This is a genomic window from Enterobacter cloacae complex sp. BZL2005 (assembly GCF_049238885.1).
GTDB lineage: Bacteria > Pseudomonadota > Gammaproteobacteria > Enterobacterales > Enterobacteriaceae > Enterobacter > Enterobacter roggenkampii.
The window spans coordinates 1-114978 of record NZ_JBMKGI010000013.1 but is presented as its reverse complement, the minus strand read 5'-3'; the positions used below and the strand labels follow the sequence as shown (position 1 = coordinate 114978).

The 114978-nt window shown below is 56.8% G+C and carries 105 protein-coding genes and 1 rRNA gene (1 of these 106 only partly in view); 35 read left to right on the top strand and 71 right to left on the bottom strand.

The annotated features are described in order from the left end of the window. The 5 genes from ACOTXI_RS19135 to lpxO all read left to right on the top strand — a co-directional run. On the top strand, positions 1-213 hold the final stretch of the coding sequence (locus ACOTXI_RS19135; RefSeq protein ID WP_021242935.1) for an ABC transporter substrate-binding protein. 729 nt of this gene lie to the left of the window's left edge; only the last 213 of its 942 coding nucleotides appear in the window; the start codon falls outside the window, past its left edge; it ends in the stop codon at positions 211-213. 49 nt (positions 214-262) lie between these two features. Continuing rightward, complete coding sequence (locus ACOTXI_RS19130; protein WP_058654189.1) at positions 263-949, top strand: D-lyxose/D-mannose family sugar isomerase; 687 nt, start codon at positions 263-265, stop codon at positions 947-949. Between the two features lie 10 nt (positions 950-959). After that, positions 960-1820 carry a ketose 1,6-bisphosphate aldolase gene (locus ACOTXI_RS19125; RefSeq protein ID WP_025912336.1) on the top strand — a complete coding sequence of 287 codons (861 nt, stop codon included), beginning with the start codon at positions 960-962 and terminating at the stop codon, positions 1818-1820. Next, positions 1820-2824 (top strand): carbohydrate kinase family protein, encoded by a 1005-nt coding sequence (locus ACOTXI_RS19120; protein ID WP_032655361.1) that lies wholly within the window; start codon positions 1820-1822, stop codon positions 2822-2824. Before ACOTXI_RS19125 ends, ACOTXI_RS19120 begins: the two co-directional genes overlap by 1 nt. Positions 2825-2967: 143 nt before the next feature. Then, positions 2968-3876, top strand: a complete 909-nt coding sequence (lpxO, locus tag ACOTXI_RS19115) for a lipid A hydroxylase LpxO (RefSeq protein ID WP_058654190.1) — start codon at positions 2968-2970, stop codon at positions 3874-3876. Positions 3877-3879: 3 nt separating this feature from the next. On the opposite strand, the gene ACOTXI_RS19110 is transcribed toward lpxO, so the two are convergent. Continuing rightward, positions 3880-4611 (bottom strand): response regulator, encoded by a 732-nt coding sequence (locus ACOTXI_RS19110; protein ID WP_058654191.1) that lies wholly within the window; start codon positions 4609-4611, stop codon positions 3880-3882. 256 nt (positions 4612-4867) lie between these two features. Between ACOTXI_RS19110 and fdhF the strand changes: the two genes are divergently transcribed. From fdhF to ACOTXI_RS19095, 3 genes are all read left to right on the top strand, one after another. After that, positions 4868-7015 carry a formate dehydrogenase subunit alpha gene (fdhF, locus tag ACOTXI_RS19105; protein ID WP_082087749.1) on the top strand — a complete coding sequence of 716 codons (2148 nt, stop codon included), beginning with the start codon at positions 4868-4870 and terminating at the stop codon, positions 7013-7015. A gap of 321 nt (positions 7016-7336) precedes the next feature. Continuing rightward, positions 7337-7489: a Hok/Gef family protein gene (locus tag ACOTXI_RS19100; protein ID WP_045335172.1), complete on the top strand. Its 153-nt coding sequence runs from the start codon at positions 7337-7339 to the stop codon at positions 7487-7489. A 121-nt stretch (positions 7490-7610) separates the two neighbouring features. Then, positions 7611-8285 (top strand): tetratricopeptide repeat protein, encoded by a 675-nt coding sequence (locus ACOTXI_RS19095; RefSeq protein WP_008500036.1) that lies wholly within the window; start codon positions 7611-7613, stop codon positions 8283-8285. 82 nt (positions 8286-8367) lie between these two features. Here the strand turns inward: ACOTXI_RS19095 and gltP are convergent, their stop codons facing one another. After that, positions 8368-9681 carry a glutamate/aspartate:proton symporter GltP gene (gltP, locus tag ACOTXI_RS19090; protein ID WP_008503398.1) on the bottom strand — a complete coding sequence of 438 codons (1314 nt, stop codon included), beginning with the start codon at positions 9679-9681 and terminating at the stop codon, positions 8368-8370. Positions 9682-10104: 423 nt separating this feature from the next. Here gltP and acs point away from each other — a divergent pair, with 423 nt between their 5' ends. The 3 genes from acs (at position 10105) to actP (ending at position 14106) form a co-directional block, all read left to right on the top strand. After that, entirely contained in the window at positions 10105-12063 is a 1959-nt protein-coding gene (gene acs / locus ACOTXI_RS19085; RefSeq protein WP_008503397.1) for an acetate--CoA ligase, read from the top strand. A gap of 82 nt (positions 12064-12145) precedes the next feature. Next, the gene (locus ACOTXI_RS19080; protein WP_008503396.1) at positions 12146-12460 is read left to right on the top strand and encodes a DUF485 domain-containing protein; all 315 of its coding nucleotides are present in this window, start codon (positions 12146-12148) and stop codon (positions 12458-12460) included. Beyond that, the gene (gene actP, locus ACOTXI_RS19075; protein WP_008503395.1) at positions 12457-14106 is read left to right on the top strand and encodes a cation/acetate symporter ActP; all 1650 of its coding nucleotides are present in this window, start codon (positions 12457-12459) and stop codon (positions 14104-14106) included. The genes ACOTXI_RS19080 and actP overlap by 4 nt, the downstream gene beginning before the upstream one ends. Before the next feature lie 32 nt (positions 14107-14138). Here the strand turns inward: actP and ACOTXI_RS19070 are convergent, their stop codons facing one another. Both ACOTXI_RS19070 and ACOTXI_RS19065 read right to left on the bottom strand, forming a co-directional pair. Continuing rightward, positions 14139-14828: an LrgB family protein gene (locus ACOTXI_RS19070; protein ID WP_008503394.1), complete on the bottom strand. Its 690-nt coding sequence runs from the start codon at positions 14826-14828 to the stop codon at positions 14139-14141. Beyond that, positions 14821-15231 carry a CidA/LrgA family protein gene (locus tag ACOTXI_RS19065; protein ID WP_008503393.1) on the bottom strand — a complete coding sequence of 137 codons (411 nt, stop codon included), beginning with the start codon at positions 15229-15231 and terminating at the stop codon, positions 14821-14823. Before ACOTXI_RS19065 ends, ACOTXI_RS19070 begins: the two co-directional genes overlap by 8 nt. A 102-nt stretch (positions 15232-15333) precedes the next feature. Between ACOTXI_RS19065 and ACOTXI_RS19060 the strand changes: the two genes are divergently transcribed. After that, complete coding sequence (locus ACOTXI_RS19060; protein WP_008503392.1) at positions 15334-16221, top strand: LysR family transcriptional regulator; 888 nt, start codon at positions 15334-15336, stop codon at positions 16219-16221. Positions 16222-16302: 81 nt separating this feature from the next. Here the strand turns inward: ACOTXI_RS19060 and ACOTXI_RS19055 are convergent, their stop codons facing one another. The 4 genes from ACOTXI_RS19055 to soxR form a co-directional block, all read right to left on the bottom strand. Continuing rightward, positions 16303-17949: a Na+/H+ antiporter gene (locus ACOTXI_RS19055; protein WP_008503391.1), complete on the bottom strand. Its 1647-nt coding sequence runs from the start codon at positions 17947-17949 to the stop codon at positions 16303-16305. Positions 17950-18099: 150 nt separating this feature from the next. Then, entirely contained in the window at positions 18100-19449 is a 1350-nt protein-coding gene (gene ghxP / locus ACOTXI_RS19050; RefSeq protein ID WP_008503390.1) for a guanine/hypoxanthine transporter GhxP, read from the bottom strand. Positions 19450-19743: 294 nt separating this feature from the next. Further along, on the bottom strand, positions 19744-20415 hold the full coding sequence (locus ACOTXI_RS19045) for a glutathione S-transferase family protein (protein WP_008503389.1): 672 nt from the start codon (positions 20413-20415) through the stop codon (positions 19744-19746). Between the two features lie 362 nt (positions 20416-20777). Beyond that, positions 20778-21236 carry a redox-sensitive transcriptional activator SoxR gene (soxR, locus tag ACOTXI_RS19040; protein ID WP_008503388.1) on the bottom strand — a complete coding sequence of 153 codons (459 nt, stop codon included), beginning with the start codon at positions 21234-21236 and terminating at the stop codon, positions 20778-20780. Between the two features lie 98 nt (positions 21237-21334). On the opposite strand from soxR, the gene soxS reads away from it, so the two are divergent. Beyond that, complete coding sequence (soxS, locus tag ACOTXI_RS19035) at positions 21335-21661, top strand: superoxide response transcriptional regulator SoxS (RefSeq protein WP_008503387.1); 327 nt, start codon at positions 21335-21337, stop codon at positions 21659-21661. A 6-nt stretch (positions 21662-21667) separates the two neighbouring features. On the opposite strand, the gene ACOTXI_RS19030 is transcribed toward soxS, so the two are convergent. Then, positions 21668-23233, bottom strand: a complete 1566-nt coding sequence (locus tag ACOTXI_RS19030; protein ID WP_023293514.1) for an EAL domain-containing protein — start codon at positions 23231-23233, stop codon at positions 21668-21670. Positions 23234-23868: 635 nt separating this feature from the next. Here ACOTXI_RS19030 and ACOTXI_RS19025 point away from each other — a divergent pair. Next, on the top strand, positions 23869-24150 hold the full coding sequence (locus tag ACOTXI_RS19025) for a YjcB family protein (protein ID WP_008503385.1): 282 nt from the start codon (positions 23869-23871) through the stop codon (positions 24148-24150). Positions 24151-24212: 62 nt separating this feature from the next. Here ACOTXI_RS19025 and ssb1 read toward each other — a convergent pair whose 3' ends face one another. Continuing rightward, positions 24213-24737, bottom strand: a complete 525-nt coding sequence (gene ssb1, locus ACOTXI_RS19020; RefSeq protein ID WP_008503384.1) for a single-stranded DNA-binding protein SSB1 — start codon at positions 24735-24737, stop codon at positions 24213-24215. 251 nt (positions 24738-24988) lie between these two features. Here ssb1 and uvrA point away from each other — a divergent pair, with 251 nt between their 5' ends. Continuing rightward, the gene (uvrA, locus tag ACOTXI_RS19015) at positions 24989-27811 is read left to right on the top strand and encodes an excinuclease ABC subunit UvrA (RefSeq protein WP_008503383.1); all 2823 of its coding nucleotides are present in this window, start codon (positions 24989-24991) and stop codon (positions 27809-27811) included. Between the two features lie 3 nt (positions 27812-27814). Here uvrA and ACOTXI_RS19010 read toward each other — a convergent pair whose 3' ends face one another. The 8 genes from ACOTXI_RS19010 to dnaB all read right to left on the bottom strand — a co-directional run bounded on the left by ACOTXI_RS19010 (position 27815) and on the right by dnaB (position 35038). Next, on the bottom strand, positions 27815-28168 hold the full coding sequence (locus tag ACOTXI_RS19010) for an MmcQ/YjbR family DNA-binding protein (protein ID WP_008503382.1): 354 nt from the start codon (positions 28166-28168) through the stop codon (positions 27815-27817). 2 nt (positions 28169-28170) lie between these two features. Next, the gene (locus ACOTXI_RS19005) at positions 28171-28587 is read right to left on the bottom strand and encodes a secondary thiamine-phosphate synthase enzyme YjbQ (RefSeq protein WP_008503381.1); all 417 of its coding nucleotides are present in this window, start codon (positions 28585-28587) and stop codon (positions 28171-28173) included. Between the two features lie 113 nt (positions 28588-28700). Next, positions 28701-29414 carry an acid phosphatase AphA gene (aphA, locus tag ACOTXI_RS19000; protein ID WP_008503380.1) on the bottom strand — a complete coding sequence of 238 codons (714 nt, stop codon included), beginning with the start codon at positions 29412-29414 and terminating at the stop codon, positions 28701-28703. A gap of 259 nt (positions 29415-29673) precedes the next feature. Next, on the bottom strand, positions 29674-30867 hold the full coding sequence (gene tyrB / locus ACOTXI_RS18995; protein ID WP_008503379.1) for an aromatic amino acid transaminase: 1194 nt from the start codon (positions 30865-30867) through the stop codon (positions 29674-29676). A gap of 75 nt (positions 30868-30942) precedes the next feature. Continuing rightward, positions 30943-31953, bottom strand: a complete 1011-nt coding sequence (locus ACOTXI_RS18990) for an AAA family ATPase (protein WP_008503378.1) — start codon at positions 31951-31953, stop codon at positions 30943-30945. Then, the gene (gene pnuC, locus ACOTXI_RS18985) at positions 31950-32507 is read right to left on the bottom strand and encodes a nicotinamide riboside transporter PnuC (RefSeq protein WP_008503377.1); all 558 of its coding nucleotides are present in this window, start codon (positions 32505-32507) and stop codon (positions 31950-31952) included. Before pnuC ends, ACOTXI_RS18990 begins: the two co-directional genes overlap by 4 nt. Before the next feature lie 22 nt (positions 32508-32529). Further along, entirely contained in the window at positions 32530-33609 is a 1080-nt protein-coding gene (alr, locus tag ACOTXI_RS18980) for an alanine racemase (RefSeq protein ID WP_008503376.1), read from the bottom strand. Between the two features lie 16 nt (positions 33610-33625). Then, positions 33626-35038, bottom strand: a complete 1413-nt coding sequence (gene dnaB / locus ACOTXI_RS18975) for a replicative DNA helicase (RefSeq protein ID WP_008503375.1) — start codon at positions 35036-35038, stop codon at positions 33626-33628. Between the two features lie 60 nt (positions 35039-35098). Here dnaB and ACOTXI_RS18970 point away from each other — a divergent pair, with 60 nt between their 5' ends. After that, positions 35099-36082 (top strand): quinone oxidoreductase, encoded by a 984-nt coding sequence (locus ACOTXI_RS18970; protein ID WP_058653806.1) that lies wholly within the window; start codon positions 35099-35101, stop codon positions 36080-36082. 184 nt (positions 36083-36266) lie between these two features. Here ACOTXI_RS18970 and pspG read toward each other — a convergent pair whose 3' ends face one another. From pspG to ACOTXI_RS18950, 4 genes are all read right to left on the bottom strand, one after another. Beyond that, a complete protein-coding gene (gene pspG, locus ACOTXI_RS18965) occupies positions 36267-36509 on the bottom strand; it encodes an envelope stress response protein PspG (RefSeq protein WP_008503373.1) in 243 nt (80 codons plus the stop codon). 136 nt (positions 36510-36645) lie between these two features. After that, positions 36646-37641, bottom strand: a complete 996-nt coding sequence (dusA, locus tag ACOTXI_RS18960; RefSeq protein ID WP_032623124.1) for a tRNA dihydrouridine(20/20a) synthase DusA — start codon at positions 37639-37641, stop codon at positions 36646-36648. An 82-nt stretch (positions 37642-37723) separates the two neighbouring features. Further along, positions 37724-39034, bottom strand: a complete 1311-nt coding sequence (locus ACOTXI_RS18955) for a conjugal transfer protein TraF (RefSeq protein ID WP_021242754.1) — start codon at positions 39032-39034, stop codon at positions 37724-37726. A 172-nt stretch (positions 39035-39206) separates the two neighbouring features. After that, positions 39207-39695, bottom strand: a complete 489-nt coding sequence (locus ACOTXI_RS18950; protein ID WP_021242753.1) for a cupin domain-containing protein — start codon at positions 39693-39695, stop codon at positions 39207-39209. A gap of 115 nt (positions 39696-39810) precedes the next feature. Between ACOTXI_RS18950 and zur the strand changes: the two genes are divergently transcribed. Beyond that, the gene (gene zur, locus ACOTXI_RS18945; RefSeq protein ID WP_008503369.1) at positions 39811-40323 is read left to right on the top strand and encodes a zinc uptake transcriptional repressor Zur; all 513 of its coding nucleotides are present in this window, start codon (positions 39811-39813) and stop codon (positions 40321-40323) included. A gap of 69 nt (positions 40324-40392) precedes the next feature. Here zur and ACOTXI_RS18940 read toward each other — a convergent pair whose 3' ends face one another. From ACOTXI_RS18940 to ACOTXI_RS18925, 4 genes are all read right to left on the bottom strand, one after another. Continuing rightward, positions 40393-40602, bottom strand: a complete 210-nt coding sequence (locus ACOTXI_RS18940; RefSeq protein ID WP_014830284.1) for a CsbD family protein — start codon at positions 40600-40602, stop codon at positions 40393-40395. Between the two features lie 120 nt (positions 40603-40722). Beyond that, the gene (gene dinF / locus ACOTXI_RS18935; RefSeq protein WP_021242751.1) at positions 40723-42060 is read right to left on the bottom strand and encodes an MATE family efflux transporter DinF; all 1338 of its coding nucleotides are present in this window, start codon (positions 42058-42060) and stop codon (positions 40723-40725) included. A gap of 63 nt (positions 42061-42123) precedes the next feature. Further along, positions 42124-42732, bottom strand: coding sequence for a transcriptional repressor LexA (gene lexA / locus ACOTXI_RS18930; protein ID WP_008503366.1), 609 nt, complete (start codon positions 42730-42732; stop codon positions 42124-42126). Positions 42733-42840: 108 nt separating this feature from the next. After that, positions 42841-43209, bottom strand: a complete 369-nt coding sequence (locus tag ACOTXI_RS18925) for a diacylglycerol kinase (RefSeq protein ID WP_021242750.1) — start codon at positions 43207-43209, stop codon at positions 42841-42843. Positions 43210-43363: 154 nt separating this feature from the next. Between ACOTXI_RS18925 and plsB the strand changes: the two genes are divergently transcribed. Next, positions 43364-45784, top strand: a complete 2421-nt coding sequence (gene plsB, locus ACOTXI_RS18920; RefSeq protein WP_058653805.1) for a glycerol-3-phosphate 1-O-acyltransferase PlsB — start codon at positions 43364-43366, stop codon at positions 45782-45784. Between the two features lie 104 nt (positions 45785-45888). Here the strand turns inward: plsB and gntU are convergent, their stop codons facing one another. The 5 genes from gntU to ACOTXI_RS18895 form a co-directional block, all read right to left on the bottom strand. Then, the gene (gene gntU / locus ACOTXI_RS18915; protein WP_014833577.1) at positions 45889-47229 is read right to left on the bottom strand and encodes a gluconate transporter; all 1341 of its coding nucleotides are present in this window, start codon (positions 47227-47229) and stop codon (positions 45889-45891) included. 3 nt (positions 47230-47232) lie between these two features. After that, positions 47233-47760 (bottom strand): gluconokinase, encoded by a 528-nt coding sequence (gntK, locus tag ACOTXI_RS18910; RefSeq protein WP_008503362.1) that lies wholly within the window; start codon positions 47758-47760, stop codon positions 47233-47235. A 126-nt stretch (positions 47761-47886) separates the two neighbouring features. Beyond that, entirely contained in the window at positions 47887-48882 is a 996-nt protein-coding gene (gntR, locus tag ACOTXI_RS18905) for a gluconate operon transcriptional repressor GntR (RefSeq protein ID WP_058653804.1), read from the bottom strand. A gap of 101 nt (positions 48883-48983) precedes the next feature. Continuing rightward, on the bottom strand, positions 48984-49679 hold the full coding sequence (locus tag ACOTXI_RS18900; protein ID WP_008503360.1) for a pirin family protein: 696 nt from the start codon (positions 49677-49679) through the stop codon (positions 48984-48986). A 123-nt stretch (positions 49680-49802) separates the two neighbouring features. Then, positions 49803-50840 (bottom strand): oxidoreductase, encoded by a 1038-nt coding sequence (locus ACOTXI_RS18895; protein WP_045417735.1) that lies wholly within the window; start codon positions 50838-50840, stop codon positions 49803-49805. 256 nt (positions 50841-51096) lie between these two features. Between ACOTXI_RS18895 and yhhY the strand changes: the two genes are divergently transcribed. Beyond that, positions 51097-51585, top strand: coding sequence for an N-acetyltransferase (gene yhhY, locus ACOTXI_RS18890; protein WP_008503358.1), 489 nt, complete (start codon positions 51097-51099; stop codon positions 51583-51585). Positions 51586-51671: 86 nt separating this feature from the next. On the opposite strand, the gene ggt is transcribed toward yhhY, so the two are convergent. Beyond that, a complete protein-coding gene (ggt, locus tag ACOTXI_RS18885) occupies positions 51672-53417 on the bottom strand; it encodes a gamma-glutamyltransferase (protein ID WP_072205823.1) in 1746 nt (581 codons plus the stop codon). A 123-nt stretch (positions 53418-53540) separates the two neighbouring features. On the opposite strand from ggt, the gene ACOTXI_RS18880 reads away from it, so the two are divergent. Beyond that, positions 53541-53918 carry a DUF2756 family protein gene (locus ACOTXI_RS18880; protein ID WP_021242742.1) on the top strand — a complete coding sequence of 126 codons (378 nt, stop codon included), beginning with the start codon at positions 53541-53543 and terminating at the stop codon, positions 53916-53918. Here the strand turns inward: ACOTXI_RS18880 and ugpQ are convergent. The 10 genes from ugpQ to livK form a co-directional block, all read right to left on the bottom strand. After that, positions 53902-54648 carry a glycerophosphodiester phosphodiesterase gene (gene ugpQ, locus ACOTXI_RS18875; RefSeq protein WP_039266982.1) on the bottom strand — a complete coding sequence of 249 codons (747 nt, stop codon included), beginning with the start codon at positions 54646-54648 and terminating at the stop codon, positions 53902-53904. The two genes, ACOTXI_RS18880 and ugpQ, sit on opposite strands and share 17 nt — an antisense overlap. Next, complete coding sequence (locus tag ACOTXI_RS18870) at positions 54645-55715, bottom strand: sn-glycerol-3-phosphate import ATP-binding protein UgpC (RefSeq protein ID WP_008503354.1); 1071 nt, start codon at positions 55713-55715, stop codon at positions 54645-54647. The genes ugpQ and ACOTXI_RS18870 overlap by 4 nt, the downstream gene beginning before the upstream one ends. A 1-nt stretch (position 55716) precedes the next feature. Further along, on the bottom strand, positions 55717-56562 hold the full coding sequence (gene ugpE / locus ACOTXI_RS18865) for a sn-glycerol-3-phosphate ABC transporter permease UgpE (protein WP_013099125.1): 846 nt from the start codon (positions 56560-56562) through the stop codon (positions 55717-55719). Then, the gene (gene ugpA, locus ACOTXI_RS18860; protein ID WP_008503352.1) at positions 56559-57446 is read right to left on the bottom strand and encodes a sn-glycerol-3-phosphate ABC transporter permease UgpA; all 888 of its coding nucleotides are present in this window, start codon (positions 57444-57446) and stop codon (positions 56559-56561) included. Before ugpA ends, ugpE begins: the two co-directional genes overlap by 4 nt. A 157-nt stretch (positions 57447-57603) precedes the next feature. Beyond that, positions 57604-58920, bottom strand: a complete 1317-nt coding sequence (ugpB, locus tag ACOTXI_RS18855) for a sn-glycerol-3-phosphate ABC transporter substrate-binding protein UgpB (RefSeq protein ID WP_023326491.1) — start codon at positions 58918-58920, stop codon at positions 57604-57606. A 247-nt stretch (positions 58921-59167) separates the two neighbouring features. Further along, positions 59168-59881 (bottom strand): high-affinity branched-chain amino acid ABC transporter ATP-binding protein LivF, encoded by a 714-nt coding sequence (gene livF / locus ACOTXI_RS18850; RefSeq protein ID WP_008500102.1) that lies wholly within the window; start codon positions 59879-59881, stop codon positions 59168-59170. A 1-nt stretch (position 59882) separates the two neighbouring features. Further along, the gene (livG, locus tag ACOTXI_RS18845; RefSeq protein ID WP_008500101.1) at positions 59883-60650 is read right to left on the bottom strand and encodes a high-affinity branched-chain amino acid ABC transporter ATP-binding protein LivG; all 768 of its coding nucleotides are present in this window, start codon (positions 60648-60650) and stop codon (positions 59883-59885) included. Then, positions 60647-61924, bottom strand: a complete 1278-nt coding sequence (gene livM, locus ACOTXI_RS18840) for a branched chain amino acid ABC transporter permease LivM (protein ID WP_008500100.1) — start codon at positions 61922-61924, stop codon at positions 60647-60649. Before livM ends, livG begins: the two co-directional genes overlap by 4 nt. Next, on the bottom strand, positions 61921-62847 hold the full coding sequence (gene livH / locus ACOTXI_RS18835; protein ID WP_008500099.1) for a high-affinity branched-chain amino acid ABC transporter permease LivH: 927 nt from the start codon (positions 62845-62847) through the stop codon (positions 61921-61923). Before livH ends, livM begins: the two co-directional genes overlap by 4 nt. A 46-nt stretch (positions 62848-62893) precedes the next feature. Beyond that, on the bottom strand, positions 62894-64003 hold the full coding sequence (gene livK, locus ACOTXI_RS18830) for a high-affinity branched-chain amino acid ABC transporter substrate-binding protein LivK (protein ID WP_008500098.1): 1110 nt from the start codon (positions 64001-64003) through the stop codon (positions 62894-62896). A 424-nt stretch (positions 64004-64427) separates the two neighbouring features. Between livK and panM the strand changes: the two genes are divergently transcribed. Continuing rightward, positions 64428-64811 carry an aspartate 1-decarboxylase autocleavage activator PanM gene (gene panM / locus ACOTXI_RS18825; RefSeq protein WP_008500097.1) on the top strand — a complete coding sequence of 128 codons (384 nt, stop codon included), beginning with the start codon at positions 64428-64430 and terminating at the stop codon, positions 64809-64811. A gap of 177 nt (positions 64812-64988) precedes the next feature. Here the strand turns inward: panM and livJ are convergent, their stop codons facing one another. The 6 genes from livJ to ftsY all read right to left on the bottom strand — a co-directional run bounded on the left by livJ (position 64989) and on the right by ftsY (position 71974). Beyond that, positions 64989-66089 (bottom strand): branched chain amino acid ABC transporter substrate-binding protein LivJ, encoded by a 1101-nt coding sequence (livJ, locus tag ACOTXI_RS18820; protein ID WP_072205821.1) that lies wholly within the window; start codon positions 66087-66089, stop codon positions 64989-64991. A gap of 197 nt (positions 66090-66286) precedes the next feature. Further along, the gene (locus ACOTXI_RS18815) at positions 66287-67552 is read right to left on the bottom strand and encodes a 4-aminobutyrate--2-oxoglutarate transaminase (RefSeq protein ID WP_008500095.1); all 1266 of its coding nucleotides are present in this window, start codon (positions 67550-67552) and stop codon (positions 66287-66289) included. A 136-nt stretch (positions 67553-67688) separates the two neighbouring features. Then, the gene (gene rpoH / locus ACOTXI_RS18810; protein WP_008500093.1) at positions 67689-68546 is read right to left on the bottom strand and encodes an RNA polymerase sigma factor RpoH; all 858 of its coding nucleotides are present in this window, start codon (positions 68544-68546) and stop codon (positions 67689-67691) included. A gap of 251 nt (positions 68547-68797) precedes the next feature. Further along, entirely contained in the window at positions 68798-69853 is a 1056-nt protein-coding gene (ftsX, locus tag ACOTXI_RS18805) for a permease-like cell division protein FtsX (RefSeq protein ID WP_023326488.1), read from the bottom strand. Continuing rightward, on the bottom strand, positions 69840-70511 hold the full coding sequence (ftsE, locus tag ACOTXI_RS18800; protein ID WP_008500091.1) for a cell division ATP-binding protein FtsE: 672 nt from the start codon (positions 70509-70511) through the stop codon (positions 69840-69842). The genes ftsX and ftsE overlap by 14 nt, the downstream gene beginning before the upstream one ends. A 2-nt stretch (positions 70512-70513) precedes the next feature. Further along, positions 70514-71974 carry a signal recognition particle-docking protein FtsY gene (gene ftsY, locus ACOTXI_RS18795; protein WP_046092572.1) on the bottom strand — a complete coding sequence of 487 codons (1461 nt, stop codon included), beginning with the start codon at positions 71972-71974 and terminating at the stop codon, positions 70514-70516. A gap of 127 nt (positions 71975-72101) precedes the next feature. On the opposite strand from ftsY, the gene rsmD reads away from it, so the two are divergent. Together rsmD and ACOTXI_RS18785 are read left to right on the top strand one after the other, a co-directional pair. Then, on the top strand, positions 72102-72704 hold the full coding sequence (gene rsmD / locus ACOTXI_RS18790; RefSeq protein ID WP_008500089.1) for a 16S rRNA (guanine(966)-N(2))-methyltransferase: 603 nt from the start codon (positions 72102-72104) through the stop codon (positions 72702-72704). Next, entirely contained in the window at positions 72688-72969 is a 282-nt protein-coding gene (locus tag ACOTXI_RS18785) for a DUF1145 family protein (protein WP_008500088.1), read from the top strand. Before rsmD ends, ACOTXI_RS18785 begins: the two co-directional genes overlap by 17 nt. Positions 72970-73051: 82 nt before the next feature. Here ACOTXI_RS18785 and ACOTXI_RS18780 read toward each other — a convergent pair whose 3' ends face one another. Then, positions 73052-73411 carry a DUF2500 domain-containing protein gene (locus ACOTXI_RS18780; RefSeq protein ID WP_008500087.1) on the bottom strand — a complete coding sequence of 120 codons (360 nt, stop codon included), beginning with the start codon at positions 73409-73411 and terminating at the stop codon, positions 73052-73054. Between the two features lie 129 nt (positions 73412-73540). On the opposite strand from ACOTXI_RS18780, the gene ACOTXI_RS18775 reads away from it, so the two are divergent. Continuing rightward, the gene (locus tag ACOTXI_RS18775) at positions 73541-74167 is read left to right on the top strand and encodes a lysoplasmalogenase (RefSeq protein WP_058653800.1); all 627 of its coding nucleotides are present in this window, start codon (positions 73541-73543) and stop codon (positions 74165-74167) included. Positions 74168-74243: 76 nt separating this feature from the next. Next, entirely contained in the window at positions 74244-76415 is a 2172-nt protein-coding gene (gene zntA / locus ACOTXI_RS18770; RefSeq protein WP_058653799.1) for a Zn(II)/Cd(II)/Pb(II) translocating P-type ATPase ZntA, read from the top strand. Between the two features lie 89 nt (positions 76416-76504). Here zntA and ubiA read toward each other — a convergent pair whose 3' ends face one another. The 5 genes from ubiA to malK all read right to left on the bottom strand — a co-directional run bounded on the left by ubiA (position 76505) and on the right by malK (position 81637). After that, positions 76505-77374, bottom strand: coding sequence for a 4-hydroxybenzoate octaprenyltransferase (gene ubiA, locus ACOTXI_RS18765; protein WP_023293539.1), 870 nt, complete (start codon positions 77372-77374; stop codon positions 76505-76507). Positions 77375-77386: 12 nt separating this feature from the next. Beyond that, on the bottom strand, positions 77387-77884 hold the full coding sequence (gene ubiC, locus ACOTXI_RS18760; protein WP_021242729.1) for a chorismate lyase: 498 nt from the start codon (positions 77882-77884) through the stop codon (positions 77387-77389). Between the two features lie 180 nt (positions 77885-78064). After that, positions 78065-79018 carry a maltose operon protein MalM gene (gene malM, locus ACOTXI_RS18755; RefSeq protein WP_008500082.1) on the bottom strand — a complete coding sequence of 318 codons (954 nt, stop codon included), beginning with the start codon at positions 79016-79018 and terminating at the stop codon, positions 78065-78067. Between the two features lie 112 nt (positions 79019-79130). Continuing rightward, the gene (locus ACOTXI_RS18750; protein ID WP_008500081.1) at positions 79131-80456 is read right to left on the bottom strand and encodes a maltoporin; all 1326 of its coding nucleotides are present in this window, start codon (positions 80454-80456) and stop codon (positions 79131-79133) included. Between the two features lie 71 nt (positions 80457-80527). Continuing rightward, positions 80528-81637, bottom strand: coding sequence for a maltose/maltodextrin ABC transporter ATP-binding protein MalK (gene malK / locus ACOTXI_RS18745; RefSeq protein WP_058653798.1), 1110 nt, complete (start codon positions 81635-81637; stop codon positions 80528-80530). Positions 81638-82007: 370 nt separating this feature from the next. On the opposite strand from malK, the gene malE reads away from it, so the two are divergent. The 3 genes from malE to malG all read left to right on the top strand — a co-directional run bounded on the left by malE (position 82008) and on the right by malG (position 85769). Then, positions 82008-83198, top strand: coding sequence for a maltose/maltodextrin ABC transporter substrate-binding protein MalE (malE, locus tag ACOTXI_RS18740; RefSeq protein WP_058653797.1), 1191 nt, complete (start codon positions 82008-82010; stop codon positions 83196-83198). Between the two features lie 121 nt (positions 83199-83319). Then, positions 83320-84864 carry a maltose ABC transporter permease MalF gene (gene malF / locus ACOTXI_RS18735; RefSeq protein ID WP_021242728.1) on the top strand — a complete coding sequence of 515 codons (1545 nt, stop codon included), beginning with the start codon at positions 83320-83322 and terminating at the stop codon, positions 84862-84864. 14 nt (positions 84865-84878) lie between these two features. Next, positions 84879-85769, top strand: coding sequence for a maltose ABC transporter permease MalG (gene malG / locus ACOTXI_RS18730; RefSeq protein WP_008500077.1), 891 nt, complete (start codon positions 84879-84881; stop codon positions 85767-85769). A 97-nt stretch (positions 85770-85866) separates the two neighbouring features. On the opposite strand, the gene psiE is transcribed toward malG, so the two are convergent. The 6 genes from psiE to pgi all read right to left on the bottom strand — a co-directional run bounded on the left by psiE (position 85867) and on the right by pgi (position 92231). Continuing rightward, positions 85867-86277, bottom strand: coding sequence for a phosphate-starvation-inducible protein PsiE (gene psiE / locus ACOTXI_RS18725; RefSeq protein WP_021242727.1), 411 nt, complete (start codon positions 86275-86277; stop codon positions 85867-85869). A 162-nt stretch (positions 86278-86439) separates the two neighbouring features. After that, positions 86440-88536, bottom strand: a complete 2097-nt coding sequence (locus tag ACOTXI_RS18720) for a YjbH domain-containing protein (RefSeq protein WP_008503426.1) — start codon at positions 88534-88536, stop codon at positions 86440-86442. Next, positions 88536-89273 (bottom strand): capsule biosynthesis GfcC D2 domain-containing protein, encoded by a 738-nt coding sequence (locus ACOTXI_RS18715; protein ID WP_072205820.1) that lies wholly within the window; start codon positions 89271-89273, stop codon positions 88536-88538. Before ACOTXI_RS18715 ends, ACOTXI_RS18720 begins: the two co-directional genes overlap by 1 nt. Beyond that, the gene (locus ACOTXI_RS18710; protein ID WP_008503424.1) at positions 89270-89908 is read right to left on the bottom strand and encodes a YjbF family lipoprotein; all 639 of its coding nucleotides are present in this window, start codon (positions 89906-89908) and stop codon (positions 89270-89272) included. The genes ACOTXI_RS18715 and ACOTXI_RS18710 overlap by 4 nt, the downstream gene beginning before the upstream one ends. Before the next feature lie 63 nt (positions 89909-89971). Then, positions 89972-90214 (bottom strand): exopolysaccharide production protein YjbE, encoded by a 243-nt coding sequence (yjbE, locus tag ACOTXI_RS18705; protein ID WP_008503423.1) that lies wholly within the window; start codon positions 90212-90214, stop codon positions 89972-89974. Between the two features lie 367 nt (positions 90215-90581). Beyond that, positions 90582-92231 carry a glucose-6-phosphate isomerase gene (gene pgi / locus ACOTXI_RS18700; RefSeq protein WP_008503422.1) on the bottom strand — a complete coding sequence of 550 codons (1650 nt, stop codon included), beginning with the start codon at positions 92229-92231 and terminating at the stop codon, positions 90582-90584. Between the two features lie 374 nt (positions 92232-92605). Here pgi and lysC point away from each other — a divergent pair, with 374 nt between their 5' ends. Next, on the top strand, positions 92606-93955 hold the full coding sequence (gene lysC, locus ACOTXI_RS18695; RefSeq protein ID WP_008503421.1) for a lysine-sensitive aspartokinase 3: 1350 nt from the start codon (positions 92606-92608) through the stop codon (positions 93953-93955). 41 nt (positions 93956-93996) lie between these two features. Here lysC and ACOTXI_RS18690 read toward each other — a convergent pair whose 3' ends face one another. From ACOTXI_RS18690 to ACOTXI_RS18680, 3 genes are read right to left on the bottom strand one after another with little or no spacing between them, the layout of a single operon-like run. Then, positions 93997-94785 (bottom strand): nucleotidyltransferase domain-containing protein, encoded by a 789-nt coding sequence (locus ACOTXI_RS18690; RefSeq protein ID WP_058653794.1) that lies wholly within the window; start codon positions 94783-94785, stop codon positions 93997-93999. Positions 94786-94789: 4 nt separating this feature from the next. Next, entirely contained in the window at positions 94790-96016 is a 1227-nt protein-coding gene (locus ACOTXI_RS18685) for an RtcB family protein (protein WP_021242724.1), read from the bottom strand. A gap of 4 nt (positions 96017-96020) precedes the next feature. Further along, the gene (locus ACOTXI_RS18680) at positions 96021-97148 is read right to left on the bottom strand and encodes a slipin family protein (RefSeq protein WP_103786828.1); all 1128 of its coding nucleotides are present in this window, start codon (positions 97146-97148) and stop codon (positions 96021-96023) included. 441 nt (positions 97149-97589) lie between these two features. Here ACOTXI_RS18680 and rtcR point away from each other — a divergent pair, with 441 nt between their 5' ends. From rtcR to ACOTXI_RS18665, 3 genes are all read left to right on the top strand, one after another. Next, the gene (rtcR, locus tag ACOTXI_RS18675; RefSeq protein WP_058653793.1) at positions 97590-99164 is read left to right on the top strand and encodes an RNA repair transcriptional activator RtcR; all 1575 of its coding nucleotides are present in this window, start codon (positions 97590-97592) and stop codon (positions 99162-99164) included. Between the two features lie 105 nt (positions 99165-99269). Continuing rightward, the gene (panS, locus tag ACOTXI_RS18670; RefSeq protein WP_023293551.1) at positions 99270-100214 is read left to right on the top strand and encodes a ketopantoate/pantoate/pantothenate transporter PanS; all 945 of its coding nucleotides are present in this window, start codon (positions 99270-99272) and stop codon (positions 100212-100214) included. 50 nt (positions 100215-100264) lie between these two features. Next, on the top strand, positions 100265-100537 hold the full coding sequence (locus ACOTXI_RS18665; protein ID WP_014830263.1) for a DUF3811 domain-containing protein: 273 nt from the start codon (positions 100265-100267) through the stop codon (positions 100535-100537). Here ACOTXI_RS18665 and rluF read toward each other — a convergent pair whose 3' ends face one another. Continuing rightward, positions 100538-101410, bottom strand: coding sequence for a 23S rRNA pseudouridine(2604) synthase RluF (rluF, locus tag ACOTXI_RS18660; RefSeq protein WP_008503414.1), 873 nt, complete (start codon positions 101408-101410; stop codon positions 100538-100540). It abuts the gene before it with no gap. A gap of 197 nt (positions 101411-101607) precedes the next feature. Between rluF and ACOTXI_RS18655 the strand changes: the two genes are divergently transcribed. Both ACOTXI_RS18655 and ACOTXI_RS18650 read left to right on the top strand, forming a co-directional pair. Next, a complete protein-coding gene (locus ACOTXI_RS18655; RefSeq protein ID WP_058653792.1) occupies positions 101608-101910 on the top strand; it encodes a type II toxin-antitoxin system RelE/ParE family toxin in 303 nt (100 codons plus the stop codon). Positions 101911-101916: 6 nt separating this feature from the next. Beyond that, positions 101917-102204 carry an addiction module antidote protein gene (locus ACOTXI_RS18650; protein ID WP_021242718.1) on the top strand — a complete coding sequence of 96 codons (288 nt, stop codon included), beginning with the start codon at positions 101917-101919 and terminating at the stop codon, positions 102202-102204. Here the strand turns inward: ACOTXI_RS18650 and ACOTXI_RS18645 are convergent. Beyond that, positions 102201-103832, bottom strand: coding sequence for a Na/Pi cotransporter family protein (locus ACOTXI_RS18645; protein WP_008503411.1), 1632 nt, complete (start codon positions 103830-103832; stop codon positions 102201-102203). The two genes, ACOTXI_RS18650 and ACOTXI_RS18645, sit on opposite strands and share 4 nt — an antisense overlap. A 217-nt stretch (positions 103833-104049) precedes the next feature. Next, a complete protein-coding gene (metH, locus tag ACOTXI_RS18640) occupies positions 104050-107733 on the bottom strand; it encodes a methionine synthase (RefSeq protein ID WP_058653791.1) in 3684 nt (1227 codons plus the stop codon). Positions 107734-107926: 193 nt separating this feature from the next. On the opposite strand from metH, the gene iclR reads away from it, so the two are divergent. Beyond that, positions 107927-108757: a glyoxylate bypass operon transcriptional repressor IclR gene (gene iclR / locus ACOTXI_RS18635; protein ID WP_023293555.1), complete on the top strand. Its 831-nt coding sequence runs from the start codon at positions 107927-107929 to the stop codon at positions 108755-108757. Positions 108758-108794: 37 nt separating this feature from the next. On the opposite strand, the gene aceK is transcribed toward iclR, so the two are convergent. From aceK to rrf, 5 genes are all read right to left on the bottom strand, one after another. After that, positions 108795-110531 carry a bifunctional isocitrate dehydrogenase kinase/phosphatase gene (gene aceK, locus ACOTXI_RS18630; protein WP_021242715.1) on the bottom strand — a complete coding sequence of 579 codons (1737 nt, stop codon included), beginning with the start codon at positions 110529-110531 and terminating at the stop codon, positions 108795-108797. 51 nt (positions 110532-110582) lie between these two features. Continuing rightward, entirely contained in the window at positions 110583-111887 is a 1305-nt protein-coding gene (gene aceA / locus ACOTXI_RS18625; RefSeq protein ID WP_058653790.1) for an isocitrate lyase, read from the bottom strand. Positions 111888-111918: 31 nt separating this feature from the next. Then, positions 111919-113520 carry a malate synthase A gene (gene aceB / locus ACOTXI_RS18620; protein WP_058653789.1) on the bottom strand — a complete coding sequence of 534 codons (1602 nt, stop codon included), beginning with the start codon at positions 113518-113520 and terminating at the stop codon, positions 111919-111921. A 270-nt stretch (positions 113521-113790) separates the two neighbouring features. Next, positions 113791-114720 (bottom strand): homoserine O-acetyltransferase MetA, encoded by a 930-nt coding sequence (metA, locus tag ACOTXI_RS18615; protein WP_008503405.1) that lies wholly within the window; start codon positions 114718-114720, stop codon positions 113791-113793. Between the two features lie 175 nt (positions 114721-114895). Further along, positions 114896-114978 (bottom strand): 5S ribosomal RNA (gene rrf, locus ACOTXI_RS18610); the annotation flags it as partial.

Genomic DNA, 114978 nt, shown 5'->3' with positions numbered 1-114978 from the left:
GGTTCTCCGGACGGTGAGGAAGCGCTGAAGCGCGAAAACTCCCTGTTTGTGGCGACCCCGGCGCAGGATCCGCAGGTCATGGCGGCAAAAGCGGTGGAGATTGGCTATGACATTCTCCAGGGCAAACCCGCGCCGAAAGCGCCCGTGCTGATCCCGGTGACGATGATCGATAAAAAGAACGTCGGTACCTATAAGGGTTGGACGGTTAAATGATCCTTTTCCCTCTCCCGCAGGGAGAGGGAACTGTTTTCAAGGAGTCCCCATGAAACGCTCCGACATCAATGAAATCCTCGGCCACACGCGGCAGTTTTTCTCCATGCACGACGTTCATCTCCCGCCTTTTGCCAGCTTTGCGCCAACGAAATGGCAGCAGCTTGACCAGGCCGCATGGCAGGAAGTGTTCGACCTCAAGCTCGGCTGGGACGTGACGGCGTTCGGCGGCAACAACTTTGCCGCTGAAGGCCTGACGCTATTCACCCTGCGCAACGGCTCGGCCAACGGCGTGCCTTATGAAAAAAGCTATGCCGAAAAAATCATGCACGTGCGCGACGGCCAGGTGACGCCGATGCATTTTCACTGGCGCAAGCGCGAAGACATCATCAACCGGGGCGGCGGGAATCTGATCATTGAGTTATGGAATGCCGGAGCGCATGAAGAGACGGAAAACACCGACGTGACCGTCACCGTCGACGGCTGCCGCCAGACACACGCCCCCGGCAGCCAGCTGCGCCTCACGCCAGGGGAAAGCATCTGCCTGACGCCCACTCTTTACCACAGTTTCTGGGGCGAACGCGGCTTCGGCGACGTGCTGGTGGGCGAAGTCTCCTCGGTTAATGACGATGAACACGACAACCACTTTTTGCAGCCCGTTGCCCGCTATAACAACATCGAAGAAGACGAACCGGCGCTGCTGGTGCTGTGCAACGAGTACAACCTGTTTCGGATATAAGGGGTGAATGATGCCATTGATTTCTCTTGCCGACGGTCTTGCGCACGCCAGACAACACCGCTATGCGCTGGGCGCGTTTAACGTGCTCGACTCCCACTTCCTGCGCGCGCTATTCGCCGCCGCAAAGCAGGAACGCTCGCCGTTTATCATCAACATCGCGGAAGTGCATTTTAAGTACGTGTCGCTGGATTCCCTTGTCGAAGCGGTGAAGTTCGAGGCCGCTCGCCACGCTATTCCCGTGGTGCTCAACCTCGACCACGGCCTGCATTATGACGCCGTCGTGCGCGCCCTGCGCTTAGGGTTCAGCTCCGTGATGTTCGATGGCTCTACGCTGAGCTATGAGGAAAATGTTCGCCAGACGCGAGAAGTGGTGAAGATGTGCCATGCGGTGGGCGTCTCCGTGGAGGCAGAGCTGGGCGCGGTCGGGGGGGATGAAGGGGGCGCGCTTTACGGACATGCGGATGAAGCCTTCTTCACCGATCCGCAGCTGGCGCGCGAATTTGTTGATTCAACCGGCATCGACGCGCTGGCCGTCGCCATCGGCAACGCACACGGCAAGTATAAAGGCGAGCCGAAGCTCGATTTCCCGCGTCTGGACGCCATTCGTCAGCAGACGGGGCTGCCGCTGGTTTTACACGGCGGCTCCGGGATTAGCGATGCCGACTTCCGCCGCGCCATCGAGCTGGGCATTCATAAAATCAATTTCTATACCGGCATGTCGCAGGCCGCGCTCGCCGCCGTGGAGCAGCGCATGGCGAACCGCCAGCCGCTGTACGACGAGTTTGCCGAACTGCTGCTCGGCATTGAAGAAGCGATTACCGATACGGTCGCCGAACAGATGCGCATCTTCGGCAGCGCGGGGCAGGCATGATGGAACGCAAAGGCATCATCGCCGCAGGCAATATGCTGGTGGACCACGTCCACCAGATCGTGCAGTGGCCGGAGCGCGGCTGGCTGGCGGAAATCACCCATAGCGAACGCTCAACCGGCGGCGCGCCGCTCAACGTCCTGCTGACGCTGGCAAAAATGCACGTTGGCCTGCCGCTGCAGGCGGTGGGGCTGATTGGCGAAGACGGCGACGGGGACTACATTCTGGCGATGCTCGACCAGTACCACGTCAACCGCCAGCGCGTACAGCGCACCACCTTTGCGCCAACCTCCATGTCGCAGGTGATGACCGACCCCAGCGGACAGCGCACCTTTTTCCACTCGCCGGGGGCCAACCGCCTGCTGGATCTTCCTGCTTTCGATCGCTTAGACGGATCGATGAAGATCTTCCATCTCGGCTATCTCCTTCTGCTCGACAGCCTGGATATGCCCGATGACGAGTTCGGCACCCGCAGCGCGCGGCTGCTGGCGCAGATGCGTGACCAGGGGTATGAAACCTCGCTCGATCTGGTTTCCCGCAAGGGCGACCCGCGCTATCAGCCGCTGGTGCTCCCTGCCCTTCGCCATCTCGACTATCTGGTGATTAACGAGCTGGAGGCCGGTGAGTTTAGCGGCCTGACAATGCGTGACGAAAACGACGCCCCGCACATTGCGCATATCGCGGACGCCGCGGCGCAGTTGCTGGCGGCCGGCGTACGCCAGCGGGTGGTGATCCACTGTCCGGAAGGCGCATGGGGAGAAGCTCGCGGTGAAGCGGGTCGCTGGATCCCGTCATGGATGCTGGAGCAGGAAGAGATTATCGGCAGCGTCGGCGCGGGCGATGCCTTTTGCGCGGGCTTTTTATACGGCTGCCATGAATCGCTCCCGCTAACAGAGAGTATTTATCTGGCGCACGCCTGCGCGCGGGCAAGCCTGCTGGCCGCCAATGCGATTGACGGCGCAAAAACGCTGGCCGAGCTGCAGGCGTTTATTCGCGAGAGCATTTAATTTAACAATAATTGCGATTTTTCATTACAGATCTATGAATTTTATATTCCCGAACTACACTCTCTCCATCTGGCATATTCGGCGTGGGCAGCACTCTGTCCGCACGCTTTTCCGAAATGAGATAGAAAGAGGACAAGGGAAAAATGTTCGCAGTCATCATCATCGGTATTTTCATTATCAGCGTTATTTATGCGCATTCCCGCGGCAAAGAAAAACAGACGCTTTCCCGTCAGCTCTTCGACCATTCGACGTTTATGGCGCCCATCAATATGTTTATGACGGCGTTTTCTTCCCTGCCCGCCAGGCAGCCTTTCTTTGAAACAGAGCGCTTCCCGGAATTAAATAAGCTGACGGAAAACTGGCTGGTTATTCGCGAAGAGGCGCTGCGTTTGCAACATCATATTAAGGCAGCGGAAAATAATAACGACGCTGGCTTTAACACCTTTTTTAAACGCGGCTGGAAACGTTTTTATCTGAAGTGGTATGCCGATGCCCATCCCTCCGCGCAGTCTTTATGCCCGGTGACGTCCCGGCTGGTGAGTGAAATCCCTTCGGTGAAGGCGGCCATGTTTGCCGAGCTGCCGGCGGGTGCAAAGCTTGGCAAGCACCGGGATCCGTATGCGGGCTCGGTTCGTTACCATCTGGGCTTATTCACCCCGAATGACGATCGCTGCTTTATTGAAGTCGACGGGCAGCGCCACAGCTGGCGGGATGGTGAAGCCGTTATTTTTGATGAGACCTACGTCCACTGGGCAGAAAATAAATCGGATCAAACGCGCATTATTCTCTTCTGCGATATCGAGCGTCCGATGAAATGGCGCTGGGCGCAGGCGGTTAACCATTGGGTGGGAACCACGCTGATGTCTGCGGCCAGGTCACCGAATGACGAGAATGACAGCACCGGCGGCATTAACCGCATTTTTAAATACGTTCATGCAGGTCGCGAGCGGGGGCAGCGTCTGAAAAAAAGGAACCGTAAGGCCTATTACGCCCTCAAGTATTTGTGCATCATCGCGATTTTTGCCGCCATCATTGTTCCGGCGATAACGTAAGCCTTATGCCGCCTGTTCGGGCCGGCTCACGTCAGTGGCAAACACGTAACCCAACCCGCGGATGGTTTTGATGAGCGCAGGCTGATGCGGGTTAGCCTCTATTTTCCGGCGCAGGCGCATGATCAGCACGTCAATCGTGCGGTCGAACACGTCGGCGCTTTCGCTGTGGGTCAGCTCAAGCAGCCGATCGCGGCTCAGCACCCGGCGGGCATTTTGCGTGAGCGCCAGCAGCAGGCCGTACTCGCCCTGGGTTAAGGGCACGGTATTACGCTGCGGATCAATCAGCTCACAGCGGGTGGTATCAAGCGTCCATCCGTTAAACGCAATGCCCGCGACGGGCGCTGCGGAGGCTTCTGCCGCCAGCGCGCCCGTTCGGCGCAACACCGCTTTCACCCGGGCGACCACCACGCGCGGGTTGAACGGTTTGCCAATATAATCGTCGGCCCCCATCTCCAGCCCCACCACCACGTCTGACTCACTGCCCAGGCCGGTTAACATCACAACCGGTAGCGCCGGACGCTGCTTTTGCAGCTGCAGCAGAACCTGCAGGCCGTTGATATCCGGCAGCATCATATCCAGCAGCACAAGCGCGATATTCGGCTCCTGCTGAACCTGGCGCAGCGCATGCTGGCCGTTATGGCAGAAAAGCACGCTAAAGACGTGCTCGCTCAGCACGTCCTGAAGCAGTTCGCAGACTGCCGTATCGTCATCAACCACCAGAATCGCCGGTTTCATCGTATGCTTCCGTCAGGGGATTATGTTAAGTCTGAACTATTCTGCCGTCGGCTCCAGTCAAAAGGTTTTTTCAGTGACGGAAATTCAACCCATGTCACATCCGCTGCCCTGTCGACACGTCAATTTTGACGATTGACTGCTTTTTGTCAGGGTTTTCACCCCGGATGGGCCGTAAAGTCAGGGGATACCCATACAAAAAACATGGCATAGAAGCTGCATAGTGGGTGCGAACGATTCGATTAACTGGAGCAGACTGATGAAAAAAGTCGTCACGGTTTGCCCTTATTGTGCCTCAGGTTGCAAGATCCACCTGGTGGTCGATAACGGCAAAATCGTCCGGGCGGAGGCCGCGCAGGGGAAAACCAACCAGGGCACGCTGTGCCTGAAAGGGTACTACGGCTGGGATTTTATTAACGATACCCAAATCCTTACCCCGCGCCTGAAAACCCCTATGATCCGCCGCGAGCGCGGCGGCAAGCTGGAAGCCGTCTCCTGGAACGAGGCGCTGGATTATGTCGCCACGCGCCTGAGTGCCATTAAGGCCAAGTATGGCCCGGATGCGATTCAGACCACCGGCTCTTCCCGCGGGACGGGAAATGAAACCAACTATGTGATGCAAAAATTCGCGCGCGCCGTTATTGGTACCAATAACGTCGACTGCTGCGCTCGCGTCTGACACGGCCCATCGGTTGCAGGTCTGCACCAGTCGGTCGGTAACGGCGCAATGAGTAATGCCATCAACGAGATAGATAATACCGATCTCGTCTTCATCTTTGGTTATAACCCGGCGGATTCTCACCCTATCGTCGCGAACCACGTTATTCGCGCTAAACAGAATGGGGCGAAAATCATCGTCTGCGATCCGCGCAAAATTGAAACCGCGCGCATTGCGGATATGCACATTGCATTGAAAAACGGCTCAAACATCGCGCTGTTGAACGCAATGGGGCACGTCATTATTGAGGAGAACCTGTACGACCAGGCGTTTGTCGCGACCCGTACAGAAGGCTTTGAAGAGTATAAGAAAATAGTCGAGGGCTATACGCCTGAATCCGTCGAAGCGATAACCGGCGTCAGCGCGCAGGCGATTCGTCAGGCGGCCAGAATGTATGCCGGGGCAAAAACCGCCGCCATTCTCTGGGGTATGGGCGTGACCCAGTTCTACCAGGGCGTGGAAACCGTGCGCTCGCTCACCAGCCTTGCGATGCTGACCGGTAATCTGGGTAAAGCGCACGTTGGCGTGAACCCGGTGCGTGGTCAGAATAACGTGCAGGGCGCCTGCGATATGGGCGCGCTGCCGGATACTTATCCGGGCTACCAGTACGTGAAGTTCCCGGAAAACCGCGCCAAGTTCGCGAAGGCGTGGGGCGTGGAAAGCCTGCCGGAACATACCGGGTATCGCATCAGCGAGCTGCCGCACCGCGCGGCGCATGGCGAAGTGCGTGCGGCCTATATCATGGGTGAAGATCCGCTTCAGACCGACGCCGAGCTTTCTGCAGTGCGTAAAGGGTTTGAGGATCTGGAACTTGTGATTGTCCAGGATATCTTCATGACCAAAACCGCGGCGGCGGCGGATGTCATTTTACCGTCGACCTCCTGGGGCGAGCATGAAGGCGTCTACACGGCGGCCGACCGCGGATTCCAGCGCTTCTTCAAGGCGGTCGAGCCGAAGTGGGATCTGAAAACGGACTGGCAGATCATCAGTGAAATCGCCACCCGCATGGGCTACCCGATGCACTACAACAACACCCAGGAGATCTGGGATGAGTTGCGCAGCCTGTGTCCGGACTTCTACGGCGCCACCTATGAAAAAATGGGTGAGCTGGGCTACATCCAGTGGCCGTGCCGGGACGAGTCGGAGGCCGATCAGGGGACGTCCTATCTTTTTAAGGAGAAATTCGACACCCCGAACGGGCTGGCGCAGTTCTTCACCTGCGACTGGGTCGCGCCCATTGATAAACTCACCGATGAGTATCCAATGGTGCTCTCCACCGTACGTGAAGTGGGCCACTACTCCTGCCGCTCGATGACCGGAAACTGCGCCGCGCTGGCCGCGCTGGCGGACGAGCCCGGCTACGCGCAGATCAACACCGCCGATGCGGAACGGCTCGGTATTGAGGATGAAGCGCTGGTGTGGGTGAACTCGCGCAAAGGGCGGATCATTACTCGTGCGCAGGTCAGCGATCGTCCAAACAAAGGGGCGGTCTATATGACCTACCAGTGGTGGATTGGTGCCTGCAACGAGCTGGTGACCGAGAACTTAAGCCCGATAACCAAAACGCCGGAATATAAATACTGCGCCGTCAACGTTGAGCCGATTGCGGATCAGCACGCGGCGGAACAGTACGTGATCGACGAATATAACAAGCTGAAAGCCCGACTGCGCGAAAGCGCAATGGGTTGAAGCCGTTAATTCATCGATGAATAAAGGGAGTGAAATATTCACTCCCTTTTTATTTCCGAGTAACCCATCAATAATATCAATTAATATTCTGGAAAACGGCTCGCAGAAATAATGTAATTTTCGCGAAAAAGAATTACATCTTTGCATTTTAATTCAGAGGGATAAGATATTCGGCGGGTGCTTAAGACTTTCTGTCTTGAGCATTGTTGAGGGACAGAAAGTAGAAAGCCCCGGGAAATTTTCATTTACCCGAGGCTACTCCCTCAACTCCAACAAGTTGAGAGTAGCCTCTTATTCTTTTTTTGACAAGGAGTAAAAGGCATGACGCCATTAAAAACTGCGTTAGGCATCGTCGTTATTGTTTGCCTGACGATAGTGATCTTTACCTTTATTACTCGCGGCAGGCTCTGCGAGTTTTCAATAAAGAGTGAGCATCAGGAGGTGGCGGCTAAATTAGCCTGCAACCCAGGCTAACCTCTACGGGCGGAACAACGGTTCCGCCCGGCTTGTAGGATGCTGAGGTCTTAATGCACCCATTTTTTTCTTTTGCGCCCGCGATTATACTGCGCGGCGTGTACCCAGATGATAAGAATCCATGAAAGCCATTTTTCTGTTGTTAGTGTTTTTAACATCCTTCGCCCGCGCCGATGAGATAGGCAGCCAGTATCGGAAACAGGCGGAAGCCGGTGATGCGCGTGCCCAGTATTATCTTGCCGATACGTACTTCAGCTCCGGCGACAGCAAGCAGGCCGCGCTGTGGGCCGAGAAAGCCGCGAAAGGCGGCGATGTCGACGCCATGGGGTTGCTCTCGCAAATCCTCTTTACGCAGGGCGATTACTCACAGGCCAAAGCCCTGGCCCAACAGGCAAACATTGCTGGCAGCAAACGCGGCGCGATCATGCTGGCGCGCATTCTGGTGAATACTCAGGCGGGAAAAACGGACTATCCCCAGGCCATCAGACTGCTGCACACGGCAACCGAAGATATCGACAGCGACTCTGCGGTCGATGCACAGCTGCTGCTGGGGCTGATTTATGCCAACGGCGTCGAGGTAGCGCAGGATGACGTGCAGGCCGCCTCGTGGTTCAAGCGGAGTTCAGCCCTTTCGCGCACCGGCTACGCCGAGTACTGGGCTGGGATGTTGTTCAGGCAGGGTGAGAAAGGCTTTATCACGCCCAATAAACAGAAAGCGCTGTACTGGTTAAACCTGAGCTGTACGGAAGGGTTTGATACGGGGTGCGAAGAGTTTGATGCGTTGAGCGGGGAGTAAACCATTGCCCGGTGGCGCTGCGCTTACCGGGCCTACGGCTTGTGTAGGCCGGGTAAGGCGAAGCCGCCACCCGGCTTTTACATCACTGGTCAGCCGTCTTATCAAAACGACCCAGCACCTCGCGTTCATACGCCAGCGCCTTTTTACGGTCGAATTTGTGTTCCCACTTGGCGATAACCAGCACCGCCAGCGCATTCCCCACCACGTTCAGCGCCGTACGCGCCATGTCGAGGATACGGTCCACACCCGCGATAAAGGCCAGGCCTTCCAGCGGAATGCCTACGCTGCCCAGCGTCGCCAGCAGTACCACGAACGAAACGCCCGGTACGCCTGCGATACCTTTAGACGTCACCATCAGGGTCAGCACCAGGACGATCTCCTGCCACAGCGACAGGTCAATGCCGTACAGCTGGGCAATAAAGATAGCGGCGATACTCTGATACAGCGTGGAACCATCCAGGTTAAAGGAGTAACCCGTCGGCACCACGAAGCTGGTGATCGACGCTGGCGCGCCGTAGGCTTCCATCTTCTCAATAATACGCGGCAGCACGCTCTCAGAGCTTGCCGTGGAGTAGGCCAGAATCAGCTCATCTTTGAGGATACGAATCAGGATCCAGATGCTCAGCCCACACAGACGCGCCACAATTCCCAGCACCACCAGCGCAAAGAACAGGATGGCAAAGTGCACCAGGAGCACCAGCTTCGCCAGCGGCCAGAGGGAGGCAAAACCGAAGTTCGCCACGGTGACGGCGATAAGCGCAAACACCCCTACCGGCGCGTAACGCATCACCATGTGGGTCACTTTAAACATGGTTTCGGAGATCGAGCGGAACACGGTCACCAGCGGTTCGCGGTGCGTCGCGGGCAGTGAAGAGAGCCCCAGACCAAACAGGACCGAGAAGAAGATAATAGGCAGCATCTCGCCCTTCGCCATCGACGCCACGATGTTGGTCGGTACCAGAGAAAGGATCGTGCCCATCAGGCCGTGTGCATGGCTTTGCACGTCAGCGGTCGTACTTTGGTATTTCGAAATATCCACCGTCGCCAGCTGCGACATATCAATCCCGGAACCCGGCTGGAAAACGTTCGCCAGGGTGATGCCGAGAATGATCGCAACCGTAGTGATCACTTCGAAATAGATAATGGTTTTCGCACCAATACGGCCTAACTGCTTCGCATCGCCGACGCCTGCAATACCCACCACCAGCGTCGAGATCACAATCGGTACTACGATCATCTTGATCAGGTGAATAAAGATATCCCCTGCCGGTGAAAGCAGGTTCGCAATCAGCCAGTCGCGGCTGTCGCTGTGATAGTGGAGGTAACTGCCCAGCAGGATGCCCAGCACAAGGGCGATTAAGATCTGCCAGGCCAGGCTGACTTTAACGTTTTTCATAGAAACTGACTTCCTCAATGAAGCGCCTTATTCACTTAAACTGCATGAATATGGGGACATACTGAAAGGGTATGAATTGTGTTGCGTCGATTTATGGGATTTTTTAACGCGGCGTATGAGTATCATTTGCGCGGCCTGTTGCGCAAGCCTTAAAGAACGACGCATTTCACTCGTAAAAGCGTCTGTGACGGGAGTTTCTCCTGATTCTAATAAATAACCTTTTGTTATAAAAAACCTTTTTTAAACATAAATGTGAATAATCGTCAGCATAAATTATTTTCCTTCAAAGTTTCATTCGCTCATTTTTCAACCTGTTCAAACAATGCGTGATCTGTCGCCCAAATAATAAACAAAGCTTGTAAAGTCCCTACTATTAACGTTTTTGCGACATATTATTAACATCTTACAAGGAGAAAAAAAGCCATGAGCCAAATACACAAACATGACATTCCCGCAAACATTGCGGACCGTTGCCTGATCAACCCGGAGCAGTACCACGAGAAATATCAGCAATCTATCACCGCCCCGGACACCTTCTGGGGTGAGCAGGGCCATATCCTTGACTGGATCAAACCTTATCAGAAGGTAAAGAACACCTCCTTTGCGCCCGGTAACGTCTCCATTAAATGGTATGAAGATGGCACGCTGAACCTGGCGGCAAACTGTCTGGACCGTCACCTTGCCGCGCGCGGGAACGAGACGGCGATTATCTGGGAAGGCGATGATGCCTCGCAGAGCAAACACATTACCTATAAAGAACTGCACCGCGACGTGTGCCGCTTTGCCAACGTCCTGCTGGATAAAGGCATTAAAAAAGGCGACGTGGTCGCTATCTATATGCCGATGGTGCCGGAAGCGGCGGTGGCCATGCTGGCCTGTGCGCGTATCGGCGCGATTCATTCCGTTATTTTCGGTGGGTTCTCGCCAGAGGCGGTTGCGGGTCGTATTGTCGATTCAAGCTCAAAACTGGTGATCACCGCCGATGAAGGCGTGCGCGCAGGACGCAGTATCCCCCTGAAAAAAAACGTCGACGAAGCGCTGAAAAACCCGAACGTCAACACGGTCAGCAACGTCATCGTCCTTAAGCGTACCGGCGGCAAAATCGACTGGCACGAGGGGCGCGACCTGTGGTGGAGCGATCTGATTGAAAAGGCGAGCGACCAGCATCAGCCGGAAGAGATGAATGCGGAAGATCCGCTCTTCATTCTTTATACCTCTGGCTCAACCGGCAAACCGAAAGGCGTGCTGCACACCACCGGCGGTTATCTGGTCTACGCGGCCACTACCTTCAAATACGTCTTCGACTACCACCCGGGCGACATCTACTGGTGTACCGCTGACGTGGGCTGGGTCACCGGGCACAGCTACCTGCTGTACGGTCCGCTGGCCTGTGGCGCAACAACGCTGATGTTTGAAGGCGTGCCGAACTGGCCGACCCCGGCGCGCATGTGCCAGGTGGTCGACAAACATCAGGTCAACATTCTCTACACCGCACCAACGGCCATCCGCGCGTTAATGGCGGAAGGCGACAAAGCCATCGAAGGCACCGACCGCTCTTCATTGCGCATCCTCGGTTCCGTGGGTGAGCCAATCAACCCGGAAGCCTGGGAGTGGTACTGGAAGAAAATCGGCAACGAGAAATGCCCGGTCATGGACACCTGGTGGCAGACCGAAACCGGCGGCTTTATGATCACCCCGATGCCGGGCGCCACGCAGCTGAAAGCGGGCTCGGCAACCCGTCCGTTCTTCGGCGTACAGCCTGCGCTGGTGGATAACGAAGGCAACCCGCTGGAAGGGGCCACCGAAGGCAACCTGGTGATCACGGACTCGTGGCCGGGTCAGGCGCGTACCCTGTTCGGCGATCACGATCGCTTCGAGCAGACCTACTTCTCGACCTTTAAAAACATGTACTTCAGCGGTGACGGCGCGCGTCGTGATGAAGACGGTTATTACTGGATCACCGGACGCGTGGACGACGTGCTGAACGTCTCCGGCCACCGTCTGGGCACCGCGGAGATTGAATCGGCGCTGGTGTCGCATCCGAAGATTGCCGAAGCCGCCGTTGTCGGCATTCCGCACAACATCAAGGGCCAGGCAATTTACGCTTACGTCACCCTGAACCACGGGGAAGAGCCGTCGCCAGAGCTCTATGCTGAGGTGCGCAACTGGGTGCGTAAAGAGATTGGCCCGCTGGCAACGCCGGACGTGCTGCACTGGACCGACTCGCTGCCGAAAACCCGCTCCGGCAAAATCATGCGCCGTATCTTGCGCAAAATCGCGGCAGGGGACACCAGCAACCTCGGTGATACCTCAACGCTCGCAGATCCTGGCGTGGTGGAAAAACTGCTCGAAGAGAAGCAGGCCATCGCAATGCCTTCCTAGTGTTTTCTCCCTCTCCCCTCACCCTCTCCCCATAGGGGAGAGGGGATAAAAACAAACCAACCTTACCTTTGGAGACTCTGTGATGAATGACCATATTTGTCAGCAGATAGAGAATAGTGCGCACTACAGGGAGCTCGTCGATAAGCGGCAACGGTTTGCCTTCACCCTTTCCATCATCATGCTGATTATCTATGTCGGCTTTATTCTGCTGATCGCCTTTGCGCCGCACTGGCTGGGCACCCCGCTGCACGAGGGCACCAGCGTGACGCGCGGTATTCCCATTGGCATTGGCGTCATCGTGATTTCATTTGTGCTGACCGGCGTCTACGTCTGGCGCGCGAACGGTGAATTCGATCGCCTTAATAAAGCGGTACTGCAAGAGGTAAAAGCATCATGAAGAGAATTCTGACGGCGCTCGCCGCCACGCTTCCCTTTGCCGCCCACGCGGCAGATGCGATTACCGGCGAGGTACAGCGCCAGCCAACCAACTGGCAGGCGATTGTGATGTTCCTGATTTTCGTGGTGCTGACGCTGTATATCACTTACTGGGCGTCGAAACGCGTGCGCTCCCGTAACGATTACTACACCGCAGGCGGCAACATTACCGGCTTCCAGAACGGGCTGGCGATTGCGGGTGACTTTATGTCCGCCGCCTCGTTCCTCGGGATCTCCGCGCTGGTCTACACCTCCGGCTATGACGGCCTGATTTACTCCCTCGGCTTCCTCGTCGGCTGGCCGATCATTCTGTTCCTGATTGCCGAGCGCCTGCGCAATCTGGGCCGCTACACCTTCGCCGACGTGGCCTCGTATCGCCTGAAGCAGGGACCGATTCGCACCCTCTCCGCCTGCGGTTCGCTGGTGGTGGTGGCGCTGTACCTGATTGCGCAGATGGTGGGCGCGGGTAAACTGATCCAACTGCTGTTCGGCCTGAACTACCACATCGCGGTGGTGCTGGTGGGCGTGCTGATGGTGATGTACGTTCTGTTCGGCGGCATGCTGGCGACGACCTGGGTGCAGATCATCAAAGCCGTGCTGCTGCTGTTCGGCGCCAGCTTTATGGCCTTTATGGTGATGAAGCACGTCGGGTTCAGCTTCAATAACCTGTTCACTGAAGCCATGGCGGTCCACCCGAAAGGGGAAGCCATCATGAGCCCGGGCGGGCTGGTGAAAGACCCGATATCGGCCCTGTCGCTCGGTCTGGGCCTGATGTTTGGTACCGCAGGCTTACCGCATATCCTGATGCGCTTCTTCACCGTGAGCGACGCGCGTGAAGCGCGCAAGAGCGTCTTCTACGCGACCGGCTTCATGGGCTACTTCTATATCCTGACCTTTATCATCGGCTTTGGCGCGATCATGCTGGTAGGGGCGAACCCGGCGTTTAAAGACGCGGCGGGCGCGCTGATTGGCGGCAATAACATGGCGGCGGTGCATCTGGCCGACGCGGTGGGCGGCAACCTGTTCCTCGGCTTTATCTCCGCCGTGGCCTTCGCCACCATTCTTGCGGTGGTTGCGGGTTTAACGCTGGCCGGCGCGTCGGCGGTCTCGCATGACCTCTACGCCAACGTCTTCCGCAAAGGCGCGAGCGAGCGCGATGAGCTGAAGGTCTCCAAAATCACCGTGCTGGTGCTGGGCGTTGTGGCGATCCTGCTGGGCATTCTGTTCGAGAAGCAAAATATCGCCTTTATGGTGGGGCTGGCCTTCTCCATCGCGGCAAGCTGTAACTTCCCGATCATCCTGCTCTCCATGTACTGGTCGAAGCTGACCACCCGTGGCGCGATGATTGGCGGCTGGCTGGGGCTGCTGACGGCGGTGATCCTGATGATTCTGGGCCCAACGATTTGGGTGCAGATCCTCGGTCACGCCAGCGCCATCTTCCCGTATGAATATCCGGCGCTGTTCTCCATTGCCGTGGCGTTTATCGGTATCTGGGTCTTCTCGGCTACCGACAATTCGCCGGAAGGTAACCTGGAGCGCGAGAAATTCCGCGCCCAGTTTATTCGTTCACAAACCGGTCTTGGCGTTGAGCAGGGCCGCGCGCACTAAACCTTTCTCCCCGGCCATTCTGGCCGGGGAGCTTAAAACATCACCCACGCCACCAGCGGCGCAATCAGCACCATTACCACGCCCGACAGCATCATCACCAGGCTCGCGACAACGCCCTCCTGCTGGCCCAGCTCATAGGAGCGTGCCGTGCCCGCGCCGTGCGACGCCGCGCCAAACCCCGCGCCTTTGGCCATCCCTTCCCGAATAGAAAGCCGCAGAAAGAGCATATCGCCCACCGCCATCCCAAAGACGCCCGTCACCACCACAAACAGCGCCACCAGGTCCGGCTGTCCGCCGAGGGGTTTCGCCGCCGCGAGCGCAAACGGCGTGGTCACCGAGCGCACGGCCAGGCTGCGCTGAATTTCATCGGGCAGCGTAAACAGTCTCGCCAGCCAGACGGAGCTACAGACCGCGACCACCGTAGCGGTGATCACGCCTGCGCTGAGCGACATCCAGTGGCGCCTGATAATCGCCAGGTTGTCGTAAACGGGCACGGCAAAGGCGATGGTCGCCGGGCCGAGCAGCCACAGCAGCCAGTGGGATTCACCAATGTAGTTCTGCCAGGAGATATGGCCGAAGACCAGCATCAGCACCAGCAGGATCGGCGTGAAGACCAGCGGCATCAGCGGCAGCGCATGAAACCGGCGATACAGCCGCTTGTTGGCAAAGTAGATCGCCAGCGTCGCGATCAGGCACAAGACGCTGATCTGAAAGTTAGTCATGTTTGTGCCTGCTGATTTCAAAGCGATACACTTTATCCACCACCCAGGCGGTCGCTCCCAGCACCATCAGCGTACTCAGCGCAATCACCGCGAAGATGCGCCAGCCGTCCACCATCAGCAGCTGCGCATAGTTCACCACCGCCACCACGGCAGGCACAAAGAACAGCAGCATCTCCGCCAGCAGCCAGCGCGCCCCGGCGCGCACCCAGTTAAGGGGGATCACGCGACAGAGGATGAGCGTCAACATCAGCAGCATCCCCACCAGGTTGGCAGGCAGCGGCAGGTGGAGCCAGCCGACAAGATATTCGGCGAAAACAAACAGTCCCGCGTAAAGCAGTACCTGAGCCGGGACCTGGAGTCGTTGTACAACGGCAGGCGTAACACGGCTTAACGCCACGGCCATGGGGGTTTTCCTCAAAAATGAGACGAGGCGCCAGTATAGTGAGCGCACGGTATGGACTGAAATGAATTAAAATCATCACAGGTATAGTTTCGAGGAATAATCATGGACATAAGAACGCTGCGCTATTTTGTCGAAGTGGTTCGCCAGCAAAGTTTTACCCGCGCAGCGGAGAAGTTATTTGTTACCCAGCCCACCATCAGCAAGATGCTGAAAAACCTCGAAGATGAACTGAACTGTACCCTGCTGATCCGCGACGGGCGCAAGCTGCTGCTGACCGACACCGGACGCGTGGTGTTCGAACGCGGGCTGGCCATTCTGGCGGAGTTCCGCCAGCTGGAAGCGGAGCTGGACGATATTAATCATCTGACCAAAGGGGTGCTTCGCCTCGGCATTCCACCGATGGTGGGGATGATGATGGCCGGGCCGATCGGCCTGTTTCGCCAGCGCTATCCTGGCGTAGAGCTGAAGATTTCGGAGTTTGGTGGCTTAACCGTCCAGCAGGCCGTCACTAACGGCGAGCTCGACGTGGCCATGACCGCCCTCCCCGTTGAGGAAGAGAGCGGCCTGGCGACGCTTCCGCTTTTTAGCCACCCGCTGTGCGTGCTGGTTCCCCGCTCCGGCGACTGGCTGAAAAGGGACGCGGTGAAGCCTGAGCTGCTCGGCGAACACCCTCTGCTGATCTACAACGAAGACTTCGCTCTTAGCCGCCAGCTAATGACGCTGTTTAACCAACATAACGTCAAGCCGCGCATCGCGGTGCGCAGCGGTCAGTGGGATTTCCTGGCCGCGATGGTGCAGGCGGGCGTGGGGATTGCCATTCTGCCGCAGCCGATTTGCGAGCATCTGGACAAAAACACGCTGCGCTGGATCCCGCTGGAGAGCGATCTGCACTGGCAGTTAGGGATGATCTGGCGTGAAGGGGTCTATTTGTCGCAGAGCGCGCAGGCGTGGCTGCAGTGTTGTGAGGGGTTTTGGGTGCGGTCTGAATAGTGCCGGGTGGCGCTGCGCTTACCGGGCCTACGTTCGAACCGTAGGCCGGGTAAGGCGAAGCCGCCACCCGGCAAAACAGCGCTACTGATTCTCTATCAACAGCGCTTCCAGCAGGTCCAGATCGTGCAGCAGCTTTTGCAGCGTCTCGTTGCTGATCTGGCGCGTGGCGCGCAGGTGATACAGTTCGGCACGCTCTGAGCGCAGCGCGGCCAGACGGAACCGGCGTTCCAGGTTCTCCTCCTGCAGCGAGCTTTCCACATCGTTACGCCCGTCCGCGCGGCGACGCAGGTTACCAATTACGCGGGAACTCACCTCCGTCAGCAGCTGATTGTCGATGTTCTCTTCCGCATCCGCGGCCAGGCGCTCTTCCATTTTCTGGATGGCGACAATCGCCACTTCGGCGGTGGCCGCACGCGCAATACGCTCTTCCTTGTGCTGCTGGGTCGAATCGCCAACATCAATATGCTGGAGCAAAATCGGCAGCATAATCACGCCGACGAACAGGGAGAACAAAATCACCCCCGCCGCCAGGAACACCAGTTCGTAACGCGCCGGGAAGACATCGCCCGTCGGCAGCAGCAGCGGAATGGAGAGCACACCGGCGAGGGTTATCGCCCCGCGTACGCCCGCAAAAGAGGCAATCAGCAGCTCACGCGTTGTCCACGAGCCGAACTCCATCGGTTTTTTCTTCAGGAAGCGGACGCTGAAGTTTTTCATCGTCCACAGCCAGCCGAAACGCACCAGCATCAGCGCCAGGTAGATCAGCACGATGTCGGTAAACAGCATCCAGACCTCAACGTTCGGATCGGCCTCCGCCGCCACCAGCGAGGATTCCATAATGCCCGGCAGCTGCAGGCCCAATAGCAGGAATACCATGCCGTTAAAGACAAACTCCAGCATCGCCCAGGTGCTGTTAGCACGCAGGCGCATCGCCAGCGGCGCGCGGCGCATCACGCCGGAGCGGGTGATGGTCATCCCTGCCGCGACCGCGGCCAGAATGCCCGACACGCCGATATGTTCGGCAATCAGATAAGAGGCGAACGGCAGCAGGAACAGCAGCACGATCTGCGTCGCGGGTTCATCGCCGCCCCAGCGGCTGAGGAAGCGCAATGAGCGGCCGTACAGCCAGCTCACCACGAAGCCCGCGAGAATACCGCCGATGGCTACCTTAAAGAACTCCAGCGTCGCGCCGCCGACGGTAAAGACCATCGTGCCCATCGCAACGGCCACGGCAAACTTCAGGGCAACCAGGCCGGAGGCGTCATTCATCAGCGCCTCACCCTGTAAAATCCCCATGATTTTCTTCGGAATGCGGCCTTCGCCCACAATGCCGGACAGCGCCACGGCATCGGTTGGCGACAGCACGGCGGCCAGCGCAAAGGCAGGAATTAACGGGATACCCGGTACCGTCCAGTAGATCAGGAAACCAATCCCGACGACGGTGACCACCACCAGCGCAAGCGCCAGGCCGAAGATCTCTCGCCCGTGCTCAAGGAACTCGCGCGTGGGCGTTTTCCAGCCATCGGCAAACAGCAGTGGCGGGATGAACAGCACGAGGAACAGTTCGGGGTCAAATTCCACGTGCAGGCCAAACGTTGGCCACGCCAGCAGCGCGCCGATGGCAATTTGCATTAATGGCAGGGGGACCTGAAAGGGCAGTACGCGTGTAACCACCCCGGATAGCGAGACCACAAGGGTCATGATGAGTATTGTGAAGAAGATTTCCATGCGTTCCCTGTTTGCTGTGTTGCTTATGTACTCCGGAAGGCGTCGTGCCTTTTATTCTATCTTCCCCAGAGTAACGCAAAAGGCAACAGGATGAGTCCTGAAAATAAAAACGGGCGGCCTGAGCCACCCGTTTTCGCATCAAAGGACAACTCAGATTGCCCAGCCGCCCGCGTAAAACGCCACCAGCGCAACGGCAATCACAACGGTGCCAACGTTCAGCTTGCGCCATTCACCGGAGACCAGACGACCAATCACCAGCGACGCGAAGCCGATCATAATGCCGGTCACGATGTTACAGGTCAGTACGATGAAGACCGCGGTAATCAGGCCAGACATCGCGTCAACGAAATCCGCAAAGTCGATTTTCGCCACGTTGCTCAGCATCAGCAGGCCAACGTACATCAGCGCTGGCGCGGTCGCGTACGCCGGAACCAGATAGGAGAGCGGGGAGAGGAACAGGATCAGCATGAACAGCACGCCCACGGTGATCGCCGTCAGGCCGGTTTTACCGCCCGCCGCCGTACCCGCTGCGGACTCGATGTACACCGCCGCAGGCGCTGCGCCCACCAGGCCCGAGAAGACGCTGCTCAGGGAGTCCGTAGTCAGCGCTTTGCCGCCGTCAATAATCTGACCGTCTTTATCCAGCAGGTTCGCCTGACCGGCCACCGCACGAATGGTACCGGTCGCGTCAAACACGGCGGTCATCACCAGCGCCAGCACGCTTGGCAGGATCACCGGGTTGAGCGCGCCAACGATATCCAGGCTGCCAATCAGAGAGTTGCCTTTGTCATCGCTCAGCGACGGCATGGCGAAAATGCCGGAGAAGTGGACGTTCGGATCGAAAATCAGGCCCACAATGGACACGCCGATAATGGTCAGCAGAATGCCGCCCGGGACTTTCAGTTTTTCCAGACCGATAATCACCGCCAGGCCGATCAGCGACATGATCACCGGGAAGCTGGCGAAGTGGCCCAGCGCAACCGGCAGGCCGTCGAGCGGGTTCTTGATAACCAGACCGACGCCATTGGCGGCGATCAGCAGCAGGAACAGGCCGATGCCGATGCCGGTACCGTGCGCCACGCCCTGCGGCAGGTTGCGCAAGATCCAGCTACGGATGCCGGTCGCTGAAATAACGGTAAACAGCACACCCATCAGGAACACGGCGCCAAGCGCAACCGGTACGCTGATGTGCTGGCCCAGCACCAGGCTGAACGCGGTAAACGCGGTCAGGGAGATGGCGCAACCAATCGCCAGCGGCAGGTTCGCCCACAGGCCCATCACGATAGAGCCCACGCCGGCCACAAGGCAGGTCGCCACAAAGACAGCCGCTGGCGGGAAGCCCGCTTTGCCCAGCATACCCGGCACAACGATGACGGAATAAACCATCGCCAGAAACGTTGTCAAACCGGCAACGATTTCCTGGCGCACGGTGCTGCCGCGGGCCGAAATTTTAAACATGGCGTCAAGTGAACCGCCAGTACGCGCAGATGGCGTAGACATAGAAAACATCCCCTGAGAGTTTTTTAGGAAGTCCGTAAGCGAGGTGGAGACGCCACTGCCAGCTAAACGTCAAATCCTTGTGTTGCGTTTGCGACGAAAGGGCGTCACATAAAAAGCAAACGTTTAGCTCCGCGCTTACAAACGGGTGGTCAAATTAAGGCAAACGATTATCTAGCCTAATCCCCGCCCTTTTCAACTGAACTTTATCGTTTTTCGCTAAAATTCCCTTATGACGCTGAAGAAATAAACAGAGGATGCGCAAACGTTATCGTCTATGCGCAATTTGTTTACATTTCAATCCTCACCCGGGATGGATAACGGTCCCCCTTGTGCCAGGGTTCGTTGCCAGCCGGGGCTGTTTTCAACTTTCGTTTTCCATGCCTGACTATGCGGCAGGTTGTCGATACCGCCGCGCGCCAGCAGGGCAAAGATCGGGAAGCTCATTTGAATGTCGGCCATGCTGAGCGAATCCCCGGCAAACCAGCTGTTTTTAGCAAGGTGCGACTCAATAAAGCGCGCATGGGTTTCCAGCTGGCGGTTAAGGTACGCTTTCTGCACCCCCTGCCCAAGCGCTTTGCCCAGGGTTCGGATACCAAACGGCACCGGCGGCTTGCCGAGACTGCTGAAGACCAGCTTCATTAGCAGCAGCGGCATCAGCGATCCTTCCGCGTAGTGCAGCCAGAAGCGATACTGCACCTTATGCGCCGGATCTAAAGGCTTAAGCCGCGACTCGGCATCGTATGTTTCCTGCAGATACTCCAGAATGGCGCCAGACTCCGCGAGGATCAGCCCGTTATCTTCGATGACCGGCGATTTGCCCAGCGGATGCACCTTTTTGAGAGCCTCCGGCGCAAGCATGTTCTTTTCGCGCTGATAGTGAACGATCTCATAAGGCAGACCGAGTTCTTCCAGCGCCCAGATCACGCGGTGCGAGCGCGACTGGTTAAGGTGGTGTACCGTGAGCATGGTTTTCTCCTGTTATTCATACTTTTTAACTATAGAAAATCGAACAACACCGCGAAAAAAATTCGGCTAAAAACCGGTCAGCGACGCTGGCGAAAAAACGGGTCTTGCATAGAATTAAAGTGTCAGCACAATCCGGAACCTCCCCAACCAGCTCGACACGAGGGGTGCTGATGTCGGGGGAAACCCTCCCGTGAACCAGCGGGATAGAGAGAAAGACAAAGACCGGGAAAAACTAAAGCGCCCTTCGTGGCGCTTTAGTTCTTTATTATGCGGGGTTTTGCCGGGTGGCGCTTCGCTTACCCGGCCTACGTTCTCGGTGTTGTAGGCCGGGTAAGGCGCAGCCGCCACCCGGCAAACCGATCTCAATCCTCTTCCAGCAACCGCGCTCCCGTCCCCTGTTCGCCCAGTTTGTCGCCGGGGTTACGCAACGGGCAGTCGCTGCGCGACAGGCAGCCGCAGCCGATACAACCATCCAGCTCATCGCGCAGCGCGACCAGCGTATGGATACGCCTGTCCAGCTCTTCTCGCCACTGGGATGAAAGCTCTTTCCACTCTTTCGGGCTCAGCGTATGCCCTTCCGGCAGCACGCCAAATGCCTCGCCAATGGTAGCCAGGGGAATGCCGATTCGTTGCGCAATTTTGATAATCGCCACGTAGCGGAGCACGTCGCGGGTATAGCGACGCTGGTTGCCGCCGTTGCGGATGCTTTTAATTAACCCTTTGCTTTCATAGAAGTGGAGCGCCGACACCGCAACGCCGCTTCGCTTTGCCACTTCGCCGGGGGTTAACAGCGCTTTAATGCGCGGCAATCTCTTTTCCATAAAACCTCTTTACCTCAAGTTAACCTGAGGAATTATACTCCCCCGCAGAGAAAACGACGAATCAACCGAGAAAGTTGTATCTACAGAGGGGCAACCTTATGTCGCATCAGCAGATTATTCAGACGCTTATTGAATGGATTGACGATCATATCGACCAACCGTTGAACATTGATGTGGTCGCGAAAAAGTCGGGCTATTCGAAATGGTATTTACAGAGAATGTTCCGCACGGTCATGCATCAGACGCTGGGTGAGTACATTCGTCAGCGCAGGCTGCTGCTGGCGGCGCAGGCGCTACGCTCAACGCAGCGGCCGATTTTTGATATCGCGATGGATCTTGGCTATGTGTCGCAACAAACCTTTTCCCGCGTGTTTCGCCGCGAGTTTGACCGCACGCCGAGCGACTATCGCCACCAGTTGAATTAATTACTCTCAGTGCAAAGGTTGCTGCTGCCAGGTCATAAATTCCTGGGGCGGCATCGCTTTCGCGAAGTGCCATCCCTGACAAAACTGGACGCCGCGCTTCAACAGCCAGCTCACCTGCTCTGCCGTCTCGACCCCTTCCGCAATGGTTTTCAGCCGCAGGCTTTGCGCCATCTCGATAATATGCTCGGCGATCAGGTGGCTGGTGCTGTTGGTCGTTAAGGTATCGATAAACGATTTATCGATTTTCAGAATATCGACGTTCAGCGAGTAGAGGTTGTGCAGGTTCGAATAGCCGGTACCGAAATCATCGATCGCCACTTCATACCCCGCCTGACGGAAAGCCTGAATCACCGGCGTGGTTTTAGGCACATCGATAAAACCGCGTTCCGTCACTTCAATTTTGATTTGCTGCGCGCGGACGGCGTAGTGGCGAGCCTTCTCAGAAATCATGGCGATCAGCCGCGAGGAGTGGAAATCCGTGGCCGACAGGTTAATCGAAATATAGAGATGCGGATGCTCGGCCAGGAAATGGCCCAAATCGCTGAACACTTCCTCAACGACGTAATCCGTAATCCGCTCGCTCATCCCCTCATTTTCAGCCAGCGGAATAAACTCAGCCGGGCTCATCACCTGACCGTTAAAACCCGGCCAGCGTAACAACGCCTCCGCGCCGACACACCGGTTGTTCTTAATATCAATAATCGGTTGATAGTGCACGCAAAGCTGGCGTTTGTTCAGCGCCCGGTGCAGTAAACGCCCCGGCGAATTAAGCTCACGATGAGTACGGGACCAGACCAGCAAAATAATAATGCTGCAGATCATGCCCAGCGGCAGCGTTAATGTCGCCTGATGATAAAGCGTTTCATAAAAGCGTTTATTCGATGTCGACACGATGGCCGCAATCGGTCTTTTAGGGGATGTGACGATCGTATAAAAGCGGTTATCTTTTTGAAATACCGATTCCTTATCCCGAATCAGCGAATTTAATAACGAAACGTTGGCTTTCTGACTGACGGAAAAGAAAGCATTGGTTACCGTGTCGTAAACCCCCCACGAGAGAGAATGATCCGCGGACATGACTTCGCTGTATGAAAGTGGATTAACGACCACTACATAATTTCCGCGCTGCATATATGTCATTTTATAGCCAGTATAAAATGGGGTGTCGCGATAATAATAGATAGCGACGTCAGGTTTTCGCGTGTAATTAGCGACGGGTATGGCGTAGGGTTGATCCGGTGTAAAAACGGTCGAACAAAGAAAATTCTGACCTTCAGCGTAAATTAAATCGGCAACAAACAGGCGACCACGAACAACGTTCAACATATATTGACGGTGTCCCGGGGTACAGAGCTCGCCCCGATATTTTTCTGCCTCGTCCCGGGCCAGATCAACCTGTTGTATAACCAGCTCAGTTTTGTCTAAAGCCAGTTCAGCAAATGTCCGTAGCTGGGCGCTTGTTTCAGACACGGCTCTTAGCTGGGCAAACCATAGCGCAAGCATCACCGGCAGCATAACTACCATGATGATCCCTACCACCCTGAGCATCTTGCGCCGCGCGCTACGATTCATTTCCCGCCCTATATCCCTGCATGTTGTACGCCTGTAGTAATGAAGGCCGGATGCTGTGTTAAACAGGTGATTACGTTGCATGAATCATGCGAAGTTAGCAACTGACTTTTCGTATTAAATATCTTAAATTTCGTTATGACGATAATATTTTCCCGTAAGTGAAACTGTAAGTATTCGTTCCGTTTCAATTAAGGAAAATAATTATCCAGCCCTCGAAGGCGGAGGGAAGATAACACAACAGACGATCGTTGATTAAGCCAAACTTCTGGCAGCATGAAAAAAGCGCACCTTTATCATGACGTTTTATGCTATTTACTGTGGGGCATTGTGTGCGTTGATTTATAAATAATCAGTCTTCGCCGCACTATTTTATGATTCGACTGAGCCCCTCTTATAAAAACCGAATTTGAGGTATCACCACTAGCCCGATGGACGTTTCCGGCACGCTGGGGGGCGCCTCCTCGCGCGCCGAAGGCAGGGCCAGCCTGCACACACTCTTTACCTGAGGAATAAAAACCGTTTTTTGATCACACAGACACTGGCGAATAAATCAACAAATGTGATATAGTTCACACATATTCTGTAACGAGAAACACCGTTTCATTCAGGTCGTCTGTTTTGTAGAGGATGGGTTTATGGCAACCATTACTACCAGCATGGTTCTCCTGCGCTGGCCTTTGTTGAGTGCGGTACTGATGTTTTTGGCCAGCACGCTGAACATTCAGTTTCGTAAATCTGACTACGCGGGTCTCGCTGTCATCAGCACCCTGTTGGGGCTGGGTGCAGCATGTTGGTTTGCAACGGGGTTGCTTGGCATTACCCTGCTGGATATCGCCGCCGTCTGGGAAAATATCAAAGTGGTGATGGTTGAAGCGATGAGCCACACGCCACCAGACTGGCCAATGGTGATTACCTGATCCCTTTATGGAATAAAAAAACCCAGACGATGTCTGGGTTTTTTGTTTGAAGGACGCACAAATCAGAACGGAATGTCGTCGTCGAAATCCATTGGCGGTTCGTTAGACGGCGCCGGAGCAGACTGCTGCTGCGGACGAGACTGCGCGCCGCCGCTGAACTGGTTGCCGCCCTGTGGCTGCTGAGGCTGCCCCCAACCGCCCTGCTGCTGGCCGCCACCTGCTGGTGCGCCACCGCCCTGACGGCCACCCAGCATCTGCATGGTGCCGCCGACGTTAACCACGACTTCAGTGGTGTACTTCTCAGCACCGGACTGATCGGTCCATTTGCGGGTACGCAGCTGGCCTTCGATATAGACCTGAGAACCTTTACGCAGATACTCACCGGCCACTTCTGCCAGTTTGCCAAACAGCACAACGCGGTGCCATTCGGTCTGCTCTTTCATCTCACCGGTCGCTTTATCACGCCAGGATTCGGAAGTAGCCAGCGTAATGTTGGCAACTGCGCCACCACTCGGCATGTAGCGTACTTCCGGGTCCTGGCCCAGATTACCGACGAGAATCACCTTGTTTACGCCTCTGCTGGCCATGTTCGTGTCTCCTGAATACGTTTCTTAATAGTGTAAACGCGCGAGTGTACCATTTCCACGCTGCATTTTGATAGCTGCGAGATGGATTCCAGAGTTCTCGTGCGAACATAACATTGTTACACAGTCCGTCAGAAAATGCATTCCAATACTGTATATTCAAACAGGTCAAATTGTGTCATAATTAGCCGTTTCTGACAGCCGTTTGTCCTTCAAACAAACCAGGCAATCCGTGTTCCAACCGGGAAAGGTGAATGGATAAGATCGAAGTTCGGGGCGCCCGCACCCACAATCTCAAGAATATCAACCTCATAATCCCTCGCGACAAACTCATTGTCGTGACCGGGCTTTCGGGGTCTGGCAAATCCTCACTGGCTTTCGACACTCTGTATGCCGAAGGACAGCGTCGTTACGTTGAATCGCTCTCGGCGTACGCGCGTCAGTTCCTGTCGCTGATGGAAAAACCGGATGTCGACCACATTGAAGGGTTGTCTCCTGCTATCTCTATCGAGCAGAAGTCCACGTCGCATAACCCGCGCTCCACGGTCGGTACCATTACTGAAATTCATGACTACCTGCGTCTGCTGTATGCCCGCGTGGGTGAGCCGCGCTGCCCGGACCACGACGTCCCGCTGGCGGCACAGACCGTGAGCCAGATGGTGGATAACGTGCTGTCTCAGCCGGAAGGCAAACGCCTGATGCTGCTGGCGCCAATCATTAAAGAGCGTAAGGGCGAACACACCAAAACGCTGGAGAACCTGGCAAGCCAGGGCTATATCCGCGCCCGTATTGACGGCGAGGTGTGTGACCTGTCCGACCCTCCCAAGCTGGAACTGCAGAAGAAGCACACCATCGAGGTGGTGATTGACCGCTTTAAGGTGCGTGACGATCTCGCCACGCGTCTCGCAGAATCGTTTGAAACGGCGCTGGAGCTCTCCGGCGGCACGGCCGTGGTTTCCGACATGGACGACCCGCAGGCGGAAGAGCTGCTCTTCTCCGCCAACTTTGCCTGCCCGATTTGCGGCTACAGCATGCGCGAGCTGGAACCGCGCCTGTTCTCGTTTAACAACCCGGCGGGCGCCTGCCCGACGTGTGACGGTCTGGGCGTCCAGCAGTATTTCGACCCGGACCGCGTGATCCAGAATCCGGAGCTGTCGCTGGCGGGTGGCGCCATTCGCGGCTGGGACAAGCGTAACTTCTATTACTTCCAGATGCTGAAGTCGCTGGCGGAGCACTACAAGTTTGACGTGGAAGCGCCGTGGGCGAGCCTGAGCCCGAACGTACACAAAGTGATCCTGTTCGGTTCTGGCAAAGAGAACATCGAGTTCAAGTATATGAACGATCGCGGCGATACCTCCGTGCGTCGCCACCCGTTCGAAGGGGTGCTGCACAATATGGAGCGCCGCTACAAAGAGACCGAATCCAGCGCGGTGCGCGAGGAGCTGGCGAAGTTCATCAGCAACCGCTCCTGCGCCACCTGCGAGGGCACGCGCCTGCGTCGCGAAGCGCGCCACGTGTTTGTGGAAAATACGGCGCTGCCGACCATCTCAGACATGAGCATCGGCCACGCGATGGACTTCTTCAATAACCTGAAGCTCTCCGGCCAGCGCGCCAAAATTGCCGAAAAAGTCTTGAAAGAGATTGGCGATCGCCTGAAGTTCCTGGTGAACGTCGGACTGAACTACCTGACGCTTTCACGCTCGGCAGAAACGCTCTCCGGCGGTGAAGCCCAGCGTATTCGTCTGGCGAGCCAGATTGGTGCGGGCCTGGTGGGCGTGATGTACGTGCTCGATGAGCCGTCCATCGGCCTGCACCAGCGCGATAACGAACGTCTGCTCGGCACCCTGGTTCACCTGCGTAACCTCGGTAACACGGTGATCGTGGTGGAGCACGACGAAGACGCGATCCGCGCCGCAGACCACGTGATCGACATCGGCCCGGGCGCTGGCGTGCACGGCGGCCAGGTGGTGGCGGAAGGCACGCTGAAGGACATTATGGCGGTGCCCGAGTCGCTGACCGGCCAGTACATGAGCGGCAAGCGCAAGATTGAAGTACCAAAACAGCGCGTGGCGGCGAACCCGGAAAAAGTGCTGAAGCTGACCGGCGCGCGCGGCAACAACCTGAAAGACGTTACCCTGACGCTGCCGGTGGGCCTGTTTACCTGCATTACCGGCGTGTCCGGTTCCGGTAAGTCGACGCTGATCAACGATACGCTGTTCCCGATTGCTCAGACGGCGCTGAACGGCGCGACGCTGGCCGAACCGGCACCGTACCGTGACATCCAGGGGCTGGAGCATTTCGATAAGGTTATCGACATCGACCAGAGCCCGATTGGCCGTACGCCGCGCTCTAACCCGGCAACCTATACCGGTGTTTTCACGCCCGTACGTGAACTTTTTGCCGGTGTGCCGGAAGCGCGTTCACGCGGCTACACGCCGGGACGTTTCAGCTTTAACGTGCGCGGCGGTCGCTGTGAAGCGTGCCAGGGCGACGGCGTGATCAAGGTTGAGATGCACTTCCTGCCGGATATCTACGTGCCGTGCGACCAGTGCAAAGGCAAGCGCTATAACCGCGAAACGCTGGAGATTAAGTACAAGGGCAAGACCATCCACGAAGTGCTGGATATGACCATCGAAGAGGCGCGCGAGTTCTTTGACGCCGTTCCCGCGCTGGCGCGTAAGCTGCAGACGCTGATGGACGTCGGCCTGACCTATATTCGTCTGGGGCAGTCCGCCACAACGCTGTCCGGCGGTGAAGCGCAGCGCGTGAAGCTGGCGCGCGAGCTGTCAAAACGCGGTACCGGCCAGACGCTGTATATCCTGGATGAGCCGACCACCGGTCTGCACTTTGCCGACATCCAGCAGCTGCTGGACGTGCTGCATCAGCTGCGCGATCAGGGCAACACCATCGTGGTCATCGAACATAACCTGGACGTGATTAAAACCGCGGACTGGATTGTCGATCTTGGCCCGGAAGGCGGCAGCGGCGGCGGTGAAATCCTCGTCTCCGGTACGCCAGAGACCGTTGCAGAGTGCGAAGCCTCGCACACCGCGCGCTTCCTTAAACCGTTGCTGTAATTGTCACACGGAGAGTTGCTGTCGGGTCGTTTCCGGCAGCAGCTCAACCGCCTGCTGATAGGACGCGTCCACCAGGTAGTAAATTTGCGAGCCTGGAATCGATCCATCCAGATAGACGGTGCTCCAGTGCGCCTTATTGAGGTGCTGGCTCGGCCTCACGTCATCATGCTGCTGACGCAGTAAATCCGCCAGTTCAGGGCTGGTTTTCAGCGACGCCGCCGGACGGCCCTCCACCTCTTTCACCATCGCAAACAGCACATCCCCCACCTTAACCTGCGTGGCTTTCCAGTCGCTATGGACGCTCTGCTCCGCGCCGGGCTTGCTCATGCAGTACTGAAGTATCTCCGAAATTGTCATCTTTATTCCCCTTGTAGCGTGGCGATAATTTTACGCGAACCACCGTGAATGCGATGCTCTCCCAGCCAGATCCCCTGCCACGTGCCCAACAGCAGCCGTCCGTTGTGGACCGGCAGCATCAGCGATACACCCAGCAGGGAAGATTTGATATGCGAAGGCATATCGTCCGCCCCCTCATAGTCATGCTCGTAGGGCGCGTTGTCCGGGACGCTCTTCAGAAAATGACGCTCCATGTCAGACCGGACGGTGGGATCGCAATTTTCATTCAGCGTGAGAGAGGCTGACGTGTGCTGAAGCAGCAGATGCAGCAAACCCGTTTTGACCCGCGACAGGTCGCGGAGCTGCCCGATGACTTCATCCGTCACCAGGTGAAAACCGCGTGGTTTAGCGCTTAAGGTCAGGGTCTGTTGGTACCACATCTGCTGCTCCGTAATGAAAGATGAATCTTTCTAAGTGTGCAGCAAGAAGGCGAAAGGTAAAACCCGCAGCAGCGAGATTTGATTAAAAAAGAGTCAAACTCGCTGCTAGCGGCTTAATACTCCGAGTTGACGATCACCTCTTCACCAAACTTTCCGGCCATCGGCAGCGGTCGATAGGTCGAGTTAGACGCGCGTAACACCCTGATCCCTCTGGCACCTGCATCCTGCGCGGCGGTAATGTCATTATCCGAATCGCCATAAAACACTTTGATGTTTTTCTTTTCCAGCCACTGGATTTTGGTGTTTTGCCCCTCTTTGTCACCCGCAAAAATGACCGGATTCATATTGGCAACCGGGATCTGGAAATCGTCCTGCAGTGTTCTGGAGACGGTTTCCGTTTTGGTCTGGCTACGGCCGGTAACGAAGTAAATGCTGTCACCGCGCTTAACGTGCATAGCAATAAGCGCCCGGGCGACCTCTTTCGGGATGCTGTACTCGTCCCAGCCGTTATTCATTTTTTCCCAGAACTCCGGATTCTTTAGATACGCTTCGCTGTCCGGTGAATACATTTTTTTGCCGCGCCAGAAGCCAGGGCTTGAGAACAGCACGGTATCGTCAATGTCGAAGCCCACGGCCATTGGCGCGCGTCCCATCAGGCTGTTTTCGATTTGGGCCACGGAGACCCAGTGAATGGGCGCCTGTTCGGCAAGCATGGCGGCGGTGGTGCCGGTGTAAAGCGGCGTCGGTGCCGAGGCACGTGCGACGACGGCGCTATTAAGTGAGAACAATAAGCAGGCGGCGCTGAGCGCCAGTGTGATCTTGCGCATGTTTTCCCCTGAATATTCAGCTTGTTATCGTTTTATTTTGAGTGAATGGTCAAAAAACTATCCGACCTTAACCCCAGCGGGAGGTGAAGGGAAGGAGTTTTTGCTTATGAAGCGGAATAAAAAGAAGACGATCACAAAGTGTGGATGAGTGATGTAGGCCCGGTAAGGCGCAGCCGCCACCGGGCAAGATTTTCTGCGGCCTGATGCCCTCACCCCAGCCCTCTCCCACAGGGAGAGGGAGATAAAAAGTAGTGAGTACTTACATCACAGCTGCAAACGCCTGCGCCACGCGGTGAACGTTGCTGGCATTCAGGCCCGCCACGCACATACGGCCGCTGGCGATCAGGTAGACACCGAACTCTTCGCGCAGGCGATCGACCTGCGCCGCGCTCAGTCCGGTATAGCTGAACATCCCGCGCTGCTTGAGCAGATAATCAAAGTTATGCCCTGGCACAGCCTCTTTCAGGACGTTAACCAGCGCCTGACGCATCGACAGGATGCGCTTACGCATCGCTTCCACTTCGGCAAGCCAGGATGCTTTCAGCGTTTCGTCACCGAGAACCGTCGCCACCACCTGAGCACCAAAGTTTGGCGGGCTGGAGTAGATACGGCGCACCGTCGCTTTCAGCTGGCCCAGCACGCGGCCCGCCGCTTCGGCGTCTTCACACACCACGGACAGGCCACCAACGCGTTCACCGTACAGGGAGAAGATCTTAGAGAAGGAGTTACTCACCAGTACAGGCAGCCCGGCGCTGGCAGCGGCACGGATGGCATAGGCGTCTTCTTCCATACCCGCGCCAAAGCCCTGGTAGGCAATGTCGAGGAACGGGATCAGGTCGCGGGTCTTCAGCACCTCGATCACCGCATCCCACTGGGCATTGGTGAGATCCGCCCCGGTTGGGTTATGGCAGCATGGGTGCAGCAGCACAATACTGCGCGCTGGCAGCGTGTTCAGCTTTTCCAGCAGCGCGTCAACGCGCACGCCGTTCGTTTCGCTGTCGAACCACGGATAGGTCGCCACCTTAAAGCCCGCGCCCTCGAAGATCGCAACGTGGTTTTCCCACGTCGGGTCGCTGACCCACACGCCTGAATCCGGGAAATATTTTTTCAGGAAGTCTGCACCGACTTTCAGCGCACCCGAGCCGCCCAGCGTCTGGATAGTCGCCACGCGTTTTTGCGCGAGCACTGCGTGATCGGCGCCGAACAGCAGCGGTGCAATGGTGTTGCGATAAGCGTTTAGCCCTTCCATCGGCAGATAAAGAGACGCGCCGTGTGGAACCGCGTTCAGACGCGCTTCGGCTTCGGCAACGGCTTTTAATTGAGGAATAATGCCATCCTCGTTGTAATACAGACCGATGCTGAGGTTCACTTTGTCGCTGCGAGGATCTTCTTTGAAACGCTCCATTAAGGAGAGGATAGGGTCGCCGGCATAGGCGTCAACTTTCTGAAACACGCGATGGTTCTCCGGAATTCGATGAGGCAGGGATTTCAACAATAAACCGGAAGCAGATGAAGGTCGAGAGCGATATCAGATCGGTCCCTGGATATATCGGCAAATGTGATCGATTCGCTCAGGCAGTGAGCCCCGCACGCGCAGAAAAGGAATATTTCGTGCCGACAGCTCTGCTTCATACCATACTTGCTGTCGATGGCGAAACGCCTCGCCCTGCCGGGTGCCATCCTGCACAAACGGAAATTCATCTCCGCAAAGTACGACCAGTGCATAGTCTCGTTCAGCTAACTCCTTTAACGCCTGCGGCGCGCTGCCAAACTGATCGAGTGCGTAAAACAGGGTCGTTAAAGGTGAGGTATCACAGACCAGATAAGGCGCCGTGCAGGCTAATGCTTCCCGACGTACTTGCTCGCGGGCAATATGCAGCAAATCCTCCCGATCCAGGATACCGTTCTTCGCTTCCCAGTGTTCACGGCCATACTCTGCAACGTACGGAACGTTTAGCGTCTGCGCCAGAGCCTTTGCTAGCGTGCTTTTGCCCGTCGATTCTCCACCTAATAAGCAGATACGAAAAACAAAGCTGCGGTACACCTCTGGGGACATCATCTTACGATAACGATGAACATCAGAACGGATGAGCGTTCCCGAAGGGGCCTCTGGTCCCCGTTGGCGCTGGAGACGCACGTGCGCAACCGGTCGTCCGAAACGCTGGCTCAGGACAGCGGCAAACCCGTCTCCATAGTCTTCGGCAGTAAATACCGCCTCTGGCTGACAGTGCAAAATGTCCTCACACAGCGTTGCAACATAATGCCGGTGAAGATCGTCATCAGCGTCATTCGGTGGCGGTGGCGCAAGGCCATATGCAGCCAACACATGCGGCGAAAGCACGAGGTGGCGACATTGCGGAAAGCGCGTTGTTAACCAGTTAAGCCGCTTTTCAGGTTCGTAACCGCGTATTTCCGGCGACGAATAGCTGATGATACAGACCGTCTCGCACTGCTCAAGTGCCGTATTGATAAGCGCTTCATGGCCTGCATGTAATGGTGCGAATTTGCCTACCACCAGGCCGTTGGCATACAGCGTCATTGCGCACGGATCTCCTTGCGCCACTGATACAGTCCGTGCCACGCATTAAACCAAAACACCAGATATAAACCGGCGGTCAGATACAGTTCTCTCGTCGCGTACAGCGGTACTGCCAGCGTGTTAACGGCAAGCCAGATGTACCAGTTTTCCAGACGCCGTCCCATCAACATAAACTGAGCAAGAATACTGAATGTCAAAATGATGGAGTCCAGCCAGGGGGCCCATGCGTTGGTATAGAGATGCAATATCCACCCGTACGCCGCTGCTACGCTTACGGCGCAGGCTAAAAGCATAAAAAAATGTCCCGGTCTGGTACGACGGACAGACAAGACCTCTCCATGATTGCCTTTAAGCCAATGCAGCCAGCCGGTTATGCTCGTTATGATGAAAAAGAACTGAAGGGTAACGTCAGCATAAAGCTGCACAGAATAGAAGACCCAGGCATAAAGCCCGCTACCGATGATGCCTATCCACCACGTATGGATATTATTTCTGGCGGCCAGCCAGACTGAGAGAGCATAGGCCAGACACGCAGCGATTTCTGAAAGGGACATTATCCTTCCCTGGAATGAAATGTTAGTCGATGTACTTCATCGCCACCCGAGACGTCAGGCGGGTGATAAGTTCGTAAGCACTCACTTTAGTGATTTCAGCAATACGTTCAACGGGTAAACCTTCCCCCCACATCACCACATCGTCGCCGGGTTTATCCTGCGCTTCTGGCCCCAGATCGACGCAAATCATGTCCATCGCCACGCGGCCAACGATCTTCACCTCGCGACCGTTGACCAGCACCGGCGTACCCGTTGGTGCTGCGCGCGGATAGCCGTCGCCGTAGCCCATCGCCACCACGCCGAGACGCGTGTCGCGCTCGCTGGTCCAGGTGCCACCATAGCCCACCGGTTCACCGGCTTTGTGTTCTCGCACGGCAATCAGAGTAGACACCAGAGACATCACCGGCTGGAAACCCATGTCCGGCCCCCAGGGTTTATTCTCCAGCGGCGACACGCCGTAAAGAATGATGCCCGGTCGCGCCCAGTCGAAATGCGACTGCGGCCACAGCAGAATACCGCCGGATGCGGCGATCGAGCGCATCCCCGGCTTGCCTTCGCAGAAGGTATTAAAGATATCCAGCTGTCGCTCGGTCGCACCGCACTCGGGCTCATCGGCACGGGCGAAGTGGCTGACAATATTCACCGGCTGGCGCACGTTTTTGCACCGGCATAAACGCTGATAAAACGCTTCGGCGCTTTCCGGACGCACGCCCAGACGGTGCATGCCCGTATCAAGCTTCATCCACACGGTCACCGGCTCGCTCAGCTCAGCGGTTTCCAGCGCGGCCAGCTGTTCTTCGTTGTGTACCGCCGTGTGCAGATGCTGATCCGCGATAGTTGGCAGATCGGCGGCTTCGAAAAAGCCTTCGAGGAGCAGAATCGGCTGGGTAATCCCCCCCGCGCGCAGGCGGAGGGCTTCTTCAAGACGGGCGACGCCAAAGGCGTCGGCATCGGGGAGCGTTCGCGCGGTCTCAAGAAGACCGTGTCCGTAAGCGTTCGCTTTCACGACTGCAACGAGCTTGCTGGCGGGTGCCAGTTCACGCAGACGTTGCAGGTTGTGTCGCAGAGCGCGGCGGTTAATGACAACAGTTGCCGCTTGCATTTGAATTCCTTAGAAATTACTCATCATCATATTGAGGACCGGCATAGTTGTCGAAACGCGACCACTGGCCGTTAAAGGTCAGACGCACCGTCCCGATCGGGCCGTTACGTTGTTTACCAATAATAATTTCGGCGATCCCTTTCAGGTCGCTGTTCTCGTGATAAACCTCATCACGGTAGATAAACATGATTAAGTCGGCATCCTGCTCGATGGAGCCGGATTCACGCAGGTCGGAGTTGACCGGGCGCTTGTCGGCACGTTGTTCCAGAGAGCGGTTAAGCTGCGACAGCGCCACCACCGGCACGTGCAGTTCTTTGGCTAACGCCTTGAGCGAGCGGGAAATTTCGGCGATCTCCAGCGTACGGTTGTCGGAGAGCGACGGGACGCGCATCAGCTGAAGGTAGTCGATCATGATAAGGCCGATACCGCCGTGTTCGCGGGCGATACGACGCGCGCGGGAACGGACTTCCGTCGGCGTCAGGCCGGAAGAGTCATCAATATAGATGTTACGTTTTTCCAGCAGAATGCCCATGGTGCCGGAGATGCGCGCCCAGTCCTCATCGTCGAGCTGACCGGTACGGATGCGGGTCTGGTCCACGCGCGACAGCGATGCCAGAGAACGCATCATGATCTGCTCGGAGGGCATCTCAAGGCTGAAAATCAGTACCGGCTTATCCTGCAACATCGCCGCATTTTCGACGAGGTTCATCGCAAATGTCGTTTTACCCATCGACGGACGCGCGGCGACGATAATCAAATCCGACGGCTGCAGACCGGCGGTTTTTTTGTTGAGATCGTCATAACCGGTGTTCACCCCGGTCACACCGTCGTGCGGCTGCTGGAACAGCTGTTCGATACGGGCAACGGTGGCGTCGAGGACGTCGGCGATGTTTTTGGGGCCTTCGTCTTTGTTGGCGCGGCTTTCGGCGATTTTGAAGACGCGGGACTCGGCAAGGTCGAGCAGGTCTTCACTGGTGCGACCCTGCGGATCAAAACCCGCTTCGGCGATCTCATTCGCCACCGAGATCATCTCGCGGACAACGGCGCGTTCACGCACGATGTCAGCATAAGCGCTGATGTTCGCCGCACTTGGCGTGTTTTTTGACAGTTCTGCCAGATAGGCAAACCCGCCAACGCTGTCCAGCTGTCCCTGACGCTCCAGCGACTCCGCGAGCGTGATCAGGTCAATCGGGCTACCCGACTCCTGCAGGCGCGCCATTTCGGTAAAGATATGACGGTGCGGACGGGTGTAGAAATCCTCAGACACCACGCGCTCGGCGACGTCGTCCCAGCGCTCGTTATCCAGCATTAAACCGCCCAACACCGACTGTTCCGCTTCAATCGAGTGCGGCGGGACTTTTAACCCTGCGACCTGGAAATCACGCTCGCGAGGTTCAGTCTGTTTGTTGAAGGGTTTGTTTCCTGCCATAGTGAATGGAGTTACCGAGATAAAGAGTGGGTCGAAAGATTACCACATTCTGGAGGAAGCATGGCAACACGTATTGAATTTCACAAGCATGGTGGCCCTGACGTACTCAACGCGGTGGAGTTCACCCCCACCGCGCCTGGCGAAAACGAAGTGCAGGTTGAAAACAAAGCCATCGGCATAAACTACATCGACACCTATATTCGCGGCGGGCTCTACCCGCCTCCGTCGATGCCGAGCGGACTGGGCACCGAGGCGGCCGGCGTCGTCGTCAAAGTGGGCAGCGCGGTTAAGCATATTAAAGAAGGCGACCGCGTGGTGTACGCGCAATCTCCGCTGGGCGCTTACAGCACCGTCCACAACGTCCCGGCGGATAAAGCCGCCCTGCTGCCCAACGCCATCTCCTTTGAGCAGGCGGCGGCCTCCTTTCTGAAAGGGTTAACCGTTTACTACCTGCTGCGCAAAACCTATGAAATTAAACCCGACGAGCAGTTCCTGTTTCATGCCGCGGCGGGTGGCGTCGGGCTCATCGCCTGTCAGTGGGCAAAAGCGCTGGGCGCAAAACTGATCGGCACCGTGGGCAATGCCCAAAAAGCCCAGCGCGCGCTGCAGGCGGGCGCCTGGCAGGTGATTAACTACCGTGAAGAGAGCATTGTCGAACGGCTGAAGGAGATCACCAGCGGCAAAAAGGTGCGCGTGGTGTATGACTCGGTAGGGAAAGACACCTGGGAAGCGTCGCTGGACTGCCTGCAGCGTCGTGGGCTGATGGTGAGCTTCGGGAATGCGTCAGGCGCAGTCACCGGCGTGAATCTGGGCATCCTTAACCAGAAAGGCTCGCTGTACGTCACGCGCCCTTCCCTGCAAGGCTACATCACCAACCGGGAAGAACTTGAGGAAGCCAGCAACGAGCTGTTCTCGCTGATCGCCAGCGGCGTCATTAAGGTGGATGTGGCAGAAGCGCAGAAATACCCGCTAGCCGATGCGCAGCGTGCGCATGAGGTGCTGGAGAGCCGGGCAACGCAGGGGTCGAGTTTATTGATTCCCTGAGCCCCAAAAAGAAATTGGGCTTCCCGTGGGAAGCCCTTTTTTTTTTTAGTTCGGCTGTATGTAGGGTACAGCGCGATGAATTCTTTAACGGCAGTCATAGTGACAGATTCGATAAGTAAATCCTATTCTGTTCTAAGCCAGGCTGCCGGAAAAGTTACAACTCTGTGACGAACCCCTCAATACCTTAGTAACGGAAGCGGTTATTGCGCTGATAACTGGGCACTTTTGGCGATTTAATCGCCCGTATCACCCATACCACCGCCACGGCCAGCAGTAACCACGGCAGCAGTTTGATCGTCAGGGCAAACAATCCGCCAATAAACATGACGACCGTCGCCACCACGATAGCCGCCAGAATGCCAAGCAGCGAAATGCCCGTTGCTAACAGCATGACAAAAAAGCCAATCACAAAAAGTAGTTCCAGCATGGTGCTCTCCCACGAGTTCCCGAATGATGCAGCAAACATTACAAGAATCATGCCAGACATAACGTGTTGTTCTTAAAGCAAAACGCCCCGCGAGAATTCGCAGGGCGTGGTGAATTTGACGAACTTTTAGCGAAAGTTATCGCTTGTCCGCCACCAGGCGCAACGCATGTTCCAGCACCTCAATATCGGCACCGGCTTTATGCGCGTTTTCGCTCAGGTAGCGACGCCACTGACGCGCGCCCGGAATGCCCTGGAACAGCCCAAGCATATGGCGAGTGATATGGCCGAGATACGTACCGTTGCTCAGCTCGCGCTCAATGTAAGGATACATCGCCCGCACGACGGCAACCGGATCGGTGTCTGCACCTTCGATGCCAAAGATTTCGCGATCGACCGTCGCCAGAATGCCCGGGTTCTGATACGCCTCGCGCCCGACCATCACCCCATCCATATGTTCAAGATGCGCTTTGGCCTCTTCCAGCGACTTGATGCCGCCGTTAATGGACATCGTCAGGTGCGGGAAGTCACGCTTCAGCTGATACACGCGCGGGTAGTCCAGCGGCGGGATTTCACGGTTCTCTTTCGGGCTCAGGCCGGAGAGCCAGGCTTTTCGCGCGTGGATGATAAACATCTCGCATTCGCCCTTGCCGGAGACCGTATTGATGAAATCGCACAGGAATTCGTAGCTGTCCTGGTCGTCAATCCCGATACGGGTTTTGACCGTCACCGGAATGGAAACGACGTCGCGCATCGCCTTGATACAGTCCGCCACCAGCTGCGCGTTCCCCATCAGGCAGGCGCCGAACATGCCGTTTTGCACGCGATCGGACGGGCAGCCAACGTTGAGGTTGATCTCGTCGTAGCCGCGCGCTTCAGCCAGCTTCGCGCACTGCGCCAGGGCGGCCGGATCGCTGCCGCCCAATTGCAGGGCAACCGGATGCTCTTCTTCGCTATAGGCCAGATAGTCGCCCTTGCCGTGAATGATTGCGCCTGTGGTCACCATTTCGGTGTACAGCAGCGTATGGCGGGAGAGCTGGCGCAGGAAATAGCGGCAGTGTCTGTCCGTCCAGTCGAGCATCGGCGCAATGGAAAAACGGTGTGCAGGGAAAGCGGTCTGTAATTCTGACGACATGGCGAAGTTTTAAGCATCTGGTGGAAAAGGGGCGCTACTATAGCACAAAGAAAAGCCGGAGGCGCAGCGCCTCCGGTGGACTTTAGAATGTCATGCTCAGCTGAGCCCCTGCGCCCCAGGTTTCGTCTTCACCGTACAGGCCCATCAGGTCAACATGCACGGTGCTAAACGGCGCGAAACCGACACCGCCGGTAAAGACATTGCTGTCGTTACCCTTCACGTCGGCACGATAACCCGCACGCACCGCCAGCCAGCTCAGCGGCGTCACCTCGGCACCGACACCCACGTACTGCGATGTATCTTCGCTCTTGAAGCCTTTGGTTTCGGTCAGATCGCCATCGGCGGTCAGCGTCACCAGGTCGTTGTGCCAGGCAGCACCGGCGGTCACCAGCGGACGGATCTGATAGGTGTCTTTATAGCTCACCACTTCTCCCGTACGGCCGTTGCGAATACGGATGTCTTTGGTGTCGATATCACGCGACATCAGGTTTTGTCCGCTCACGCCCACGGTCCAGTGTTCGCCGAAATCGGCCGCAATACCGGCATCCACGTTGAAGCCCGTATCGTCAGTGCGGTAGCGGCTGTCGTTCCACTTGTTACTGTCGTAATCGTAGATTGACGTGGTGTAGTTATAGACCCAGGTTTTTTGCAGTTTTGGCGTAACCCCCACGGAAACCGGGACGCCACCCAGATCGAACTGACGGGCAACAGCAACACCGTAATCGGAGACTATCGCCGCCCGGCCGGATGCCGTTGAGTTGAGGTTTTTGGTGATCTGATCCGTACCATTCAGCGCAGCGTCCAGCGCGACACCGGCAGCCACGACATTGCTTCGTTGAATACGGCGAAGGTAATCAATATCTTGCTGATCGATAGACGAGCTCACCCGGCCATGGGCATAGCCTTTCGCCATGAAGGCTACCGAAAGGACATCGTTAGGGATACTCACCGCAAGCCCTGCCCCTGCCGTTGCGCGTGCGGTTTTGCCTTTGAGATAGTCCAGCTCATCGGCCAGATCTTTGGCCGCGCCCTGGAATTGATTAATGGAACCTAATGGATTGGTGATAATTTCTCGTGGCGTGAGATTATCAACCACATCCTTGTAGTGATTAATTTTGTCGTTGATGTTATCAATCTCGTCCTGAAGATTGTCTTCATCCGTGATTTGCGCGCCAACCGAAGGCAATATGACCGTCACATCATCGTCCGGCTTTGCCTTTGCCAGCAGCGCGGGGTTGATTAACGCCCCACTACCATAGCTTCCCGAAGCCACGCCGGTGCCACCCATTGCGTCGCTGCGTGATTCTGTCCAGGTATTGGCTGCTCCCGCCTGATTTGCCATAAACAAGGAGACAGCAATGCTAACCACCGAAAATTTAAAATTTTTTTTCACAGTATGCCCGTTATAGTCTGTTATGAAATAACCCCTGTCTGTTATCACCCAAACAGGAACGAACTATTGCTGTGAATAAGTAGTAAAAGACCCGCTATTTCTTTCCCTAAGTAAAACTCCCTTACGGCCTGTTATATTTTGTGACGGCCCTCAATATTTATAGAAGAGGAAATTATTTTTTCCCAGGTTTTCCATCATGCGGCCCAAAAAACTGCGGGGGATGATCTACCCAGCGATCTTCCCGCGTGGCGGCATACACGGGGTTGAGCGGGTAGTAAATGCGGTTGTGCTTCTTGTTGGCCTCGCCAACGACCAGGAGCCGAACCTCATCGTCCGTGTTGTTGATAAAGGTATGACAGATGCCGGTTCCGGCGGGAAAACCTACGCTGTCGCCAGGCTCCAGTTTCCACAAGTGGCCGTTAATCCAGGCTTCGGGGTAGCCTTCGAGCACGTAAACAAACTCTTCTTCGTCGCTCTCCGCATGCGGATAGGACGTTCTGCGCCCAGGCGGCAGGCGCTCATGATGGATGCCAATACGCCCGAGCCCAAGCCTGCGAGCCAGCGGAGCACCAATGGAAAACAGCTCATCGCTGTCGGGGTAGGTCGAGTCATCCGCGCCTTCCACGTCGCGCCAGTGTCGAATGCAGTCAGGTCTTTTCATTCTGGTTCTCCCGGTTTTCGATGGGTCAGGTATAGCACAGACTGGCGGATCTCGGTGTTTTTAGCAGAACATGATAAAGTGAAGGTTTTCCGTCCTATAACATCCGGGGTGCTACATGGATAAGTCCACAAAAGAGCTGTTAGCGCAGGCCGAAAAGCTGTGTGCGCAACGCAATGTGCGCCTGACTCCGCAGCGCCTTGAAGTATTACGTCTGATGAGCCTGCAGCAGGGTGCCATCAGCGCCTACGATCTGCTGGATCTACTCCGCGAAAGCGAGCCGCAGGCAAAGCCGCCGACGGTCTATCGCGCGCTGGATTTCCTGCTTGAACAAGGGTTCGTGCACAAGGTGGAATCCACCAACAGCTATGTGCTATGCCATCTGTTCGATCAGCCCACCCACACATCGGCGATGTTTATCTGTGACCGCTGCGGCGTGGTGAAAGAAGAGGCTGCGGAAGGCGTGGAAGATATTATGCATACGCTGGCAGCGAAAATGGGCTTTGCCCTGCGTCATAACGTGATTGAAGCGCACGGGCTCTGTTCCGCGTGCGTGGAGGTGGAAGCCTGTCGCCATCAGGACGCGTGTCAGCACGACCACTCTATCCTGGTGAAGAAAAAGCCGCGTTAGCGGCAAAAGCAAAGGCGGCTCATGGCCGCCCTCAGGGTGTACTTCCTTGTACTTTCGGGTGTAGCCCGGTTACCAGCGGTAGTCGTTGCGTTTTTCCCAGTCGCCCACTTCTTTTTCCGCCTGGTCTTTTGCGTAGCCATAACGCTCCTGGATTTTACCGACAAGCTGATCGCGTTTACCTTCGATGACGGTCATGTCGTCATCCGTCAGCTTACCCCACTGTTCTTTCGCTTTACCTTTGAACTGCTTCCAGTTGCCGCCGATTTCGTCTTTATTCATCATCGTGTCCTCTTCGTTAAGCGTCGGGTCGTAACGTCCGTTACGTTCTTTTCTGCTGGACGTGATAATTATTGTAGTTAAGGATTCCGTGGTTAATTTCATATTCGGAATCTTTAACCGTCACGATATATCGGAGCGCGAGGGAAACCAGGTATTGTTTTGCCAGTGTCGGTGCCAGATAAACGCCAGCGATAATCCGCGCAGCGAGAGGAAGACGGCCAGGGCCAGCCATAAACCATGATTCCCCAGCCAGGGGAGCGTCAGGAGCGTCAGGCCAAATCCGGCCGCCGCGACAGCCATACTGTTGCGCATTTCGGCTCCGCGCGTCGCCCCAATAAACATGCCGTCCAGCAGATAACACCAGACGCCAACCACCGGTAAGACGACTTGCCAGATGAGATAGTGGCTCGCCAGCTCGCGCAGCGCAGGGAGAGAGGTAAGCAATGCAACGATCTGCTCACCGAAGCAGGCGTAAACCAGACCAAAGGCCAGCGCCACCAGCCCCGACTGACGGCAGGCAGCCCGCCAGACCTCCCGTAGCTGCCCGCTTTCGCGCGCCCCGTACGCCTGCCCGGAATGCGCTTCAACCGCGTAGGCAAAACCGTCCAGCGCATAGGCGGTAAAGGTCAGAAGCGTCATCAATACCGCATTCACCGCAACGATTTCCGGCCCCAGTCGAGCCCCGAAAACCGTCAGCGCACCAAAGCAGAGCTGAAGAAGAAGCGAGCGCAACATGATGTCACGGTTGAGCGCCAGCAGCTTACGGATATTGCCGCGCCATGCGGTTTTGAGCAGCGCCAGGGAGATCCCGCGCATGGCCAGCACACGCCGGACCATCCACAAGCCAATGATAAAGGTCCCGTATTCGGCAATCGCCGTCGCCAGCGCCGCGCCCTGCACGTTCATATGCAGACCCATGACCAGCCAGACGTCCAGAACAATGTTGAGCAGATTACCCACCACCAGCAAAATCACGGGCGCGCGGGCGTACTGCACGCCCAGTAGCCACCCCAGCAGAACCAGGTTTGCCAGCGAGGCGGGTGCGCTGAGCCAGCGGATTTCCAGGAACCGTCGCGCCTGCGCCAGTACCGCTTCGCTGCCACCGACGATATGAAGCGCAAGATCGATCAGGGGGGCCCGCAATACAACGATTAACGCACCCGCGCCAAGCGCGAGGATCAGCGGCTGCACCAGTGCGCGCGCCAGACGCAGCGGATCTTTCGCGCCATAAGCCTGTGCGGTAAGACCGGTGGTACTCATGCGCAAAAAGAGCAGCAGCATAAACAGGAAGCTGGTTGCCGTCGCGCCAATCGCCACGCCGCCAAGATAAACCGGTGAATCAAGATGGCCTATAACGGCAGTATCAACCAGCCCCAGCAAGGGCACGGTAATATTGGAGAAAATCATCGGCAGAGCAAGACGCCACAATGCCTTATCGGATGCCGTCAGCAGTGACATGAAAGATACCGGGAGTGGGGAATGAATCAGGCTACAGCGGTGCCATAGCCTGTCAGGAAGAGGTTACAGCCATTCACCGTTGCGAATCACGCCTACCGCCAGACCTTCAATAGAGAAGCTCTGTTCGCGGAGGTCGACCACAATCGGGGTGAACTCGCTGTTTTCGGGCAGCAACTGAACAGTGTTACCCTGCTTTTTCAGACGCTTAACGGTCACTTCGTCATCAATGCGTGCGACCACGACCTGGCCGTTTCGCACGTCCTGGGTTTTATGCACCGCAAGCAGATCGCCATCAAGAATGCCGATGTCTTTCATCGACATGCCACTGACGCGCAGCAGGAAATCAGCGCTCGGTTTGAACATGCCGGGATCGACCTGGTAGTGACCTTCAATATGCTGTTGTGCCAGCAGCGGCTCACCTGCAGCAACGCGGCCTATCAGCGGAATGCCCGTCTCTTCTTCCACCAGCAGGCGGATACCACGCGACGCGCCTGACACAATCTCAATCACACCCTTACGCGCCAGCGCTTTCAGGTGTTCCTCGGCAGCATTCGGAGAACGGAAGCCCAGACGCTGCGCGATTTCCGCACGCGTGGGTGGCATACCCGTCTGGCCGATATGATCCCGAATGAGATCAAACACCTCTTGCTGCCTGGTCGTTAACGCTTTCATTCCGCCCCCTGGGTGTATATACAGTTATGCTGTGAGTATATACAGTCAAAGGCGATTTTGGAACCAAAAACTGCACAAAAAACCAGGGACTTAATTATTCCTCGAGGCTCATCGGAAATGTGACCAAAGCAGGGTGACCCAGGTGATAACGGCAGTGATAATCGCCAGCAACACGGCAGCAGAGCCCATGTCTTTTGCACGGCCAGAAAGCTCATGGAAATCGGAACCAATGCGATCAACAACGGCCTCAATAGCGCTATTAAGAATTTCCACTATCATCACCAGAAGTACGGAACCGATAAGCAGTACGCGGGTAATAGCATCAACATCAAGGAAACAGGCGACGATCACCGCGATGATAGCGGCGACGCCCTCCTGGCGAAAAGCGGCTTCGTTGACCCATGCGGCACGGAAACCTTTCCATGAATAGCCGGCGGCTTTGATGATACGCGTTAACCCAGTGGTATTATTGGCCATTAAAAGAACCTTTTTTAAAAAAGAGCGTCATTAACATGAGGCGGAGCGCGTTTCGCTACAGCCTGAAGTATGACGGGTAACAACAGAAATTTTGCGCGCTTTCTGTTATCCTTGCGCCGCAATTGCATTATTAACCAGAGGCTTTACATCGTTTATGTCCGGCTGGCCACGAATTTACTACAAATTACTTAATTTACCATTAAGCATCCTGGTAAAAAGCAAGTCTATCCCAGCAGAACCCGCGCTGGAACTGGGGCTCGATACGTCGCGCCCTATTATGTACGTTTTGCCTTATAACTCGAAGGCAGACTTACTGACGCTTCGCGCCCAGTGTCTGGCGCATGACTTACCTGACCCGCTTGAACCGCTGGAAGTTGACGGTACGCTGCTGCCACGCTATGTGTTCATCCACGGCGGGCCGCGCGTGTTTACCTATTACACGCCGAAAGAAGAGTCCATCAAGCTGTTCCATGACTATCTCGACCTGCACCGCAGCAACCCCGATCTGGATGTGCAGATGGTGCCGGTATCGGTGATGTTTGGTCGTCGTCCGGGTCGTGAAAAAGGCGAAGAGAATCCGCCGCTGCGCATGCTTAACGGCATCCAGAAGTTCTTCGCGGTCTCCTGGCTGGGACGCGACAGCTTTGTGCGCTTCTCCCCTTCCGTTTCGCTGCGTCGCATGGCGGACGAGCACGGCACCGACAAGATCATCGCGCAAAAACTGGCGCGCGTGGCGCGTATGCACTTCGCCCGTCAGCGCCTGGCGGCCGTAGGGCCACGCCTTCCGGCGCGTCAGGATCTGTTCAACAAGCTGTTGGCTTCAAAAGCGATCGCCCGCGCCGTTGAAGACGAAGCGCGCAGCAAGAAAATTTCGCATGAGAAAGCTCAGCAGAACGCCATTGCGCTGATGGAAGAGATCGCAGCAAACTTCTCTTACGAGATGATTCGCCTGTCCGATCGTATTCTCGGCTTTACCTGGAACCGCCTGTATCAGGGTATCAACGTCCATAACGCCGAGCGCGTGCGTCAGCTGGCGCACGATGGCCATGAGATTGTCTATGTCCCCTGCCACCGCAGCCACATGGACTACCTGCTCCTTTCCTACGTGCTCTATCACCAGGGGCTGGTGCCACCGCACATCGCAGCCGGTATCAACCTGAACTTCTGGCCCGCGGGCCCGATTTTCCGCCGCCTGGGCGCGTTCTTTATTCGTCGTACCTTCAAGGGCAACAAGCTCTACTCCACCGTGTTCCGCGAGTATCTGGGCGAGCTGTTCAGCCGCGGCTATTCCGTGGAGTACTTCGTGGAGGGCGGTCGTTCCCGTACCGGTCGTCTGCTCGATCCGAAGACCGGCACGCTGTCGATGACCATCCAGGCCATGCTGCGCGGCGGTACCCGTCCGATCACGCTGGTGCCAATTTACATTGGCTATGAGCACGTGATGGAAGTGGGCACGTACGCGAAAGAGCTGCGTGGCGCGACCAAAGAGAAAGAGAGCCTGCCGCAGATGCTGCGCGGCTTGAGCAAGCTGCGTAATCTCGGTCAGGGCTACGTGAACTTCGGCGAGCCGATGCCGCTGATGACCTACCTGAACCATCATGTGCCGGAATGGCGCGAGTCCATCGATCCTATCGAAGCGGTGCGTCCGGCCTGGCTGACGCCAACGGTTAACGGCATCGCATCCGAGCTGATGGTGCGCATTAACAACGCCGGTGCGGCTAACGCCATGAACCTGTGCTGTACGGCACTTCTGGCTTCGCGTCAGCGCTCGCTGACCCGTGAACAGCTTACGGAGCAGCTGGATTGCTATCTGGACATGATGCGTAACGTGCCGTATTCGGTTGACTCGACCGTGCCTTCTGCAACCGCCAGTGAACTTATCGATCACGCGTTGCAGATGAACAAGTTTGAAGTGGAGAAGGACACGATCGGCGACATCATCATTCTGCCGCGCGAGCAGGCCGTTCTGATGACCTACTACCGCAACAACATCACGCATATGCTGATGCTGCCGTCGCTCATGGCCGCCATTATTACCCAGCATCGTCATATCTCCCGTCAGGAGCTATTGCGCCATCTTGAGACCCTCTATCCGATGCTGAAAGCGGAGCTGTTCCTGCGCTGGAGTAAGGATGAGCTGGCGACAGAACTGGATAAGATGACGGAAGAGATGCGTCGCCAGGGGCTGATTACCCTGCACAACGACGAGCTGCACATCAATCCGTCACGCTCCCGCACCCTGCAGCTGCTGGCGGCCGGTGCGCGCGAAACGCTGCAGCGCTACGCCATCACGTTCTGGCTGCTGAGCGCGAACCCGTCCATCAACCGCGGTACGCTGGAGAAAGAGAGCCGGACGCTGGCCCAGCGCCTGTCCGTTCTGCACGGCATTAACGCCCCTGAATTCTTCGACAAAGCGGTCTTCAGTTCTCTGGTGCTGACGCTGCGCGATGAAGGTTTCATCAGCGATACGGGTGATGCCGAGCCGGAAGAGACGTTGAAGGTATACCAGATGCTGGCAGAGCTGATTACCTCGGACGTGCGCTTGACGATTGAGAGCGCCACGCAGGGCGAGTAACACAATGCCGGGTTATGGCCCGGCCTGACGCCCTGGATAATAAAAAGGCCCGGTAAGCGCTGACGCTACCGGGCCTTATTTTTAGCCTTGTTAAATCACCGCATTTAGCTGAGCAGCGTAAAGGCAATCATCCCGACAATTGCACCCGTCGTACCGAGAATGGTTTCCATCAGCGTCCAGGTTTTCAGGGTTTGCGCTTCGGTGGCGCCGGTAAACTTACCGAACAGCCAGAAGCCGGCGTCGTTAACGTGAGAGACCACAATCGAACCACCCGCGATACAAATAGAAAGCGCGGCCATCTGGGCACCGGAGTAGTTCAGCTGTTCAATCACCGGCATCACCAGACCCACGGCGGTTAAACACGCCACGGTAGCAGAACCCTGGATGATACGTACCGCCGCAGCCAGCACAAAGCAGGTCACCGCAATCGGCAGGCCCATCCCGGTCAGCGCTTCACCCAGAGCCGGGCCCACGCCGGAATCCACCAGCACCTGCTTGAACACGCCGCCTGCACCGATCACCAGCAGGATAATCCCCGCAGGCTGCAGCGCCGCACCGCAGATCTCCATCACCCGGTCTTTTGGCATCCCCTGACGCATCGCCAGGCCGTAAATCGCCACCAGGCACGCCACCAGAATCGCCGTGAACGGGTGACCGATGAACTCAAACCACTCGTAGGCAGTGGACCCCACCGGCACAAAGCGCGCAGCGATGGTTTTCAGACCCACCAGCACCAGCGGCAGCAGGATCAGCGACAGACTGAAGCCGAAGGATGGCATTTTGCCCTCGCCCAGGTGCGGCTCGGTGATGTCATCCGGAATATGCAGCTCAACGTAACGGCTGATGAAGTTGCCCCACAGCGGGCCGGCGATGATCATCCCCGGGATTGCCGCGCACAGGCCAATCAGAATCATCCAGCCAAAGTCGGCGTGCATCTGGGATGCCAGCAGCATCGGCGCCGGCCCTGGCAGCAGAAACGCTGCGGCTGCCGCCACGCCCGCAAACAGCGGAATGACCAGCTTGACGAGGTTAGTGCCGGTATGGCGCGCCATAGAAAACGCGACGCTGATGAGCAGCACAACGGCCACTTCAAAGAACAGCGGCAGCGCGCAAATCAGACCGGCCAGACCAATCGCGTAATGCGCACGGCTGTGGCCGAAGGATTTCAGCATCTTAACGGCAATCTGGTCGACCGCGCCCGTCTCGTGCAAAATCTTGCCAAACATCGCGCCCAGCGCGACCACAATCGCCAGGAAGCCCAGCGTACCGCCCATCCCTTTTTCCATTGTCGCGGCGATCTTGTCGAGCGGCATACCGGAAAAGAGACCTGCACCAATAGAAACCACCATCAAAGCAACAAAGGCGTGCATCCGCGCCTTCATCACTAAAAACAGCAGCAGCAATACCGAACCTACTGCTGTCAAAACTAGCGTTAATGTACTCAAAACTTACTGCCTTTTATTAATGACCTCGATGGTGCTGGCAACAACACCCTCCAGTGACTGATCGATATCAACCACTAAGACGTCTTTTTCGTCTTCACCCGGCTCCTGCAGCGCTTCAAACTGCGTCACCAGCATCTGGGTTTTGAAGAAGTGACCTTTACGCGCCTTCAGGCGGCTTTCAATCACCTCGAAATCCCCTTTCAGGTAGATGAAAGAGAGGTTCGGATTGCCGTCACGCAGCAGATCGCGGTAGGTTTTTTTCAGCGCGGAGCAGACGATCAGGGAGACTTTATTGGTGCGCTGCATCGCGAACGCGGCGTCGTTCAGCGCCTGCAACCACGGTTTGCGGTCGTCGTCGTTCAGCGGCTCGCCAGAGGCCATTTTCATGATGTTGCTGCGCGGATGGAGGAAGTCGCCATCAAGAAACGCAGCCTGGAGTTGATGCGCCACTTCGCTGGCCACGGCTGATTTCCCGCTACCGGAAACGCCCATCAGGACGTAGACGTGGTGATCGTGATTAGTCGTGCTCAAAGGGTGTCCCTCAGTCAATTGTTACGGGTAACAGTTATCGGTAACATTGTCCTGCCGGGGCAAAAGAGAAGCAATATCCAAACGTGCGCGAAGTGAATAAGTGTGAGCTACTTCAAATTTGTCAGTTCAAATAGATCCACCCGGTGACAAGGTGAAACCTAAATCTAACATTTTCGGCGTAACCGTCTCGCCACGAATGCGCGCCAGCAGGCGTTCTGCGCCAATGCGGCCCATACGCTCACGCGGCGTCAGGACGCTCGCCAGACGCGGCTCCATCACCTGACCGATGTCATGACCGTGGAAACCGGCGATCGCCATATCATCAGGGATCTTCAGCCCCAGACGCTGGCACTCAAACGCTGCGCCGACCGCAAGGTCATCGTTGGTACAGAAAATACCGTCCAGTTGCGGATACTCGCGTCGCGCCTGACGCATCAGCTCAATACCCGACGTATAGGAAGAGGACTGCTCCACCATCACGCTGTACGGGGTTAAGTTCTCGTCGAGCATCGCCTGCTCGTATCCCTTCTGTTTGATGATAGTACGTTCATCAAGACGCGCACCCAGATAGGCGATATGACGATGCCCGCGGGCGATAATGGCCGCCGTCATCTGGCGCGCCGCTTCGAAGTTATCAAAGCCGACGGCGATGTCGAGGCACGGCGACTGGCTGTCCATCAGCTCCACGACCGGAATACCGGCCACTTCAATCATTTTGAGCGTGCGGGCAGTGTGGGTACGTTCGGTTAAAATCAGGCCGTCAATGTTCCAGGAAAGCATCGATTCAAGACGTTCCTCTTCGAGTTCCGGCTTGTACCCGTAGTGGGCGAGCATGGTCTGGTAGCCAAACGCATCGGTGACGCTTTCAATTCCACGTAATACTTCGGCGAAAACCTGGTTGGTCAAAGAAGGAAGCAGAACGCCCACCGCGCGGCTGGTCGCATTCGAGAGAATATCGGGTGCACGGTTGGGGATGTAACCCAGTTCATCAAGGGCAGCGGCAATCTTGCCACGTAACGCCACGGAAACCTGTTCCGGGTTACGTAAAAAACGGCTGACCGTCATTTTGGTCACACCGACGCGATCGGCGACATCCTGAAGTACGGGGCGTTTCTTTTTCATCGTCCTGAGAAATCTTGAAGTGAGAGATTTGCTCAGTTTACCACGGACAAAGCCCATCCTTCCCCTGTCAAAGGGAAGGATGGGGATTTATTTATGTTTTATTACACCGGCGGCAGGTCAAACAGCAGAATTTCGCTTTCGCTGTCGGCATGCACGGAGATCGCCTGCTCATCCCAGATGGCCAGACCATCGGCGGTTGTCGCTTTGGTGCCGTTGATGGACACCTCCCCTTTCACCACCTGGATCCACACGCGGCGGTTAGCGGCAATCTGATGCACGGACTGTTCATCTTTCGCCAGCGCCCAGCGGTACAGCTCCATATCCTGATGCACTTTCAGGGAACCTTCACGCGCATCCGGGGAGAGCACCAGCTGTTTACCCTGTTTGGCGTCGAAGCGGCGCTGCTCGTAGCGCGGCGTGATGCCTGTCTCTTCTGGAATGATCCAGATTTGATACAGGTGCAGTTTTTCCGTTTTGCTTGGGTTGTACTCAGAGTGACGCACCCCGGTACCCGCGCTCATAATCTGGAACTCGCCCGCCGGAACCTGCTCTTTGTTGCCCATGCTGTCCTGGTGCTCAACCGCGCCTTCCAGCACATAGGTCAGGATTTCCATGTCTTTGTGCGGGTGGGTACCAAAGCCCTGGCCTGCATCAATCACGTCGTCGTTAATCACGCGCAGTGCTGAGAAGCCCATGAAGTTCGGGTCGTAGTAGTCGGCAAACGAGAATGAATGCCATGAGTCCAGCCAGCCATGATTCGCGTGACCACGTTCGTTTGCTTTGCGTAAGTAGATCATTGTTTTCACCCTCAGTTCGTTTCGATGGAGTAAGTGTGGACGCAAACGGCCTGGGATCATAGGGGGTGAAAATTGACTCCTCTGTTCAAAAATTGTGAATAAGTGCAGAGGAGCCGTTTTTGCTTATTTCGCGAGGGTTACCGTGGCAGGAGAAGCCTGTTCGAAGGCCCGCTCAAGGATTTCGAGGTTGGTCAGAACGTCAGATTCCTTGACGTAATTCGCCGTGCCGTTTGTGAGGGTCTCAAATAGCGCATCATAGACGCGGCCATAGTCGCCGGTTTCCGGCTTCAGCGTTTCTTTGACCGTCACGCCCTCGTCGTTCACATACTCCAGCACGCCCACGGAATCGTCCTCCGCAAAGCCAGGTTCACCGGGCATGATATTGGCCTTCAGGCTGGTCTCCTGCTGGTCGATACCGTATTTGATAAACGAACCTTTAGTGCCGTGAACGATAAATTTCGGGTAATCGATCTTCACCAGGTGGCTGGTTTTGACGATGGCTTTAAGGTCGCCGTAGAACAGCTGGGCTTCGAAGGTATCGTCCGGGTTGGCTTTATTGCGCAGGCTGCGAATGTCATACGTCACGTGGTCCGGGCGGCCAAACAGGGAGATGATCTGGTCCATGGTGTGCACCCCCAGCCCGTAGAACGAACCATCCTGCGGCAGTCCGGGTTGCGTTTCCGCCACCGGGCGGTAGTAATCGAAGTGACTTTCGATCTCCACAATGTCGCCGAGCTTGCCGCTTTCAATCGCTTTTTTTGCCGTCAGGAAGCAGCTGTCAAAGCGACGGTTCTGATACGGCGTGACGGTCAACCCTTTACTTTTCGCCAGCGCGAACAGCGCTTTCGCTTCGGCGATGGTCGGGGTGAACGGCTTTTCTACCAGCACGTTTTTGCCCGCTTCCAGCGCGCGTTTCGCATAGTCAAAATGGCTGTCGGCGTGGGTGCAGACAACCACCAGCGTGACCTGCGGATCGTTAAGCACCTCATCGAGATCGCTGGTGAAATGGATGTGGGAGTACTGCGGAGACTGCTCCTCCGGCTTCGCGCGGCGGCGGTAGATATGGGCCACATGCCAGGTATCTTTACGGTTGAGGACATACGGCAGGTGATAGCGGGTGGTGCTTTTGCCAAATCCAATAAATGCACAGTGTAGTGTCATGGCTCAGTCCTTTTGGAAGGTTACTGAGTCTAACCATAACAAAAAAAAAGCCAGCTAAAAGCTGGCTAAAGTAATACTGGAAGCAATGTGAGCAATGTCGTGCTTTCAGGTTCCCGTAGCGGTCTTCCTGAATGCAGAGCAATAATAATCATTCTCATTCGCACTTGTCCAATACTTTTTGCAAAAAATAGCGGTTGACTCAAATTTTAAAGTCACTGATGTTGGAAGGGCCTTTTAACTGACTGAGGAACAAGGAATGAGTGAGATAGTGATACGCCACATCGAACCCAGCGATGCAGAAGCTTTACGTGACATCATGTCGCATCCTGATGTGTATCACGACACGCTACAGCTCCCTCATCCTTCTATGGAAATGTGGCACGAACGCGTTGCGACAAAACCAGGCCGGCGCCATCTCGTTGCCTGTCTGGACCAGCGCGTTATTGGACATATGGCACTGGACGTAATGGAAAACCCGCGCCGCAGCCATGTTGCCACATTCGGCATCAGCGTGGCTGCGGATATGCAGGGACGCGGCGTAGGCCGCAGGCTCATGAGCGAGATGATCAACCTGTGTGACAACTGGTTGCGTATTGAACGTATCGAACTGACGGTCTTTGCCGATAACCCCTCGGCAGTTGCCCTCTATAAAAATTTTGGTTTTGAAATCGAAGGAACCGGCAAGAAATTTGCCCTGCGCAACGGCGAATATGTGGACGCGTATTATATGGCGAGAATGAAGTAATGATTTGCCGGGTGGCGGCTTCGCCTTACCCGGCCTACGTTCGTGCAGTTGTAGGCCCGGTAAGCGCAGCGCCACCGGGCAACACATCAATACCCCGCCGTCAAATCATCCACCGAACGCGGATCTGATGCGCCAAACAGCGCTCCGTCCGGCCCCACCATAATGCTCTGGGTGCTGCCCATCGCCTCTTTCACCGCCACCTTCTGCCCACGCTGCTCAAGCAGTTTAATGGTGTCCGGGCTAAAGCCCTTCTCGACGCGCAGCTCGTCCGGCAGCCACTGGTGGTGGAAACGCGGGGCGTTAGTCGCTTCGGCGACGTTCATCCCAAAGTCGATGCTGTTTACCACCATCTGTAATACGGTGGTGATAATCCGGCTGCCGCCCGGGCTACCGGTTACCAGCCAGGTTTTGCCCTCTTTCACCACGATGGTGGGCGACATGGACGACAGCGGACGTTTCTTCGGCCCTACCGCATTCGCATCGCCGCCGACCAGCCCGTAGACGTTCGGCACGCCCGGCTTGGCGGAGAAGTCATCCATCTCGTTGTTCAGCAGAATGCCGCTGTTGCCCGCCACAATCCCGGTGCCGAAGGTGGTGTTGAGCGTATAGGTCACCGCCACCGCGTTACCGTCTTTATCCACCACCGAGAAGTGGGTGGTCTGGTTGCTTTCATACGGCGCCAGCTTGCCGGGACGGATCTCGCTCGACGGCTTGGCCTTGTTGATATCAATCTGATCGGCAATGGATTTGGCGTACGCCTTGTTGGTCAGCGCCTGCCACGGCACCTTCACGAAGTCCGGATCGCCGAGATATTCCGAGCGGTCGGCGTAGGCGCGTTTTTCCGCTTCCGCCATCACCTGCATGGCATCCGTGCTGCCGAAGCCGAACTTGTGCATATCGAAGTTTTCAAGAATGTTGAGGATCTGCACGATGTGAATGCCCCCGGAAGACGGCGGCGGCATGGAGAAGACCTCGTACCCGCGGTAGGTGCCGCTAATCGGCTCGCGCTCCACCGCCCTGTATTCCGCCAGATCCGCTTTGGTGATGAGCCCGCCGTTCTTCTGCATCTCTTCCGCAATCTGGTCGGCAATCGCCCCTTTGTAGAAGGCGTCCGGACCGTGCTCCGCAATAAGCTCAAGGCTTTTGGCAAGGTTCTTCTGCACCAGCTTATCGCCCTTCTTCAGCGGTTCACCGTCTTTCCAGAAGATCGCCTTGCTGTTTTCGTGATTCGGGATGACTTCGCTGCCGTAGGTTTTGAGGTCGTCTGCCAGGGCGTCATTCACCACAAAGCCCTCCCGCGCCAGCTTGATAGCAGGCTGAACCACCTTGTTCAGCGGCATCGTGCCGTATTTTTCCAGCGCCAGCGAGAAGCCCGCAACGGTGCCCGGCGTGCCGGAGGCCAGGTGCGAGGTCAGGGATTTTTTACTGTCCGGGTTGCCCTGGTCATCGAGGAACATGTCCCGTGACGCCTGAGAAGGCGCCATTTCACGGAAGTCGATGGCGGTGGTTTTTCCGTCTTTGGTGCGCAGCATCATAAAGCCGCCGCCGCCCAGGTTCCCCGCCTGCGGGTGCGTCACCGCCAGCGCATAGCCGACGGCGACCGCCGCATCCACCGCGTTACCGCCCTGCCTGAGAATATCGACGCCCACGCGGGTCGCCAGCGCATCCACCGACGCCACCATGCCGTGGGTTGCCCGCACGGGATGAAAGACATCTTCCTCCACGCCGTAAGAGACCGGAGGCGCCGCGGGCGGGTTGGCCGCCACGCTAAATGTACCGCCTGCCATCAGCGCGGCGAGGGCGACCCAGCGCAAAAACGTTGGTTTCATCATTATTGTTCTCCAGGTGAAGGGATCCATATTCCCCGCTTAAGCCTGGTTCACAACTCCTAAAAAATCATCGTCATGGTGAAATCAGGGTAAACTTAAGAGAGACCTCAAAAGGAGGAAATGACAATGAAACGCTTATTGATTCTTACGGCGCTGATCCCCTTTGCCGCGCTCGCACAGCCACTCAACACCATGAACAACCCTAACCAACAGGGTTATGTCATCCCGAGCCAGCAGCGTATGCAGACCGAGATGATGAGCCAGCAACAGCAGCAAAAAGGGATGCTGAATCAGCAGCTGAGAACGCAGACCCAGATGCAGCAGCAAAGCCTGCAAAATCAGATGAACGCCAACACCCAGCGCGTGCAGCAGGGGCAGGTGCGCGAGCAGCCGCTGCCGAACAGAAACGGCGGAATGTTAGGTGGGATGACCTCGTCAGGCAGCGGACAGCAGCATATGCTGCCGCCGCAGTCGAATGGCAGTATGCTTAATCCGCAGAACTAAAGTCCGGGCCGATCAGGTCAATCGCATCGGTACAGATGCTGTCCACGCCCCAGCGCAGCAGTTCGGCTGCACGCTGGGGTTTATTGACGGTGTAAACCAGAATATGCAGACCCGCGTCTTTCAGCACCTTCACCCGCGCCTCATCCAGCAGCTTGTGATTAAGATGAATAGAGACACACGCTAAGCGCGTCGTCAGCTCACGCCAGTCCTCGCGCCACTCGTCCAGCAATAGCCCGCGCGGCAGTTCCGGCGCTGCGGCCTGTGCGGCCTCCAGCGCATCGATTTCAAATGATGACAGCAGCGGCGCGGTCATCCCTTCCCACAGCTCGCGCGCGGCAAGGGCAATCACTTTGCCGGTCAGCGGCCCGGTGCCGGTGGTCGGTTTGATTTCGATATTGGCCATCATGCCGTGCTGGCGACAGCGGTCGGCCACTTCCGCCAGCAGCGGCAGCGGTTCGCCTTTGAATTCGCCGCTGTACCAGCTTCCGGCGTCGACCTTCAGCAGATCGCGCCACGGCAGCTCGCCCGCCACGCCCCAGCCGTTGCTGGTGCGTTCGAGGTTATCGTCATGCAGCAGGAAAATCTCGCCGTCTTTCGACAGCTTGGCGTCGAACTCGATCATGGTGTGGCCGTAACGCGCGCCAACATCAATCGCCGCCAGGGTGTTCTCCGGCGCCAGCTTACCGCCGCCGCGGTGGGCGACGACGTGGGGATAAGGCCAGTTGCTCATACTCGTTGTCCTGTTTCACCGTCAAAAAGGTGCAGATGATTTTCCGGCAGGTGCAGCCACAGCGTGCTGCCTGCTTTCGGGCGCTCCTGATGCGCCAGACGCACCACCATCTTTTGCTCGCCCCAGCGCCCGTGCGCCAGGTTATCTGCACCTAACATCTCCAGCGTGTCCATCACCAGCGGCACGCCGCCTTCCGCCTGAGAGGTTAAACCGATATGTTCCGGGCGGATACCGAGCGTCATCTTACGCCCGGCGTAGCCACGATAGTACCAGTTGATCGGCAATGCCATCCCGCTTTCCAGCTCAAAGTGCGTGCCCGTGCTGCTGATGCGCCCTTCGAGCAGGTTCATCGCCGGGCTGCCGATAAAGCTCGCCACAAAGCGGGTGGCCGGTTTCTCGTAGACTTCCACGGGGGTACCAATCTGCTCGGCAACGCCTTTGTTCATCACCATCACGCGCTGGGCGAGGGTCATGGCCTCAACCTGATCGTGGGTGACGTACAGTGACGTGGTTTTCAGACGACGGTGCAGCTGCTGCAGCTCAAGACGCATCTGCACGCGCAGCTTGGCGTCGAGGTTAGAGAGCGGCTCGTCGAAGAGGAATACCGCCGGATCGCGCACGATGGCGCGCCCCATCGCCACGCGCTGGCGTTGGCCGCCGGAGAGTTCGCGCGGGCGGCGCTTGAGCAGGCCGTCCAGCTCCAGAATACGCGCCGCTTCTTTCACGCGCTCCTCAATATGGCCTTTGCCCATGCCGCGGATTTTCAGCCCCCAGGCCATGTTCTCCTCCACGCTCATGTGCGGGTAGAGGGCGTAGTTCTGGAACACCATCGCGATGCCCCTGTCTTTCGGCTCCATCTCGGTGACGCGCTGGCGGTCAATCCAGATATCCCCGGACGTCACGCGCTCCAGCCCCGCCACCATGCGCAGCAGCGTAGATTTGCCGCAGCCGGACGGGCCGACCATCACGATAAACTCCCCGTCCGCCACGTCGAGCGTGAGCGGCTGAATCACCTGGGTTTTGCCGTCCCAGCTTTTGGTTACTGCCTGAAGTTTTAAACCTGCCATCTTATTTCTCGCTATCGACCAGGCCGCGGACAAACGCGCGCTGCATGGCTAAAACAATGACTACGGGTGGGATTAGGGTGAGCAGCATCGCCGCCATCACCTGGTTCCAGAGGGTGGTGCCTTCGCCGGTGGCAATCATGCCTTTGATGCCCGCCACGGCGGTGCCGAGATTGACGTCCTGAATAATCAGCAGCGGCCACAGGTACTGGTTCCAGCCGTAGATAAAGGTGATCACAAACAGCGCCGCAAGGTTGGTTTTCGACAGCGGCAGCACGATGTCACGGAAGAAGCGCATCGGCGAGGCGCCGTCGATGCGCGCGGCTTCAATCAGCTCGTCCGGCAGGGTCATAAAGAACTGGCGGAACAGGAAGGTGGCGGTCGCCGAGGCCATCAGCGGCAGGGTGAGGCCCGCGTAGCTGTCGAGCATCTTCAGGTTGGCGATCACTTCCACCGTCGGGAAGATACGCACCTCCACCGGCAGCATCAGGGTAATGAAGATCATCCAGAAGAAGAGGTTGCGCAGCGGAAAGCGGAACCAGACGATGGCGAAGGCCGAGAGCATCGACACCGTAATTTTGCCGACCGTAATGCCGAACGCCATGATGAAGCTGTTGAGCATCATCAGCCAGAACGGCGCGCTGTTGGCGCCCACGCCCTGGGTCCAGATGGTCTTCATGTTCTCGAACAGATGCGTGCCTGGGATCAGCGTCATCGGCGTGTCGAACACCGCTTTGGTGTCCAGCGTGGCGGCGACAAAGGCCACGTACAGTGGAAACAGGATGACGATGATCCCCAGAATCAGCATGGTGTGGCTGAAAATCGTCAGCCCGCGACGGTTCTCAATCATTGGTAGCGCACCTTACTTTCAACATAGCGGAACTGCACCACCGTGAGGATGATGACGAGGAACATCAGCACCACCGACTGCGCGGCGGAGGCCGAGAGATCCAGCCCGGCGAAGCCTTCGCGGTAGATCTTATAGATAAGCGTGGTGGTCGCCTGCACCGGACCGCCTGCGGTGGCCGCATCGATCACCGGGAAGGTGTCGAAGAAGGCGTACACGAGGTTAACCACCAGCAGGAAGAAGCTCACCGGGGCGATCAGCGGCAGCGACAGCCTGAAGAAGCGACGAATCGGCCCTGCGCCGTCAATCGCGGCGGCCTCCACCAGCGAACGCGGGATGGACTGCAGCGCGGCAAAGAAGAACAGGAAGTTGTAGCTGATCTGCTTCCACACCGAGGCGAACACCACCAGGAACATGGCCTGGCCGCTGTTCTGGGCGTGGTTCCAGTCGTAGCCGAACTCTGCCAGGAAATGGGTAATCAGCCCGCGCCCCGGGTTAAACAGGAAGATCCACAGCACGGCGGCGACGGCGGGCGCCACGGCGTACGGCAGCAGCATCAGGGTCTGATACAGGCGGCTGCCGCGCACCACATAGTCCACCAGCGCGGCGAAAAACAGCGAGGCAACAAGGCCGCTGACGGTGACCAGCGCGCTGAACCTGATCGTCGTCCAGAAGGCGTCCAGGTAGTAGCTGTCATGGAACAACGCGGTAAAGTTGTCCAGCCCGACAAACTGGCTGGAGAGCCCAAACGGATCGACGCTTTGTACCGAGTACCACAGCGCTTCGCCCGCAGGCCAGATAAAGAAGATAACGGTGATGACCAGCTGAGGCGCGACCAGCAGGTACGGCAGCCAGCGGGAACGGAACACCGGACGGGATGATGACATTGAGATTGGGTTCCTGAGCAATGCCGGGTGGCGGCTACGCCTTACCCGGCCTACAAATATTTCTCCCTCTCCCCGTTGGAGAGGGTTGGGGTGAGGGCATCAGCCCGCACGATCCCCGTAGGCCCGGATCGCTACGCGTCACCGGGCGAATCACGGATTACGATTTCGTCGACTGCTCAAAGCGGCGCAGCAGCTGATTCCCGCGCTCTACCGCGGAATCCAGCGCCTGCTGTGGCGTTTTCTTCCCGGTCCAGACGCTTTCCAGCTCTTCATCCACGATGGTGCGGATCTGCGGCATGTTGCCCAGGCGCAGGCCTTTGGTGAACGGCAACGGCGGCTTGTTCAGCATCTGACGCGTCGCGATATCCGCGCCCGGGTTCTTGCTGTAGAAGCCCTGCTCGCGGGTCAGGTCATACGCGGCTTTGGTGATCGGCAGGTAGCCGGTCTTCTGGTGCCATTCGGCGGCGTTTTCCGGCTTCGCCAGGAAGTCAAGGAACTCGGCCACGCCTTTGTAGGTGCCCTTGTCTTTACCCTGCATCACCCACAGGCTCGCCCCGCCGATGATGGCGTTCTGCGGCGCGCCCTTCACGTCGGCATCGTACGGCATCATGCCCACGCCGTAGTTGAATTTGGCGTAGTGACGGATATCCGCCAGCGAGCCGGAAGAGGCGGTGGTAATGGCGCAGTCGCCGTTATAGAACTTCTCGGTGGATTCGTCTTTACGCCCGAAGTAGCTGAAGTCGCCCTTCTTGTTCAGTGCTTCCAGCAGCGCGATGTGCTTCACCTGCTCCGGCTTGTTAAACTCCAGTACCGCGTCGGTGCCGTCGAAGCCGTTGTTTTTGGTCGCCACCGGCAGGCCGTGCCAGGCGCTGAAGTTTTCGATCTGGATCCAGCCCTGCCAGCCGCTGGCGTAGCCGCACTTCATTCCCGCCGCTTTCAGCTTCGCGGTGTATTCGGCCAGGTCCTGCCAGGTTTTTGGCGGCTGCTCCGGGTCTAAACCGGCTTTCTTGAAGGCGTCTTTGTTGTAGTACAGCACCGGCGTGGAGCTGTTAAACGGCTGAGACAGCAGATGTCCGGTTTTGGAATCGGTGTAGTAACCCGCTACGGTTGGCACGAACTGGGATTCATCGAAGTTAATACCCGCTTCTTTGAACACTTCATAGACCGGCTTGATGGCTTTGGAGGCCATCATGGTGGCGGTGCCCACTTCATAAACCTGTAACAGTGCAGGCGCGTTGCCGGTACGGAAGGCGGCGATGCCCGCGCTCAGGCTCTGCTCGTAGTTGCCTTTGTACACCGGCACAATTTTGTAATCCGGATGGGTGTCGTTGAAACGCTGCGCCAGGGAGTCAACTTCTTTACCCAACTCCCCTTCCATGGAATGCCAGAACGGAATGGTCGTCACAGCCATTGCATTCGTCGCAAAAGCCAGACCCAGTGCCAGACCCAAAGCTGTGTGTCGTAACGATGTCATTGTCATCTCTCTTATTGTGCCGGATGCGCGATATCACGCGTTTTATGCTCGCGAGGTAACATGACATGCTCGAATGACAGAAAAATAACTGTTTGTTTACAGATAAGTGACAGCAAAGGGTCAGGGGGATGATGGTTGTGTGAAGGGGTGTAGTGGTTAAAAAAGCCGGGTGGCGGCTACGCCTTACCCGGCCTACTCGATCCCTGTAGGCCCGGTAAGCGCAGCGCCACCGGGCGATACAGACGGCTCAGCCGCCCAGGTAAGCGCTCCGCACCGCTTCGTTCGCCAGCAGCGCGTCGCCGGTGTCTTCCAGCACCACGCGGCCGTTCTCCAGCACGTAGCCACGGTCAGCCAGCTTCAGCGCCTGGTTGGCGTTCTGCTCAACGAGGAAGATGGTCATCCCCTCTTTACGCAGCTGCTCAATGGTGTCGAAAATCTGCTGGATGATGATCGGCGCCAGGCCGAGCGACGGCTCATCCAGCAGCAGCAGGCGCGGCTGGCTCATCAGCGCGCGGCCGATCGCCAGCATCTGCTGTTCACCGCCTGACATGGTGCCTGCACGCTGGATGCGACGCTCCCACAGGCGCGGGAAGAGTTCGTACACCCACTTGATGCGGGTCTGGTATTCATCGCGGTGGGCGAAGAAGCCGCCCATCGCCAGGTTCTCTTCCACCGTCATACGCGAGAACACGCGACGCCCTTCCGGAACAATCGCCACCGCCTCGCGCATGATTCTGGCGGTCTGCCAGTCGGTAATGTCTTTGCCGTCAAACACAATCCGCCCGCTGGTGGCGCGCGGGTCACCGCACAGGGTGCCGAGCAGCGTGGTCTTACCCGCGCCATTGGCGCCAATCAGGGTGACGATTTCACCCTGGTTGATATGCAGGCTGACGTCGTGCAGCGCCTGGATCTTGCCGTAGTGCGCATTGACCTTGTCGAACGTTAACATCGCTTTTTCCATCTTATGCCTCACCCAGGTATGCGCGGATCACGTCCGGGTTGTTGCGGATCTCTTCCGGCGTGCCGTTTGCCAGCGGCGTACCCTGGTTAACCACGTAGATACGGTCGGAAATGCCCATCACCAGCTTCATGTCGTGCTCAATCAGCAGAATGGTGGTGTCGTGGTGATCGCGCAGTTCGGCAATCAGCTCGTCCAGCTCTTTGGTCTCTTTCGGGTTGAGGCCCGCCGCCGGTTCGTCGAGCATGAGGATTTCCGGCTGCGTCACCATGCAGCGCACAATTTCCAGGCGACGCTGGTCGCCGTAGGCCAGGTTGCTCGCCTGACGGTTGGCGTGCTGCAGCAGGCCAATGCGGTCGAGCCAGGTGGCGGCGCGATCGAGCGCTTCATCCTGGGCGCGGCGGAAGGCCGGGGTTTTCAGCAGGCCGGAGAACAGCCCGGTTTTCAGCTGCTGATGCTGCGCCACCAGCAGGTTCTCAATCACCGTCATCTCGCGGAACAGACGCACGTGCTGGAAGGTACGCACTACGCCCATGCGGGCAATCTGCTGGCCCGGCAGCCCTTCAAGATGCTGATCGCGCAGCATGATGGTGCCGCCCGTCGGCTTGTAGAAGCCGGTCAGGCAGTTAAAGACCGTGGTTTTCCCCGCGCCGTTCGGGCCAATCAGGGAGACAATCTCTTTCTTGTGCAAATCCAGATTCACGTTGTTGACCGCCAGCAGGCCGCCAAAACGCATCATCAGACCGTTAACGGATAATAATGGCTGACTCATGCCTGCTCTCCTTTCGCTTGCCCGTTCTTCAGCTTCAGCTGTGGACGGGTCATCGGCAGCAAGCCCTGCGGACGCCAGATCATCATCAGCACCATCAAACCACCCAGCATTAACATGCTGTATTCGTTAAAGTCGCGCATCAGCTCGCGCGAGACCACCAGCAGGATGGCCGCCAGGATAACGGCGAACTGCGAGCCCATCCCGCCCAGCACCACAATCGCCAGCACAAAGGCGGATTCGGCAAAGGTGAACGATTCCGGGCTGACGAAGCCCTGACGCGCGGCAAACAGCGTCCCGGCAAAACCGGCAAACGCGGCGCTGATGGTGAACGCGGTCAGCTTGATGCGGGTCGGGTTCAGGCCCAGGGAGCGGCAGGCGATCTCATCTTCGCGCAGCGCTTCCCACGCGCGGCCCAGCGGCATGCGCAGCAGGCGGTTAATCACGAACAGGGTGATGACCACCAGCAGCAGCGCCACCAGATAGAGCCAGATGACGCGATCGGACGGGTCATACTTCACGCCGAAGAAGTTACTGAAGGTGTCCCAGCCGCCTTCGCGGGCGGTGCGGCTGAACTCCAGGCCGAAGAAGGTCGGTTTCGGGATCTGGCTGATGCCGTTCGGGCCGCCGGTCACTTCGGTGTTATTCAGCAGCAGGATACGGACGATTTCACCGAAGCCTAAGGTCACAATCGCCAGGTAGTCACCGCGCAGGCGCAGCACCGGGAAACCGAGCAGGAAGCCTGCGGCGGCAGAGACCAGCCCTGCCAGCGGCAGGCAGGTCCAGAAGCCGAGCCCGTAATAGTGGTTCAGCAGCGCGAAGGTGTAGGCACCGATGGCGTAGAAGCCGCCGTAGCCCAGCACCAGCAGACCTGAGAGCCCCACCACCACGTTCAGACCGAGACCGAGGATCACGTAGATCATGGTCAGGGTAGCGATATCCACGGTTCCACGAGACACCACGAACGGCCACGCCACGGCAGCCACCAGCAGCGCCACGAGGAACAGCTTCTGCTTAACGGTAGACCCGTCGATGGCCGGCAGGACGAATTTCGGCCCGGAGACGTTTTTCAGCGACTTCTGGAACAGCGGACGCAGCAGCTGGAACAGGAACACCACGGCGGTACCGATAAACACCCACTGCCAGCGGATGTCGGGGGCGGTATCCACCACCAGTTTGGTGCCATTCAGCTCAAGCTGGACGCCCATAAAGACGCCTGCCAGCACGAAGAACATGGCGGCAGAGAGCAGCGCCATTGCAAAATGCATCGGTTTCATACTTTCTCTACCTCCGGACGGCCCAGAATACCGGTAGGCATGACCAGCAGAACCAGAATCAGCAGGGCAAACGACACCACGTCTTTATATTCCGTGCTCAGGTACGCCGAAGAGAGCGCTTCCGCCACGCCCAGGATCAGGCCGCCAATCATCGCGCCCGGAATACTGCCGATACCGCCCAGCACCGCCGCGGTAAAAGCTTTCATCCCGGCCATAAAGCCGATGTACGGGTTGATCACGCCGTAGAACTGGCCGAGCAGCACGCCTGCGACGGCAGCCATCGCGGCGCCAATCACGAAGGTCAGGGCAATCACGCGGTCGGTGTTGATGCCGAGCAGGCTCGCCATCTTCAGGTCTTCTGCGCAGGCGCGGCAGGCGCGTCCCATCCGCGAGTAGCGGATGAACAGCGTCAGGGCCAGCATCGCAATAAAGGTCACGACCCAGATAACCAGCTGCATGGTGGTGATAGAGGCCGCGAAGTTTTCGCTGGCTCCCACAATCCACTGGCCGTTAAACAGGCTTGGCAGCGCCACGTCGCGCGAGCCTTCGGTCAGGCTGACGTAGTTTTGCAGGAAGATCGACATCCCGATGGCGGAAATCAGTGCAATCAGACGCTTGGAGCTGCGCACCGGCCGATAGGCCACGCGCTCGATGCTCCAGCCGTAGGCGCTGGCAATCACAATCGCGCCGACAAACCCGGCGGCGACCAGCAGCCAGCTGCTGTCGATGCCCATCATCATCAGGGCGGCGATAATCATAAAGGAGACATAGCTACCGATCATGTAGACCTCGCCGTGGGCGAAGTTGATCATGCCGATAATGCCGTAAACCATCGTATAGCCGATGGCGATCAGCGCGTAGGTGCTTCCCAGCGTGACGCCGTTAAACATCTGCTGCAGGAAATAGAGAAACTGCTCGGACATATGCAAACCTTTTTATACCCGCCCGTCATGCCGGGCGGTGGGATAATTATTTGGCGGCCGAAGACGAACCGTCGGCGTGCCACTTAAAGACACCAAACTCAAATCCCTTCAGATCGCCTTTCTCATCCCAGTTCAGCGGCCCAATCACGGTGTTCGCCCCGTGTGCTTTTAAATCTTTCACCAGATCCAGCGGTTCTTTGCTGCCGGTACGATCCAGCGCGGTGGCCAGAGACTGTACGGCGGCATAGGTGATCCAGACGTACGGACCACTCGGATCTTTCTTCTGCGCCTTGAGCGCATCCACGATAGCCTTGTTGGCCGGATCCTGGTCATATCGTTTTGGCATCGTCACCAGCATGCCTTCGGCAGAATCCCCGGCGATGTTGGACAGGGAGGCATTGCCCACGCCCTCTGGCCCCATAAACTGAGTTTTCAGACCGGTGGCGCGCGCCTGACGCAGCATCTGCCCCATCTCCGGGTAGTAGCCGCCGTAGTAAACAAAGTCGATATTCTCTTTTTGCAGACGGGCGATCAGCGCGGAGAAGTCTTTCTCACCGGCGGTAATGCCGTCGAAGAAGACGATGTTCGCGCCGCCTTTTTTCAGGCCGTCCTGAACGGAGCGCGCCAGGCCTTCGCCGTACTGCTGCTTGTCATGAATAATGGCGATACGCTGCGGCTTGACGGTTTCAAGGATGTATTTGGCGGCGGTAGGCCCCTGAGAGGAGTCCAGACCGGCGGTGCGCATGATGTGCTGGTAGCCGCGCTGGGTCAGCTCAGGGTTAGTGGCGCCAGGGGTGATCATCAGAATGCCTTCATCTTCGTAGATGTCAGACGCCGGCTGGGTGGACGATGAGCACAGGTGGCCGATCACATACTGGATGCCATCGTTGACGATTTTGTTGGCGACCGCGACGGCCTGTTTCGGATCGCAGGCGTCGTCATACTCCACGCCCACCAGCTTGTCGCCCTTGATGCCGCCCTTAGCGTTGATGTCTTTGATGGCCTGGCGCGCACCGTTGAACTCCATGTCACCCCACTGGGCAACAGGGCCGGACATCGCCCCCACTACCGCAACTTTTATGTCTTCCGCCATGGCGGCATGCGAGATCGACAGTGCGACCATCCCCGCGATTAACGTCTTCGCGTTCCTTTTCATCTCTGAATCCCCATTCGTGATGTCGTGTTTATATTTTGTTTTATTATGGTTAAAAAGCATTCTGTACTTTTAATGAACAACGCTATTTTTACCAGTGCCTTTAATGGTTTAGCGCAGGTTTTTGTCAAAAACCAGACTAAAATCTCTATTTTTCAGGCGATTAAGCAAAGATAATATTCTGAAATCAGGCAGAGATAAACAAATAAAAGTGCAGTTTGCAGCATAAAATAACGGTACAAAGCGCCGAATAAATCACTGCCATTCAGGTTAAAATCCTGCTTATTTTTCGATCCATGTGTTTTCAAACTGCCCAACGCGTTGCCAAAAAACTAATCACCTGGCAAACGGCGATAAAAAGAGGAAGCCGCTGAGCGAATAAATTGAGTACACTGCCTCTACTCAATTTGATTTGGACAAGCAGCTAATGAAACTGACTATCGTGCGTCTGGTGACCTTTAGCGACCAGGATCATATCGACCTGGGCAAGATCTGGCCGGAATATTCCCCTTCGTCGCTGGCCGTCGACGAAAATCACCGTATCTATGCCGCGCGCTTTAACGAGCGTCTTCTGGCCGCCGTTCGCGTAACGCTGAGCGGCACGGAAGGGGCGCTGGACTCGCTGCGCGTGCGTGACGTGACCCGCCGTCGCGGCGTGGGGCAGTATTTAATTGAAGAAGTGCTCCGCGAAAACCCGGGCGTGACATCATGGTGGATGGCCGACGTGGGCGTGGAAGACCGCGGCGTGATGGCGGCGTTTATGCAGGCGTTAGGGTTTACGGCGCAGGAGAGCGGGTGGGAGAAGCGCTAAAAGAAAGCCGGGTGGCGGCTGCGCCTTGCCCGGCCTACAATTTCTACCGCATTTTCCCAAGCATTTCGTGTTGCAGGAAGGCGGCAAGTTATGAAATCCCCGGGAGCTTACATAAGTAAGTGACCGGGGTTGAATAACGCAGCCAACGCACCTGCGGCGCGAAAGGCGACGGGAAAATTATTTGGCGTCTGTCGCCGTGCCGTTCGCATGCCAGTCAAACACGCCGAACTCGAAGCCCTTCAGGTCGCCTTTCGTGTCCCAGGAGAGAGGCCCCATAACGGTTTCGACGGTGTTCGCTTTCAGCCAGGTGGCAATCTCAGCCGGATCGGCTGACTGGTTCAGGCCCGCCTGCAGCGACTGCAGCGCCGCGTAGGTGGTCCAGACGAACGCGCCGCTTGGATCCTGTTTCTTCGCCTTGATGGCATCTACGATAGGTTTGTTCGCAGGGACCTGGTCGTAGTTCTTCGGTTTGGTCACCAGCAGGCCTTCGGCGGATTCACCCGCGATGTTAGACAGAGAAACGTTCGCCACCCCTTCCGGGCCCATGAACTGGGTTTTCAGACCGGCCGCGCGCGCCTGGCGCAGGATCTGGCCCATTTCCGGGTGGTAGCCGCCGTAGTAAACAAAGTCGATATTCTCTTTCTTCAGACGCGCAACCAGCGTGGAGAAGTCTTTCTCACCGGCGGTGATCCCGTCGAAGAACACCACGTCGGCATTGGCTTTCTTAAGGTTGTCCTGCACTGAACGCGCCAGACCTTCACCGTACTGCTGCTTGTCATGAACAATGGCAATGCGTTTCGGCTTCACTTTTTCAACGATGTATTTCGCCGCGGTTGGGCCCTGGTCAGAGTCCAGACCGGTGGTGCGCAGGGTCAGCTTGTAACCGCGTGCGGTCAGCTCTGGTGCGGTCGCCGCCGGGGTGATCATCAGAATACCTTCGTCTTCGTAGATGTCAGACGCCGGCTGGGTAGAGGAAGAGCACAGGTGACCGATAACGTATTTGATCCCGTCGTTCACCACTTTGTTCGCGACCGCGACCGCTTGTTTCGGGTCACAGGCATCATCATATTTTACGATCTGCAGTTTTTCGCCCTTGATACCGCCCTTAGTGTTAATGTCTGCAACCGCCTGTTCTGCGCCAGTAAACTCCTGGTCGCCGTACTGCGCTACCGGACCGGACATGGCGCCAACCACAGCCACTTTGATGTCTGCCTGCGCCATGGTGCTGAATGCCAACGCGATACATCCTGCCAGTAACGCTTTACCCTTCATGTTCATCCTGAGATTCCCCATTATTATGGTTATTACGATTGTTGTGATGTTGTTGTGCAGCGCTTTATTTCAGTTATAGGTGTGCTGTTCGCGCTTTTTCAGCATACTCTGCTAAAACATACCCCATTTTTATGATTTTGGAATAGCAAATTTGAAATGAATATATGATAAGCCCGGCAAAGAGTTCCGCCGGGCATGTGGCTTTAACGTGTCAGCGACGCGGAGATAATGTCCAGCGCTTTACGGAACTGCACTTCGGGAATCGTCAGAGGATAGAGGAAACGAATGACGTTGCCGTAGACGCCGCAGCTCAGAAGCAGCAGACCTTCTTGCAATGCCCGCTCCTGCACCTGGCGGGTAAATTCCGGCGAAGGCTGACCCGTTTGCGGATCGTTAAACTCCACCGCCACCATCGAGCCCTGCGCGCGAATATCCGCGATATACGGGCAATGTTCCTTCGCCTTGTTCAACACTTCCACCAGGTGATGGCCAAGATGCGCCGATCGCGTGCAGAGATCCTCTTCGTCAATCACGTCCAGCACGGCGTGCGCCGCCGCAATCGCCAGCGGGTTACCCGCGTAGGTACCGCCCAGCCCACCCGGCGCGGGGGCATCCATCACTTCAGCACGGCCCGACACCGCCGAGAGCGGCATCCCGCCCGCCAGGCTTTTCGCCATAGTGATCAGATCGGGCTTCACGCAGTGATGTTCCATCGAGAACAGCTTGCCGGTGCGGGCGAAACCGCTTTGCACCTCGTCGGCAATCAGCAAAATGCCGTGGGTATCGCACAGGGCGCGCAGCGCCTGCATAAAATCAGCCGGGGCGATGTTGAAACCGCCCTCTCCCTGAACCGGTTCGAGAATAATCGCCGCGACCTGGTCAGGGGCAATATCCGCTTTAAAGATGCGTTCCAGGCTTTTCAACGCTTCCGCCGTGCTGACGCCGTGCAGTTCATTCGGATACTGGGCGTGATACACCGAGCCGGGGAAAGGTCCAAAGCCGAGCTTGTACGGCGCAACTTTGCCGGTCAGCGCCATGGTCATAAAGGTGCGGCCGTGGAACGCGCCACCGAAGGTGATAAGGCCGGGGCGTTTGGTAAAGGCGCGGGCAATTTTCACCGCGTTTTCGACCGCCTCAGCCCCCGTCGAGAAGAACGCGGTTTTGGCCGGGCCGTCAATCGGCACGCGCTGGTTGATGCGCTCGGCAAGCGCCACGTAGCCTTCATACGGCACAATCTGGTAGGCCGTGTGGGTAAACGCGTGGAGTTGTTTTTCGATGGCGGAAATGACTTTAGGATGGCGATGGCCGGTATTCAGCACCGCGATCCCGGCGGCGAAGTCGATGTACTCATTGCCTTCCACGTCCCACACCGTGGCGTTTTCGGCTTTATCGGCATAGAAGTTACACATCACGCCAATGCCGCGCGGCGTCGCCTGTAACCGCCGGTCGTTCAGTTCGTTGTTTTTCACCCTGTCCCCCTGAGAAAGTCGCCTGCTTAGCGCATCAGTAAGTGTTTGCCAGGGGGAGGGAATTCGCCAGAGCGGGCGCTAAAAAAACAAAACCCCCAGACTCTCATCCAGGGGTTCTCGGTGTACTTCGCGTTAATTACGCTTCGATAGCGGCGCGAAGTTTCTTCATGGCGTTCTTTTCAAGCTGACGGACACGTTCCGCAGAGACGCCGTAGCGGTCGGCCAGCTCCTGCAGCGTGGACTTGTTGTCTTCGTCCAGCCAGCGGGCGCGGATGATATCCTGGCTACGTTCGTCGAGGCCTTCCATCGCATAGCTCAGCTTGTTCGCGGCCTGATCTTCCCAGTTGTCCTCTTCGATGCCGTCAGCAAAGTTAGAGGTTTTATCCTGCAGATACAGAACCGGTGCCATCGGCTGGCTGTCAGATGCGTCGTCGTCGGAGGACATATCGAAGGTCATGTCCTGCGCGGCCATACGGGATTCCATCTCACGCACGTCTTTGCTGGATACGCCCAGCTCGCGCGCGACCATTTCCACTTCATCCTGATTGAACCAGCCCAGACGCTGCTTGGTTTTACGCAGGTTGAAGAACAGTTTGCGTTGCGCTTTTGTCGTGGCGACTTTCACGATACGCCAGTTGCGCAGCACGTATTCATGAATTTCTGCTTTGATCCAGTGGACGGCGAAGGAGACCAGTCGCACACCCACTTCCGGGTTAAAGCGACGCACAGCCTTCATCAGGCCGATGTTACCTTCCTGAATCAAGTCCGCCTGCGGCAGGCCATAGCCCGCATAATTACGAGCAATGTGAACAACAAAGCGCAGGTGAGACAGGATCAGCTTTTTCGCTGCTTCCAGATCGCCCTGGTAATGCAGCTTTTCAGCAAGCTCCTTTTCTTCCTCGGCCGTTAACATCGGCCAGGTGTTCGCAGCCCGGATATAAGATTCCAGGTTACCAACAGGGGCTAAAGCTAAAGTTTGCATTTCTTTGGTCATTCATTCCTCTCAGTGTTTCTTCTGGTCCAGGCTGTCCCCGTCAGGCAACAACCATGCCAAAGCGTTTGAGCAACGAGATTAGCATTCACTCTTTTATCAGACAGTGATTTTATCCACAAGTTCCAGGTGCAACGGTGAATAAATTACGCACAAAATGTGACATGGAGATGATAACAGGGGAAGAGACAACAGGGACGCTTTCCCTGCAGAGCGAACATCTCGGTGCAGGGAAAGATTATATCACGCTTTTATTAGTCGGGAGTAAAGTGACGTAAATGTTGAACGGTTGCCAGCCACGCTGCCACCCACCCAATCATCGAACACACCAGCAGCAGTAACAGGCACTCATCGAACCCTAAGCCGCTGATATCAAACTTGGTTCCGAAAACCTGCGCCACTTCAGTCACGGCAGAGGAAAGCCGCATCACCAAAATTTCTGACAATATCAGTGAAAGAAATGCGCCGGAAAAACCGAGCAGTGCGCCACCGTAGAGGAACGGTCGGAGGATGAAGCCATCCGTCGCACCAATCAGTTTCTGCACGTTGATGGTATCGCGACGAGCGAAGATGCTCAGACGAACGCTGTTGCCGATGACGAGGAAGACCGCCGCCACCATCAGCACGCCAATCATCGCCGCGACGCGGCCTACCAGCCCGGTCAGAGCAGCGAGACGCGCAAACCAGCTGTCATCCATGCGCACTTCATCAATGCCCTTAATGCGCGTGATGCGATCGCGCAGGGTGTTAAGCGAATCGGTCCCCTGGAAATCCAGCTTCGGGATCACCACCGCCACGGCGGGCAGCGGGTTCTCTTCAAGCATATCCAGCGCACCGCCAAAGCCTGACCAGTTGCGGAACTCGCCCAGCGCGTCTTCACGTGAGAGATAGTTGACCTTCTCCACGCCCTGCTCGGCCTGAATTTGCCCAACCACCTGCGCCGCCGCGTTATCGTCGAGCGCTTTATCCAGATAGACCGTGATCTGCGGAGACGGATAATACTGCGACGCTGCCTGGTTGACGTTCTTGTAAACCATGTAGCAGACGCTTGGCAGCGTCAGGGAGATGGCGATTACCATCACCGTCAGGAACGTCGCCAGCGGTTTGCTTTTCAGGTCCTGCAGCGCGCCGTGGAACGCGTAGCGCACCTGCTCGTTAAAGACGTTGGTTTTGCGGGAGGCCGGTTTTGGCGCGGCCTTCTGGCGCTTCGGCGCATTACGATTGCCGTCACCCCCGCCCTGCGGCTTACGGAAACGGTCAAACCGGTTCCCGAACTGCCGAATCTGGTTTATTGCATCACGCTTGTTCACCGTGGCCTCCGTGCAAATGCCCGTCGCTCAGGGTCAGCATGCGGTACGAACGACGGGAAATCAGCCCGATGTCGTGCGTTGCCATCAATACGGTAACCCCTACGCGGTTAAACTCCTCAAACAGACGCAAAATCCCTTCTGACAGGGCATCGTCCAGGTTACCGGTCGGTTCATCCGCCAGCAGCACCGCAGGCTTGTTCACCACCGCGCGGGCGATACCCACGCGCTGCTGTTCACCGCCGGAGAGCTGGATCGGGAAGTTCTTCGCTTTGTCCAGTAGCCCGACCTTATCCAGCGCCGCAGAGACGCGGCGGCGGATATCGTCATAGCTGGCGCCGGCAATAATCAGCGGAATGGCCACGTTATCGAAAACGGTGCGATCCATCAGCAGGTGGTGATCCTGGAAAATCATGCCGATCTGACGACGCAGGAACGGCACCTCACGGTTTTTCAGACGGCTGATCTCATGGCCGCTGAAAAAGATTTTTCCGGCGCTTGGCCGCTCGATCCCACAGATAAGCTTGAGCAGGGTACTTTTCCCCGCGCCGGAATGGCCGGTCAGGAATGCCATCTCGCCCGGCTGCAGGTGAAAGGTCACCCCCTGCAGCGCTTGTCTCCCACCGAGATAGGCCTTGCTGACGTGTTCAAAGCGAATCATTGTTAGTCCTCTCGGGCAAATAATGCCTCAATAAAGTCGTCCGCCTTAAACGGACGTAAATCCTCAATACGCTCGCCCACACCGATGTAACGGATAGGAATGCCGAACTGGTCGGCCACGGAGAAGATCACCCCGCCTTTCGCGGTGCCGTCCAGTTTGGTCAGCGTGATCCCCGTCAGTCCTACCGCTTCATGGAACAGCTTCGCCTGGCTGATGGCGTTCTGTCCGGTGCTGGCGTCAATGGTCAGCATAATTTCATGCGGTGCGTCTTCGTCCAGCTTCTTCATGACGCGAACGATCTTCTTCAGCTCTTCCATCAGGTGCGATTTGTTCTGCAAACGCCCTGCGGTATCGGCAATCAGCACGTCCACGTTGCGCGCCTTCGCCGCCTGGATGGCGTCAAAGATCACGGATGCGGAATCCGCGCCGGTATGCTGAGCAATCACCGGGATGTTGTTGCGCTGGCCCCAGACCTGCAGCTGCTCAACCGCCGCCGCACGGAAGGTATCGCCCGCCGCCAGCATCACCGATTTGCCCTGCTGCTCGAACTGACGCGCCAGCTTGCCGATGGTGGTGGTTTTACCCACGCCGTTCACGCCGACCATCAGAATAACAAATGGTGTTTTGCCTTCAATATTAAGCGGTTCGTCAACTTTTGCGAGAATTTCACCCATCTCGTCTTTCAGCAGGCCGTACAGCGCTTCGGCGTCACGCAATTGCTTGCGGCTCGCCCCTTCGGTCAGATTGGCAATGATCTTACGGGTGGTTTCCACCCCAACGTCCGCAATCAGCAGCTGCTCTTCCAGCTCTTCAAACAGATCGTCGTCGATCTTCTTGCCGCGGAACAGACTGATAAATCCGGAACCTAAGTTTTCTTTGGTTTTAAGCAGGCTGCGCTTCAGGCGCGCGAAGAAACCCTCTTTGGTCGGTTTTTCCTGCTCCTGAACGGTCTCTTCTTCGGCCTGCTCTTCTACCGGCACAACGATGACCGCTTCTTCAGCCGCTTCCGCCGCCAGCGCCTGGGCTTCCAGCTCTTCGTCGGTTAGCTCCGGCTCGAGCGCCGCTTCTTCTTCCACCGCCTCAACGATTTCAACGGTTTCCGCTTCGGCCTGCCACTCTTCGGCAGACACCGCTTCGTCTTTGACCTCTTCCGGCAGCGGAAGCTCTTCGTGTTCGATAGCGGCCTGTGGCGCTTCGATAGCGGCTTCTACGACAACCGGTTCTGGCTTCTCGCTCTCCTGAACCTGTTCAGTGACCTCAACCACCTCTTCAGCAAAGGTTTCAACCTCTTCTTTGCTGTGCGCCGTTTCTTCCGCATCGACAACCGCGGCGGTTTCTACTGGCGTTTCAGGCTGCGATGGCTCTTCAACGGCTTGTTGCTCTTCGGTTTTCTGTTCTGTTTCTTGCTCTTTTTCACCGAAGCCCAGCCAGGAAAAGAAGCCACGTTTTTTTTGTTTTGCCATCTGCGACTACACTCCTCGCGGCGCTATATACATGGAAGCTAAAAAAATGATGAAATAGTCTAACACTTTACTTAATTGACATCACCGCCCGCAATCGCAGGCCAATTGTTAACAGAGCTTTCCTGAGATGAAGAAACCCAACCGCGCCCCGGCCGGTCAAATTCGTATTATCGGCGGTCAGTGGCGAGGCCGGAAATTACCGGTGCCGGACAGCCCCGGTTTACGCCCTACTACCGACCGCGTGCGCGAGACGCTGTTTAACTGGCTGGCCCCGTCAATGGTAGACGCCCGCTGCCTGGACTGCTTCGCCGGTAGCGGCGCGCTCGGGCTGGAAGCGCTGTCGCGCTATGCTGCCAGCGCCACGCTGCTGGAGATGGAGCGCGGCGTGGCGCAGACGCTGCAGCAAAATCTGGCGACGCTGAAAGCGAGCAACGCGAAAGTGGTTAACACCAACACGCTGAGCTTCCTCGCGCAAAAGGGCACGCCGCACACCGTGGTGTTTGTCGACCCGCCGTTCCGCAAAGGGCTGCTGGAAGAGACGTTATCCCTGCTGGAGCAAAACGGCTGGCTGGCGGATGACGCATTGATTTACGTGGAAAGCGAAGTGGAGAACGGTTTGCCGCCGGTTCCCGCTCACTGGGATCTGCACCGTGAAAAAGTGGCAGGTCAGGTTGCTTATCGTCTGTATCACCGTCAGGCACAAGGAGGATCCGATGCCGGTACTGATTAATCTGGGACGTTTGCTGATGCTGGGCGTCTGGGCGTTTTTGCTGCTCAACCTGGTGCACCCGTTCCCGCGCCCGATGAATATTTTTGTTAACGTCGCGCTGATTTTCACCTCGTTCATGCACGCCCTGCAGATGGTGATGCTGAAAAACGGTCTGCCGAAAGATGGCCCGCAGATGACGGGCTGGCAGCAGCTGCGCGTGTTTATTTTCGGCGTGTTTGAGCTGCTGGTGTGGATGAAGAAGTTTAAGGCGCAGGTGAAGAAGTAAGGTGCGTTTAGTCGCCAGGTGGCGCTTCGCTTACCGGGCCTACGAAACCACGTAGGCCGGGCAAACGCAGTGCCGACCGGCGTTACAACTCCGGAACAAACCCCTCAAATCGCGATCCTTTGTAACTCAGCGTTCCTTTTTCCCCCACCGTCAGCTGATGGTACTGCTGCGCCTCCAGGCGGAAGGTCATCTCCAGGCCGCCCGTTTCCGGCTTAAAGCTCGCTTCATAACGCATTGTTGTGCCCGCAGGCGTCACCTGCTGCTGGCGCGAGCGGCGGTCATTGAGCGGCTTTTCGCGTTTGTTCGTCACCACCACGCGCTTTTGCATCAGCGGCGCGGCATCGTTATCCGCCTTCTCGCGGCGCTGCTGCACGAAGCGGAACGAGGCGGCAATGACGATAATCGCCACCACGATAATGAAAAACAGCGGCATCTTGCTCATTCAACTATCCCATCAGATTATGCGGAATTCAGGATACCCTGCCTTCCCCGGCATTGCCAAACGCCCGCCCGCGTCACTACACTGGATCAGAAACTGATTATTCAGACTTAACAGATACAGGGAGTTAATATGCTTTGGTCATTTATCGCTGTCTGTTTTTCCGCATGGCTTTATGTCGATGCGTCGTACCGTGGTCCCACCTGGCAGCGCTGGCTGTTTAAACCCGTCACGCTGTTGCTGCTCCTGCTGCTGGCCTGGCAAGCACCGATGTTTAATGCCGTCAGCTATCTGGTCCTCGCCGGGCTGTGCGCCTCTCTGATTGGCGATGCCTTAACCCTGCTGCCGCGCCAGCGCCTGCTGTATGCCGTAGGGGCATTTTTCCTGTCACATCTGCTGTATACCATCTACTTCGCCAGCCAGATGACGCTCTCTTTCTTCTGGCCGCTGCCGCTGGTCCTGCTGGTGATTGGTGCCCTGCTGATCGCGGTGATCTGGTCGCGTCTGGAAGAGATGCGGTTGCCGATCTGCACGTTTATCGCCATGACGCTGGTGATGGTATGGCTGGCAGGTGAACTGTGGTTCTTCCGTCCGACCGCTCCGGCAATGTCCGCATTCTTCGGGGCCGCGCTGCTACTGCTTGGGAATATCGTGTGGCTGGGTAGCCACTATCGCCGCCGTTTCCGGGCGGATAACGCGATTGCCGCCGCCTGTTACTTTGCCGGGCACTTCCTGATTGTGCGTTCGCTGTATATCTAAATAACGCTTGACTCTGGAGTCGACTCCAGAGTGTATGCTGCGGTTAATGAGAAAATTATCATTGCCGGAGACTGCCATGTCGACTCCAGAAACACCCAAAAAAGTCCCTCAATTCTCGGCGCTTAAGCTCAGTCCCGTTCCGTCGAAAGACGACTGCTGCTGCGAAGGCGCGTGCGAAACGCAAACTCAAACGCTTCCTGAAAGCGGCAACCGCTACAGCTGGGTCGTTAACGGCATGGACTGCGCCGCCTGCGCCCGCAAAGTGGAAAATGCGGTGAAACAGGTGCCGGGCGTCAGCCACGTTCAGGTGCTGTTCGCCACCGAAAAGCTGCTGGTTAGCGCCGATAACGACGTCAGCAAACAGGTTGAAGACGCGGTAAACAAGGCGGGTTACAACCTGCGTAGTGAAGCCGCGCCCGCGGAAAAAGCCTCTTCACTGAAAGAAAACCTGCCGCTCATTACCCTGATCATCATGATGGCCCTGAGCTGGGGGCTGGAACAGATCAACCATCCGTTCGGCAACCTGGCGTTCATCGCCACCACGCTGGTCGGGCTGTTCCCGATTGCCCGTCAGGCGCTGCGTCTGATGAAAAGCGGCAGCTGGTTCGCCATTGAAACGCTGATGAGCGTGGCGGCCATCGGCGCGCTGTTTATTGGCGCGACGGCAGAAGCGGCGATGGTATTGCTGCTGTTCTTAATCGGTGAACGTCTTGAGGGCTGGGCGGCGAGCCGGGCGCGTAAAGGGGTCAGCGCGCTGATGGCGCTGAAGCCGGAAACCGCCACGCGCGTAGTAAACGGCACGCGTGAAACGGTCGCCATCACGACCCTGCGTCCGGGCGACGTGATAGAAGTTGCGGCAGGCGGACGCCTGCCTGCCGACGGCGCGCTGCTTACCGCCACCGCGAGCTTTGATGAAAGTGCCCTGACCGGTGAGTCCATTCCGGTTGAACGTGCCGCAGGTGAAAAAGTGCCTGCTGGCGCCACCAGCGTCGACCGTCTGGTGCAGCTCACCGTGCTTTCCGAGCCGGGTGACAGCGCCATCGACCGCATCCTGAAGCTGATTGAAGAGGCCGAAGAGCGCCGCGCGCCGGTCGAACGCTTTATCGACCGCTTCAGCCGCATCTACACGCCCGCCATTATGCTGGTTGCCCTGCTGGTCACCGTCGTCCCACCGCTGTTCTTTGGCGCGCCGTGGGAGGGGTGGATTTATAAAGGGCTGACGCTATTGCTGATCGGCTGCCCGTGCGCGCTGGTGATTTCCACCCCGGCGGCCATTACCTCCGGGCTGGCGGCTGCGGCACGTCGCGGGGCGCTGATTAAGGGCGGCGCGGCGCTGGAGCAGCTGAGTCAGGTGCAGCATATCGCCTTCGATAAAACCGGTACGCTGACCGTCGGCAAGCCGCAGGTCACCGGTGTGTATCCGCAGGAAATCAGTGAAGACGAACTGCTGATCCTGGCCGCCGCCGTTGAGCAGGGTTCCACTCACCCGCTGGCGCTGGCGATTGTGCGAGAAGCGCAGTCGCGCGGGCTGAATATCCCACCGGCAACCGCTCAGCGGGCGCTGGTAGGCTCCGGGATTGAGGCCACCGTTGACGGTAAAAAGGTACTGATTGTCGCGGCGGGCAAGTCTTCTCATCCAGAGGTGGAGGCGTTAGAACAGACCGGACAAACTGTCGTGACCGTTATGCAGGACGGCGTCGCAAAAGGGATGCTGGCGCTGCGCGACACCCTGCGCGATGACGCAAAAGAGGCCGTGGCGGCGCTGCATCAGTTGGGCGTGCAGGGCGTGATTCTCACCGGCGATAACCCTCGCGCGGCGGCAGCGATTGCCGGTGAGCTGGGGCTGGCGTTTAAAGCCGGATTGCTGCCGGCGGATAAGGTCAGCGCGGTAACGGAGCTGAACGCGCACGCCCCGCTGGCGATGGTCGGTGACGGTATTAACGATGCCCCGGCGATGAAGGCGTCCACCATCGGCATTGCGATGGGCAGCGGCACCGACGTGGCGCTAGAGACGGCGGACGCGGCGCTGACCCACAACCGCCTGACCGGACTGGCGCAGATGATCGATCTTGCGCGGGCGACGCGTGCCAACATCCGCCAGAACATCGGCATCGCGCTGGGGCTGAAGGGGATTTTCCTGGTGACCACCCTGCTCGGCATGACCGGACTGTGGCTGGCGGTGCTGGCGGATACCGGCGCGACGGTGCTGGTGACGGCGAACGCGCTGCGGCTGCTGCGTCGCCGGTAAAAAAACGCCCGGTGGCGCTGACGCTTACCGGGCCTACATATCCTGCTAAAACGTAGGCCGGGTAAGGCGAAGCCGCCACCCGGCTTTTTTTATAAGAAGTAGCTCATCGCCAGCCCTAAAAACAGCACCAGACCGACGTAGTTATTGTTCATAAACGCCTTGAAGCAGGCGTCGCGTTCGCGCTTCGCAATCAGCTTTTGCTGGTACGCAAACAGCAGCCCCGCCACCAGCACCGACCAGTAAAACGCCCAGTTCAGCCCGTTCAGGCGGCCAATCGCCACCATCAGCGCCAGCACGGCGACCTGCAGAATCCCGATAATCAGCTTGTCCTGACGGCCAAAGAGGATGGCGGTGGATTTGATGCCAATTTTCAGGTCATCGTCGCGGTCAACCATCGCGTATTGCGTGTCGTAAGCCACGGCCCAAAGTATGTTCGCCAGGAACATCAGCCAGCAGCTGAGCGGTAAGGACTCACTAACTGCCGCAAACGCCATTGGAATCGACCAGCCAAACGCTGCGCCCAGCACCACCTGAGGCAGGTGGGTATAGCGCTTCATAAACGGATAAACCCAGGCCAGTGCCAGCGCCGCAACGGAAAGCAGTATGGTCATGGTGTTCAGGGTTAACACCAGCAGGAAAGAGAGCAGCACCAGAACAGCAAACAGCACACGGGCTTCTTTCCCGGTCACCTGTCCGCTGGGTAACGGACGACCGGCAGTCCGCTTTACATGGCCGTCGAATTTACGATCGGCATAATCATTGACCACGCAGCCCGCTGCGCGCATCAGCCAGACGCCAGCAACAAACACGCCCAGGATCCACAGCGGCGGCACGCCCGGCGTCGCGACCCACAGCGCCCATAAGGTCGGCCACAGCAGCAGTAACGCGCCAATCGGTTTATCGGTACGCATTAAGCGGTGATACGCCAACAGCTTATTCTGCGTCAGGCTCCACTCCATTTTTTCTTCCTCTTAGTACAACGGTGATGCCGGTAAAAAAAGTTCCGTCAGAATTAACGGTTTACCGCTCAGGCGAAGGCGGGAACGACGCCCCCAAAGTTCAGCATCACGACCAATCTCAATAAAATCCCGGGTAAGCTCAGACGAGGTGAAAAGGTAACGCCCCAGCGGCGTTTTCCCCAGACGTTGCAGCGCCAGCTCGGGCCCGGACAAAGTGGACTCGGGCACCACCGTCCGTCCGGCAAGCCACGGCTCGCCGTCAGCGCAGAGTAAAATTTCACGCAGCCAGTAACGTGGCTCGTGCGGCAGCAGCGGCAGCTCGTTGGCGATCTCATCGCCAGAGACAAACCCTTCCTGAATCAGGGTCACCGTGACCGTTTTTCCCTGCTGCTCAAAACGTTTTGTCATGGAATCTTCCAGCAACAGCCAGTCCAGCTGCTGCGGATCAAGCGCAGGTATTTGGTCGAAATAGCGCAGCGCACGCAGTTGCGTTAGCGCAGGGTGTGACATGCCAGACTCTCCGATACATAACGTACTGGCATTGTATCGCAGAAACGCGGATTGAGGGGGGCCAAACGTTATTTAAGGATCACGATCGCAACAAGAGTGCAACAGCCCGGCCGAGACGAAAAAAAGTGCGCCCACTCAGGCGCACCAAACGACTAACAAATCAGCATTGTGGGGAAACGGTTACCCCTTGCCTTTTACACTGCTGATAAAGGTGGAACGGGCAGTGGTTGAACCTAAACGTTCGGCTTCATCAAGCAGCTTCAGCGCTTTATCGACATCGCCGCGCTTCACCGCCTGCTTGATGGCATTGTTGAAGTATTCTTCGGTGTCGTTCAGTACCGGCTCCGCTTTCTTCGCCGGGGCCGGCGCTGCGGTCGCTACCGGTGCGGCTGCCGTGGCAGCGGGTGCGGTATAGGCAGGCGCAGCGGTGTTGCCCACGGTGACAGGGCCGGTACCGGAGGAGCCAAACAGCGGGCCGACCAGGACGCTGGACGCACTGCTGGTCGACACTTTCAGCTTCACAAGGCCGTCAGTGGTGTGGCGGGCGATCGGATCCGGGATATCCGGTGCGGCGTTACCTACGCCTTTGGCATAGGCCTTCGCAGGATCAAGCAGCGTGGTGGTTTGCTGCAAATCTTTTTCCGTGGTGAAGACGAGTACATAAATTTTCTGCTGACCCAGCGCAGGCGTCAGGCGCATTACCCCTTCCAGGCGATCGGCGCTCATGACACCCGGTTCCTGATAGGTAAAATATTCGCTCGGGAAGAACGCAGAAGGCGTCATGTTCTGGTCAAGAATCAGCACGTTCGGCGCAAAGACGCTGGTCTGTTTATTGACTTCACTGGAGAGCGTTAACGTCAGTTCGCCAATGTTAGCGGGCACGCTGTACGCGACCACTGGACCACTAATACCCGGAACATTAAGCGGTTGCCCACCCGTCGAGAGCTGGGTCGTTTGGGCTTTAGATTGATCGACAGGCGTCCAGACCAGCTGTTGCAACGCAGCTGCCGGAATGGCCGGCGCGGATGTTGTGTTTTGCGGAACGAAATTCACATTAGCGAGCGTTACAGCAGGCGCGCTCGCCAGCAACCCTGCGGATAAACAAAGGGCAAGGAGAGTTTTGTTCATTTTCATTGTTATCACCTCAAAATGCACAGGTCAGCGGTAGCCAGGCAATAGCGCGCCGTCCCAAGGATTGAGGGGCTTGCGCCCCTCAGTTTGGTCATTACGTCAGATTAAGACGGGATTACCACCAGATTTCCATCTGGGCGCCGAAGGACCACTCATCGTTGTCACCACGGCTGTAGGTTGTGGCTTTGGTATCGCTTTTTGCAATGCCGTTGTCATAACCCCATTTCTCATCCCACTTCGCGTAAGTTGCGAAGACACGGATCGCTGGACGGGACCAGATGCTGTTACCGGCCTGCCATTGCTGTGCAAGGGTAATTTTGTACTGGTTGTTGGTATCGTCAGTTTTCTGCGACTTAACGTTGTCGTAGCCAACTTCAAGCAAGGTGCTCATGATTGGCGTCCATTTATACATTGGGCGCACACCCACGGTGTACCAGGTCGTACCGTTGTTGTCGTCACGATCGATATCCTGATACATACCGACGTACATCAGATCCCAGCTGTCACCCAGAGAGATCGCACCGTGGTCGAGAATACGAACCAGGGAACCGTTGTTGTTAATCTTGTTATTTACAACACCAATTTCAGCGTCTTTGTCATAGTTGTTGCCGGTGAAGGAACCCTGCGGAATACCTTTGCCCTGAGTGGTCATTGCATCGGTAGCGTACTGGACAACAAACTTGTTGTAGCCTTTCAGCATGCTCTGGGTATGTTCAGCGGTGAACATCCAGCCATCTTTAGATGCGCCGTCAGCGAAGCTGTAACCGTCAGTTTTGTTAGCTCGGCCATAGTCAACACCCAACTCCAGCGTGCCGCCCGGGTTGATTTCCATCTGCGCTAAACGCACATCGAAGACGTCGTTAGCGGTGTCTTTGAAGTCATGATAGATATCGTTGCTGGTGAAGATGTATGAGCCGCCCGCTTCCTGAGAACGGGTCGCTGCCAGAGACAGTTTACCGAAGCCCAGATCGACGTTTTCGATACCGGCACCAGGACCTGAAATATCCCAGTAGTAGAAGTCGATCATGTGAACGTCATGACGCTGATAGAAGCGCTTACCGGCCCAGATGGTGGAACCTGGCAGCCACTCAATCAGGTTTTTACCCTGCACGTTGGCTTCACGGAACGCCGGGTCGGTAGCTTCCCAGTCGTTCTGTTGCGCCACGGAGTACGCTACGTTGGTGTCGAAGTAGAAGCTCTTGTCGCCTTCTTTCCACACTTCCTGGCCCAGCTTCAGTTCCGCATAGGTTTCACATTCGTTACCCAGACGGTATTTACTTTGGGCACCGGTTGCCTGGAAGCACTGCTGTTCGCCGCCACTACCCGTCCAGCCGATACCGGAACGAGCATAACCATGGAAATCCACGGCCAGTGCCTGAGCAGACATTACGCCCGCTGCGACGGCAACTGCCAGAGGAAGTTTGCGCAGAGTAATCATCATTCTATCTCCTGAGATCATTGCTTTTCTTTGAACACTTCACCTGTCGGTTTCGTGTCTTCTTTTGGGATTGCTTAAACGCCTGGCTCTTTGTGCAACCGACGACATGCGGTGCCATCCTCACGGAACAGATGGCAGCGCTCTGGCGGCAAGCCGATAGCGAATGTGGCACCCTCTTCTACCAACACCACGTCATTCTGGCGGTAGACCAGGTTCTGACGGATGGCGGGGATCTGGATATGAATCTGTGTTTCGTGACCAAGCTGTTCGACGACCTGAACCTCACCTTCCAGCGTCACATCGGCAATGTGGCTCGGCAGTAAATGCTCAGGACGAATACCGAGGGACATGTTTGCCCCCACCTGTACGTTGGCGCTGTCGACCGGCAGCCAGACCTGCTGGCGGTTTGGCAGCTCCACCTGTACCTGTTCAATGGCTGTCGCGGTCACTTTGACGGGCAGGAAGTTCATCTTTGGCGAGCCAATGAAGCCCGCAACAAAGCGGTCTGCCGGGTAGTGATACAGCTCCAGCGGTTTGCCCACCTGCGCCACGCGACCGGCATCCAGCACCACGATTTTGTCGGCGAGGGTCATCGCTTCGACCTGATCGTGGGTGACGTAAATCATCGTGCGGCCAAGACGCTTGTGCAGACGGGAGATTTCGATACGCATCTGGACGCGCAGGGCGGCATCCAGGTTGGAAAGCGGTTCGTCGAGCAGGAAGACGCGCGGCTCGGCGACCAGGGTACGGCCAATCGCCACACGCTGACGCTGACCGCCGGAAAGCGCTTTCGGTTTACGCTCCAGCAGGTGCGCCAGCTGTAATACTTCCGCCACCTGCGTCACGCGCTGGTTAATCACCTCTTTCTTCGCGCCGGCCAGCTTCAAACCAAAGGACATGTTCTCGGCGACGGAAAGATGGGGATAGAGTGCATAAGACTGGAACACCATGCCTACGCCACGTTCGGCAGGCGGGATGTCATTCATTCGGGTATCACCGATCAGCAGGTCGCCGCTGGTGATGGATTCAAGACCGGCAATCATACGCAGCAGGGTTGATTTACCGCAGCCTGATGGGCCGACAAATACCACGAATTCACCTTCGTGGATGTCCAGATTGATGTCTTTCGACACCACAACGTCACCCCAGGCTTTCGTTACATTACGCAGCTGTACGCTCGCCATGCCCTTCTCCCTTCGTTACAACCTGTCACCGACAGAAACATTCAAGATAAGGTGACTATGGGGGATCCATTACTTTCACGAATCCTCCACCCCCCGGCTTTTTTATGGGGGAGGAGGCGGGAGGATGAGAGAGCAGGCTCTGCGACCGGCGTGGGCGGGCTGAGGCAAAATTCGTGAAGCCGCCAGCAAAATTCAGTGCGTTTTTATGTGCGCCAGCACTCATAACTTAAATTTATGTAACGGAGATCACACAAACGGGGGGTGGGGCGTAGGGGTTGGGAGGATGGAAAGAGGATGTCAAATAAGGAGACTGAGTCACGTTGAACCACTGAAGTCATACCACGAGACATCACCAAAAAGGATGGCAGATATGAATATCAAGACTGGCGCACGCGTTTTCGCATTGTCCGCCCTTGCAGCAATGATGATTTCCGCACCGGCGCTCGCCAAAATTGAAGAAGGCAAGCTGGTTATCTGGATTAACGGCGACAAGGGCTATAACGGCCTGGCCGAAGTGGGCAAAAAATTCGAGAAAGACACCGGCATCAAAGTGACCGTAGAGCACCCGGACAAACTGGAAGAGAAATTCCCGCAGGTTGCGGCAACCGGCGACGGCCCGGACATCATCTTCTGGGCGCATGACCGTTTTGGCGGTTACGCACAGTCTGGCCTGCTGGCTGAAGTCACCCCGGACAAAGCTTTCCAGGACAAACTGTTCCCGTTCACCTGGGACGCCGTTCGCTATAACGGCAAGCTGATCGCTTACCCTGTCGCGGTTGAAGCCCTGTCTCTGATTTACAACAAAGACCTGGTCCCTAACCCACCGAAAACCTGGGAAGAGATCCCGAAACTGGATAAAGAGCTGAAGGCGAAAGGTAAATCCGCCCTGATGTTCAACCTGCAAGAGCCGTACTTCACTTGGCCGCTGATTGCTGCCGACGGCGGTTACGCGTTCAAGTTTGAAAACGGCAAATACGACGTGAAAGACGTGGGCGTCGACAGCGCGGGCGCGAAAGCGGGCCTGACCTTCCTGGTCGACCTGATCAAGAACAAACACATGAACGCGGATACCGATTACTCCATCGCGGAAGCGGCGTTCAACAAAGGCGAAACCGCGATGACCATCAACGGTCCGTGGGCCTGGACCAACATCGACAAGAGCAAAGTCAATTACGGCGTGACGCTGCTGCCAACCTTCAAAGGCAAGCCGTCTAAACCGTTCGTTGGCGTGCTGAGCGCAGGCATCAACGCCGCCAGCCCGAACAAAGAGCTGGCGAAAGAGTTCCTGGAAAACTACCTGCTGACCGATCAGGGTCTGGATGAAGTGAACAAGGACAAACCGCTGGGTGCCGTTGCGCTGAAATCCTTCCAGGATCAGCTGGCGAAAGACCCACGTATCGCGTCCACCATGGATAACGCCCAGAAAGGCGAAATCATGCCGAACATCCCACAGATGGCCGCATTCTGGTACGCCACCCGTACCGCGGTTATCAACGCTGCAAGCGGTCGTCAGACTGTCGATGCCGCACTGAAAGATGCTCAGGGTCGTATTACTAAGTAAGTCTGAAAAACGGCGGGTAGCGCGTGCGCTTACCCGCCCTACGACTACGGCACGATCCGTAGGTCAGGTAAGCGCAGCGCCACCTGACGATAAGATTCCACCGTTGTAGAGGAAGAACCCCATGGATGTCATTAAAAAGAAACGCTGGTGGCAAAGCGACGCGCTGAAATGGTCAGCGATCGGTCTGCTGTGTCTGCTGGTGGGTTACCTTGTTGTTTTAATGTACGTACAAGGGGAATATCTGTTCGCCATCATGACGCTGATTTTAAGCTCTGCTGGCCTGTATATTTTCGCCAACCGTAAAGCCTATGCCTGGCGCTATGTCTACCCGGGCGTGGCCGGGATGGGGCTGTTTGTCCTGTTCCCGTTGATTTGTACCGTCGCCATTGCGTTTACCAACTACAGCAGCACCAACCAGCTTGCGCAGGAACGCGCGCAGCAGGTCCTGCTGGACCGCTCATACCAGGCAGGCAAGACCTTTAACTTCGGCCTGTATCCCGCAGGCAACGAATGGAAGTTAGCGCTTACTGACGAAGCAAGCGGGAAATACTATGTCTCTGACGCCTTCAAATTTGGCGGCGAGCAGAAGCTGGCCTTAAAAGAGGCCCAGGCCCTGCCGGAAGGTGAACGTGCCAACCTGCGCGTCATCACCCAAAACCGTCAGGCGCTGACCCAGCTCACCGCCGTGCTGCCAGACGACAGCAAAGTGATCATGAGCTCGCTGCGCCAGTTCTCCGGCACCCAACCGCTCTATACCCTGGCGGATGACGGCACGCTGACCAACAATCAGAGCGGCGTGAAGTACCGTCCGAATAACGACATTGGTTTCTATCAGTCCATTACTGCCGACGGCAAATGGGGTGATGACAAACTCAGCCCGGGCTATACCGTCACCATCGGCTGGGACAACTTTACCCGCGTATTTACCGACGAAGGCATTCAGAAACCGTTCTTCGCCATCTTCGTCTGGACGGTGGTCTTCTCCGTACTGACCGTGATCCTCACCGTGGCCGTGGGTATGGTGCTGGCCTGTCTGGTCCAGTGGGAATCCCTGAAGGGCAAAGCGATTTACCGCGTGCTGCTGATTCTGCCGTATGCCGTACCGTCGTTTATCTCGATTCTGATTTTCAAAGGGCTGTTTAACCAGAGCTTCGGTGAAATCAACATGATGCTGAGCGCGCTGTTCGGCATCAAACCGGCCTGGTTCAGCGACCCGACCACCGCCCGCTCGATGATCATCATCGTGAACACCTGGCTGGGCTATCCGTACATGATGATCCTGTGCATGGGGCTGCTGAAGGCCATCCCGGATGACCTGTACGAAGCTTCGGCGATGGACGGCGCGGGTCCGTTCCAGAACTTCTTTAAGATTACGCTGCCGCTGCTCATCAAGCCGCTCACCCCGCTGATGATTGCCAGCTTCGCCTTTAACTTTAACAACTTCGTGCTGATTCAGCTGTTGACCAACGGCGGCCCGGACCGTCTTGGCACCACCACGCCGGCAGGCTATACCGACCTGCTCGTGAGCTACACCTACCGTATTGCCTTCGAAGGCGGCGGCGGTCAGGACTTCGGTCTGGCGGCAGCGATTGCCACCCTGATCTTCCTGCTGGTGGGCGCCCTGGCGATTGTGAACCTGAAAGCCACACGTATGAAATTTGACTAAGGAGGGCACTGAACATGGCTATGGTACAACCCAAATCTCAGAAACTGCGCCTCCTCGCGACGCACCTGGGCCTGCTGATTTTTATCGCGGCGATCATGTTCCCGCTGCTGATGGTTATCGCCATCTCCCTGCGTTCGGGTAACTTCGCCACCGGGAGCCTGATCCCGGACGAAATCTCCTGGGAGCACTGGAAGCTCGCGCTGGGCTTCAGCGTGGAACACGCGGATGGCCGCGTCACGCCGCCGCCGTTCCCGGTGCTGCTGTGGCTGTGGAACTCGGTGAAAATCGCAGGTATTACCGCCATTGGTATCGTGGCGCTGTCCACGACCTGCGCTTACGCCTTTGCCCGTATGCGTTTCCCGGGCAAAGCGACGCTGCTGAAAGGGATGCTGATTTTCCAGATGTTCCCGGCGGTGCTGTCGCTGGTGGCGCTGTATGCCCTGTTTGACCGCCTGGGCCAGTACATTCCGTTTATCGGTCTGAACACCCACGGCGGCGTGATCTTCGCCTACCTTGGCGGTATCGCACTGCATGTGTGGACCATTAAAGGGTATTTCGAAACCATCGACGGCTCGCTGGAAGAAGCGGCTGCGCTGGATGGCGCGACCCCATGGCAGGCGTTCCGCCTGGTGCTGCTGCCGCTGTCGGTGCCGATTCTGGCGGTAGTGTTTATCCTGTCGTTTATCGCTGCGATCACCGAAGTACCGGTTGCCTCACTGTTACTGCGTGATGTGAACAGCTACACCCTGGCCGTAGGGATGCAGCAATACCTCAACCCCCAAAACTACCTGTGGGGCGACTTTGCCGCGGCGGCCGTACTCTCTGCCATCCCGATTACCGTGGTGTTCCTGCTGGCGCAGCGCTGGCTGGTGAACGGCCTGACGGCGGGCGGTGTGAAAGGTTAAGTTTCATTTTGTTATGCCACTGCAACCCTCAACTTTAGACGTATTGTATTGACCCAACTTGTGACTGTTGTTAGGCGGCCTCCGGGCCGCCATTTTTTTATTCGCGTTTCAGCCGCTTCGAGTTACACAGCCAGAGGGTGATCACCAGCAGCAGGATCGCCGCCGAGTAGATCAGCACATCGAGCGGGGATTTATGATCGACGATGATCAGCCGCACAATCGCGGTGATCCCAATGTAGACAAAATAACGCAGCGGGAAGTGAAAGCCGGACTGAAAATACTTCACAATCAGGGCGATAAATTCAAAGTAGAGAAAGTAGACCACCAGGCCTTCCACCAGCGCATATTTGCTGGTTTGTTCAGGGGCGAACAGCACATCCGCCAGATGCACCGTCTCCTTACCCAAAAAGACGACCAGGATCAGGCCAAGGCTCAGCAGACCGAGGTTCAGCACGGTCTGGAGGACAGTTGAGATAAACTCAACGCGCGGGCGAGTCAGGGATGTCATACAGCACCTCATTCTCCAGGGCGAGGTTTCTGTATAACGCAAAAATGTGACGGGGATCTATATTTTTTGTTTATGTTTGGCGCATTCGCCCGGTGGCGCTGCGCTTACCCGGCCTACAAAAACCGTAGGCCGGGCAAACGCAGTGCCGCCCGGCGTGAAGCATCAGCGGAAGTTAATGTTCTTATCGCTGGTCATGTCGTACAGCTGGAACTTACGTCCAAGCTGCTGACCGCCGTCACGCGTCAGCGGCGTCCAGCCGATGGCCGCGCGGCTACGGGTTGGACCGGATGAGAACAGATCCAGCGGAATCGACACGTAAACTCCTTTGGTGAAGTCCCCTTCCCCATATTCGTCCGGCGAGACGTTGGTAATGGTGGCGTAGCCGCCCACCACGACGCCGCTGTCGAAGTGTTTGGAGATATCCAGCGTGCCGCCTTTATCGCCCGCCAGGTACTGGCCGACGCTGGCTTTCACCAGCACGTCAGGCGCGAACGACGGCGTCCAGTAGGCGGTCAGGTGACCGGTTTTAACGCTGTAGTCGGTGAACTTCATCATGTCCTGGGCGCTGCGCCAGTCACGCTGTTTGACGTAGTTGGCATCAATCCCGAACGCCCAGTTGCTGTCGACAGGACGATAAAGCACTTCTGCCCCCGCGCCGCCGTACATGGTTTCCAGATACCCGCCGTACACCTGGCCGTAGAAGCCGTTGCCGAAGTACTGGAAGTAGTTGGCCTGCAGGTTGTTCACGTAGGCATCGTTCTGTACGTACTCACGCACGCGGGTACGCACGCGCGGCAGCGTCGAGTCTTTTGGCGGGTTAGTGTAGTTGAACTTGTCGTAGTTGTTGGCGATGTTGCCAAACAGGCTGCCGGTGGTCAGCAGGTGGTCGGTCAGCCACAGATCCGCCGTCGCCATGACGCCCAGCTGATACATGTAGAAGTTTTCCGGCCCGCCAACGGACTGGTTCAGCACCGGATCGATATGGAAATCGAAGCGCGACTTGTCGATATACCAGCCCTGCTCGGTGGTCTCCGGCACGATCGGCTCAACGCGCTTTTGCACCAGCTCGGTTTCATGTCCGAGCGGTTCGCCTTCCAGATGGCGCTTCAGGCTGGCAACGTCCGTTTCCGTCGTCACCTGCGGCAGGTTGAGACGGTTCTCCGTCACGCGGATCGTACGGATCCCGTCCGGGAGATCGTTCATGACGATCCGGTTGGCGCGCTCGATCCCTTCCCGCGAGTCGCGGTATTTTACCTGCTCGCCGGTGACGTACAGCGTATCGCCTTTCACCTGAATTTTTGGATCCGCCAGGCCGGCATTGTATTTCAGCAGCGTCAGCTGGTTTGCCACCACGGAGTGCTGCAGAATCGCATCCTGCGGCTCCGGCTGGTATGCAGGCCGCGCGTTGTCGTTGTAGTGCGGCCGCATGTCGTTGAAGTTGGTGCGCAGCGTAAAGCCAAACATCACCGTATTGCCGCGCTCGTAGCTGAGGTTAACGTCGGCCCAATCGGTGACGCGATAAATGGCGCCGACGTTAAACTTGCTCTTCTGCTCAATCTTCCCGGCGAAGTCCTGCGAGTAGTCATTCCCCTCGTACTCCAGCTTCAGGCGCAATGGCTGCCAGGGCGTCTGATACTCCACGCCGCCAAACAGCGAGGCCGGGCCGTGGAACATCTGGTCGCCGTTGATGGAGCCCGCTTTCTGATAGCTGTTATCGCGGTAGCAGTATTTATCGCTGTAGGAGCAAAACGGGTTTTTCACGTTGCCGCTGGTGCCGAGATAGCCCCATCCCAGACCGAGCGAGAAGTCGAACGGCCCCCAGGCCTTGCTGGCCACGATGTATTCCGCGTCAAACAGGCCGGTACCGCCGATATCTTTGGCACCCACGGAGACCTGCGGCATCCAGTAGCTCTCTTCCCACAGGCGCAGCTTGACGTCGAAGGCTTTATCTTTGTAGGTCTGATCGCCTGAGAACGCCTCGACGCTGCTGTATTGTTTCGTACGGACGTCGGTATAGCGCAGCGTGGTTTCAAGCCACGGGAACAGCTGCACCGACGCCGAGTAGTAGCGATACTGGTCGTTATCACGGTAGTTAAGGCTAATTTCCCCTTCACGCGCCATACGCGCGGTGGGCGTTTGCAGTAAACCGACGCCGCCGAAGTCTGACTGAGACGGGCCAATGGGTGCCGGATACGTTTCTGCATGGCAGGCGGCACTCACGCAGAGCGCCAGCATGCTATAGAGATAGGTTCTTTTCATTATTCCGGTATCCGCTGAATCAGGGAGTGAAGGATATCGGCGTTAAGCCCGTCATACGCCTTCGTCCAGAAATGGTCGGCAAAACCGACAAAAATAATGCTGCCCGGCATGGGTTCGATATGACGCTTATTCCAGTAAGCGACAGGGGCTTTTTGCGTGTGGCCGTCAGGGTAAACCACCCAGGCATAGCTGTTATCCGCGCCGCTCAGCAGACTCTGCTCGTCGAGATAGCTCGCCACGTCACGACCGGGGGTAAAGGGCTTCTTACCCGGGCTGCCGATCAGCCCCATCACGGTCACCGTCGTCGGCTTCGCCGGAAGCCAGAGCGTATAGTCCCCTTCCAGGGTCGGGTTGCCGTTTTCCGTGACGCGCACCTCATCCGGGTCAAGATTGACGTTCTGTCGGCCCGTCACCTTCAGCGCCTGCAGCTGCTGACGGACGCTGTTAATGGCCGCCGCGTCGTCGCCGTCTTCCTGTTCCGCGAGTCCCGTTAGTCTGGCAAGAAGCGCCTTGTGCTGCTGTTCCGCTTCCACGGTCTTCTGCCGTTCAGCGATGACCGCGCCTGGCCACCAGCTGTTGGCAAGCCTTGGCTGTCCGACGAGATCGAGCAGACGTTCGGCGTGGGTTAAGGTTTTAGGTTTTTCACTGTCCGGCGTGTAGACCTTTACCGTTCCCGCGGACCATGCCAGCGGCGCGGCAAAACTGGCGATAAGCGCAGCGTGGATGAGCGTTTTCATGATTTCGCCGCCTTGATCAGGGTGGTTTTGACCGGGAAGAATCCGGCACCGAGATACTGTAAGGACTGGCGGATCTGCCCTTCCTCGTCGATCCAGAAGCGGTTATGCCAGGTGGCCTGGTCGGTGGTGACCTCTTCATCCAGCACGCGAACCTGCGTTTCGTCGCTGCCGACTTTCACGCTGTCGGTGCCGTCCCAGCGGAAGGTCGAGCGTGCCGTGGCGTAACGCACCTGCTTGTGTTCGGTCCAGCCCATCGTGCGCGTCCAGCCCGCACCGTCGGCGATCTGGTTCGGCTTGATCAGCGGATCGTCAGCGAGATTATTCACCTCCAGCAGGTTATCGCCGCCCAAGAGGGTTTTCACGATACGACCATGCTGCGTCACGATGGTGGCCTGATCCTGCGTCACCCATTTCTGCTGCCCGTTTTCATCGAAAGCGAGCACCACAAACAGTTGCGGGCCATCGTTAAGCTGCATGTACTGACTGGCATAAGGCATGTTCTGAAGCTCGTCATCGGTCAGATGCACGCCCGGTGTGCCGAACAGGCTTTCCCACAGTGAGTTTCCCAGCCCTTTAGTGGTGGCCGAGCATGCCTGCAGCAGCAGGCAAATCAGAATGATTGCTGGTCGCTTCACGACTCTTCTCCGAAGGGGCGAAATAACCACACCGAAGTGTGGTTATGATTAAAACACCCGCTATTACTGGGTGCTGGTTGTCGTGGTGGTCGTGGTTCCGGTGTTGGAGCCATCACCGCCACCGGTTGCCGCCAGCGCGACACCCACGGCTGAACTTACGGTGCTGGCGCTGGCTGCGGTAGAACTCCCCGCAGACGCAGACGTCGCAGCCGAACCTGCCGCTTCCCCGACCTGAACCGGAGCTGCATAGACAGATGTCGCCGCAAGCGCAGATATGGCAAAAATGCCATACAGTACTTTCTTCATAACAATTTCCCTTCAATGAATGAATGGAGATTTGCCCGAAAAGAATTTCAGGCGGAATCGAGTATACACAACTCATGCCGTGGGTTTGCCGTAAGGGGAAATAGAGGGTGGGTTTTCAGACTAATGGATAAAATCGAAATGAAAGACAAAGAGGGAAAATATTAAATAACTATAAAACAATAAGTTATAATATTGATATATTAAGTTCCTTCTGCGTATTTTCTTAAAATAAACCGCAGCAATTAACGGGTTAAACGTCTTTTTCAGATTAAACTCAGAACCAGAATTTGCGTTAACTAACAGACATCAGGAATTATCTGATAAAAAAATGCCGGCATTAAGCCGGCACGTTTTCATGGCGTTTTAATTACGCACGCCATGCTTTATAACGGTTGATCAACCCATTGGTCGAGCTGTCATGGCTGGTAATCGCGTTATCGTCACCCAGCTCTGGCAGAATACGGTTTGCCAGCTGTTTACCCAGCTCAACGCCCCACTGGTCAAAGGTGAAGATGTTCAGGATCGCGCCCTGCGTGAAGATTTTGTGCTCGTACAGGGCAATCAGCGCGCCAAGGCTGAACGGCGTGATTTCGCGCAGCAGGATGGAGTTGGTTGGACGGTTGCCTTCGAACACTTTGAACGGCACCACGTGCTCCAGCGTTGCCGGATCTTTACCCTGGTCGCGGTATTCCTGCTCAACCACCTCGCGGGATTTACCGAACGCCAGCGCTTCGGTCTGGGCGAAGAAGTTGGACAGCAGCTTCGGATGGTGGTCGGACAGCGGATTATGGGTGATAGCCGGGGCGATGAAATCGCACGGTACCATTTTGGTGCCCTGGTGAATCAGCTGATAGAACGCGTGCTGACCGTTGGTGCCCGGCTCGCCCCAGATGATTGGGCCAGTCTGGTAATCCACCGCGTTGCCGTTACGGTCCACGTATTTACCGTTGGATTCCATGTTGCCCTGCTGGAAGTAGGCCGCAAAGCGGTGCATGTACTGGTCATACGGCAGGATCGCTTCGGTTTCAGCGCCAAAGAAGTTGTTGTACCAGATACCGATCAGCGCCAGCAGCACCGGCAGGTTTTTCTCTGGTGCGGTGGTGGAGAAGTGTTTGTCCATCGCGTGCGCGCCGGAGAGCAGCTCAACGAAGTTGTCGAAGCCCACGGACAGGATGATAGACAGACCGATTGCAGACCACAGAGAGTAGCGGCCACCGACCCAGTCCCAGAATTCGAACATGTTCGCGGTGTCGATACCGAACTCGCTGACGGCTTTACCGTTGGTGGACAGCGCAGCAAAGTGTTTCGCCACGTGCTTGTTGTCGCCCGCGGTTTTCAGGAACCAGTCGCGCGCGCTGTGGGCGTTGGTCATGGTTTCCTGAGTGGTAAAGGTTTTAGACGCAACCAGGAACAGGGTGGTTTCCGGGTTCACGTTCTTCAGCACTTCGGCGATGTGGGTACCATCGACGTTAGACACAAAGTGCATATTGAGGTGGTTTTTGTACGGGCGCAGCGCTTCGGTCACCATGAACGGGCCGAGGTCAGAACCGCCGATACCGATGTTAACCACGTCGGTGATCGCTTTGCCGGTGTAGCCTTTCCAGCTTCCGGAGATGATCGCTTCGGAGAAGGTTTTCATCTTTTCCAGCACCGCGTTCACTTCCGGCATGACGTCTTTGCCGTCAACGATGATTGGGGTATTGCTACGGTTACGCAGGGCTACGTGCAGCACGGCACGGTCTTCGGTGCGGTTGATCTTCTCACCGGAGAACATGGATTTGATGGCGTCCGCCAGTTCGGTCTCTTTCGCCAGATCCTGCAGTTTTGCCAGCGTCTCTTCGGTAATGCGGTTTTTAGAGAAATCCACCAGCATCAGATCGTCGAAGGTCGCGGAGAACTTGCTGAAACGATCGGCATCTTTCGCGAACAGGTCCGCGATGGTGACGTCTTTCATTTCATCAAAATGTTTCTGGAGTGCCTGCCAGGCAGCGGTCTGCGTTGGGTTGATGTTTTTCATTAGCAATACTCTTCTGATTTGAGAATTGTGACTGCGGTCGATTGTAGCGCCTGCAAATAAAAATTGTGATGGTTTTTATGCCATTGCCCTGGCCTGCATCAAACACAGGTGAAAAGACCCGAAAAGTATAGCTGCTGAAGCGCCCTCCTGGAGCGGAGAAATGTCGGTCAAAATGCCCTAAAACGAAGCATAAAATCTGGCCCTGTTATAAGTCCTGTTTCTCAGGGGTACCCCCCCATAAAAAATCCGCATAATCCCAGCATTGACAGGACCTCCCCCACATTTTATTTATAGGGCCGTATTTTGCGCCTGCACCTGTTTTCGTTTCATTCTTGTGCCATGGTCGCTTATTCATTCCCTGACACGAGGTTGTTATGACGAGTTTTGTGGTCGCCAAGTTTGGCGGCACCAGTGTGGCCGATTACGATGCCATGAACCGCAGCGCCGATGTGGTGCTGGCCGATCCGAATACCCGCCTGGTGGTGCTCTCTGCATCCGCCGGCGTGACGAACCTGCTGGTTTCTCTGTCTGAAGGACTGGAAGCGACAGAACGTTTCGTGAAGCTGGATGCACTGCGCAAAATTCAGTTCGACATCCTTGAGCGTCTGCAGAACCCGAACGTCATCCGCGAGGAAGTGGAACGCCTGCTGGAAAACATCACCACGCTGGCAGAAGCGGCCTCTCTGGCCACCTCCACCGCCCTGACCGATGAGCTGGTCAGCCACGGTGAGCTGATGTCCACCCTGCTGTTTGTGGAAATCATGCGCGAGCGTAACGTTCAGGCGCAGTGGTTTGACGTACGCAAAATCATGCGTACCAGCGACCGCTTTGGCCGCGCCGAGCCGGACGTTGAAGCGCTGGCCGAGCTGACCAATCAGCAGCTGGCCCCGCGCCTGGCAGACGGCATCGTGATCACTCAGGGCTTTATCGGCAGTGAAGCGAAAGGCCGCACGACCACGCTTGGCCGTGGCGGCAGCGACTATACCGCCGCGCTGCTGGGCGAGGCCCTGCATGCTACGCGCGTCGATATCTGGACTGACGTTCCGGGCATTTACACCACCGACCCGCGCGTTGTTTCCGCGGCGAAACGTATTGATGTGATCGCGTTTGAAGAAGCGGCGGAAATGGCCACCTTCGGCGCGAAAGTGCTGCACCCGGCCACGCTGCTGCCTGCCGTGCGCAGCGATATTCCGGTCTTCGTCGGCTCCAGTAAAGATCCAAAAGCGGGCGGCACGCTGGTCTGCAAGAAAACGGAAAACCCGCCGCTGTTCCGCGCCCTGGCCCTGCGCCGTCGCCAGACGCTTGTGACGCTCCACAGCCACAATATGCTGCACTCCCGCGGTTTCCTGGCGGAAGTGTTTGGCATTCTGGCACGCCACAATATCTCCGTGGATCTGATCACCACCTCGGAAGTGAGCATTGCATTGACGCTGGACACCACCGGCTCCACATCAACCGGTGATACCCTGCTGACGCAGTCGCTGCTGATTGAGCTGTCCGAGCTGTGCCGCGTGGAAGTGGAAGAAGACCTGGCGCTAGTTGCTATCATCGGCAACAAGCTGTCGCGCGCCTGCGGCGTGGGCAAAGAGGTGTTTGGCGTGCTCGACCCGTTCAACATCCGCATGATTTGCTACGGTGCGTCCAGCTATAACCTCTGCTTCCTGGTGCCAGCCGATCAGGCTGAGCAGGTGGTGCAGAAACTTCATCAGAATTTGTTTGAATAAGCGCAAGAATGGCCCGGGAGTTTTCACTACCGGGCCATTCTTTAGCTTTTCATTACTGTTCTCATCAGCAGCGAATCCAGATCTTTTAAATTTCCTTCTCTGCTGTCGGGTAGTACAGGCGGCACTTCTCCTCTCACCAGCTCACTTTGCAAAAAAGCGTGGAGTAAGGGCCGTTTAGGACCATATTCCGCTTCACCTGCGCGCTGTTTTATTTCCAGTAATGCATCGATTTCCGCACGTAACGGCGCACACAGTTCGCTCCCGGCAAGCAGTTCGGCAAAACGCATCGGTGGAACGCCTTTCCCCGCTTCTACCCACCGCGCCGCCAGCAAAGGTCGCAGAACGTAAAAGTACTTTTTCAGCCGAACCGTTTCCCCCTGTAAATATCCACGGAAGTTTTTTCGGGCCATCGAGTAGTAATGCCAGCGGGCGCGCAATGGCGAAAACCACGCGGGTATCAGCGCGCGCAACTCGGCCACTACCGTCTCATCCTCCTGATAAACAACGGGGGAATCCAGCCACTCGATAAGCGTCGGGTTTGCCCCCTTCAGCAGGCCCAGTGCCTTGCGCCATTCCCAGCCACAAACGTCCAGTTCGTCATCTATCGGCAGCTCGATCACATCCCGCTGGGCTTCGACGCGCAAATACCATTCTGGGCGGTGAACGTACAAAAACCGCACATCATAATCGCTATCCGGTGAGGCAAATCCCCATCCCCGACTGCCCGATTCACAGGCGTAGAGCACGCGCACGTTATAGCGCTGCTCTATAGCGCGAAGTTGCGCGCAGACACGTGCGCGCATCGCGCTATCAACATCGTTGTTGCTCATTTTTTTATCCTTTTACACACACTACCTGACGCAGGGTGTGAACGATCTCCACCAGCGACGATTGCGCGGCCATCACGGCATCAATGTCTTTATAGGCCATCGGCGTTTCATCGATCACCTCATTGTCTTTGCGACACTCTACGTGAGAGGTCGCCTGAATATGGTCGCTAAGGGTATAGCGTTTTTTTGCCGCCGTTCGGCTCATCACTCGCCCGGCGCCGTGGCTGCAGGAACAGAAGCTTTGCTCGTTGCCGAGGCCACGCACGATGAAGCTCTTTGCGCCCATTGAGCCCGGAATAATCCCCATCTGCCCTTTCTGCGCCGACACCGCACCTTTGCGCGTGATCAGTACCTCTTCCCCAAAGTGATGCTCTTTCTGCACATAGTTGTGATGGCAGTTAACCGCCTCCTGCTGCGTAATAAAGGGCTTTGTCACTTCGCGAGAGAGCGCTGCCAGCACGCGCGACATCATCACTTCCCGATTGTGGCGGGCAAAATCCTGCGCCCACTCCACCGCCTCGATGTAGTCCTCATAGTGACGACTCCCCTCCTGAAAATAGGCCAGATTTTTATCCGGCAGATGTCCCAGGTGATGCTGCATATCCTGCTGTGCCAGGGCGATAAACACATTACCGATGGCGTTTCCTACGCCGCGCGAGCCGCTGTGCAACATCACCCAGACGCGCTGCTGCTCATCGAGGCAAATTTCAATAAAGTGGTTTCCGGTACCCAGCGTGCCCAGATGCTGGTAGTTGTTGGTTTTCAGCAACTGCGGGTATTTATCCGTGAGTTGTTTAAAACGTGGGGCCAGCACCCACCAGCGATCGTCCACTTCTTTCGGTGGCGTTTCCCACGCGCCTTTATCCCGTCGAGAACGGGTATTGGTTCTCCCATGCGGTACTGCCTGTTCAATGGCGCTACGTAAACCGCTGAGATTATCCGGCAAATCACCGGCCACCAGCGACGTGCGAACGGCAATCATCCCGCAGCCAATATCCACGCCAACCGCCGCAGGAATAATTGCCCCTTTGGTCGGAATCACGCTGCCGATGGTTGAGCCTTTACCGAGATGAACGTCGGGCATCACCGCAAGGTGTTTGAAAATAAACGGCATCTTTGCAGTATTCAGTAACTGCGCCTGTGCCTCTGGCTCCACGGGAACGCCGTGAGTCCACATTTTGATCGGGGCGCCGTTTGACGCCGTCAGTAATTCAAAATCATTCTGTTGCATTGCGTTATCCTTTCAGGTTAACAAGGCCGTGTAATACCTGGTCCAGGCCACCAAATACTGAAATTTTGTCGATACGCTCCGCGACCCTTTCCAGGGTTTCCAGCTCTTTTAAACGCAGCGCCACCGGGTTGTTCTCCATCACCTTTGCGGTGTTTAACAGCGATCGTGTCGCCGCCGTTTCTTCACGTCGGCGAATAACATTCGCCTGGGCCGATTTTTCGGCCTCTACCAGACGGGATAAAATCGTTTTCATATCACCAGGTAAAACAATATCTTTTACCCCAAGCGACGCAATTTCCATTCCAAAGGATGACAGGCGGCCTTGCACCTGTTTGCTGCCCACCTCATCAATGATCTGCTTATCTTCCAGTAACTCATCGAGCGTGCGGGTGCCGACCGCCTCACGCAGTGCGAACTGGAGTTCGCGGTACAAATGTTCCAGCGGTTTCGTAAGCTGTCCGCAGGCCTGCAGCACGTCGCTGTAACGCCAGTTAGCCGCCAGGTTCAGGCGCAGGTTAACTTTGTCCTTCGTCAGGATCTCCTGCCCGCTCACTTCCACCACCTGAAGGCGCGTATCCACTATCTCTGCCTCAACCAGATGGTTAATTTTCCAGTAAGCCGTCAGTCCCGGCGGTAACAGTGCCTGAATTTCTCCGTCGATTTTCACCACCCCGACGTGCCAGGCAGGTACCTGTACCACCAGCATCGCGTCGCGCCCCTTTAGCGCGCCATTGCGACGCGGTTGCAGAGCAGCATTCATCACGTCCACCGGTACACGCACGTCGCGGGTATCAATTCTTTGCAGGGTCAACGCCGCATCCTGCTGCCAGTACAGACGACGAGTCGAAGGCGGCACAATTTCCTGCAATACGCCGTTGTTCGATAACACCCCGATTTCATCCGCAGTAAGGTCGACCGCCAGGCAGTAACGTACCACCCAGTCAGGCTGAAAGCGGCGCAGATAATCCGCCAGCGCATCCGGCACCTCGCTGCCATCCTGGCTCACCACCAGCACGTCGTCAGTATTGAACCAACCCAGACGGTGTTCACCCGCCTCCAGTACCCGGTAATAATCGCCAGCTTTTGCTACCAGTCCTAACTGACCTTTTTTTATCGTGATTTTTTTAGCCATTTTATATTCCTTAAAGTCAGGCGCGGGTGCAGGCACGAAATCACAGGGGAATGCCTTTTCGCCTGCGATCCGGCGCCATTACCGGCGACCTTCATTGGGATTGCTGACTGCGCAATCCCCGTTTTTACTTTGATGTTTACAACCAGTTTTCATTGGGAGAATGAATCGGGAATCGAACCCTTCTGTCTGTCATTGGTTGACGGAACGCCCCCGGAAAACAGCCTTGCCGTTCCTGGTGCGCCGACGGGGCCTTAACCCCCAGTGTGCTCAACGTCGTGACGTTATCTGTATTGCCAGAAGCGTGCCAAAAATAAAAATCGCCGTTTTATTTTTTTATTTTATTGATAATTAATGCTTTTTAATTATCACGTTTTTCATGCATTGCCGTTCGGCTCAACATTTCTTATCCTGCTATATCGACAATTATCTTTCTGGATAAACATGAAGAAGCGGAAGGTGGTGATCGGGGTGCTTGGCACCGTGATGGATAAACGGGGAAAGCGGGCTAATCGCTTTCGCAAATGGCGACCGACCGTCGGGCTGTGCCAACAGCCGGATTTCCCGGTCGACAGGCTGGAGCTGCTACATCAACCGCGAGATCTCGGCATGGCTCAGCAACTGGCGGAAGATATTGTGCTGGTTTCCCCCCACACCGAGGTGCGTCCCAGCACGGTAATCATTGAAGACCCGTGGGATTTCGAAGAGGTTTATGCCGCGTTTCTCGATTTCGCCACCCAGTACACTTTTGATACCGATCGCGAAGAGTATTTCGTCCACATCACCACCGGCACGCATGTGGCGCAGATCTGCTGGTTCCTGCTGACGGAAGCACGCTATCTTCCCGCCAGTCTTTTGCAGACTGGCCCTGCCAGAAAAGAAGCCTCTGCTGAGGAGACTGCAGCCGGAACTTACTCAATTATCGACCTGGATTTAAGCCGCTACACGACCCTTACCAACCGTTTTCAGCGCGAGCAGCAGCAGTCAATCTCATTTCTGAAAGCGGGCATTGAGACGCGAAACGCCACCTTTAACAGTCTGATCGACAAGATTGAACGCGTGGCGCTACGTTCTACAGCCCCGATCCTGCTGACCGGCCCCACCGGCGCGGGCAAGTCGTTCCTCGCGAACCGCATTTATCAGCTTAAGCAGTCACGCCATCAGGTTTCCGGCAAACTGGTTTCCGTCAACTGCGCGACCCTGCGCGGTGATAACGCCATGTCCACGCTGTTCGGCCATGTGAAAGGAGCCTTTACCGGCGCACTGTCGGCGCGCAGCGGCCTGCTGCGTGAAGCCGATGGCGGCGTCCTTTTCCTCGACGAGATTGCCGAACTAGGCCTGGATGAACAGGCGATGCTGCTCAAAGCCATTGAAGAGAAAACTTTTTTCCCGTTTGGCTCCGATAAAGAAGTTCACACCGATTTTCAACTTATCGCCGGTACCCACCGTGATATGCGCCAGTGGGTGGCAGAAGGACGTTTTCGTGAAGATCTCTATGCCCGTATTAATATGTGGAGCTTTGCCTTACCCGGCCTTGCCCAACGGAAAGAAGACATCACGCCGAATGTTGACTACGAACTTCAACGTTTCTCTCGCGAAAGCCAGACGCAAATCCGCTTCGATAAAGAGGCACGCGAAGGCTATCTGGCCTTTGCCTGTTCCAGCAGAGCGCTGTGGCGGGGCAACTTTCGCGAACTGAGCGCCAGCGTCGCACGCATGGCGACGCTGGCGGAACGAGGGCGTATTACTCAGGATCTGGTGCTGGAGGAGATCTCACGTCTTCAGACCGACTGGCAAACTGACGTGACGCAGCCTGCAACTGACATGGAGATTGACCTCTTTGACCAGCGGCAACTTGAAACGGTGCTGGAGGTATGTCGCCGCAGCGCATCGTTGTCTGAAGCCGGACGTGAGCTGTTTGCCGTTTCACGGCTCAAAAAAGCCAATCCTAACGACGCCGACCGACTGCGCAAATATCTGGCTCGCTTTAGTCTGAGCTGGGAAAGCATCCGGTCATAATTCATTTGAATATTACTTCCTTACGCGATAAACAATAACTATAGCCGGGCTCGATCCCGGCTTTTTATAACAAATACACGCAACATTCATCGCAAGGAAATCATTATGTTATCCGCTATTACGCGGCTGTTCCCGTTATGGGCGCTGCTGCTCTCCGTACTCGCGTATTACACGCCCACCACGTTCACCGGTATTGGTCCGTGGGTCGCCACGCTGCTGATGCTGATCATGTTCGGTATGGGTGTGCATCTGAAAGTAGACGATTTTAAGCGCGTGTTGTCTCGCCCTGCGCCCGTCGCGGCAGGAATATTCCTCCACTACCTGGTGATGCCGCTTGCAGCGTGGCTGCTGGCGATGGTCTTTAAGATGCCGCCCGACCTCTCCGCCGGGATGGTGCTGGTGGGCAGCGTCGCCAGCGGCACGGCATCCAACGTCATGATCTATCTGGCGAAAGGCGACGTGGCGCTCTCCGTCACTATCTCGTCCGTCTCCACGCTGGTTGGCGTGATTGCCACGCCACTGTTAACCCGCCTGTACGTGGATGCGCATATTCAGGTGGACGTGATGGGGATGCTGCTGAGCATTCTGCAGATTGTAGTAATCCCGATTGCGCTGGGGCTGGTCATTCACCACCTGTTCCCGCGCGTGGTGAAGGCCGTTGAGCCGTACCTGCCCGCGTTTTCGATGGTCTGTATTCTGGCGATCATCAGCGCCGTGGTGGCGGGTTCCGCCTCGCACATAGCTTCCGTAGGCTTTGTGGTGATCGTTGCGGTGGTGCTGCATAACACCATTGGCCTGCTGGGCGGCTACTGGGGCGGTAAACTGTTTGGCTTCGACGAATCGACCTGCCGCACGCTGGCAATCGAGGTAGGGATGCAGAACTCCGGCCTGGCGGCGGCGCTCGGCAAAATCTACTTCTCGCCGCTGGCGGCCCTGCCGGGTGCGCTGTTCTCTGTCTGGCACAACCTCTCCGGCTCGCTGCTGGCGGGCTACTGGTCCGGCAAACCGATTGAGGAACAAACGAAAAAAGATGCGGTGAAACAGGGTTAATTGACTCAGCTTGCTTTACACTGAAGCCTCTCTCTCAGGAGGCTTCAGCAATGGCGACACCACGTTTGACCCAGAAAGACATGACGGAAGCCGAGCAGCGCGAACTGAAAACGCTTCTCGACCGCGCCCGCATCGCGCATGGCCGTACGCTGACCAACGCCGAAACCAATCAGGTGAAAAAAGAGTACATCGATAAACTGATGGCGCAGCGTGACGCCGAGGCGAAAAAAGCCCGCAAGCTGAAAAAGCAGCAGGCTTACAAGCCGGATACTGAAACGACCTTTTCCTGGTCGGCCAATACCTCTACCCGTGGAAGGCGCTAGCTAGCGCCCTTTCTTTTTACGGCCAGGCTGGGTAAATCGCTTCCCGTTGCCCGGTTTGCCGCGTCCTTTCTCTTCCGCCTGCGGTGCCTTCACGACCGGACGTTTAATCGCCTGGGTTTTCGGTTTTGCTTTGGCCTTCGGCTTCGCTTCGGACGAGGAATTCTCGATAAGCTTGAACAGCTCGATCAGTTCGTCATCCGTCAAGTCGCGCCATTCGCCCAGCGGAATGCCGGACAGGCTGACGTTCATGATGCGCGTGCGCTCCAGCTTCGTCACTTCATAACCGAAGTACTCGCACATGCGGCGGATCTGGCGGTTTAAGCCCTGCACCAGGGTAATGCGGAACGCGAACGGCGCTTCTTTCTTCACCTTACACTTTTTCGTGACGGTACCGAGGATCGGCACACCGGCGCCCATGCCGCGAATAAAGTCGTCCGTGACCGGCTTATTCACCGTCACAATGTACTCTTTTTCGTGATCGTTACCGGCACGCAGGATCTTGTTGACCAGATCGCCGTGGTTTGTGAGGAAAATCAGCCCCTGAGAGTCTTTATCCAGACGGCCAATCGGGAAGATACGGCTGCTGTGGTTCACGAAATCAACGATGTTGTCCCGCTCACCGTCTTCCGTGGTGCTGACAATTCCAACCGGTTTGTTCAACGCGATAAACACCAGGTCTTCGGCATCACGCGGTTCGATGAGCTGACCATTCACTTTAACCACGTCGCCAGGCATGACCTGGTCACCAATCGTGGCGCGCTTGCCGTTGAGGAACACATTACCTTGTTCAATGTAACGGTCCGCCTCGCGACGTGAGCAGATCCCGCTCTCGCTAATGTATTTGTTTAATCGGGTTGATTGAGTTGGCAGCATAGTTTCTCCTGTGAAGGGCGAAATATACCTTAGGTATGGACTGGAAAAAAAGATTAGCCGACGGTAACTGAGACGGGTTTTTTAGTTTGCGAGACGCTTTCAGGATTTTGCATCCTGTCATTTACCCATGTGTTCAAGCCTTTTAGTTTTACTCTCCATGGAGAAGTGTTTGTAGTTTATAAATCACAGGGAGTAATATGAAGGAGATTGTTCAGACAGAATCCTTCCGACGCTGGGAGCAAAACTTAAAAGATCGACGAGCGAAGACCATTATCGCTTCCCGCCTCTTTCGGTTGGCAAATGGCTTAGCGGGCGACGTTAAACCCGTGGGAGAAGGTATAAGTGAGCTAAGGATCTACTTTGGTCCGGGCTACAGGATCTATTTTAAAGACCAGGGCAATTACATCATCGTGCTGTTATGTGGTGGTGACAAAAGCAGCCAGGCCAGAGACATACTGATGGCAAAAATGCTGAGCAATGTATCCCAATGGCAGGAGTGAATGAGCATGCATAAATTAACACCTTACGATCCCGCCAACGCGTTGGTGGATGACGAGGAAATCGCCGTGTTTATCGCTGATGCACTAGAAACAGGCGACTCGACATATATCGCTAAAGCCCTTGGTGTTGTCGCGCGAGCCAAAGGCATGTCGAACATTTCACAGCAAACCGGTTTATCACGTGAGCAGCTTTATCGGTCATTCAGTGATAAAGGAAACCCAACGCTCAAAACCACGCTCGCGGTCATGAAAGCATTGGGTTTTGGGCTAACACTCAAACACGCCGGGGATTAATACTCATCCCGCTGGTCATCTTCATCCGGCTGTTCCATCACGCTGTACGCCACCGCACAGAACAACGAGTTAAGGCGCTTCATATCGCCCAGCAGCCCCAGGTGGAGTGAGCTGGTCTCGATACTCTGCACGTTCTGCTGATGCAGGCGCTCAACGTGGGCGTGCGAGTAGCGGCGGTTAAGAATGCGGAAGCGATGCTTGTTGCGGCGCAGGCGGCGCGCGCTCGGCACGTCGCTGGAGAAGAAGACCAGCATCGCCAGCTTGAGGTTGCTGACCAGCTGTTCGTGCAGCGCTTCAAGCTCTTTTAAGCCTTCAACGGAGAACGCCCGGCGGGCGGCCAGCGACTTATCGGCAATCTCGCTGCCCATGCGCTCAACGATATCGGAGGCCTGCTCAAGGTTGAGCGACATCTCAATGATTTCCGCCCAGCGGCGGGACTCCTCCTCCGCCAGCTCGTCCTGCGGCATGCGGGCCAGGTAAAGCTTAATGGCGGTATAGAGCACGTTGATATCGTCCGCCAGTCTGCGCAGCTCTTTCTCCTCTCGCGGCTCGCCGTGCATCACCTTTTGCAGCCCTTCGAGCATGGTTTCCATGGCGTCGCCCATGCGCAGCGTCTCGCGCGCGGCATTCGCCAGCGCCAGCGCCGGGGTGTCCAGCGCGGAGGTATCCAGATGCTTTGGCTTCAGGCGGGCGTCCAGCTCCGGTTCGTCCTGAATGAGTCGCTCGCAGAAGCGAGCCATCGACCCGGCAAAAGGGACCATCGCCAGGCAGCGCACCAGGTTGTAGAACACGTGGAAGTAGATCACCAGCTCCGCCTTCGGCAGCGGGAGGTTATCCATCAGGTTCGCCAGCGGATGGATAAAGGGCAGAATAATCAGGCTGCCCACCAGCTTAAACAGCAGGCTACCGAGCGCCACGCGGCGGGCGGCGGCGTTGGCGGCGCTGTTATTGAGCATCGCCAGCAGGCCAGAGCCGAGGTTGGCACCGATCACCAGGCACAGCGCGACCGGGAAGGAGATCGCCCCGGCGGCAGTGAGCGTGGCCGTCAGCAGCACGGCGGCCAGGCTGGAGTAGCTGACGATGGCAAACACCGCGCCAATCAGCGCGTCCAGCATGATGTCCCCGGTCAGGGAGGCGAAGATGACCTGCACGCCGTTGGCCTCGGTAATCGGGGTGACCGCCTGCACAATCAGCTCCAGCGCCAGCAGAATCAGCCCAAGGCCAATCCCCACGCGTCCAAGCTGGCCCGCCCGCGTCTGTTTGCGGCCGAGGAAGAAGATGACGCCGACAAAAATCAGCAGCGGCGACAGCCAGGAGAGATCGAAGGTCAGGATACGCGCCATCAGCGCGGTACCCACATCAGCCCCCAGCACAATCACCAGCGCCGGGGCCAGCGCCACCAGATCCTGCGCCACAAAGGAGGTGACAAGCAGGGTTGTGGCGTTGCTGCTCTGAACGAGTGCCGTTACGCCAATGCCTGCGCAGAAGGCGAGCGGCTTCTTCTCAACGCTGCTGCTGAGAACGGTACGTAAACGGGCGCCAAATACCCGCATCACGCCGGTACGGACGATATGGGTGCCCCATACGAGCAGTGCGACTGCAGAGAGCAGATGTAACAGGGTCAGCACGGATGGTTTTCCTCCTTATCTTTATCGGTTTTCCTGAGGTTCCCTGCGCGTTGCCATGTCGGATGACGGCGACGCCTTATCCGACCTACGCACAGGCCCGGTAAGCGCACCGCCACCGGGTGCCAGGGATAGAACCTTATTTCAGTATAAGGGGTTAAGCGTAAGAAAGAGACAAGGCACCCATGAGGTGCCCTGTTTGTTGTAAGGAAAAGTGACGTTAGTCTGCGTCGTAGCCTAAATTCGGTGCCAGCCAGCGCTCTACTTCTGACACGCTCATGCCTTTGCGCAGGGCGTAATCTTCAATCTGATCGCGCTGAAGCTGCGCCACGGCGAAGTACTTGCTGTCCGGGTGGCTGAAGTACCAGCCGGAGACGGACGCGCCCGGCCACATGGCGTACGACTCGGTGAGCTTCATCCCGGTATGGGCTTCGACGTCCAGCAGTTGCCAGATCGTGCCCTTTTCGGTGTGTTCCGGGCAGGCCGGGTAGCCCGGCGCCGGACGAATCCCCTGGTAGTTTTCGCGGATCAGCTCCTCGTTGCTGAGGTTTTCGTTCGCCGCGTAGCCCCAGTGCACCTTACGCACGCGCTCGTGCAGGTACTCGGCGAAGGCTTCCGCCAGGCGGTCGGCGATCGCTTTCACCATGATTTTATTGTAATCATCGTGCTGCGCTTCGAACGCGTCCGCCAGCGCATCTTCTTCCAGACCGCCGGTTACCGCAAAGGCGCCAATATAGTCGGCTTTACCGCTCAGCTTCGGCGCGACAAAATCGGCCAGGCAGTAGTTGGCAAAGCCCACTTTCTCGGTTTGCTGGCGCAGATGGCGGCTGACTGCCAGCACGTGAGTGCGGGTTTCATCGCGGTAAATTTCGATGTCGTCACCCACGCGGTTGGCCGGGAACAGTCCCACCACGCCGCGTGGGTTGAGGGTTTTCTCCGCGCTTAGCCTGTCGAGCATGTCGTTGGCATCGTTAAACAGGCGTTTCGCCTCCTCGCCCACCACCTCATCTTCCAGAATGCGCGGATATTTGCCCGCGAGCGACCAGGTCATAAAGAACGGCGTCCAGTCGATGTAGTTGCGCAGCGTTTCGATGCTGGCACTGACCTCCTGAACGCCCAGGCGATGCGCGACCGGCGGCGTATAGCTCGACCAGTCAAACGCCAGATCGTTATCGCGCGCCGCCTGGAGTGAAACTGGCGGGGTGCGCGGTTTCTTGCGCCCGTGCTGGATGCGAACGGTTTCGTACTCTTTGCGGGTGCGCTCAACAAACTCGTCGCGCTGGGTGTCAGAGAGCAGCGCGGAGACCACGCCCACCGTGCGCGAGGCGTTCTGCACGTAGACCGTCGGCCCGCTGTAGTTCTGCTCGATTTTCACCGCCGTGTGCGCCTTGGAGGTGGTCGCGCCGCCAATCAGCAGCGGAATGGTGAAGCCCTGACGCTCCATCTCCTTCGCCACGTTAACCATCTCGTCCAGCGACGGGGTGATCAGCCCGGAGAGGCCAATCAGGTCGGCATTCACTTCGCGCGCGGTCTTGAGGATTTTATCCGCCGGGACCATCACGCCAAGGTCGATAATCTCGTAGTTATTGCACTGCAGCACCACGCCGACGATGTTCTTGCCGATGTCGTGCACGTCGCCCTTCACGGTGGCGATGACCATTTTGCCGTTGCTGGAGCCTTTCTCTTTGCTGGCCTCGATAAACGGCTCCAGGTACGCCACGGCCTGCTTCATCACGCGCGCGGATTTCACCACCTGCGGCAGGAACATTTTGCCCTCGCCGAACAGATCGCCCACCACGTTCATGCCGTCCATCAGCGGCCCTTCGATCACTTCAATCGGGCGGGCTGACTGCTGACGCGCCTCTTCGGTGTCCTGCTCGATAAACTCGGTGATGCCTTTTACCAGCGAATATTCCAGACGTTTTTTCACGTCCCAGGCGCGCCACTCGGCCTGCTGAACGTTGGCTGCGTCATCCGACTTGCTGCCGCGGTATTTTTCTGCCAGGTCAAGAAGCCGCTCCGTGGCGTCGTCGCGGCGGTTGAGGATCACGTCTTCCACCGCGTCGCGCAGCTCGGCGGGCAGGTCGTCGTAAATCGCCAGCTGGCCGGCGTTAACGATCCCCATGTCCATCCCGTTGCGGATGGCGTAGTAGAGGAACACGGCGTGGATCGCTTCGCGCACCGGGTCGTTGCCGCGGAACGAGAACGAGACGTTCGACACGCCGCCGGAGATGAGGGCATGCGGCAGCTCGCGTTTGATGTCCTCGCACGCGCCGATAAAGTCCTGGGCGTAGTTGTTGTGCTCTTCGATGCCGGTCGCCACGGCGAAGATGTTCGGGTCAAAGATGATGTCTTCCGGCGGGAAGCCTACCTCTTCGGTCAGTATTTTGTACGCGCGGCGGCAAATCTCAATTTTACGCGCGCGGGTGTCGGCCTGGCCCACTTCGTCAAAGGCCATGACCACCACGGCGGCACCGTAGCGGCGGACCTGCTTCGCGTGGTGGATGAAGACATCCACGCCCTCTTTCATCGAGATGGAGTTGACGATGCCTTTACCCTGAATGCACTTCAGCCCCTTCTCGATCACCTCCCATTTGGAGGAGTCGATCATGATCGGCACGCGGGCGATGTCCGGCTCACCGGCGATCAGGTTGAGGAAACGCACCATCGCCGCCTCGGCGTCGAGCATCCCCTCATCCATGTTGATATCGATAATCTGCGCGCCGCTTTCCACCTGCTGGCGGGCAACGTCCAGCGCTTCGCTGTACTTCTCCTCTTTGATCAGACGCTTGAACTTCGCGGAGCCGGTGACGTTTGTACGCTCACCCACGTTCACAAACAGGCTGTCTTCGCCGATGGTTAACGGCTCAAGGCCGGAGAGGCGACAGGCAACCGGCAGCTCGGGCAGCTTGCGCGGCGGCAGTCCGGCCACGGCGTTGCTCATGGCGGCGATGTGCTCCGGCGTGGTGCCGCAGCAGCCGCCGACGATGTTCAGAAATCCAGACTCGGCCCACTCGCGGATTTGTGCCGCCATGGTGTCGGCATCCAGATCGTATTCACCGAAGGCGTTCGGCAGACCGGCGTTCGGGTGCGCGGTAACGTAGCATTCCGCAATGCGCGACAGCTCCTGCACGTACTGGCGCAGCTCGTCCGGGCCCAGCGCGCAGTTCAGGCCGAAGGAGAGCGCGTCGGCGTGGCGCAGGGAGTTATAAAACGCTTCGGTGGTCTGGCCGGACAGGGTACGGCCGGAGGCATCGGTGATGGTGCCGGAAATCATGATCGGCAGGTCAACGCCCAGCGCCTCGAACTCCTCTTTCACCGCGTAAATCGCGGCCTTGGCGTTGAGAGTGTCGAATACCGTTTCAATCAGGATCAGATCGGAACCGCCTTCCACCAGCGCTCTGGTCGATTCACGGTAGGCAACAACCAGCTGGTCAAAGGTGATATTACGAAACGCCGGGTCGTTGACGTCCGGTGAAATCGACGCAGTGCGGTTGGTTGGGCCAAGCACCCCGGCAACGTAGCGCGGCTTTTCCGGCGTGCGGGCCGTCCACTCGTCGGCGCAGGCGCGCGCAAGCTTTGCGGCTTCAAAGTTGATCTCCGCCGACAGGGATTCCATCTGGTAATCCGCCATGGCGATGGTTGTCGAGTTAAAAGTGTTGGTTTCAACGATATCCGCACCCGCTTCGAAGTAGGCATTGTGGATATCCTTGATCACGGACGGCTTGCTGAGCACCAGCAGGTCGTTGTTCCCTTTCAGGTCGCAGGGCCAGTCGGCGAAGCGTTCGCCGCGGAAATCGTCTTCGCTCAGGCGATAACCCTGGATCATGGTGCCCATGCCGCCGTCCAGCACCAGAATTCGTTCATTTAACTGCGCACGCAGTTGCTCTACTTTGCTGCTCACACTTGCTCCCGACAACGCTCAACAAGGCCAAAAGGCTGCGTTCCATACTGGCACAATCTCGCAGGGTGGAAAAGTCGCTCAGCGGTAACATGAGACATGTTCACTATCACTCCTCCGATCAGTCAGGATAACGGTTGCAAATTCACCAAATAAAACGAAAATGATTTCCACGATACAGAAAAAGGAGATCGTCATGGTCGCGACCGTTCCCGCTAAACGCGGCAGAAAACCTGCTGCCACCACCGCTGCCGCACAACAGGGTGGACAGGTTCAATCGCTCACGCGCGGTCTGAAGCTGCTGGAGTGGATAGCCGAGTCGCACAGCAGCGTGGCCCTGACGGAGCTGGCCCAGCAGGCTGGCCTGCCGAACTCCACGACGCACCGCCTGCTGACCACCATGCAGCAGCTGGGCTTTGTCCGCCAGGTAGGCGAGCTGGGGCACTGGGCGGTGGGCGCGCATGCGTTTATCGTGGGCAGCAGCTTCCTGCAGAGCCGTAACCTGCTGGCGATTGTGCACCCGATTCTGCGCAAATTGATGGAAGAGTCGGGCGAGACCGTGAATCTGGCCGTGCTCGACCAGAGCGACCATCAGGCGATTATCATCGACCAGGTGCAATGCACGCAGCTGATGCGCATGTCCGCGCCGATTGGCGGCAAGCTGCCGATGCATGCCTCAGGGGCGGGTAAAGCGTTCCTCTCGCAGCTGACCGAGGAGCAGGTGACGGGGCTGCTGCACCGTAAAGGACTGCATGCTTATACCCACGCCACGCTGGTTTCGCCGGTGCATCTGAAAGAAGACCTGGCCCTGACCCGCAAGCGCGGCTATTCGTTTGACGACGAGGAGCACGCCCTCGGCCTGCGCTGTATCGCAGCCTGCATTTTTGACGAGCACCGCGAGCCGTTTGCCGCCATCTCTATTTCCGGGCCGATTTCACGTATGACCGACGATCGGGTCACTGAGTTGGGTGCGCTGGTGATTAAGGCGGCGAAAGAGGTCACGCTGGCGTACGGTGGGATTCGTTAAGCATGCATTGCCGGGTGGCGGCTTCGCCTTACCCGGCCTACATGATGCCCTCTGAAAACCGGATGCAAAACCGCTGCTTACGGCGGTAAGCGTACACATCTTCCACGTGCCCGTTTTTGATCCGCGTTTGCAGTCCCCGCCAGTAGCTGGCGCGGAACAGATCGGCATGCATCTCTTCGAATAGCGGCCCGATGCGCGGATCGGCGCAGAGCCAGTGGCGAAACTCTTCGGGAAACACATCGCCCGGCGAAACGCTGTACCACGGCTCGCTGGAAAGCTCATCTTCCGGGTAGCGGGGCGGTGGGATATCGCGGAAGTTCACCTCGGTCATGTAGCAAATTTCGTCGTAATCGTAGAACACTACCCGTCCGTGACGGGTGACGCCGAAGTTTTTGAACAGCATATCGCCCGGGAAGATATTGGCGGCGGCAAGCTGGCGAATCGCGTTGCCGTACTCTTCAATCGCATCTCTTAAAGCCTGACCGTCGGACTGCTCCAGCCAGATATTCAGCGGCACCATGCGTCGTTCAATGTAGAGATGGCTGATCGCGATTTTGTCGCCAAGATCGGTGATTTTGGCGGGTGCTTCCTGCAGTAAAAGCGCCATGAGCGCCGGATCGATCTGCTGCTTATCCAGCACAAAGTTTTCGAATTCCTGAGTATCCGCCATGCGCCCGACGCGGTCGTGCTCCTTAACCAGCTGGTAGCAGGCGCGGACGTGCGCGGCGGTCATCTCTTTCTGCGGCGCGAATCTGTCCTTAATCACCTTAAAGACCCGGTCGAAGCCCGGCAGCGTAAACACCAGCATCACCATGCCGCGAATGCCTGGCGCTTCGATGAACTGCTCATCGGCCGTGGTGACATAGCGCAGGTACTCCCGGTAGCTTTCCGTTTTGGCGTGCTTCTGGCAACCAATGGCCATATACAGCTCGGCGGTGGTTTTACCCGGCAGGATCTCGCGCAGCCATTCCACCAGCGCGGCGGGCAGCGGAGCGTACACCATAAAATAGGAACGGGCGAAGCCAAACACGATGCTGGCCTCGGCGCTGGTAGTCAGGCAGGTATCAACAAACAGTTCCCCGTCGTCGGTACGATGAATGGGCAGCAGAAACGGCACAATAGCCGTCGGCGTAACCAGTTTGCCCACCAGCCAGGCGGCTTTATTGCGGTAGAAAAGCTCGTTGGCCACCTGCAAATGGCTGTGGCTGAGCACCTCCGCGCCGAATGCTTCTTTGAGATGGGCGTGGATATACCCGATATCCCGGGCTTTATTCTCCCAGGGCAGACGCAGCGGCAAATCCGTCAGCACGCGGTGCAGGAGCTTTTCCCATCCGTGCTCGGGAAAGAAATCTTTCGCCAGCGGACGCGGAATGGTACGAAAGCGCCGTTCAGGCTGGGAGCTGAAGATAAATAACCGCTCAGGAGATAATGAGCGGTGGTCAAATAACCGGCAATAGACGGAGTTGAAAAAACTCTCCGCAATCTCGAAGCGCGGGTAGTCGGGTAACAGATGGGTGTAATGCTCTTTTACGCGCAGTAAAAATTCCGCGTCCGGACTTTTACCGTCGGTAATACAGCGCAGCTGCTCCACCACCAGACCCACGTGGTGGTCATAAAGATGGATACGCTGCTTCATGGCCTGCTGAACCGCATGCCAGTCTGCATGCTCAAAGCGCTGCTGGGCGCCGGAGGTCACTTCAAGAAAACGACCATACTGGGCATCGAAGCCCTGCAAAATAGTTTGGGCAATCAGTAATTCCAGGCCACGCGACATATATTCCCCCTCACCACCAACCCTCTCCCCAGGGGGGAGAGGGGGAAAAGATTAGAACTGTGCTTCTTCCGTTGAACCCGTTAAGGCGGTGACGGAGGAGGTGCCGCCCTGAATAATCGTGGTCACATTATCAAAGTAGCCGGTGCCCACCTCCTGCTGGTGTGAGACGAAGGTGTAACCATCTTTCCCCGCCGCAAATTCCGGCTGCTGCACCTTCTCAACGTAGTGCTTCATGCCCTCACCCTGCGCATAGGCGTGCGCCAGGTCGAACATGTTGAACCACATGCTGTGGATGCCTGCCAGCGTAATGAACTGGTATTTGTAGCCCATGTTGGACAGCTGCTGCTGGAAGCTAGCGATGGTTTTGTCATCCAGCTTTTTCTGCCAGTTGAAGGACGGCGAGCAGTTGTAGGCCAGCAGTTTGCCCGGGTACTTCGCATGAATGGCGTCGGCAAAGCGTTTTGCCAGCGCCAGATCCGGCGTGGAGGTTTCACACCAGACCAGATCCGCGTACGGCGCGTACGCCAGACCACGGCTGATCGCCTGCTCAATGCCCGCATGGGTGCGATAGAATCCTTCGCTGGTGCGCTCGCCGGTGATGAACTCGCTGTCGTACGGATCGCAGTCAGAGGTGATCAGGTCAGCCGCGTCCGCATCGGTACGGGCAATGACCAGCGTTGGCACGCCGAGCACGTCAGCAGCCAGACGCGCGGCAACCAGCTTCTGCACCGCTTCCTGTGTAGGAACCAGCACCTTACCGCCCATGTGTCCGCACTTCTTCACTGACGCCAGCTGATCTTCGAAGTGAACGGCCGCTGCACCGGCTTCAATCATCGATTTCATCAGCTCAAAGGCGTTCAGCACGCCGCCGAAGCCCGCTTCCGCATCCGCGACGATCGGCAGGAAGTAGTCAATAAAGCGCGGATCGTTTGGCTCAATACCCGCCGCCCACTGGATCTGATCCGCACGGCGGAAGGTGTTGTTGATCCGATCCACGACCGACGGCACGGAGTTAGCCGGATAGAGCGACTGATCCGGGTACATGCTGGAGGCCAGGTTGGCGTCCGCCGCGACCTGCCAGCCGGAGAGGTAAATCGCCTCAATACCGGCCTTCGCCTGCTGCAGCGCCTGACCGCCGGTCAGCGCACCGAGGCTGTTGATGTAGCCTTTTTTGGCACCACCATGCAGCAGCTTCCACATTTTCGCGGCGCCATTTTGCGCCAGCGTGCATTCCGGATTGACCGAGCCGCGTAATTTCACCACGTCTTCCGCGCTGTACGGGCGGCGGATGCCTTCCCAGCGCGGTTGAGTCCACTCTTTCTTTAATTCTTCGATTTGTTGGGTACGGGTTTTCATGTGCAGATGCTCCATATTGTTATGTGGTGAGTTACGCCAGGAAGCGGTAGCCCGGCAGGGTCAGGAAGTCGATTAAGTCATCTGATGTGGTGATTTGCTCCATCAGGCGCGCAGCGTCGTCAAAACGCCCGCTGCTGAAGCGGTGTTCGCCCAGCTCGTCCTGGATCACCCGCATCTCTTCGGCCAGCATCTGGCGGAACAGGGTCTTGGTCACCGGTTTGCCGTTGCTGAGCGTTTTTTGATGGTGGATCCACTGCCAGATAGAGGTACGTGAGATCTCCGCCGTCGCAGCATCTTCCATCAGGCCGTAGATCGGCACGCAGCCGTTGCCGGAGATCCACGCTTCGATGTACTGCACCGCGACGCGAATGTTGGCCCGCATCCCCTCTTCCGTCCGTTCGCCCGCGCACGGCGCCAGCAGCTGTTCTTCTGCGATTGGTGCATCGTCTTCACGGGTGACAAACAGCTGGTTTTTGTTGTCGCCGAGCACGCGGTTAAAGACCTCCATCGCCGTATCGGCCAAACCCGGATGGGCGATCCACGTCCCGTCGTGACCGTTACGGGCTTCAAGCTCTTTATCGGCTTTCACCTTGTTGAGCACCTGATTGTTGCGCTCTGCGTCTTTGCTTGGGATAAAAGCCGCCATGCCGCCCATCGCAAAGGCGCCGCGCTTGTGGCAGGTTTTGATCAGCAGACGCGAATAGGCGCTCAGGAACGGTTTGTCCATGGTGACAACCTGACGATCGGGGAGCACGCGATCGGGATAATTTTTCAGGGTTTTGATATAGCTGAAAATATAGTCCCAGCGTCCGCAGTTCAGACCGACAATGTGGTCGCGCAGCGCATGCAGGATTTCATGCATCTGGAATACGGCGGGCAGCGTTTCAATCAGCAGGGTGGCTTTGATGGTGCCGCGCGGCAGGTTGAAACGATCTTCCGCATAGCTGAAGACCTCGCCCCACCAGGCTGCTTCCTGCCAGGCCTGCGTTTTAGGCAGGTAGAAATACGGGCCGCTGCCTTTCGCCAGCAGGGCTTTGTAGTTGTGGAAGAAATAGAGTGCAAAATCAAACAGGCTTCCTGGAATGGCTTCTCCACGCCAGGTGACATGTTTTTCGGGCAGGTGCAGGCCGCGCACGCGACAGATCAGCACCGCCGGGTTCGGTTTGAGCTGGTATATTTTGCCGGCTTCATTGGTATAGCTGATGGTGCCGTTTACGGCGTCGCGCAGGTTGATTTGCCCCTCGATGACCTTACGCCAGTCCGGTGCCAGCGAGTCTTCAAAATCGGCCATAAAGACTTTAACGTTCGCGTTCATGGCGTTGATCACCATTTTGCGTTCTACCGGACCGGTGATCTCAACGCGACGATCCTGTAAATCTTCAGGGATGCCGCGGATTTTCCACTCGCCACGACGAATGGAAGCAGTTTCCGAAATAAAACCAGGCAACTTGCCGTTATCAATTTCCTGCTGCTGATGAATACGTGCCGCCAGCAGCTTATTGCGCTGCGGCGTAAAGCGGGTCACCAGTTCAGTCAGAAATTCTACCGCTTCTGCCGTTAATACTTGCTGTTCTTGCTCGCCATACGGCTGGGTAAAGGCCAGTTCATCGACCGTCGTTGCCTGTTGAGTCATTACTCTGCTCCTCATCAAAGATCCAAAATCACGCTCCCGATGCGAACGAAAGATCGTTGGGTAGTTTTCGCTCAGCAGAATTAAGACTATCTCTATTTTTTCTAAAATCAAAAACAATTTCCATTTTAATTATTAATTATGATTAATTGATTGATTTCATTGAGATTAAAGTTGGATCGAACGGTGAGTGGCATTTCGGAAATAAAAAAGGCACCCGAAGGTGCCTGATTTGAATAGCTGAAACGCTTTAGGATCGTTTAGTGCAGACGATTACTCCAGCGTTGGATTCATGTGACGCAGATCGTATGGTGTTATCTGGTAGACGTAATAGTTGAGCCAGTTAGTAAAAAGCAAATTCCCGTGGCTGCGCCAGGTCGCTCTCGGTTTGTTTTGCGGATCGTCTTTCGGGAAATAGTTGTACGGGACATCCGGGTTCAGACCCGCTTCGACATCACGGAAATACTCTGACGCCAGGGTGTGCGGATCGTACTCAGGATGTCCGGTCACAAAGGCAATGCGCTTATCTTTACTGGCAAACAGGTAAGCGTCCCCATCTTCCGTTTCGGCCAGGATCTCCAGATCGGTGTAATCACGAATCAGCTGGGCCGGGAAGTCAGCGTAGCGAGAATGCGGAGCCAGGAAAGAATCATCAAACCCGCGCGTCAGCAACGCATGGGGATGGAGAATATGGTGTTCGTATACGCCGGAGAGCTTTTCAGTGCGGGTTTGCTTGGGGATGCCATACAGAATATTCAGTGCGGCTTGTACCGCCCAACAGACAAACAGCGTGGACGTGACGTGATCTTTTGCCCATTCCAGCACCTGTTTGATCTGCGGCCAGTAAGCGACATCGTTAAATTCCACCAGGCCCAGCGGCGCGCCGGTCACAATCAGTCCGTCGAAGTTTTCACCCTGAATGTCATCAAAGTTGCAGTAGAAGTTGTTCAGGTGCTCAGAAGGCGTATTGCGTGACTCACGAGCGTCGATCCGAAGCAGTTGAATATCAACCTGCAGCGGGGAGTTCGACAGCAGACGCAGGAACTGGTTTTCTGTTTCGATCTTTTTTGGCATCAGATTGAGAATAAGCACCTTCAGCGGGCGAATTTCCTGACCTGTCGCACGTGAAGTCGTCATCACAAAGACATTTTCTTCACGCAAGAAATTGACGGCTGGTAGCTCGTCCTGCACCCGAATCGGCATAGCTTTATATCCTCACAGCATACGTATAAACGTTTAGACATCCAGACAGCTAACGATACCCAGAAATGATCGGAATGTCGAGTCTGCAAGGCGAAGGTGAGAAAGTTTCAGGGAGAGGAAGAAATACAAAAGCAAAAAACCCCGCACCTTTCGGTACGGGGTTCTTCTAATTGATGCCTGGCAGTTCCCTACTCTCACATGGGGAGACCCCACACTACCATCGGCGCTACGGCGTTTCACTTCTGAGTTCGGCATGGG

Excerpts from the sequence above, each read along its gene's own strand:
- zur (WP_008503369.1), top strand. The coding sequence starts at position 39,811 with ATGGATAAGTCCACAAAAGAGCTGTTAGCGCAGGCCGAAAAGCTGTGT.
- dinF (WP_021242751.1), bottom strand. The coding sequence starts at position 42,060 with ATGTCACTGCTGACGGCATCCGATAAGGCATTGTGGCGTCTTGCTCTG.
- malF (WP_021242728.1), top strand. The coding sequence starts at position 83,320 with ATGGATGTCATTAAAAAGAAACGCTGGTGGCAAAGCGACGCGCTGAAA.
- ACOTXI_RS18680 (WP_103786828.1), bottom strand. The coding sequence starts at position 97,148 with ATGGCTAAAAAAATCACGATAAAAAAAGGTCAGTTAGGACTGGTAGCA.
- rluF (WP_008503414.1), bottom strand. The coding sequence starts at position 101,410 with ATGCTGCCAACTCAATCAACCCGATTAAACAAATACATTAGCGAGAGC.
- uvrA (WP_008503383.1), top strand. The coding sequence starts at position 24,989 with ATGGATAAGATCGAAGTTCGGGGCGCCCGCACCCACAATCTCAAGAAT.
- panM (WP_008500097.1), top strand. The coding sequence starts at position 64,428 with ATGAAACTGACTATCGTGCGTCTGGTGACCTTTAGCGACCAGGATCAT.
- ACOTXI_RS18715 (WP_072205820.1), bottom strand. The coding sequence starts at position 89,273 with ATGAAAACGCTCATCCACGCTGCGCTTATCGCCAGTTTTGCCGCGCCG.
- ACOTXI_RS18785 (WP_008500088.1), top strand. The coding sequence starts at position 72,688 with ATGCCGGTACTGATTAATCTGGGACGTTTGCTGATGCTGGGCGTCTGG.
- ACOTXI_RS18780 (WP_008500087.1), bottom strand. The coding sequence starts at position 73,411 with ATGAGCAAGATGCCGCTGTTTTTCATTATCGTGGTGGCGATTATCGTC.
- ACOTXI_RS18880 (WP_021242742.1), top strand. The coding sequence starts at position 53,541 with ATGAAACGCTTATTGATTCTTACGGCGCTGATCCCCTTTGCCGCGCTC.
- ACOTXI_RS18990 (WP_008503378.1), bottom strand. The coding sequence starts at position 31,953 with ATGACGCTGTATGCCAACGGCCTGGTGGTAGGCAAATTCGCACCATTA.
- ggt (WP_072205823.1), bottom strand. The coding sequence starts at position 53,417 with ATGATGAAACCAACGTTTTTGCGCTGGGTCGCCCTCGCCGCGCTGATG.
- ACOTXI_RS19125 (WP_025912336.1), top strand. The coding sequence starts at position 960 with ATGCCATTGATTTCTCTTGCCGACGGTCTTGCGCACGCCAGACAACAC.
- ACOTXI_RS18870 (WP_008503354.1), bottom strand. The coding sequence starts at position 55,715 with ATGGCAGGTTTAAAACTTCAGGCAGTAACCAAAAGCTGGGACGGCAAA.
- acs (WP_008503397.1), top strand. The coding sequence starts at position 10,105 with ATGAGCCAAATACACAAACATGACATTCCCGCAAACATTGCGGACCGT.
- pspG (WP_008503373.1), bottom strand. The coding sequence starts at position 36,509 with ATGCTGGAACTACTTTTTGTGATTGGCTTTTTTGTCATGCTGTTAGCA.
- rtcR (WP_058653793.1), top strand. The coding sequence starts at position 97,590 with ATGAAGAAGCGGAAGGTGGTGATCGGGGTGCTTGGCACCGTGATGGAT.
- zntA (WP_058653799.1), top strand. The coding sequence starts at position 74,244 with ATGTCGACTCCAGAAACACCCAAAAAAGTCCCTCAATTCTCGGCGCTT.
- ACOTXI_RS18685 (WP_021242724.1), bottom strand. The coding sequence starts at position 96,016 with ATGCAACAGAATGATTTTGAATTACTGACGGCGTCAAACGGCGCCCCG.
- ACOTXI_RS19030 (WP_023293514.1), bottom strand. The coding sequence starts at position 23,233 with ATGAATCGTAGCGCGCGGCGCAAGATGCTCAGGGTGGTAGGGATCATC.
- lexA (WP_008503366.1), bottom strand. The coding sequence starts at position 42,732 with ATGAAAGCGTTAACGACCAGGCAGCAAGAGGTGTTTGATCTCATTCGG.
- ACOTXI_RS18690 (WP_058653794.1), bottom strand. The coding sequence starts at position 94,785 with ATGAGCAACAACGATGTTGATAGCGCGATGCGCGCACGTGTCTGCGCG.
- ACOTXI_RS19070 (WP_008503394.1), bottom strand. The coding sequence starts at position 14,828 with ATGACTAACTTTCAGATCAGCGTCTTGTGCCTGATCGCGACGCTGGCG.
- ACOTXI_RS18720 (WP_008503426.1), bottom strand. The coding sequence starts at position 88,536 with ATGAAAAGAACCTATCTCTATAGCATGCTGGCGCTCTGCGTGAGTGCC.
- malE (WP_058653797.1), top strand. The coding sequence starts at position 82,008 with ATGAATATCAAGACTGGCGCACGCGTTTTCGCATTGTCCGCCCTTGCA.
- rpoH (WP_008500093.1), bottom strand. The coding sequence starts at position 68,546 with ATGACCAAAGAAATGCAAACTTTAGCTTTAGCCCCTGTTGGTAACCTG.
- ACOTXI_RS19055 (WP_008503391.1), bottom strand. The coding sequence starts at position 17,949 with ATGGAAATCTTCTTCACAATACTCATCATGACCCTTGTGGTCTCGCTA.
- malK (WP_058653798.1), bottom strand. The coding sequence starts at position 81,637 with ATGGCGAGCGTACAGCTGCGTAATGTAACGAAAGCCTGGGGTGACGTT.
- yhhY (WP_008503358.1), top strand. The coding sequence starts at position 51,097 with ATGAGTGAGATAGTGATACGCCACATCGAACCCAGCGATGCAGAAGCT.
- gltP (WP_008503398.1), bottom strand. The coding sequence starts at position 9,681 with ATGAAAAACGTTAAAGTCAGCCTGGCCTGGCAGATCTTAATCGCCCTT.
- ugpQ (WP_039266982.1), bottom strand. The coding sequence starts at position 54,648 with ATGAGCAACTGGCCTTATCCCCACGTCGTCGCCCACCGCGGCGGCGGT.
- lysC (WP_008503421.1), top strand. The coding sequence starts at position 92,606 with ATGACGAGTTTTGTGGTCGCCAAGTTTGGCGGCACCAGTGTGGCCGAT.
- malG (WP_008500077.1), top strand. The coding sequence starts at position 84,879 with ATGGCTATGGTACAACCCAAATCTCAGAAACTGCGCCTCCTCGCGACG.
- ACOTXI_RS19005 (WP_008503381.1), bottom strand. The coding sequence starts at position 28,587 with ATGTGGTACCAACAGACCCTGACCTTAAGCGCTAAACCACGCGGTTTT.
- aceB (WP_058653789.1), bottom strand. The coding sequence starts at position 113,520 with ATGACTCAACAGGCAACGACGGTCGATGAACTGGCCTTTACCCAGCCG.
- ACOTXI_RS19060 (WP_008503392.1), top strand. The coding sequence starts at position 15,334 with ATGGACATAAGAACGCTGCGCTATTTTGTCGAAGTGGTTCGCCAGCAA.
- ACOTXI_RS19110 (WP_058654191.1), bottom strand. The coding sequence starts at position 4,611 with ATGAAACCGGCGATTCTGGTGGTTGATGACGATACGGCAGTCTGCGAA.
- metA (WP_008503405.1), bottom strand. The coding sequence starts at position 114,720 with ATGCCGATTCGGGTGCAGGACGAGCTACCAGCCGTCAATTTCTTGCGT.
- livJ (WP_072205821.1), bottom strand. The coding sequence starts at position 66,089 with ATGAACATGAAGGGTAAAGCGTTACTGGCAGGATGTATCGCGTTGGCA.
- ACOTXI_RS19100 (WP_045335172.1), top strand. The coding sequence starts at position 7,337 with ATGACGCCATTAAAAACTGCGTTAGGCATCGTCGTTATTGTTTGCCTG.
- ACOTXI_RS19120 (WP_032655361.1), top strand. The coding sequence starts at position 1,820 with ATGGAACGCAAAGGCATCATCGCCGCAGGCAATATGCTGGTGGACCAC.
- ubiC (WP_021242729.1), bottom strand. The coding sequence starts at position 77,884 with ATGTCACACCCTGCGCTAACGCAACTGCGTGCGCTGCGCTATTTCGAC.
- psiE (WP_021242727.1), bottom strand. The coding sequence starts at position 86,277 with ATGACATCCCTGACTCGCCCGCGCGTTGAGTTTATCTCAACTGTCCTC.
- ACOTXI_RS18950 (WP_021242753.1), bottom strand. The coding sequence starts at position 39,695 with ATGAAAAGACCTGACTGCATTCGACACTGGCGCGACGTGGAAGGCGCG.
- ACOTXI_RS19130 (WP_058654189.1), top strand. The coding sequence starts at position 263 with ATGAAACGCTCCGACATCAATGAAATCCTCGGCCACACGCGGCAGTTT.
- livH (WP_008500099.1), bottom strand. The coding sequence starts at position 62,847 with ATGTCCGAGCAGTTTCTCTATTTCCTGCAGCAGATGTTTAACGGCGTC.
- livF (WP_008500102.1), bottom strand. The coding sequence starts at position 59,881 with ATGGAAAAAGCGATGTTAACGTTCGACAAGGTCAATGCGCACTACGGC.
- ftsE (WP_008500091.1), bottom strand. The coding sequence starts at position 70,511 with ATGATTCGCTTTGAACACGTCAGCAAGGCCTATCTCGGTGGGAGACAA.
- ACOTXI_RS19045 (WP_008503389.1), bottom strand. The coding sequence starts at position 20,415 with ATGCTCACGGTACACCACCTTAACCAGTCGCGCTCGCACCGCGTGATC.
- ACOTXI_RS18665 (WP_014830263.1), top strand. The coding sequence starts at position 100,265 with ATGGCGACACCACGTTTGACCCAGAAAGACATGACGGAAGCCGAGCAG.
- ubiA (WP_023293539.1), bottom strand. The coding sequence starts at position 77,374 with ATGGAGTGGAGCCTGACGCAGAATAAGCTGTTGGCGTATCACCGCTTA.
- dusA (WP_032623124.1), bottom strand. The coding sequence starts at position 37,641 with ATGTCGTCAGAATTACAGACCGCTTTCCCTGCACACCGTTTTTCCATT.
- ACOTXI_RS19025 (WP_008503385.1), top strand. The coding sequence starts at position 23,869 with ATGGCAACCATTACTACCAGCATGGTTCTCCTGCGCTGGCCTTTGTTG.
- ACOTXI_RS18925 (WP_021242750.1), bottom strand. The coding sequence starts at position 43,209 with ATGGCCAATAATACCACTGGGTTAACGCGTATCATCAAAGCCGCCGGC.
- ACOTXI_RS19010 (WP_008503382.1), bottom strand. The coding sequence starts at position 28,168 with ATGACAATTTCGGAGATACTTCAGTACTGCATGAGCAAGCCCGGCGCG.
- ghxP (WP_008503390.1), bottom strand. The coding sequence starts at position 19,449 with ATGTCTACGCCATCTGCGCGTACTGGCGGTTCACTTGACGCCATGTTT.
- pnuC (WP_008503377.1), bottom strand. The coding sequence starts at position 32,507 with ATGTCCCTTTCAGAAATCGCTGCGTGTCTGGCCTATGCTCTCTCAGTC.
- aceK (WP_021242715.1), bottom strand. The coding sequence starts at position 110,531 with ATGTCGCGTGGCCTGGAATTACTGATTGCCCAAACTATTTTGCAGGGC.
- panS (WP_023293551.1), top strand. The coding sequence starts at position 99,270 with ATGTTATCCGCTATTACGCGGCTGTTCCCGTTATGGGCGCTGCTGCTC.
- livG (WP_008500101.1), bottom strand. The coding sequence starts at position 60,650 with ATGAGTCAGCCATTATTATCCGTTAACGGTCTGATGATGCGTTTTGGC.
- ACOTXI_RS19080 (WP_008503396.1), top strand. The coding sequence starts at position 12,146 with ATGAATGACCATATTTGTCAGCAGATAGAGAATAGTGCGCACTACAGG.
- ACOTXI_RS19065 (WP_008503393.1), bottom strand. The coding sequence starts at position 15,231 with ATGGCCGTGGCGTTAAGCCGTGTTACGCCTGCCGTTGTACAACGACTC.
- gntR (WP_058653804.1), bottom strand. The coding sequence starts at position 48,882 with ATGAAAAAGAAACGCCCCGTACTTCAGGATGTCGCCGATCGCGTCGGT.
- dnaB (WP_008503375.1), bottom strand. The coding sequence starts at position 35,038 with ATGGCAGGAAACAAACCCTTCAACAAACAGACTGAACCTCGCGAGCGT.
- actP (WP_008503395.1), top strand. The coding sequence starts at position 12,457 with ATGAAGAGAATTCTGACGGCGCTCGCCGCCACGCTTCCCTTTGCCGCC.
- livM (WP_008500100.1), bottom strand. The coding sequence starts at position 61,924 with ATGAAACCGATGCATTTTGCAATGGCGCTGCTCTCTGCCGCCATGTTC.
- aceA (WP_058653790.1), bottom strand. The coding sequence starts at position 111,887 with ATGAAAACCCGTACCCAACAAATCGAAGAATTAAAGAAAGAGTGGACT.
- ACOTXI_RS18895 (WP_045417735.1), bottom strand. The coding sequence starts at position 50,840 with ATGACACTACACTGTGCATTTATTGGATTTGGCAAAAGCACCACCCGC.
- ugpB (WP_023326491.1), bottom strand. The coding sequence starts at position 58,920 with ATGACATCGTTACGACACACAGCTTTGGGTCTGGCACTGGGTCTGGCT.
- alr (WP_008503376.1), bottom strand. The coding sequence starts at position 33,609 with ATGCAAGCGGCAACTGTTGTCATTAACCGCCGCGCTCTGCGACACAAC.
- soxS (WP_008503387.1), top strand. The coding sequence starts at position 21,335 with ATGTCGCATCAGCAGATTATTCAGACGCTTATTGAATGGATTGACGAT.
- ACOTXI_RS18750 (WP_008500081.1), bottom strand. The coding sequence starts at position 80,456 with ATGATGATTACTCTGCGCAAACTTCCTCTGGCAGTTGCCGTCGCAGCG.
- ugpE (WP_013099125.1), bottom strand. The coding sequence starts at position 56,562 with ATGATTGAGAACCGTCGCGGGCTGACGATTTTCAGCCACACCATGCTG.
- yjbE (WP_008503423.1), bottom strand. The coding sequence starts at position 90,214 with ATGAAGAAAGTACTGTATGGCATTTTTGCCATATCTGCGCTTGCGGCG.
- pgi (WP_008503422.1), bottom strand. The coding sequence starts at position 92,231 with ATGAAAAACATCAACCCAACGCAGACCGCTGCCTGGCAGGCACTCCAG.
- ACOTXI_RS18775 (WP_058653800.1), top strand. The coding sequence starts at position 73,541 with ATGCTTTGGTCATTTATCGCTGTCTGTTTTTCCGCATGGCTTTATGTC.
- lpxO (WP_058654190.1), top strand. The coding sequence starts at position 2,968 with ATGTTCGCAGTCATCATCATCGGTATTTTCATTATCAGCGTTATTTAT.
- ugpA (WP_008503352.1), bottom strand. The coding sequence starts at position 57,446 with ATGTCATCATCCCGTCCGGTGTTCCGTTCCCGCTGGCTGCCGTACCTG.
- ACOTXI_RS19095 (WP_008500036.1), top strand. The coding sequence starts at position 7,611 with ATGAAAGCCATTTTTCTGTTGTTAGTGTTTTTAACATCCTTCGCCCGC.
- ACOTXI_RS18900 (WP_008503360.1), bottom strand. The coding sequence starts at position 49,679 with ATGATCTACTTACGCAAAGCAAACGAACGTGGTCACGCGAATCATGGC.
- soxR (WP_008503388.1), bottom strand. The coding sequence starts at position 21,236 with ATGGAAAAGAGATTGCCGCGCATTAAAGCGCTGTTAACCCCCGGCGAA.
- ftsY (WP_046092572.1), bottom strand. The coding sequence starts at position 71,974 with ATGGCAAAACAAAAAAAACGTGGCTTCTTTTCCTGGCTGGGCTTCGGT.
- rsmD (WP_008500089.1), top strand. The coding sequence starts at position 72,102 with ATGAAGAAACCCAACCGCGCCCCGGCCGGTCAAATTCGTATTATCGGC.
- ssb1 (WP_008503384.1), bottom strand. The coding sequence starts at position 24,737 with ATGGCCAGCAGAGGCGTAAACAAGGTGATTCTCGTCGGTAATCTGGGC.
- ACOTXI_RS18940 (WP_014830284.1), bottom strand. The coding sequence starts at position 40,602 with ATGAATAAAGACGAAATCGGCGGCAACTGGAAGCAGTTCAAAGGTAAA.
- iclR (WP_023293555.1), top strand. The coding sequence starts at position 107,927 with ATGGTCGCGACCGTTCCCGCTAAACGCGGCAGAAAACCTGCTGCCACC.
- ACOTXI_RS18655 (WP_058653792.1), top strand. The coding sequence starts at position 101,608 with ATGAAGGAGATTGTTCAGACAGAATCCTTCCGACGCTGGGAGCAAAAC.
- aphA (WP_008503380.1), bottom strand. The coding sequence starts at position 29,414 with ATGCGCAAGATCACACTGGCGCTCAGCGCCGCCTGCTTATTGTTCTCA.
- ACOTXI_RS18970 (WP_058653806.1), top strand. The coding sequence starts at position 35,099 with ATGGCAACACGTATTGAATTTCACAAGCATGGTGGCCCTGACGTACTC.
- livK (WP_008500098.1), bottom strand. The coding sequence starts at position 64,003 with ATGAAAAGGAACGCGAAGACGTTAATCGCGGGGATGGTCGCACTGTCG.
- plsB (WP_058653805.1), top strand. The coding sequence starts at position 43,364 with ATGTCCGGCTGGCCACGAATTTACTACAAATTACTTAATTTACCATTA.
- malM (WP_008500082.1), bottom strand. The coding sequence starts at position 79,018 with ATGAAAATGAACAAAACTCTCCTTGCCCTTTGTTTATCCGCAGGGTTG.
- ACOTXI_RS18650 (WP_021242718.1), top strand. The coding sequence starts at position 101,917 with ATGCATAAATTAACACCTTACGATCCCGCCAACGCGTTGGTGGATGAC.